Origin of the sequence: Pseudonocardia lutea (assembly GCF_042658055.1) — a bacterium.
GTDB classification, from domain to species: Bacteria; Actinomycetota; Actinomycetes; order Mycobacteriales; family Pseudonocardiaceae; genus Pseudonocardia; species Pseudonocardia lutea.
This window is the reverse complement of the sequence record NZ_JBHSQK010000001.1, coordinates 1-111,370: the sequence shown is the minus strand read 5'-3', so window position 1 is coordinate 111,370 and position 111,370 is coordinate 1. Positions and strand designations below refer to the sequence as shown.

Sequence of the window (111,370 nt, the reverse complement as noted above, 5' to 3'; positions counted from 1 at the left end):
TGGAACGCGTCGTACTGGGCGACCGCCTCGACGACGTCGCCCTTCGCCAGCAGCGCCTCGATCAGGGCCCGGCGGGCGCTCTCCCGGCTGGGGGCGGCGGCCACGGCGATCTCGGCGGTCCGCACGGCGTCGGCGAACAGGCCGGCCGCGGTGAGCTTGAGGGAGACCTCCTCCAGCGCGGCGAGCCGGAGCTGGCGGAAACGTTCGCGCTCGACGGCGATCCACGGGGAGGTCCAGGCGGGCAGGATGTCCTCGGTCAGCAGGTCGACCGCGGGGCGCTCGGTCAGGCGGCCGCCGCCGGAGAAGGCACGGACCAGGAGCATCGCGTCGGACAGGTCGACCTCGACCTCGTCGGCGAGGGCCAGCGGGGCGTCCTCGTCGCGCGGGTCGCCGGCGAGCAGCCCGGGTACGTCGATCCCGCCCACCGCCTCGGCGAGCAGCCGGTGGGCGGCCTCGGCCGGGACACCCGGCCAGAGGTCGGCGGCGAGGCCCGCCCGCCCCTGCGGCCGCCGGTGCACGGCCAGATAGGCGACGACGCGGCGGGAGTCCACGCCCAGCGGCACCGTGGTGCCGTCCGAGGTGAGACCGAACGAGCCGAGCACCGTGATGCGGTGGCCCGGACACTCCGTGAGGGATCGGCGGTGACCGTCAGACATGGTTATCCCGAGTTCTGGTGGTGCTCGAATGGTGACCCGTGGGCACGCCTCGTGGGCCCGTGCCGCCGAACAGTGTTCTCCCGACGGCGCGGATTGCCAAGGGGCTGTTTCGTCACAGTTACGATCTGCGCGTACCTAATTGACAAACCGCAGGTGAAGCCGTAAGGGTGACGCCCGGCGACGATCTTAACGCACCTCCTCGGGAGCCTCTCGGCGGGGGCCGCACGTGATCAGGGCGGGCCGGGCTCAGGGTGTCGCGTGCAACCGCACGTGCGTGCCGGAGCGGTCCTGCCAGACGTGCAGCAGGTCGCAGAGCTGGCGCGCGATCCACACCCCACGCCCCCGGGGCTCGGCCGGGTGCGGCGCGGTCAGGCCGGGCAACGGCTCCTCGAGCTCGCCGGCGTCGTGCACCTCGCAGACCAGCCCGCCCGTCGTCGCCCACAGGTGGATCTCGGCCTGCGGCGCCCCGTGCTCGACGGCGTTCGTGGCGATCTCGTTGACCGCGAGCACCAGGTCCTCGGACCGGACCGGGTCGAACCCCAGCGCCGGCGCGAGCCGCGCGACCATCCGGCGCACCTCGTGCAGCTGCCAGGAGTTGTACCGGTAGGTGACGTCCGGCGGGCCCAGGACCAGCGGCGCCGCGCGCTCCCGCCCGCGCAGGACCTCCAGCGGGCAGCGGTGCTCCGGGTTGGGCACCGGCGTGCCGCCCTGCCGCACGTACGGGTGGTTCGCGCGGGCGCCCTCGAGCACCTCCAGGTGCAGCGGCCACGCCGGGTAGAGGCACACGAGGTCCACGGGCAGGTCCGCCAGCGAGACGTTGAGCGCGGCGTCGAGCTCGGTCCAGTACCCGCCGTCGACGCCGTCGTGCACCGGGTCGTGCCCGCACAGCACGGTCACGCCCGCGTCGCTCTGCACGAGTGCGCGCAGCTCCCGGGCCCACGTCGCCGCCGTGGTCTGCCCCGACCCGCCGGACGGACCGTACGGTGCCGTCAGCGCGACCACGCCCGCGTGCCCGACCGCCTCGAACACGGCCGTCTCGACGGCGGCCGGCAGGGCGACCGCGAGCTGCTCGCCGCGGCGCACGGTGGCCCGGGCGAACGCGACGGCGCGCGCCAGCTGGTCCGCCGGCCCGTCGTGGAACTCCACGGCGTGCCGCAGCCGGGTGTGCGCGGGGACGCGGGACTCGACCTTCACGCCCCGGCCCCCTCGGTGGCGGGCTCGCGCGCGGGCCCGCCGTCCACCAGGCGGGGCGACGGGCCCGGGTCGGGCTCCTCCGGCCGGTCCTCCGGCGCCGCCTCCGCGACCCGCCGCTCGCGCGGGCCGTGCGGCTCGTCGGGCACACCGGGCAGCCGGGCGGGGGGCCGGGCCTCGCGGACCACGAGCTGGGTCGCGAACGGCGCCCCGCACCGGTCGAGTACCCGCTGGACCCCGGGCCGGACGTCGGCCAGCACCAGGCGGTGGCTGCTCGGGAACTCCTCCGCCGCGTGCACCAGCGCGACGGCGCCGGCGACGTCGAGGAACCGCAGCGACGCCAGGTTGAGCTCGATGTCCATGGGTGCGTCGGCCGACCGCAGCGCCCGGTCCAGCGTGTCCGTGATCAGCTTGTGGATCACGGGCCGGTTGCTGTGGTCGGCCTCGCCGGCCAGCCGCACCGCGGTGACCCCGGTCTGGGTGATCCGCAACAGCCCGTCGTCGTAGGCGGCGGGGGAGCTGAGCTCCTCGCGGTGCGCCGCGCGCATCCGCTCGATCTGCTCGGTGGTGTAGTGCCCGTGGTCGTAGAGGCACAGCGCCGCCAGCCGGCGCTCCCGGACGACCTCGTCGAGCGCGGCGTCGTACGCCGTCATCGGGATCCCGACGGGCGCCGCGGCCCCGTAGCTCATCTGGCCGGTCATCCGGAAGCCCGACCAGCCCTGGGCGACGGACCCGTCGACGTAGGAGTGCAGCAGGGCCCGCGCGTCGGCGACCGGCGAGCGGAAGGTGCCGCGGGTGACGTCCGCGGGCACGACCTGCAGCTGTCCGCTGCGGAGCGCGGCGGCGACCGGCATCCGGTCCTCGGTCAGCCGCTCGAGCACGCGCTCCGAGGTGCCGTCGTCGAAGTAGACGACCTTCTCGTTGCGGCGCAGCCCGCCGGAGAGGAAGCGGGCGGTGAGCTCCCAGAGCTGCTCGTCGCTGACGGGCACGGCGCAGGCGTGATCGCCGGACGCCAGATCCTCCGCCGCTCGCACGCTCATGTCTCTCGCTCGCTGCTCGTGACCAGGCCGCCACCCTACGGCCGCGACCGGGGGTCATCCGTCCCGCGATCGGGGGTACCCGCGCCGAAGCGACACGACACCGCGACGAACGGCCCGCCCGGCGGTCGCGATCACGGGACCAGCGGCGGGACCTGCGCGGCGACCAGGTGCGGACCGGGTTCGGCGGCGGCCCGACGCAGCGCGCCGGCCAGCTCCTCGGCCGTCTCCGCCCGGACGGCGGGGACACCCATCCCGGTGGCGAGGGCGACGAAGTCCAGCCGCGGCGCGCCCAGGTCGAGCAGCGACCGGGCGGGGGAGTCCGCGGGGAGGGACGCGCCGACGCCGAGCAGCTCGCCGCGCAGGATCGCGTAGGCGCCGTTGTCGTAGAGCACCGTGGTGATGTCCAGGTTCTCCCGCGCGTGCGTCCACAGCGCGGAGATCGTGTACATCGCGCTGCCGTCGGCCTGCAGGCACCACACGGGCCGGTCCGGGCACGCCACCGCGGCCCCGGTGGCCGCCGGGAGGCCGAACCCGATGGCGCCGCCGGTCAGCGTGAGCCAGTCGTGCCGCGGCGACCCGGCCGTGGCCTGCGGCAGGCTCGCGCCGGAGGTGACCGACTCGTCGACCACGATCGCGCCCTCGGGCAGCAGGGCGCCGACGACCTCGGCGGCGGACTGCACGGTCAGCGGGCCGGTCGGCAGCGCCGGCGGGATAGCCGCGGCGCGCGGCACGTCCGTGACCTCCGCGGCCACCAGGTCGGCCAGCGCCTCCAGGGCGATCGCGCCGGCCGCACCGATCTCGGCGACCCGGTGCACGGCGGCGCCCTCGGGCACCAGGTCGCCGCGCTTGCCCGGATAGCCGAAGAAGGTCACCGGCGAGGCCGCGCCGGCGAGCACCAGGTGCGCGGTCCCGGCCAGCTGCTCACGCGCGACGTCGCCGGGGTAGGCGAGCCGGGTGATCGGCGGGACGCCGGCGCCGCGCTCCAGCCGGGTGGGGAAGCACTCGGCGAGCACCCGGGCGCTCGTCGCCGCCGCGATGCGGTGCGCCGCGACCAGGCCACGCTCCCGCAGCCCGGTGCCGCCGACGAGCAGGATGCAGGGCTCGCCGGACCGGAGCGCCTTGGCCGCGGACTCCAGGGCGTCGGCGTCGAGCGCCCCGCGGCCCGGTTCGACCGGCGGCGCGAGGACGCCGGGCTCGAGCCCGGCGGCCGAGGTCCAGGCGACGTCGGCCGGGACGAGCAGGGTGGAGACGGCGGGGGGTGGGCCGAGCGCCGCCGCGACGGCGTCCGCCGTGTCCCGGCCCAGGTCGGCGGTGGCGACGCTGCGGTGCACCCGGGCGGACACGGTGCCGGCCAGGGCGTCGACGTCCGACTCGAGCGGGGCGTCGAGCGGCTTGTGGTCCAGCGCGTGGTCGCCGACGACGTTGACCACCGGGGTGCCGGCCCGCCGCGCGTTGTGCAGGTTGGCGGTGCCGTTGGCGAGGCCGGGCCCGAGGTGCAGCAGCGTGGCCGCCGGCTTGTCCGCCATCCGGGCGTACCCGTCCGCGGCGCCGGTCGCGACCCCCTCGAACAGCGTCAGCACGGCGCGCATCCGCGGCTCGGCGTCGAGCGCCGCCACCAGGTGCATCTCGGACGTGCCGGGGTTGGCGAAGCAGACGTCGACGCCGGCGTCGACCAGGGTGCGCAGCAGCACCTGCGCGCCCGTACGGTCGCCGGTGTCCCCGCCGGTGTCCCCGCCGGTGGTCTCCGCGGCCGGCTCGGTTCCTGTCTCGGGTCCTGCCATGCCGCGACGTTACCCGGCGGTCAGGAGCGGTTCGTGGTGACGGCCACGTCGGTGTGCGGGTTGCCCTTGATGGTCTGCAGCACCACGCAGTAGCGCTCGGTGAGCCTGATCAGGCTCGCGACCTGCTCCTCGTCCGCGGTGGTGTCGAGCGCGAAGGACAACCGGACGTCCCGGAACCCGACCGGCGCCTCCTTGTCGACGCCGAGCGTGCCGCGGAAGTCCAGGTCGCCCTCGGCGCGCACGGTGCCCGAGACCTCCAGGCCCATCGACGTCGCCACGGCCCGCAGGGTCACCCCGGCGCAGGCCACCAGGGCCTCGAGGAGCATGTCCCCGGAGCAGAGCTGGGTGCCGTCGCCGCCGGTGGCCGGGTGCAGCCCGGCCTCGGCCAGCGCCGTCGCGGTCCGGACCCGGCAGGCCACGCCGGTGCCGTCGAGCTCGCCGTCGGCGTGCAGCGTGACCACGGCCGAGGCCGGGTCCTCCTTGTACTGCTTCTTCAGCGGGGTCTGCACGTCGCGCAGCCGGGTGGCGTCCATGGGGCCATCGTCGCCCGCGGGCGGGCGGATCTCCACCGGTACCCTCCCCGTCGTGACAGGGGTGATCGGGCCGGAGCGCGTGCTCACCGTCCCCAACCTGCTGAGCGTGCTGCGGCTCGCCGGCGTCCCGCTGTTCCTCTGGCTGCTGCTCGGGCCGCACGCCGACGGCTGGGCGATCCTCGTCCTCGCCGTCGGGGGGGTCACCGACTGGGCGGACGGCAAGCTGGCCCGGCTGCTGGACCAGTACTCGCGGCTCGGCGAGCTCCTCGACCCCGCCGTCGACCGGCTCTACATCCTCTCGGCGCTGATCGCGCTGGGGGTGCGCGAGGTCGTGCCGTGGTGGGTCGTGGTGGTGCTCGTGGGCCGCGACCTCGTGCTCGGGGTCTGCGTGTCCGTGCTGCGCCGCAACGGCTACGGCCCGTTCCCGGTGGTGTACCTGGGCAAGGCGGCCACCTTCCTGCTGCTCTACGCGTTCCCGCTCCTGCTGCTGGGCACCCGGACCGGGTTCTGGGGCGAGCTCGCCCGGCCGTTCGGGTACGCCTTCGCGGCCTGGGGCGTGGCCCTCTACCTGTGGTCCGGGCTGCTCTACCTCACGCAGTTCGTGCTGGCGATGCGCGCGGGCCCGGTCCGCTCTGACCGATCACGACCCGAGGGCTAGGCTGCGCAGCGTGACTGCCGAACGGACCGCCACACCGGACGACCTGCGGTACACCGAGGCCCACGAATGGGTCCGGGTCCTCGACGGCGACCGGGTGCGGGTCGGGGTCACCGACCACGCCCAGGAGCAGCTCGGCGACGTCGTGTTCGTGCAGCTCCCGGCGGTGGGCGACACCTTCGCGCAGGGCGACGCGCTCGGCGAGGTGGAGTCGACCAAGTCCGTCTCGGACATCTACGCCCCGCTCGCGGGCGAGGTCGTGGCCGTGAACACGGCCCTGGAGGACAACCCGGAGCTGATCAACTCCGCCGCCTACGGCGAGGGCTGGATCGTCGAGCTGGAGCTCGGCGGGTCCGGTGCCGACGAGGTCGCGGGCCTGCTCGACGCGGCCGCCTACCGGCAGCTCGTCGAGGGCGCCTGAGAGCCGTCCCCCGGCCCCCGCGCACGCCCCCGGCACGATAGGTTCGGGCGGCCGTGCCGAGGCGGCCCGCACGACAGCAATCCCCCGCGGCGCCCGAGCGGCGCGGCCGGGACCGCACCACGCAGGAGGAGACCCCGAGGTGAGCACGAACGACGGGCCCGGCGTCCCGCCGGAGCGTTCCCCGGAGACCACGTCGGTCTTCCGGGCGGACTTCCTGGCCGACGTCGAGCCGCCGGCCCAGGAGCAGCCGGTCTCGGGGGTCGACGCGTTGCCTCCGGGCTCGGCGCTGCTCGTCGTCCGCCGCGGCCCGAACGCGGGATCGCGCTTCCTGCTGGACCGGCCGACCACGAGCGCGGGCCGGCACCCGGACAGCGACATCTTCCTCGACGACGTCACCGTCTCCCGGCGGCACGCGGAGTTCCGCCGGGACTCCGGCGAGTTCGTCGTGGTCGACGTCGGCAGCCTCAACGGGACCTACGTCAACCGGGAGCCGGTCGACACGGCCGTCCTCGCCAACGGCGACGAGGTCCAGATCGGCAAGTTCCGGCTCGTCTTCCTCACGGGGTCCGAGGCCGGGGCGGAGGGCTGATCGGGCGCGGTGGCGTTGCGGGGCGGAAAAGTCACGCCCGACGCCCGTCCGGAGGCGCGCGAAGCACCGGTCGCGCGTGTAGCGTCGAGGATGTCGGACCCCAGGGTGAGGAGGCGGGCGCATGAGCGAGATGCGCGTCGTGGGAGTCAGGGTCGAACTGCCCGCCAACCAGCCCATCCTCCTGTTGCGGGAGACGCAGGGCGACCGCTACCTGCCGATCTGGATCGGCTCGGTGGAGGCCACCGCGATCGCGCTGGAGCAGCAGGGGGTCAAGCCCGCCCGTCCGCTGACCCACGACCTGTTGAAGGACGTGATCGGCGCGCTCGGGCGGCGGCTGGAGCAGGTGCGGATCACCGATCTTCAGGAGGGCACGTTCTACGCCGAGCTGATCTTCGACGGCGGGATCACCGTGTCCGCGCGGCCGAGTGACTCGGTGGCGCTCGCGCTCCGCGTCGGGGTGCCGATCCACGCCGACGAGAGCGTGCTCTCGGAGGCCGGGCTGGTCATCCCGGACGAGCAGGAGGACGAGGTCGAGAAGTTCCGCGAGTTCCTCGACTCCGTCTCGCCCGAGGACTTCCGGGGAGCCCAGCCGGGCTGATCCCGGGTCGTGCGAAGGCCGATCGGGGGCCCTCGTGATCGTCGCTCCCGGTCGTCGGAAGGGCCCTGGTGGGGCGTCCACCCCCCTCGGGGATACGGCCGATCGCCGACACGCCCGGGTGAGCAGGGTGTGCGGCGGCGTGGCGCGTTGACCGTCGGCGTCCGCGCGCTTACCGTCGGCTCCGTCAACAGGTGAGTGGGCGTCGGGACAGGAGGTCCCGACCGGCGGAGGGAGTGCCGTGGACGGGTCGTCGTCGTCCGACGGGCCCGAGCAGGGCGAGCTCTTCCCGGACCCGCTGGTCGGAGAGGGCCTCGACGGCCTGCCGGACCAGCTCGTCGGGTTCCGTGGCCCCACCGCCTGCCAGGTCGTCGGCATCACGTACCGACAGCTGGACTACTGGGCCCGAACCGGGCTCGTCGTGCCGTCGATCCGCGGGGCCGCGGGCTCCGGGTCGCAGCGCCTCTACTCGTTCAAGGACGTCCTGGTCCTGAAGGTCGTCAAGCGCCTGCTCGACGCCGGGGTCTCCCTGCAGAACATCCGGGTCGCGGTCGAGCACCTGCGCCGGCGGGGGATCCGGGACCTGGCCCAGATCACCCTCTTCTCGGACGGCACCACCGTCTACGAGTGCACCTCGCCCGAGGAGGTCGTCGACCTGCTGCAGGGCGGCCAGGGCGTGTTCGGCATCGCCGTCTCCGGCGCGATGCGCGAGATCAGCGGCTCGATCAAGGACTTCCCGATGGAGCGCGCCGACGGCGGATCCGTCGACGAGGCCCCCGAGGACGAGCTCTCCCGCCGCCGCGCCCGCCGCGCCATCAGCTGACGCACCCGCGCGCGGCCCGCTCCTGACCCTCGCCGGTCGCCGCACCGCCGTCGAGATGAACGCGAGGGCTGTTCGATCATGTTGTGCGAGCCCTGATGTTCATCTCGAGACTCGGCGGGTCCGAGGTCCGCACGTACACGTCGGGCAGCACGCGGCGGAACCGCGGCCCGCGCAGGGCTCCCCGGGTGAGCAGACCGGCCCGTATCGCCCACGACCCGCGGAACGCCGTCGGCCAGCCCGGCACCTCCGGGCGCGTCCGCCTCGTCATCTTGCTGATCATGGCTTGTGGCTGTTCCGGCCGGGGCCGGTTCGACTCAACTCGCGGTCGAGATGAACGTCAGGGTCGTTCCGCGGGCCCTGAACGACCCTGACGGTCATCTGGACGTGCGGAGTGATCGGGCGGCCCGGCGTCAGGGCGCGAGGCGTCGTGCAGTCCGCCCAGGGGCGTGCGGGACGGGTCCCGGTCAGGCGGCGGGGCGGAAGGGGTCGTGCTCCGCGAGGAGCTTCTCCAGCCGCGCCTGGTCCACCCGGTTGACCACGGTGAGGCGCTCCTGCTTGTCCCGCACCGTCTTGGCGAGGGTGAAGGCCGAGGTCGTCACGTAGAGGACGGACACGGCCAGGAAGGCCCGCACCCAGGGATCGGCGGGCAGGTAGATCACGCCCACGGTCACGGCGGCGAGCGAGACCGCGAAGGACGCCACCGCCTGCAGGTGGAAGGCCGCGGTGGTGGAGGGGACGGGGCCGGGGCTGCGGTCCGAGCTGCTCATACGGCGAGTCTGGCGGTGATCCCGGCCCGCTTCCTCGGTGGAACTACGGGGTCCGGCGCTACCCTTGGCGGGTAGTCGCCGATCCTGCGCGGGAGAGACCCGGCCGAACTCGGGCCGGGCGCCGAAGGAGCAACTCCTCCCCGGAACCTCTCAGGCACCCGAGACCGCGCGGGTGAGACGCCTCTGGAAAGCGACGCCGGCCTGCCGGCGTCCGCCGACGGGGAAAGCCCGGCCCTGGCCGGGTGAATCTCTCAGGCACCCGGGGTACCCGGGTGGGGACAGAGGGGGAGGGCAGCACGACCCGCATGCCGTCCTGCCCGCCGCCCGAAAGGTCGTCCCCGTGACCGACGCGCCCGTTCCGTCCCCCGGTACCCCCTCCCTGGCCGAGCTCGAGGCGGGGGTGCCCTTCGCCGACCGGCACATCGGGCCCCGGCCGGCCGAGCTGGAGCGCATGCTCGCCGCGATCGGCGTCGGCTCGCTGGAGGAGCTGGCCGACCGCGCGCTGCCGCCGAGCATCCGCGACACCGGCGCGGTGCCGACCACGATCCCGGCGCCGGCGTCGGAGACCGCGATGCTGGCCGAGCTGCGCGGACTCGCCGCCCGCAACACCGTGACCGTCCCGATGATCGGTCTGGGCTACGCGGGCACGGTCACCCCGCCGGTGATCCGCCGGCACGTCCTGGAGAACCCGGCCTGGTACACGGCGTACACGCCCTACCAGCCGGAGATCAGCCAGGGCCGGCTGGAGGCGCTGCTGGCCTTCCAGACCATGGTCGCCGACCTGACCGGGCTTCCCGTGGCCGGCGCCTCGCTGCTGGACGAGGCGACGGCGGCCGCCGAGGCCATGACCCTGCTGCGGCGGGCGGGCAAGGCGAAGAGCCCGCGCTTCGTGGTCGACGCCGACACCCTCCCGCAGACGGTCGACGTGCTGCGGACCCGCGCCGAGCCGCTCGGCATCGAGCTCGTCGTCGCCGACCTGGGCCGGGGCCTGCCCGAGGGCGAGCTGTTCGGCCTGTTGCTCTCGTACCCGGGCGCGTCCGGCCGGATCGCCGACCCCCGGGCGTTGATCGAGGAGGCCCACGCGCGCGGCGGCCTGGTCGCGGTGGCCGCGGACCTGCTCGGGCTGACCCTGCTCACCCCGCCCGGCGAGCTCGGGGCGGACGCCGCCGTCGGCACCACCCAGCGCTTCGGCGTGCCGCTCGGCTTCGGCGGCCCGCACGCCGGCTTCCTCTCGGTGCGCCAGCAGTTCGCCCGGCAGCTGCCGGGCCGGCTGGTCGGCGTGTCCCGGGACGCGGACGGCAACCCCGCCCTGCGCCTGGCCCTGCAGACCCGCGAGCAGCACATCCGGCGGGAGAAGGCGACGTCGAACATCTGCACCGCGCAGGTGCTGCTCGCCGTCGTCGCCGCCTGCTACGCGATCTACCACGGGCCGGAGGGGCTGACCCGGATCGCCCGGCGCACCCACCGGATGGCCGCGGTGCTGGCCGCGGGGCTGCGCGCGGGCGGCGTCGAGGTCGCGCACGAGAACTTCTTCGACACCGTGGTGGCACGGGTGCCGGGCCGGGCGGAGGCGATCGCCGACGCGGCGCACGCGGTGGGGATCTCCGTGCGCCGCATCTCCGCCGACGAGCTGGGCCTGGCCTGCTCCGAGCTGACCACGACCGCGCACCTCCGGGCGTTGTGGGAGGCGTTCGGCGTCGAGGCCGACGTGTCGGAGCTCGACGGCGCCACCTCCGACGCCCTGCCCGCCGACCTGCGGCGGGAGTCGGAGTTCCTGACCCACCCGACCTTCCACGAGCACCGCTCCGAGACCGCGCTCATGCGGTGGCTGCGCCGGCTCGCCGACGCCGACCTCGCGCTCGACCGCACGATGATCCCGTTGGGCTCCTGCACCATGAAGCTCAACGCGACCGCCGAGATGGAGCCGATCACCTGGCCGGAGTTCGCGGAGCTGCACCCCTTCGCCCCCGCGGAGGACAGCGAGGGGACCCGGGAGATGATCGCGCAGCTCGAGCGGTGGCTCGCCGAGCTGACCGGCTACGCCGCGGTCTCGGTGCAGCCCAACGCCGGCAGCCAGGGCGAGCTGGCCGGGCTGCTGGCCATCGCGGCCTACCACCGCTCGCGCGGCGAGGCCGGCCGCACGGTCTGCCTGATCCCGTCGAGCGCGCACGGCACCAACGCGGCGTCGGCGGTCATGGCGGGGATGCGCGTCGTCGTGGTGGCGACCGACGCGGCCGGCGACGTCGACCTGGACGACCTGCGCGCCAAGATCGCGGAGCACGGCGCGGCCCTCGCCGCGCTGATGATCACCTACCCGTCGACGCACGGCGTGTACGAGGCGGAGGTCCGTGAGGTCTGCGCCGCGGTGCACGAGGCGGGCGGCCAGGTCTACGTCGACGGGGCCAACCTGAACGCGCTGCTCGGGCTCGCGCGGCCCGGCGCGTTCGGCGGCGACGTCAGCCACCTGAACCTGCACAAGACCTTCTGCATCCCGCACGGCGGCGGCGGCCCGGGCGTCGGGCCGGTGGCCGTGGCCGAGCACCTCGCGCCGTTCCTGCCCGGCCGCGGGGAGGTCGGACCGGTGTCGGCCGCGCCGTACGGCAGCCCCGGCGTGCTGCCGATCTCCTGGGCGTACATCCGGATGATGGGCCTCGAGGGACTGCGGCGGGCCACCCTCACCGCGGTCGCCGCGGCCAACTACGTGGCCGCCCGGCTCGGCGAGCACTACCCGGTGCTCTACGCCGGCCGGGACGGGGCGGTCGCCCACGAGTGCATCCTCGACCTGCGGGGGATCACCAAGGAGTCCGGCGTGACGGTCGACGACGTCGCCAAGCGCCTCGCCGACTACGGCCTGCACGCCCCGACCATGTCCTTCCCGGTCGCCGGCACGCTCATGGTCGAGCCGACCGAGAGCGAGGACCTCGCGGAGATCGACCGGTTCGTCGACGCGATGATCGGGATCCGGGACGAGATCCGCCGGGTGCAGGCGGGGGAGTGGCCGGTCGACGACAACCCGCTGCGCGGCGCCCCGCACACCGCCGCCTGCCTGGTGGACAAGTGGGACCATCCGTACCCGCGCGACCTCGCGGCCTACCCGACGGGTGCCGTGCCCGGGGTGCACGACCGCAAGGTCTGGCCGCCGGTCCGGCGCATCGACCAGGCGCACGGCGACCGCAACCTGGTCTGCTCCTGCCCGCCGATCGAGGCCTACACCTCCTGACCCGCCGCACCACCACCGAGCGACCGGCGCTCTCGCTCGACACTCAGGTAGGAGCGAGAGTGCCGTTCACCGGGTCCAGGAGGGTGGTGCAGAGGTCGACGAGGCGGGCGCGGAGCGGCGCGGCGCGCTCGGCGACGGCCTGCTGGGCGCGGGCGTACTCGGCGCGGCCCTCGGGTGTCTCGATCCGGACGGGGGCGTAACCGCGGTCGGCCAGGTCGTAGGGACTGGCCCGCATGTCCAGCTCGCGGACCTCGGTGGCCAGCGCGAAGCAGTCGCCCAGCAGCTCGGCCGGGGTGGCCGGGAGCAGCTTGTACGCCCACTTGTAGAGGTCCATGGTCGCGTGCAGGCAGCCCGGCTGCTCCAGGGCGACCTGGTCCTCGCGGGCCGGCTGGAGCCGGTTGAGCGGGCGGGCGGCCGCGGTGAAGAAGCGGAACGCGTCGTGGTGCGTGCAGGTCACCGGCAGCGATTCGACGACGGCGTCCGTGCCGGCCGCGCCGAGGCGCAGCGGCACCGCGCCGTGCCGTGGCCGGTCGGTGCGGTAGACCATCGCCCACTCGTGCAGCCCGAAGCAGCCGTAGCGGGCGGGCCGAGCGGCCGTCGCCGAGGCGAGGCCGTGCACGAAGCCCGCGGTCCGGTGCAGGCGTTCGGGCAGCAGGGCGGGGTCCAGGACCACCCCCGCGCCGTCGGGCCGGTAGCCGGGCCGGCCCGTGAACTCGCGGGCGTCGCCGAGCAGGCGCACGCCCGGGCCGGGGTGCCACTGCTCGAGCTGGGCGGGCCGCAGCGAGTAGTAGGTGAAGAGGAAGTCCTGCACGGGGTGGGCCTCCCCGCGGCGGCGGCGCTCGCGGTGCGGGAGGGTCCAGCGCTCCATCCGGGTGCGGTGGGCGGCGGCGCGGGCGCGCCATTCCTCCTCGCGCAGCTCCTCGGTCACCACGTGCCGCAACGGTACCCGGGAGGATCTCCGCAGTCGCCGGGGGCCGTGCGGGTCGCCCGCCCCGGCAGGGGCGGTGGCTCACGCGACGTCGCGGCTGCCCGGGCCGCCGTCCTCCACCCCGAACACCACGATCCGCGTCGGGTGGATGCGGATCACCCCCGGCTTGACGCCCGGGAAGGCGGTCACCGGGTGGACGTCCGGCAGGGCCTCGGCGCGGCCCCGGATCTCCAGCGACCGTGGCCGGCGGCTGCCGGGCCGGCCCTCGTCGTCGACCAGCAGGGCGACGCGGCCGTCCCGCTGCACGTTGCGCCACTTCTGCGTGGAGGGGTTGTCGAGGCCGGGCACGTCGACCGTGCCGGCCTCGGCGTCGACCAGGAAGCCGACCGCCTTCACCTGCGGCGACCCCGACCTCGACAGGGTCGCGAGACGGCCGGTCCGGGCGGTGGTCAGGAACTCCAGCTCGGCGTCGGTGAAGATGCTCATGCCGCCGAGCCTGCGACCTGAAGCCGGGTCGAGGTCAAGCCTCGCTGGTGTGCGTGGCGTCCCGGACCGTGCCGACGTAGTGCTCGATCAGGTCCTCCATGGCCACCATGCCGACCGTGGCGCCCACGCGGTCCACGGCCCGGGCCAGGTGGGCGCGGGTGGTGCGCAGGGCGGCGACCGCCTCGTCGAGCCGGGCGTCGGCGGGCACCTCGGGCAGGCCGCGCACCCGGGTGAGCGGGATGACGGCGTCGGGATCGTCGATCACGTCGAGCACGTCCTTGACGTGCAGGTACCCGGTGAAGCGGCCGTCCGGGGCGCGCAGCGGGAAGCGCGAGAAGCCGGTCTGCTCCACCGCCCGCTGCACGTCGCCGACCCGTGGCCGGACCGGCAGCGAGACGAGCTCCGCGGCGGGCACCAGCACGTCCCCGACGGTGGCCTCGGCGTTGCGCAGCGTGCGGGAGATCCGGGTGGACTCCTCGTCGTCGAGCAGGCCCTCGCGGCGGGAGTCGGCGATCATCTCCGACAGCTCGCCGGAGGTGAACGCGGTCTCCAGCTCGTCCTTCGGCTCGATCCGCAGCGCCCGCAGGGTGAGGTTGGCCAGGTGGTTGAACAGGTCGATGAAGGGCCGCATCACCGTGGTGAACAGGAGGAACGGCGGCACGAGCAGGATCGCCGCGCGCTCCGGGCCCGCGATCGAGATGTTCTTGGGCACCATCTCGCCGAGCAGGATGTGCGCCACCGACACCAGCGCGAGCGAGAGCGCGAAGGCGATCGGGTGCAGCGCGGCCTCCGGCAGGCCGGCCCACTCCAGCGGGGCCTCGATGAAGTGCGCCACCGCGGGCTCGCCGAGCCGGCCGAGCAGCAGCGAGGCGATCGTGATGCCGAGCTGGGACGCCGCGAGCATGCGGGCGAGGTCCGCGCTCGCCTTCAGGACCGTACCGGCGCCGGAGACCCCGCTGTCGGCCATCGCCTCCAGCCGGTCCTTGCGCGCGCTGATCAGCGCGAACTCCGCCATCACGAAGAACGCGTTGGCGCCGAGCAGCAGGATCGCCGCGAGGACGGCGAGCAGGTCGCTAGCCACGGGCCACCGCCTCGGGCGCCGGCCGCGCGAGCCGCAGCTCGGCCACGCGGTTGCGGTCGCGGCGCATCACGGTGACCCGCCAGCCGTCGACGGAGACGTCGTCGCCGACGTCCGGGATCCGGCCCAGCTTCTCCAGCACCATCCCCGCCAGGGTCTCGTAGTCGCCCTCGGGCATGTGGAAGCCGGTGGCCTCGACGACCTCGTCGGCGCGCATCAGCCCGGACACGAGCCAGCTGTCGCGGCCGAGCGGACGCACCCGGGCCTGCTCGGCGCGGTCGTGCTCGTCCCGGACGTCGCCGACGATCTCCTCGATCAGGTCCTCGAGGGTGACCAGCCCCGCCGTGCCGCCGTACTCGTCGACGACGACGGCGGTCTGCAGCCCGGACTCGCGCAGCCGGGAGAGCAGCTCGTCGCCGTCGAGGGAGGCGGGGACGATCTCGGCGGCCTGGACGAGGTCGCGCACCGGGGTGCTCGCCCGCGCGCGCGGCTCGACCCCGAAGGCCTGCTTGACGTGCACGAGCCCGAGCACGGCGTCCGGGTCGCCGTCGTGCACCGGGAAGCGGGAGTGCCCGCTGCGCCGGGCGAGGGCGACGAGGTCGGCGACCGAGTCCGCGGCGTCGAGCGCGTCGACCCGCACGCGCGGGGTCATCAGGTCCTCGGCGACCCGGTCGGTGAACCGCAGCGACCGGTCGAGCAGCGCCGCGGTGCCCTCGTCGATCGTGCCGTGCTCGGCGCTGGACCGGACCAGGGAGCTGAGCTCGTGCGGCGACCGGGCCGACCGCAGCTCCTCGGCGGGTTCGACGCCCAGCCGGCGGACGATGGCGTTGGCCGAGCTGTTGAGCAGGTCGATCAGCCAGCGGAAGGCGTGCGCGAACCCGCTCTGCAGCCAGACGACCGCGCGGGCGGTCTCCAGCGGCCGGGCGATCGCGATGTTCTTGGGCACCAGCTCGCCGAACACCATCGACAGCGTGGTCGCGATGACCAGCGAGGCGATCGTGGCCGCACCGGCCGCGATCCCCTCGGACACGCCGACGGCCTGCAGGCCCGGCCGGATGAGCTCGGCGATCGCGGGTTCGGCGATGTAGCCGGTGGCCAGGGTGGTCACGGTGATGCCGAGCTGGCTGCCGGAGAGCTGGAAGGACAGGGAGCGGTGCGCGCGCTGCACGGCCCGGGCCCGGCGGTCGCCGACGGCCGCGACGTGCGAGTCGACCTGGCTGCGCTCCAGCGCGGTCAGGGAGAACTCCGACGCGACCGACACCGCGGTGCCCAGCGTGAGGGCGACGACGGCCAGCAGGCCGAGGAGGGAGAGGAGGACGGTCACCGGCACCACCGGTGCGGGTGGCGGGCGGGGAGCGGGCGACGTCCCCCGGATCGGTGCAGCCGGGCCGGGCCCGGCTCGCTACTGCCTGACGGTCCTGCGGACGCGGACGGCAACGGGTCTCCTGTCGGGCTCGGGTGCACGCGCCACGGACGGCGGTACCGGCGGCGCTCGCCCGAGTCTAGGGCGACCGGTGCCGTCCCGCCCCCGGCAGTGGCCGCGTGCACGACGCGTTTCCTCCGGACGGACCCGAGCGGGCCCGGCCCTCGAGGGTCACGGGCACGAGGTCCGCCGGCAGGGCGGGCCGTGCGGCGGCCACCGAGGTGCCGAGGAACCCGGCGACGTCGGCGGCGGAGGCGGGCGCGAAGAGGTGGTGCGGATCGCGCCACGGGCGGCGGCGTCCACCGCCGCCTGCCGGGCCCGCTGCCAGCCGAGCCGCGCGGCGGCGTCGGCGTCCGAGACGGGCCAGCAGGCCGCGGCGGCGGTCCAGCGCGGGGGTCGTCCCGGACATAGCGCGCATCCTGCCGGGTATCCCGTCGGGACGTCGGATCGATCACGCCGGCCGGCGGAGTGGTTCGCCCCACGTCGCCGGGTCGGCCGGCCGATCCACGTCTAGGTTGGACCTCCATCGCACCCGAAGAACCCGACAGGACCGAGGTCCCGATGCCCGCGACGGTGCAGGCCACAGAGCAGACCGACCGCCGTGCCCCACGGCACGTGCTCCCGCCCGGCGTCCCGGGCGCCTCCCTCGGCCATCGCGACGGGGGCTCCTCGCCGTTCGTCGACTTCGACCGCGCCTCCTGGGCCCGGCTGGGGGAGACGAGCCCCCTCCCGCTCACCGCGACCGAGCTGGAGCGGGTGCGCTCGCTCGGCGACGCGGTGGACCTCGACGAGGTGCGCGAGGTCTACCTGCCGCTGTCCCGGCTGCTGAACCTGCACGTGCAGGAGGGCGCGCGGCTCTACCGCGCCTACCGGACCTTCCTGGGCGGCACCGCGGCGCGCACGCCCTTCGTGATCGGGATCGCGGGCTCGGTGTCGGCGGGCAAGTCCACGACCGCGCGCCTGCTGCGGCTGCTGCTCGCCCGCTGGCCCCAGCACCCGCGGGTGGAGCTGGTCACCACGGACGGCTTCCTCCACCCCAATGCCGAGCTGGAGCGCCGGGGGCTCATGCAGCGCAAGGGCTTCCCGGAGTCCTACGACCGGCGGGCCCTGCTGCGCTTCGTCACCGAGGTCAAGGCGGGCCGCGCCGAGGTCACGGCGCCGGTCTACTCGCACCTGGTCTACGACATCGTGCCCGACGAGCGGCTGGTGGTCCGCCGCCCGGACATCCTGCTCATCGAGGGGCTCAACGTCCTGCAGCCGGCCTCGGGCAGCACGGCCCTGACCGTGAGCGACTTCATCGACTTCTCGGTCTACGTCGACGCCGCGACCGCGGACCTGCGCCGCTGGTACGTCGACCGCTTCCTCAAGCTGCGCGAGACCGCGTTCCGGGACCCCGCGTCGTACTTCCGCCGCTACGCCGAGCTCGACCACGACGCCGCCGTGGCCCACGCGGAGAACATCTGGGCCACGATCAACGGGCCGAACCTGGAGGAGAACATCCTGCCGACCCGCGGCCGGGCCAGCCTCGTGCTGACCAAGGGCCCGCGGCACGACGTCACCCGGATCCGCCTGCGGAAGGTGTGAGACGCACCTGGTCCCGGCACCTCTGCACTGTCCGAACTGTCCGGCTGGCAGGATGGGCCGATGACCGCGGAGCACGTCCCGCCGCCCGATCGATCGCCCGATCGCTCCGCCGAGGATCCGGAACTCACCGAGGAGGCCACCCGGCTGCGGCTGGCCGTGGGCCGGCTGCACCGGCGGATCCGGATCGACGGCGGGGACTCGCTGCCCCCGCTGCAGCTCTCCGCGCTGGTGACGATCGCGATGCACGGCCCGCTGCGGCTCTCCGACCTGGCGAAACGCGAGGCCGTCACGGCGCCGACCATGTCGCGGGTGCTCGGCGCGCTCGACGACCAGGGCCTGGTCGTGCGCACGCCGGACCCGCAGGACGCCCGCGGCGTGCTGATCACGCTGTCCGACGCGGGCCGGGTCCGGCTCGACGAGATCCGCACCCACCGCACCGCGCTCGTCGCCCGGCGGTTGCAGCGCCTCGACGCCGGGCAGCGGGCCGTGATCCGGGCCGCGCTGCCGGCCATCGAGGCCCTGCTCGAGGACGAGTAGGGATCAGGCCGGCTCGCCGTCGACCCGCACCTCGACGCCCTCGCCCCAGAAGCTGAGCAGGCCCGCGACCCTGCTCGACTCCGGCAGCGGCGTGTCGTACTCCCACGCCGCGTCGGCGATCTCGGTCCCGTCCGGCAGCACCGCCGTCCAGTAGCGCGCCTCGCCCTTGTACGGGCAGCGGCTGCGGGTGTCCGACGGGCGCAGCTCGACCCGGACCGACTCCTTCGGCAGGTACCAGCGGTTGGGCAGGCCGGTCTCGGACAGCACGGACGGCGCGTCGGACTCGGCGAGCACGGTGTCGCCGTGCCGGACCTGCACCCGGCGACGCGTCGGCCGCACGTCGACGCGGGTGTACGGGTCGGTGAGGTGCGCGAAGACCTGCTCCTCCTCGTCGTACCAGGCGTCGAGGGCGTCCCAGTAGAAGGCGGCGTAGCCCTTCAGCCACGGCGCCCCGGGCTTCGGCTCGGGATAGGACCACACGGCGTTCTCCGCGGTCCGGTCGCCCACGACCAGCGAGTGGTAGCTCGCGTCGCCCTTGAACGGGCAGTGCGTCGAGTGGTCGGTGGGGACGAGCACGTCCTCGTCGACGTCGTCGAAGGGCACGTAGAGCACCGGGAGCAGCGCGGTCTCGTGGACCAGCATCCCGCGGGTGGTGTCGACGACCGTGCGGCCGGCGAACTCGGCCCGGATGCGGCGTGGGAAGGGCTGGGCGAACAGTTTGTGGGCCGGGCCGTCGATCGCGTAGTTGACGGTGGTGGGTGCGTCGGGGGACAGGGGTCCCTCGCGTCGGGTGAGTCCCATGTCACGGCCAACCCGACTTCCGGGTGCGGCATTCCGCTGTGCGCGGGAAGTGGCGCTCCGACACCGCTGTCCGTGCCCGGGCGCTACCGCGCTGACCAGCGCAGATCGACTCCCGAGCCGGCACGCCACGCCGTGCGGCCGCGGTGGTATTGCGCGACGCATCATTGCGGGTCGCAATGCGGGTACGATCGATTCATGCCCGAACGACCGATTTTCGCGGAAGGGTGAACCCGTGACGACGACCACTGGTGCGGTCGCGCCCGAGGAGCCGGGACAGGACTCGCTGCACCGCCTCGAACACGAGATCACCGTGCTCATCCGCCGGACCATGGAGCCCGTCTGGTCCGGCGGCTACGGCGCGCACGAGGCCGTGGACCGCTACACGTACCCGGTGCTCGCGGCGCTGGACGAGAACGGCGCGCAGTCGCTCACGCTGCTCACCGCCCGGCTGGGGGTGAGCAAGCCGACGGCCAGCCGGCAGGTGTCGCGGCTCTCCCGGGCCGGGCTGGTGGACGTCCGGCCGGACGAGCGCGACTCGCGGTCCGTCGTCGTCTCGCTCACCGCGGAGGGCCTGGCCCAGCGCGAACTGGTCCGCGCGGCCCGGCTGCGCCCGTTGCAGGCGGTGCTCGAGGCCTGGCCGCAGGCGGACCGCCAGGCGCTGGGCACCCTGCTGGCCCGGTTCAACGAGGACCTCGACGCGTACCGGGAGCAGGGCGGGCGGTGAGCCGCCCGGCGCGGGCCGGGAGTCCCGTCCGGTTGCCGCCGGACGGCCGTGGCGCGGAAGGCGAACGGGCGACACGCTGTGCTCGGCGCGGCTCGCCACGGGGTACCCCCGTGATGCCATAGTGGGGGTGCCGGCACGTCCCGGTCGCGCTTCGTATCGCGCCCGGCGTCCGGGCGCTCCGACAGGGGGAGGAGGGGCCGGTGGACACGCTCGTCGCGCTGGTCGGGCAGCTGCTGTCCGTGCTGCGCGACACCGTGGCCCCGCAGGCGTGCCCGGGGGTCTGGGCCTGGGCGACGTCGGCGTTGGGCCTCGGCGTCGGGCTGCTGCCGGCCGTGGGGGCCCTCCTCGTCGCGCTGCTGCGCCGCCGGTTCGGCGCCGCGTACGGGGGCGGTCGGGGGCTGCTCCTGGCCGGCCTCGGCCTGCTGACCGCCGGACTGCTCCCGCTGCTGGTGTTCGTCGCCGCGGGGCGCGTGTTCGCGGCCTCGACCGGCCGGGGCGCGGTGCCGGGCCTCGGCACCGCCGCGGCCCGCTCGCTGCGGTCCGCCGAGTGCTTCGTCGGACCCCAGAACACCTATCTCGGCTCCGGCACCGTGGGCGACGCGTTCGACCCTTCCGACACCGCCCGGCTCGGTGTCGCCGTGCTGCTCCTCGGCATCGTGCCGCTGTTCACGGCGCTGTTCGTCGGGATCCAGGCCCGGCTGGCGCTGCGCCGCGGGCCCGCCTGGCCCGCCAAGTTCTTCTGGGGCCCCGCCCTCGCGCTGGCCGTGCTCACCGCGGGCGTGCCCGCGGGCACCGCCGAGCACCTGTGGGTCGGGGCCTGCCTGGGCGCCTTCGCCGGCGTGCTGCTGCTCGGCGCGGTCCCGCCGCCCTCGCGGGAGACGATCCGCCGCTCGCTCCAGCCTGCGGGCCCGGCACGGGCGAAGCGGCAGGCCGAGACCGGCGAGGAACGGCTCAACCGGCTCAAGGAGCGGATGCAGCCGATCGTGCAGCTGCCCTCGCCCGAGGAGCGCCGGCCGGCCCCCGCGGAGTCGCGGCCCCCGTACGCCGACTTCGACAGCAGCCGGCTGCCCGTCGCCCAGCCGCCCACGGCAGTGCCCCCGCCGCGCACCGGTGGTGCCGCGCCGTTGGCGGCCGCCCCGGGCGGGCTGCCGCCGATCCCCGGACGTCCGTCCACCGGCCCTGCCGCCTTCGGTCCGCCCGGCGGGCCCACCGGGCCGGGCGGCACGCTCGCCGCGCCCGGCCCGTTCCCCGCCGGCCCGGGGGTCGCACCGGTGGGTGCCGTCCCGCCCGGCGCGGTGCCGATGAACGGGCGGGCCCCGCGGTTCCGGTTGATCCAGCGGATCGGGGCCGGCGGCTTCGGCCGGGTGTGGCTGGCGCACGACGCCAAGATCGGCCGGACCGTCGCGCTCAAGTCCGCCCACGCACCCGACGGGGAGACCGAGGAGCGCATCCGCCGCGAGGCGGCCGCGCTGGCCGCGGTCCGGCACCCGCAGTGCGTGCAGATCCTCGACCTCGTGCACGCGCAGTCCGATCCGGGCCTGGCCCAGCTCGAGGGGCTGGTCATCGTCATGGAGTACGTCGAGGGCGTGCCGCTCTCGCGGCTGGTGCAGGAGCGCGGCCCGGTCGACGACGTCTCGGCCGCCCGGATCTGGAGCGGCGTCGCCGGGGCGCTCGACGCCGCCCACAAGCGCGGGGTGCTGCACCGCGACCTCAAGCCGGGCAACGTGATCGTCGACGGCGCCGGGTTCCCGCACCTGATCGACTTCGGCATCGCGCGCCGGACCGGCGACTCCACGCTGACCATGACCGGCTTCGTGCTGGGTACCCCGGACTACCTCGCCCCCGAGGTGGCCGCGGGCCAGAAGGCCACTCCGCGCTCGGACGTCTGGCAGCTCGCCGCCACCGTGTCCTTCGCGCTCACCGGCTACCCGCCGCGCGGTGGCCACGCCGACGCGATCTCCGGGCTGCGGGCGGCGGCCGTCGGGGCGAAGCTCACCCACCTGCCCCGCCGCACCGCGCACCTCCCGCTGCTCAAGCAGTCGCTGCGCAACGACCCCGACCGCCGGCCTGACCTGGCCAGCACGCAACGCTCCCTCGACGAGTGGCTGCGCCGGGCGGGTGTGCCGGTCTCCGGCCCGGTGGGAGCCGGCACCACCCGCCCGTGACGGATCCGGCGGGCGGTCCGGGCACCCGCCCCGCCCGGGACCGGATCGCCGGCGTCGACGCGGCGCGCGGGCTGGCGCTGATCGGCATGATGGCCACCCACGTCATGCCGCTGCACACCGCGACCGGGGAGACGGTCACAGGCGCGGTCGCCGCGGGCCGGGCGTCGGCCCTGTTCGCGTTGCTCCTCGGGGTGGGGATCGCCCTCGGCACGGGCGGGGGGCGTGGCCTCGGCCCGCCGGACGGCACGGGTCCGACGCCCTCCCGGCTGCACCTCGCCGCGGCGGCGGGCCTGGCCGTGCGTGCGCTGCTGGTGGCGTTGCTCGGGCTCGTGCTCGTGGAGCTCCGGCCGCCGGTCGCGGTGATCCTCGCCTACTACGGGCTGCTGATCCTGCTGGCGATCCCGCTGCTGCGGCTGCGGGCGGGCGTCCTCGCGGCGGGCGCGGTGGTCGCGTGCGGGGCCGCGCCCGTGTTCAGCGTGCTGCTCCGCGAGGACCTGCCGGCCGGCCCGGGTGCCCAGGTGGGTCTGTCCTCGCTGGGTGAGCCGGGTCCCGCCCTCGTCACCCTGCTCGTCACCGGCTACTACCCGGTCCTGACCTGGTCGACCTACCTGCTCGCGGGCCTGGCCGTCGGGCGGCTCGACCTGCGCCGGGCCCGGACGGCGTGGTGGCTGCTGGGCGGGGGCGCCGCCCTCGCGGTCGCCGCCACGGTCGCGTCCGCGCTGCTGCTGGCCGCGGGCGGCGCCGACGCGATCACCGCGGCATCGGGCGCCGACGCACTCCGCGTGCAGCGCTACGGCACCGTCCCGGTCGGCAGCTGGTGGTGGCTCGCCGCGGAGATCCCGCACTCCGGCACCCCGCTCGACCTCGCGCAGACCACCGGCGGCGCCCTCGCCGTCCTGGGAGCCGCGCTGCTGCTCGGCGGTCGGTTCCCCCGGGTCGTCGTCCCGCTCGCGGCCATGGGGGCGGTCCCGCTCACGCTCTACGCGCTGCACGTCGCCTCCCTGGCCGTCCTCGGGGGCACCGGCCCCAGGACGCTGCTGTCGCACGTGTCCTGGTGTCTCGCGATCGGGCTGGTCGCCCGGCACCTGCAGGTCCGCGGGCCGGCCGAGGCGGTGGTGTCCGCGGCCTCCCGTGCCGCTCGTCGCGTCGCGCTCCGGTCGGCGGGCTGAGCGCCCGAGGGGCCACCGGACGCCCTTCTCGAGGCGTTCGGCGCAGAAGGATCGTTCCTCGGCGCAACCCGGAGGTCGCGTCGCCCGTCTCCCTGGCAGGAGCCGACCCCTCCCGGCCGGCGCCCGCCGGGCGAGCGTCCCGGCGTCGGGGGAAGGGGGAGCACATGTCGATCACACGGTTCGCACGCCGCACGGTCACGCCCGGCATCGCCGCGGGGATCGCGGCCGTCGCCCTGCTGCTTGCCGGCTGTTCCGGCGGTACGGACGAGGTCGGGGACGGGACACCGGTCGCGGGCAGCACGCCGGCGCCGGCACCGGCGAGCGTTGCCCCGGCCACGAGCGCGGCCGCCGGGACGGGCGGCGGAGCGACCCCGGACCCGCCCAACTGCCCGACGGCCTCCCTGCGGATCAGCCTCGGCGAGGGTGACGCTGGCGCGGGCTCGACCTACCGACCGCTCGTCTTCACCAACACCGGCACGGCGGCCTGCCAGCTGCGCGGGTTCCCGGGCGTCTCGTACGTGGCGGGCGACGACGGGCACCAGGTCGGGGCCGCCGCGGCGATGTCGGGCGAGCGGGGCGGCGAGGTGCGCCTGGTCCCGGGTGGGTCGGCCGCGGCACGACTGCAGCTCGTGAACGTCCAGAACTTCGACGCCGCCACCTGCCGGCCCACGCCGGTGCGCGGCCTGCGCGTCTACCCGCCCGGGGACACGCGGTCGGCGTTCGTCCCGTTCGCGACGACCGGTTGCGCGGCGGAGCAGCTGCCGGGCGACCAGCTGAGCGTGCAGACGGTGACGGCGCAGTGAGTGAGCGGACCGTGTCGGGGTGACGGGGCCGCGGCCGCAGGGGGGAGACCCGGGAGGAGCGCCTCGCCGAGTTCCTCGAGGAGGACGACGCGGAGAACGACGTGCCCGTCGTCGGGCTGCGCGAGGGCGGCTGGCTGCGGGTGTCCGGTGGGGCCGTGACGCTGCACGGGTCGGCGCGGGTGTTCCGCCGCGGCGCACCGCCGGCCGAGTGCCGGACAGGGCCGCTCAGCCCGTGACCCGCACGTCCGGCCGGCCCACCGCGAGCCGCAGTCCGGCCTCGACCAGCGCCCAGCCCACGCGCCGGCGCAGGGCCGAGGGCCCTGCCGGGACGCGGGCGGGGACCCGACGCGCGAGGCGCCGGAGCCGGGCGACCTCGGCGGCGCGGCGCAGGTCCGCCTGCCGTTCCCGGACGAGGCCCTCGGCGACGATCGGGTGCAGGAGGGGGCCGGTCATACCCGGAGTTGGTACCCGCCCCGGCGCGCGGCGGCGATCGGTTTTCGCTGCGGGGCGAGGGCCTTTCACCGCAGCGTGCGGGCGGGAGGCACGACGCCCGGCCCGCGGGAGCGCAGGACCGGGCGTCGGGGTCGGGGAGCGGACGGGGTCGTCAGGCCCAGCGGACGACGTCGGCGTGGTCGAGGCGCGGCAGGCGCGGGTACCAGGCGTCGGGGCCGGGGTGGCCGAGGTTCACGACGAGCAGCGCCTTCTCGCGCCCGCCCGGGTAGAACTCCTCGGTCACGGCGTCGTGGTCGAACCCCGCCATCGGGCCGGTGGCCAGGCCGTGCGCGCGGGCGGCGAGCAGGAAGTAGCCGATCTGGAGGGTGGAGTTGAACCGCGCCATGTCCTCGCGGCCCTCGCGGCCGGAGGCCTCGAAGCCGTCCTTCATCTCGGCGCGCGCCGGGAAGGTCTGCGGCACGTACTCGTGGAAGTCGAGGTCCGCGGCCAGGATCGCCACCACCGGGGCCTTCTCGGACTTGGCCCGGTTGCCCTCGGCGAGCAGCGGCAGCAGCCGCCGCTTGCCCTCCTCGCTGCGCACGAACGTCACGCGCAGGGGCTGGGTGTTGGCGGCGGTCGGCGGCCACTTGGCCAGCTCCCAGATCGCGCGGAGGGTCGCGTCGGAGACCGGCTCGGGGGAGTAGGTGTTGGCCGTCCGGGCCTCGGTGAAGAGCGCTGCGCGGCCCGCGTCGTCGAGGACGGGGAGGGTCACGGGGCTGTCAGTCACTGTCGTCACGAAATAGTCAAACGCTCAACTCTCCGGGGTGTTCCGGCGCGGCTCCGTGGCCTCGATCACGGCGCCGCAACGGTCCGTCCGGGGGAGCGGGCGCGCTCGGGTACTCTCCCGGGCGTGCACGTGACCCGGGAGCCCGCCGCCGCGCTGTGCTGCCGCGACGCGGTGGCCGAGGCACTGGCCTCCGTCCGGGCCGAGGGCCTGGAGCCCAGCAGCACGGGGCTGTCGGTCTGCGAGGCGATCGCGCGCGGCGAGCTGGACCCCGAGCAGGCCGTCGCGCGGCTCACCGCGCACTACCGCGCGCCCGACGGGTCGCCCCGACCGGCTTGAGCTGGGACCCCTACCTCGATCTCCGCACGGGCGTCCTCCGCAACCGGCTCGGCCTGACCGATCCCGTCGCGCTCGCCGCCGCCGAGGCCGACTTCACCGCCGCCCGGCTCGCCGGCCTGGAGCTGCGGCCCGTGCCCGGCGGCTACGACCTGCCGCACCTGCAGGCCTTCCACTGGCACGTCTTCGGTGACGTCTACCCGTGGGCCGGACAGCTGCGCACCGTCGCGCTCGGCAAGGGCCGGCCCTTCTGCCCGCCGGACGAGCTCGAGGATCGGGCCGCCGCCCTCTTCGGCGACCTCGCCCGGGACGGGCACCTGCGGGGACGCGACCGCGCGGACTTCGTCGCCGGGCTGGCCGAACTCCTGGCCGGGATCAACGACCTGCACCCCTTCCGCGAGGGCAACGGGCGCACCCAGCGGGCCTTCCTCGGCCAGCTCGCCCGCGAGGCGGGCCGCCGGATCCGCTGGATCGCGCTCGACCCCGCGGAGAACGTCCGCGCGTCGGTCGCCGCGCACGAGGGCGATCTCGGCCCGATGCGGGCGATGCTCGACCGGCTGGTCGACGGGGACTGAGGTCCGCGGACGGGCCAGCAGGGCGGTGTGCCGAGGTGCCCCTCAGCCGGGCTCCCGCCGGGCGTCGTGGAGGGCGGCGGCGAAGCGCTCGATCGTGGCCAGGCAGACGTCGCGCGGCTGGAAGGTGCCGGCCGCCCAGGTCTGCAGCCAGGACCCGAGGCCGAACACCGGCGTCGCCCGGTACAGCCGCCAGGCGTCGGCGGGCCGACGACCGAGGGCGTCGAGATAGCCGGCCAGCAGCGCCCGTTCGTGCGCGCGCCGGTCGGCGACGGCGAGGCTGGAGATGAGGAAGTAGCCGACGTCGTGGACCCAGCTGCCGGAGCGGACCAGCTGCCAGTCGTAGAAGCCGACGGTGTTCCCGACGGTGTAGGTGTTGCCGGGGTGGGGGTCGCCGTGCAGCAGGGTCGGCGGTCCGGCGGCGGCGATCCGTGCCCACGCCCGGAACCCTCGTTCGATCTCCCCGGCGCCGACACCGAGGGGGTGCCCGGCGCGCCGCAGCGTCCGTAGGGCATGGACGAAGCCGACCCGGGCGACGGGCGCCCAGGCGGGACCGAGCCGCCACGGCCGCACGAACGGCGGCAGCGGAGCGTCCCAGAACGCCGCGTGCAGGCGGGCCAGCTCGTCCAGCCCGGCGGCGACCTGCTCGGCGCTCAGCGGCGCGAGCGCGCTGTTCGGACGACCACCGCGGAGCGTGACGTCCTCCATGACGACCACCGCGGCGAGCCGGCGACGGTCGGTCGCCGCGGCGAAGAACGCGGGGTGCTCCAGCGGCAGGGCCGGGCCGTGCCCGACGAGGTCCGCCTCCGCCTCGCGCGCGCCGAGCGCGGTCAGGGCCAGCCGGTGGAGCAGCCGGCCCTCGCGCTTGACGAACACCCGCGACGGCCCCGCAGAGCCCCGACGCGAGCCCCCGTACTCCAGCTCCACCACCGCCCGCGAGTTCGTCCCCTCGACGACGTCGACGACGCGGGCGCCCGTGACCGTCCGGCCCAGGGCGGCGCCCATCCAGGCCGGCGTCACCTCCGACCAGGTCCGCGGCACCGTCAGCACAGGGGGATCATGGCCCCCGAGGCCGCACGTGAGCTCGTCGCCCGCGTCACCGTGCCCGACTGCGCCGGGTCGACGGGCGAGAGCGTGTGCTGAACAGGGGCGGCGCTGTGCACGGGCGGCGCTGTGCACGGGCGGCGCGTCCAGCCCGTCCGGAGGACACTGGAGCGCGATGTCGTCGCCGTCCTCCCCGCATCCCCGGCCCGGCCGTGCCGAGCGGCTGCGCGCCGCCCCGGCCCGCGACGGCGACGCCTGTGTCTGGTGCGGGCGCCGGTGCGTCGGGCTCGTCGCGCCCACGACCGACCACCTGGTGCCCAAGGTCAAGGGCGGGCCGTCGTGGGTGGAGAACGAGGTGGTCGCGTGCCGCCGCTGCAACGCCGCGCGGGGGCACCGCAGCCCGGCCGAGTGGTTCGCCGAGTGCGAGCGGCGCGGCTGGGAGCCGAACCTCACCGCCGTGCTCGGTGCGCTGCGCGAGCTGGACGCGGCGATCGCCGTGCGCGGCGGGCAGCGACGGGCCCGCCCCTACCTCGCGGCGCAGCTGCGCCGGCTGGCCCGCGCCGAGGAGCAGCGCCGGGCCTCCTGAGCCCGATCTCACCCGGTGAAGCCGTCGGCGAAGGCCCCGGGCGGCCGGTCCGGCAGCGCGAGGTCGACCGCCAGGCCGAGATGGTCGCTCGGCGGGGTGCCGCCGGGCCCGCCGGCGGTGAAGGCGAGCTCACAGGCCTCGACCCACAGGGTGGGGCCGTGGCTCGTGCCGCGGACCAGCACGTAGTCGATCCGCCGGGGGCGCACCAGCGGCATGTCCCCGGCCGCCACCAGCGGGTTCTCCGGCGTGAAGGTGTGCCCGGGCTCGCCGGGGTGTGCGGTCTCCCAGGCGTCGTGGTAGCTCACGCTCACGCCCTCCAGCGACTGGCGGCCGGTGAGGAACCGGATGCTGGCGGCGTCGGGCGACGCGTCGAGGTCCCCGAGCAGCACCGCGTGCGCCGGCCGTTCCGCCACCAGCCGTTCCACCAGCTGCGCGGTCGCCACCGCCTGCAGCTCGCGTTCGCGTTCGAAGCCGAGCTGGTAGCAGGGCTTGTGGTGGGCGAGGACCAGTGGGCCGAGACCGGGCACGGCGAGCTCGGCGACCACCGCACCGCCCCACCGGAACTCCCGGGCGCGCGGGGTGACGTCGAGGTCCAGCCGGTGCACCCGGGCGAACGGCCATCGGCTCCCGAGCACGGCCGTGCTGCCGTCCTCGGCGACGGCGGGGTGCGGCGCCAGGTGGTACGCCGGACCCAGCAGCTCGGCGGCCTCGTCGAGCTCTGCGGTGCGCACGACCTCCTGCAGCGCGACGACGTCGGGGGCCAGCCGCCGCAGCTCCGCGCGGATCGCCCCGCGGCGGCGCCTGCCGCCGGCGTACTGCGGGGAGAGGGCGTTCAGCGTGACGACCCGGATCCGGGCGGTGCGTGACGAGCTCATCGGCGACCATGCTGCCCCGACCATGCCGCCCCGACCGTGCCGCCCCGACCGGCCTTTCCCGGCGGAACCCGATACCCGAGCCGGATCACCCGAGCCCGAGGGCCCCGCCCTCCACGAGGACCAGCACGCCGATCGCGATCAGTACCGCCGGCAGCACGACGTGACCCCACCGGGACAGCGTCCGGGCGACGAAGGGTCGCGTCGCGAGGAATCGCCCCGCCCCGCACCACACCCCGACGAGCAGCAGGAACACCGCCGTGTACGTGACGAAGCCCGTGCGGGTCGCGCCCGCCAGCACCGGGACGTAGACGCCGATGTTGTCCCCGCCGTTGGCCAGTGTCACGGCGGCGACCGCCAGGACGCCGACGCGCCCGCCGGGTTCCTCGGCGTCGCCGTCGTCGTCCCGCCGGTCCCGCCGTGCCTGCCACGCCTGCCACGCGGCGCGCAGCCCGAGCAGGATCGGCAGCAGCCCGAGGTACGGAACGACGCTCCCGGGCAGGAACCCGGCGCCGACCGCACCGAGCAGGGAGGCGACCAGGATCGCGCCGAACCCGAGGTACTGACCGAGCACGACCCGCCCGGCCGCACGGCCGTCCGGGGCCCGGCCGAAGAACAGGCCGAGGACCAGGAGGTCGTCGACGTTCGTCACGGCGAACATGACGGCGGCCTGTCGGATGGTCGCGAGCTGCACACCTCCAGGGTCGCGCGGCCCGGACGACGCCTCAGGACGGGGTGCGCGAGAGCCCGGCCCGCCGGCCTCGCTTCTGCTCGTACATCGCCTCGTCCGCGGCTTTCAAGGCGCCCGGGAAGCCCGCGACGATGGTGTACGGCGCGTGCCCGAACGACCCGGAGACGCCCGCGTCGGCCAAGGCCTTCTCGGCCCGCGCCACGAGCTCGGCGGCCTCCTCCGCGGAGGCGCCCACGGCGATGATCCCGAACTCGTCCCCGCCCAGCCGGGCCAGGACGTCGTCGCGCCGCACGACGGCGGCCAGCACGGCGGCGGCGCGGCGGAGGTAGGCGTCCCCGGCGTCGTGCCCCTGCACGTCGTTGACCGTCTTGAGGTCGTCGAGATCGAGCACGACCACGTTCGCGACGTCGCCGAACCGGCGGAACCGTTCCTCCTCCTGTGCGACGAACCGGTCCCAGCCGCGGCGGTTGAGCAGGCCGGTCAGCGCGTCGGTCTCCGCCTCGCGGCGCGCGCGCTCGAGCTCGCGGGAGGCGGCGGTGGCGGACAGGTCGGCGTCCAGCACGGCCGAGAGCAGGCCGGAGAGCAGGTCGAGCAGCGGTAGCTGGTCGCGCAGCGCGTCGGGCTGCGGAGAGGGGTCGTAGCCGCAGACCGTGCCGAACAGGCGGCCGTCTCCGCTGACGATCGGGGTGCCCACGTAGGCGTTGACCTCGACCGGCGCCGCGGCGGCCATCGCGGCGTACTGCGGCACCTCACGCACGTCGGGCGCGATCCGCGGGGTCGTGCCCTCGATCATCGTGTGGCACATGGACCGGGTGAACGGCATGCTCACGCCGGCGGGCAGGTCGTAGGCATCGCCCTCGACCCTCAGCAGGAGCTGATGGTCGTCGACCACGCGGGTCACCGCCCACGCCCCGAGCGGGACGGCGCGCCGCAGGTACTCGAGCACCCGCCGGCACGCCACGTCGAAGCTGCGGGTCGGGAGCAGGGCGTCGGCCACCCGGGGCCCCGGTGCCGTGAGCGCCGCGCCGGTGGCCGCGGCTTCCGTCGAGCCGGACATCGGCGGGAGAGTAGCCCAGACGGGGTGGGCCACACCTCTGCCGTGGCACCAACGGGCGGACATCCGGCGGACAACGGAGGACGATGGAGCCCGGCCCCGGGGTCGGGGCCGGGCGGGTCCGGCGCTCAGCCGCTCGCGGGCACCTCGACCACGGCGATGTGGTTGCCGTCCGGGTCGCGCAGCATGAACAGCTTCGGCGCCCCGGGCGTGCTGTCGTCCGGAGCCGGGTCCAGGTCGACCCCGCCGATCGCGGTCAACCGGGCGTGCTCCGCCGCGACGTCCGGGGTCTCCACGCCGATCGAGCTGCCCCCGGGCTGGTCGTACATGGGCGGGTTGAGGGCGAGCCGGGCCGTGGAGCCGCGCGGGGCGACCTCGAGCCAGCGGTGCTCGCCGTTCGGCCCGAAACGGGTGTCGCTGCGGACCTCGAAGTCGAGGACCGTCGTGTACCACTCCTTGGCGGCGTCCTGGTCGGCGACGGTGAACATGGCCACGCCGATGTTCGTGACGGTGGTGCGGGACCTGGTGTCGTTGCTCATGCCCCTACGACTCCGCCGCCGCGCGGAACTCACCGGTGCGCGGCGGATTCCTCCCGTCCGATCGCGTCGAGCTCCGCCAGGGCGTCCGCGGGCAGCTCCAGGCCTGCGGCGGCGACGTTCTCGCGCAGGTGGGCGACGGAGGAGGTCCCGGGGATGAGGAGGATGTTCGGCGAGCGCTGCAGCAGCCAGGCGAGCGCGACGGCCAGCGGGGTGGCGTCCAGCCGGTCGGCCACGGCGCGCAGGGCGCCGGACTGCAGCGGGGAGAAGCCGCCGAGCGGGAAGTACGGCACGAAGGCGACACCCTGGCCCGCGGTGAGGTCGACGAGCGCGTCGTCGGCGCGGCGCGCGACGTTGTAGAGGTTCTGCACGCACGCGACGGGCGCGATCGCCTGCGCCTCGGCCAGCTGCTCGGCGGTCACCGTGCTCAGCCCGAGGTGCCGGATCAGCCCCTGCTGCCGCAGCTCGGCGAGCGCCCCGAACTGCTCGGCGATCGACCCGGGCTCCGGCGCCTCGACGCCGCCCACCCGCAGGTTGACGACGTCGAGCCCGTCCAGGCCGAGCCGGCGCAGGTTGTCGTGGACCTGCTCGCGCAGCTCGGCGGGGGTACGGGCCGGGGGCCAGCCACCCTGCTCGTCGCGGCGGGCGCCGACCTTCGTGACGAGGTGCAGGTCTTCGGGGTACGGCGCCAGCGCCTCGCGGATCAGCTCGTTGGTGACGTGCGGCCCGTAGAAGTCGGCGGTGTCGATGTGGGTGATGCCGAGGTCGACCGCGGCGCGCAGCACGGCGATCGCCTCGGCGCGGTCCTTCGGCGGCCCGAACACGCCCGGGCCGGCGAGCTGCATCGCGCCGTAGCCGACGCGGGTGAGGTCGAGGTCGCCGACCCGGTAGGTGCCTCCGGGCAGGGTGTTCGATGCCATGACGTCCTTCCCGCCCACCGGCCTCCCCGGCGGGCGGTCTCCACCGTGCGCCGCCCGCGCCGGGGCCGGGAACGCCCCGGTGATCCTGGGAGTGGCGGGACCAGGCTGGAGCCGACCTGCCCGCGCCCGCCCGGGCGTACGGTGATCGCGTGGCCCGATCGACCGCGCTGGGGGAGTACCTGCGGGCACGCCGCGAGCTCACCGATCCCGCCGACGCGGGGCTGCAGGTCTCGGGCGTGCGCCGCACCCCCGGGCTGCGCCGCGAGGAGGTCGCGATGCTCGCCGGCATCAGCGCCGACTACTACCTGCGGCTGGAGCAGGGGCGGGACCGCAACCCGTCGTCACAGGTCCTGGAGGCGCTCGCCCGCGTGTTCGGGCTCGACGCCACCGCCACCCGGTACCTGCTGAGCCTCCCCGGGGCACGCCCGGTACGGCGGGCCCGGCCGCGGCGCGAGGTCGTGCCCACCGGCATCCGGCAGCTGCTCGACGCGCTGAACCTGCCGGCGTTCGTCGAGAGCCGGATGTTCGACGTCCTGGCCGCCAACCGGCTCGCGACCGCGCTGTCGCCGACGATCCGGCCGGGGGAGAACCGGCTGCGGTCGGTCTTCCTCGACGAGACCGAACGGGACCTGCTGCCGGACTGGGAGCACGCGATCGGCGGGATGGTCGCCGCGTTCCGCGCCTCGATCGGGACGGAGGTCGACGACCCTCGAGCGGTCCGGCTCGTGGGGGAGCTGTCCCTGGCCAGCGAGCCGTTCCGCCGGCTGTGGGCGCGGCACGACGTCACCGCCCTGGCCGGGGGTCCGGTCCGGATGCTGCACCCCCAGGTCGGGATGCTGGAGCTGCGCCGCGAGAAGCTGCCGATCGGGAACTCGGGCGGGCAGCTGCTCGTGATCCACCACGCCGAGCCGGGCTCGGAGACCGCCCGCTCGCTGGCTCTGCTCGGGTCGCTGGCCGCGACCGAGGCGGCCGACGCCACCGATCCGGCGGCCGAGGAACGGACGGAGGGGCGGGGCTGAGCCGAGCGGTGGCCCGGACCGGCGTCCGCTGGCACGATCCGTCGCGACGCGAGGAGGGTGCCGTGATCACCGGTCTGCACACGATCGTCTACGCGGAGGACGCCGAGCGGGCGCGCGCCTTCCTGCGCGACATCCTCGGGCTGGCCTTCGTCGACGCCCACGACGGCTGGCTGATCTTCGCCGCGCCGCCGGCCGAGATCGCCGTCCACCCGACGGGCCCGGCCGACAGCGGGCGCCACGAGCTCTACCTGATGTGCGACGACGTCGAACGCACGGTCGCCGAGCTCACCGCCAAGGGCGTCGAGTTCACCGGACCGGTCGAGGACCAGGGTTGGGGGCTGCTGACCCGACTGCACATCCCGGGAGGCGGCGAGCTCGGCCTCTACGAGCCGCGGCACGCCAGCCCGATCAGCGGGCCCGCCCCGCGGCCGCGCGGCCCGGTCCGTCACGACCGGGAGACCGGCGAGCTGCTGCCCGAGCTGCGCGACGACGAGCGGGTTACTGACGGCTCCTGACGGAGGGCTGTCATAACGATAGATGCCCTGGTGGAGGCGGAGGTGGTGGTGGTGACCTCCGAAGGCGTGCGCAACGGCGGTGTCAGCAGAGCCGGGCCTCAGGCAGGAGGTTCGGGCGCGGGCCCATGCCGAGGCGGTAAGGGCTCATGCCGTTCGGACGTCTGAATCTGCACAGGCTGCGCGCACTCAGTGGGCGGAGCATCTCGACGTACGGGCAGGTGGGGCGACACCCCTGGAAAGGCGGCAACTGTCATAACGTAGATTATCGGCTTAGGAGGCTCGGGAGCTGCCGCCGAGTCCGCGAGCTCCACGCCGCGTCCACGCCCCGAGCGCGAGCTCGCCTGCCACACCGGCACACCGGCCCGGTCAGTGCACGTGCCCGGTCCCTGCGGCGGCCGGGAGGCCTTTGTCCCACGATCCCGAGGTGGCCGCCGTGTACTCCAACTGCGCGACGGTGGAGGAGTTCCATTCGGACACCAGCACCGTCTTCGTCAACGGAAGGACGCGATGCGCCTTCGCAGTCTGCGTGGGCAGTGCCACGAACTCCTCGTTGACGACGGCGGTCACGTCGTCGTTGAAGGTGACGTGGATCAGCGCGTCGGGGGAATTGACGTTCAACAGCGACGTCGACAACAACCACAGTGCGGGAGGCCCGTCCGGAGTGGTGGCGTCGGCGAGGTGGAGCAGCGCCGCTCCCCGGCCGAGGTGCGACGACAACCGGAACCAGACCGGGCGCCCGTCCGCCCGGATGCGCCCGAACGCGCCGGTGCTCGCCGTGTCGCTGCCGGCCAGGGTCACCCAGACCCCTTCGAGCCTGCCTTCACAGCGCACCAGGCCGACCGGGTTCTGCCCGACCTCGGGCGGGACGGGGATCTGTCGGGTCCGGCCGCTCGCCGGCTCGATCTGCATGATCGAGCTCGACGCGTCCTGGCTGGCGTAGATCAGTCCCGAGGCCGGCTCCTGCGCCTCGAAGACCGGCTGGGGCAGGCACTCGTACAGCGTGCGGTCGGCGGGGTCGGTGTGGTTGACGGCGAGGACGTAGAACTTGCCCGTCTGTGGTGAGGGGTACTTCAGCCCCGCCCACACGTGGTCGCCGATCTCGTTGACCTGGTGCGGTCCGAAGCCCGGGGCGGGAACGTCGATGGAGCGGACGACCGTGGGTTCCTTCCCGACGTCGTCGACCTGTGGGTCGAGGAGGAGGATCTTGTTGTCGCGCTGCAGGGTCGCCCAGACCAGCCCCGGGTAGGCGCGGGAGGGCGCCAGACCGTGCAGCTCGGACGTCGGGGAACCGACGGTGAAGGCCCGCTCGTCCGTGACGCGCTCACTGTCGCGGTCCAGCCAGAGTTTGATCAGGGTGCTGTCGGACATCTGCGTGACGAGCGCCAGCCGGCTGCCGCCGATCCAGGCGATCTCGTGGGTCTGCGTGGCCTCGGGCAGCCGGTACTCGGTGAACGAACGCCGGACCGGCAGGGAGGACGGCGCCGCGTCCGCGGCGCCGGTGACCGCCACTGAGGTGGCCGCGGCGCCGACGGCGAGTCCACCGACCGCGAACAGGGCGTGGGTGCCGAGGGCTCGGCGGCTGAAGGCGTGCGGGGTCTCGGACACGACGGACACCTTCTCCGTGTCGATCGAGCGGGTGGCTCACGCCGGGCAGCGGGGATTCCTGCGGAGCAGGGCCACTGTACCAATTGGGCGTATTCGGGTGAAGCCGTTCCGCCCAGCTGTCGGCGCCGAACGCGAGGCGGCACGAGAGCTCGAGGGAGTCCCCGTGCGCGTTCTGGCTGTGAACCACGTCAGCCTCGACGGCGTCCTGCAAGGGCCGGGCAGACCGGACGAGGACACCCGTGACGGGTTCCGGCACGGCGGTTGGGCCCGGCACGCCAACGAGCCGACGTTGGCCGCCGCCCTGGCCGAGTGGGCCAGCCCTCGGGCGTGTCCTCCCAGGCCTCGCCGCGGCCGTAGGGCGTCATGTCGAGCAGGCCCAGGGACGCGTTGACCTGCTCGTTGCCGCGGCCCGTCGTGGAGTACGTGAGGAACGTGCGGTCCCCGTCGCGCAGGTAGCTGGTGAGGAAGCCCATGTCACCGCCGGCGGGCCCTGCCACGCCGCGCACCGAGTACCAGGGCTCGGTGTAGCCCATGAACGCGACGTAGGCGGCCACCTCGTCCCAGCGGCCCGTGGTCAGCACGGCGTACGAGACGCCGCGGGCGTTGAGGTACACCGCGTCCTTGATGTGCCACGCGGTGGTGGTGCAGCCCTCGCACTGCCCCTGGTGCGGCGCGCCGTCCCACCACATGTGCTTGTAGACCACGAGCTCGTCGCGCCCCTGGAACAGGTCCAGGAACGGCACCGGGCCGTCGGGGCCGACCACCTCGACCGTGCCGTCGAACTCCACCATCGGCAGCCGGCAGCCGGCGGCGGGCCGCGGCGAGGGCGTCGCCGGCGCGGGTGTGGGCCTTCTCGCGGACCAGGAGCTCGCCCCGCGCGGCCTGCCAGGTCTCCAGGTCAACGACGGGCGGGCGACCGGGCAGCGCGGTGGTCGGGTCACTCGGCGTGGTCGTCATGCGGTCCTCCGTGGGTCGTCGTGCCGGCGGCGTCGTCCGACGCCCTGCGACACCAGGACGGACCCGCGTCCCGGCCGGAACTCATCGCGGCCGCCGATCCCCCGTGTCCGGACCTGCCGCCCGTCCGACGGCCCACCGAGCCGGTCGTGGTGCGCCCGTCAGCCGCGGGACGCGGCGGCCGGTCCTCCTGGCGTGCGGCCGCGGACTGCTCGGGCGACCGGCAGCCAGCGGTCGGCCAGACCCTCCACCCACTCGGCGGCGCGTCCCGGGTCGGCGGGCGGACCGTCGACGATCACCACCTCGTCCACCCCGAGGTCGGCGAGTATCTCCAGGTCACCGACCTGCGGGTCGCGCAGGGCGACGGCGAGCCGGAGCCCGGCGATGTCGCGCCCCGCCTCCCGGCACCGCGCCTCCAGGAACCCGACCCGTTCGGCGACGTCCGCGACGCCGTCGAGGTTGAAGCCGTACCACCCGTCGCCGTGCGCGGCCACGCGGCGCAGCGCCGAGTCGCTGTTGCCGCCGAAGACGATCGGGATCGTCCTCGACCGAACCGGCTTGGGGTTGACCCGGACCGAGTCGAAGCGGACGAACTCGCCGGTGAACGAGGCGACGTCCTCCCGCCACACCGTGCGCATCGCGGCGACGTACTCCTCGGTCCGCGCCGCCCGCCGCGCGAACGGCACTCCCAGCGCCTCGAACTCCTCGCGCGACCAGCCGACACCGACGCCGAGGGTGAGCCGGCCACCGGACAGCGAGTCGAGTGTCGCCGCCTGCTTGGCCACCAGAACGGGATTGTGTTCCGGCAGCAGCAGCACGCCCGTCCCGATCCCGATCGTCGTGGTCGCCGCGGCGACGAAACTGAGGCCCACCAGGGGATCAATCCAGTCGGCCGTGGCCGGCACGGCGATCCGCCCGTCGGCCGAGTACGGATAGCGCGAGGACGCGCTGTCGACCATGACGACGTGCTCGCCCGACCACAGCGTGGCGAAGCCGCCGGACTCGGCCGCGGCCGCGACCGCGTCGATCACGGGCCGCTGGGCGCCGGCCCCGATACCCAGAGCGTGCAGACCGACCTGCATGCGGTGAGCGTCCCACACCGCCGGCGCCGGGCCACGTTCCTCGGGCGTTATCCTGGATCTCCCTCGAGTCCGGCCCGACGCGATGGTGCACCCGCATCGCCCGGGTCCCCCAGGACGGGTGACGAACACATGTCCGATGCCGTGCGCGTGGTGCACGACGTCCAGTCCCTGATGACCGACGGCCCCACGCCCCCGGCCGGGGTCACCTGGCGGCTGAGCGAGCCGGGCCGACAGCTCGACGCCAACGTCCTCACCCTCTCCCCCGGCCGGACGATCGACACCCACACCGAGCCCGACCTCGACGTCCTGCTGGTCGTCGTGGCCGGGACCGGACGCGTGGAATCCGCCGGCGACGCGGTGGCGCTCACCGCAGGGAAGGTGCTGTGGCTGCCGCGGGGATCCACGCGCAGGCTGGTCGCCGGGGCGCGGGGGCTGTCCTACCTCACCGTGCACCGCCGCCGGCCGGGCATGCAGATCCGGTCCGGCCCACCGCCGACCCCCTGACGGCGGCGACCGGAGCCGGCCGGGCCGGGACATCCGGCCCATTCCTCAGCCCGCCGGCGGCGGCTCCAGCTGCCGAACAGAGAGCAGCGGCACCCCGAGATCACGGATCCTGGCGAGCGCGCCGTGCAGCGCGGCCTGGTCGGCCAGCGGCCCGGTGAGCACGGTCTGCCCCGCGGGCCCTGCGGTGGCCACCAGGCCACCGAGCCACTCCGACCAGTCCTCGTCCAGCACGGCGCCGACCCGGATCTCGTAGTACACCGGTTCCCGGGCCGGCCCGCTCATCCCGAGTCCGCCAACTCGGACCGCGGCGGGCGGCCGGGGCCGCGCTTGCGGGCGATCACCGTGCCGCGGTCGAGGATCTCGCCGCCCCACACCCCCCACGGTTCCCCCCGCCGCACGGCCCCGGCCAGGCAGTCGGCCCGGACCGGGCACGGCCGGCACAGCCCCTTCGCCCGTTCGAGGTCGACGGGCGACACGGCGAACCACAGGTCCGGGTCCGCCCCCTGGCACGGCAGCACGGGACCGGCCCGTACCGGGGCGGCGGCCGCACGCAGGCGGCGCCGGAGCGACACCGGGCGTTCGGTGGGGCGACGGTCGCCGGCGTGGACAGCATCGCCCACCTCCTTCCGTACCCCGGCGACGGTAGGCGGACCCGCCACCTCCTGGATCACGCGAAGGTGGGACCCGAGGTGGCATCTCCCCCACCACCACCACGGTGGGACAGGCGGCCTCAGGACAGCAGCCCGAGTGCGCGTGCCCGGGCGACCGCTTCCGTGCGGTTCGTGGCGGCGAGCTTGTCGAGCACGTGGGTGACGTGGCGTTTGACGGTGTCGACGGAGATGACCAGGTCCTCGGCGATGGCGCGGTTGGGTCGGCCGTCGGCCAGCAGGGACAGGATCTCCTTCTCCCGGGCGGTGAGCGGCTCGACCAGACCGGGCACGGTCACCGCTCCGCGCCGGGCCGCGGGCAGCAGCGAGCGGCCGCTCCGGTCGAACGCCGCGCTCAGGGCGGCCAGAAAGGCCTGCGGCACGTCCCGGGCGCCGTCGAGCCGCTCCAGGCGCCGACCGACGAGCAACTCGCGCAGCAGGGCGGCCAGCGCGGCGCCCTCGTCGACGAACACCCGCAGGTGCCGGTGCGGCGCGGCCAGGGCGAGGGCCTCGACCAGCAGCGCCGCCGCGTCCGCGGGTTCGCCGAGCTCGGCCTGGGCCAGCGCCTGGAGGATCCGGATCTCGACGACGCTGCCGGTGCGGTGCTGGGCCTCGGCCAGCCCGTGCCACCGTTCGAGCAGCCGGACGGCCTGCTGCGGCTGTCGGCGGACGAGGAGGCGGGCCAGCAGGAGGTACTCCGGTTCGCGCGGGTAGTGCGGTTCGTCGGCCGGGGCCGGGCCGCGGGCCCGCATCCAGTCCGCGACCTCGCCGATCCGCCCGCGGGCGAGCGCGATCCGGGCCCGCTGCACTCCCACCGACGCCGCGATCGGCGCGGCGACGCCGGGCCGGGCCGCGAGCCGTCCCGCCTCGTCCAGTGCCTCGGCCGCCCCGTCGTGCTCACCGCGGGCGTGCCGGACCCGGGCCGCGACGACCAGGGCGGTCACCTGCCAGCGGGGCCGCCCGAGGCGGCGGCACAGCTCGGCGGCGGTCTCGGCGTGGTCGGCCGCCGCGTCCAGCTCGTCGCGCAGGTAGGAGACCTGGGCCAGACGCGCGTGGGCGACGCCGGCATCCGGCTGGTGCGTGCGGTCGGCCGGCCGGGCCCACGTGTCGAGGGCGGTCCGGTAGATGCGCAGCGCGTCGTCGAGGCGGCCCTGCGTCATCCGCATCCAGCCGATCAGGGACAGCGTGCGGGCGGCGAAGAACGGGTCGGCACGGGTGGCCCACGGGTGCACGGCGAGCTCGTGCAGCAGCGGTTCGGCGGCGTCGGCCGCGCCGTCGAGCAGGAACCCCGCCGCGAGGTCGTAGCGGAGGAAGTGGTCGAGGTAGCCGTCGCCGCGGCCGACGAGGGCGAGTCCGTCGTGCGCGTGCCGGACCGCTGCCCCGCCCCTGCCGGTCCGCAGGGCGAGCTCGGCGTGGACCAGCGCGACGACGGCGGGCACCGGACCGAGCCCGGGTCCGGGCTCCGGCTCGGCGCCCGCGCCGGCCTCCGCGCGGGCGAGCAGCGGTTCGACCTCCTCCAGGTGCCCGCTGACCAGCGCCGCGAGGGCCTTCGTCGCGCACAGGTGGGGGCGCGCGCGGAGCAGCTCGTCCGGCAGCGCCGCGAGCCACCGGTGCAGGGTCGCCGCCTCGCGCCGGCGGAGCCGCGACTCGGCGTGCTCGCCGGCGAGGTCGGCGGCCCGCTCGTGGTCGCCGGCCGTCAGGAGGTGGTGCACCGCCTGGTCGGGGAGCCGGTGACGGGCGTACCAGTCCCCGGCGGCGCGGTGCAGCGCGGCCACGCGCTCGGGCTGTTCGCGGGCCAGCCGGGCGCGGAGCAGGTCGGCGAACAGATGGTGGTACCGCCACCACCGGCGCACGTCGTCGAGCGGGTGGAGGAACAGGTTGGCCTGCTCGACCTGCTCGAGCAGCTCCTGGCTGTCGTCCTGCCCGCGGACCGCGTCGCACAGCGGCCCCGACAGTCGCTCCAGCACCGAGGTCTCCAGCAGGAACTGCCGCACCGCCGCCGGCTGGCCGTCGAGCACCTCCTCGGTCAGGTAGTCCAGGACGAACCGGTTGCTGCCGGAGAACTCGGTGACGAAGCGCTCGACGTCCGGCCGCCGGGACAGCGACAGCGCGGCGAGCTGCAGCCCGGCCGCCCAGCCCTCGGTCCGGGCCGCGAGGGCCGCGGTGGCCTCCTGCGGCAACGAGCGGGCGGTGGCGGCGCCGAGGAGCGCACCGGACTCCGCGACGGTGAACCGCAGGTCCTCGGCGCGCAGCTCGGCCAGCCGGCCGCGGGCCCGCAGGCGGGCCAGCGGAAGGGGCGGGTCCGCCCGCGTCGCGACCACCAGCCGCAGCGTGTCCGGGAGGTGTTCGAGCAAGGAGGCCACGGAGGCGTGGACCGCTGCCGAGTCGACGACGTGGTAGTCGTCCAGCACCAGCACGACCTGCTCGGCGCTCGCGACGAGCTCGTTGACCAGTGCCGCCACGGCGGCGTGGTACGACGGCGTGGACAGCCCGCCCGAGCGTGCGTCGACGGCCGCGGCGGTGCCCGGCCGGTAGCGGTCGAGCGCGGCGGCGACGTGGCGCCAGAAGCGGACGGGGTCGTTGTCGGCGTCGTCCAGGGACAGCCACGCGACCGGCGTGCCGCAGCCTGCGGCCCACTCGGCGATCGCGCTCGACTTGCCGAACCCGGCCGGCGCCGACACCACCACGAGCTCCCGGGTCAGCGCGGCGGACAGCGCGGCGGACAGCCGGGGCCGGGCGACGAACCCCTCCCGCAGGGCCGGCACGCGGAGCTTGGTGGCCAGCAGCACGTCGCGGTCCGCAGCCGTGCTCGCGGTCCCGGGGCCACGAGATCCGGTCACCGGGACTGCACCATCATGAACCGTTCTCCTGGTCGCTCCCTCGTCGTGACCGTGCGCCGACCCCTCGGCCTTGTCAAGGGCCGCGCCGGAGAGGGCCTGCCCCTCCCCTCCCCTTCCTTGGGCGGATCAGGCGGGCACGTGTCCGACGGGCGGGGGTACCGGCACCCAGTCGACGTACTTGCCGGTGCGGCCGTCGCCGGAGGACCGGCCCCGCAGCCGCCGCCCGACCCAGGGCAGGACGTGCTCGCGGTAGTAGCGCAGCTCGGTCGGGAGCCGGCGGTTGCGCGGGGTGTCCAGGCGCGCCGAGTGGGCCGCCGCGCCCTCGCCGAGGGCCTCGAGCACCAGCGCCGCGACCCTCCGGTGCCCCTCCGCGTTCAGGTGGAGCCGGTCCGGCGACCAGTAGCCCGACCGGCGGATCTCGGCGTCGTGGAAGACGTCGACGAACTCGGTCCCGTACTCCTCCGCGAGGCGCGCCACCCGGGTCGTGAGGAGCTCGCCCCGGGCCCGCACGGCCCGGCCGAACGGCAGCTGGGACGACGGATCGGCCCCGCTGAGCAGGACGAGCCGAACACCGGCCTCGGCGCAGCGACGCACGGCCCGCTCGGTCAGGGCGGTGAGCCGGACGACGTCGGTGCGCGGGCGGAGCATGTCGTTGCCGCCGCCGTTGAGGGTCATCAGCGTGGGTGCGGGGTCGAGGGCCAGCGCGGCCTCGAGCTGCTCGGTGACGATGGGTTCGAGCAGCCGCCCCCGGATCGCGAGGTTGGCGTAGTGCACCCCGCCGGCGCGGGTGGCGGCCAGGCCCGCCGCGACCCGGTCGGCCCAGCCGCGGGTCGACCCGTCGGGCTGCTCGTCGCCGACACCCTCCGTGAAGCTGTCTCCGATCGCTACGTACCGCACCCCGCCATTGTCCGTGGCGGGCGTGCGCATCCCGCCCCGGCCACCCCGAGGGGCCGCCGAGGCGACGGTCAGGCGCCCACGTACGCCGCGAGGTGCTCGCCGGTGAGCGTCGACCGGCCGGCGACGAGATCGGCGGGCGTGCCCTCGAAGACGATCCGGCCGCCGTCGTGCCCGGCGCCGGGCCCGAGGTCGATGATCCAGTCCGCGTGCGCCATGACCGCCTGGTGGTGCTCGATCACGATGACCGACCTGCCGGAGTCGACCAGGTGGTCGAGCAGGCCGAGCAGCTGCTCGACGTCCGCGAGGTGCAGACCCGTCGTCGGCTCGTCGAGGACGTAGACCCCGCCCTTCTCCCCCATGTGCGTGGCGAGCTTGAGGCGCTGCCGCTCGCCGCCGGAGAGCGTGGTGAGGGGCTGCCCGACCGTCAGGTAGCCGAGCCCGACCGCCGCGAGCCGCTCGAGGATCTTGTGCGCCGCCGGCGTGCGTGCCTCGCCCGAGCCGAAGAACTCCACGGCCTCGGCCACCGGCATCGCCAGCACCTCGCTGATGTCCTTGCCGCCCAGGTGGTACTCGAGCACGGCGGCGTCGAACCGCTTGCCCTCGCACAGCTCGCAGGTGGTGGCGACGCCGGCCATCATCGCCAGGTCCGTGTAGATCACGCCGGCGCCGTTGCAGGTGGGGCAGGCGCCCTCGGAGTTGGCGCTGAACAGGGCCGGCTTCACGCCGTTGGCCTTCGCGAACGCCTTGCGGATCGGGTCGAGCAGCCCGGTGTACGTGGCCGGGTTGCTGCGCCGCGAGCCCCGGATGGCGCCCTGGTCGATCGCCACCACGCCCTCCCGGGGCGCGACCGAGCCGCGGATGAGCGAGCTCTTCCCCGAGCCCGCCACCCCGGTGACGACGCACAGCACCCCGAGCGGGATGTCGACGTCGACGCCCTGCAGGTTGTGCGTGGCCGCCCCGCGCACCTCCAGCGCCCCCGACGGCGTGCGCACCGCCGGCTTGAGCGACGCCCGGTCGTCCAGGTGCCGCCCGGTGAGCGTGCCGCTGCCGCGCAGCCCCTCGACCGTGCCCTCGAACACCACCTCGCCTCCCGCGGAACCCGCACGCGGACCGAGGTCGACGACGTGGTCGGCGATCGCGATCGTCTCCGGCTTGTGCTCCACGACGAGCACGGTGTTGCCCTTGTCCCGCAGGGCCCGCAGCAGGTCGTTCATCCGCTGGACGTCGTGCGGGTGCAGGCCGATCGTGGGCTCGTCGAAGACGTAGGTGACGTCCGTGAGCGAGGAGCCGAGGTGGCGGATCATCTTGGTGCGCTGCGCCTCGCCGCCGGACAGCGTGCCCGACGGCCGGTCGAGCGACAGGTAGCCCAGCCCGATCTCGACGAAGGAGTCGAGGGTCTCGCCCAGCGACGTCAGCAGCGGCGCCGCGGACGGTGCGTCGAGTTCCCGGACCCAGGTGGCGAGGTCGCTGATCTGCATCGCGCACGCGTCGGCGATGCTGATCCCCTCGATCTTCGACGAGCGGGCCGCCTCGGTGAGCCGGGTGCCCGCGCACTCGGGGCAGGTGGAGAAGGTGGCCGCCCGCTCCACGAAGGCGCGGATGTGCGGCTGCAGCGCGTCGATGTCCTTGGACAGGTAGGACTTCTGGATCTGCGGCACGAGCCCGGCGTAGGTCAGGTTGATGCCCTCGACCTTGATCTTGGTGGGCTCCTTGTACACCAGGTCGTGCAGCTCGCGCTCGGTGAACTTCGCGATCGGCTTGTCCGGGTCGAAGAAGCCGCAGCCGCGGTAGATGCGGCCGTACCAGCCCTCCGTGCTGTAGCCGGGGACGGTGATCGCGCCCTCGTTGAGGGACTTGGTCTCGTCGTACAGCGCCGTCAGGTCGATGTCGTTCACCGACCCGCGGCCCTCGCACCGCGGGCACATGCCGCCGGTGATGCTGAACTCGCGGCGCTCCTTCACCTTCCGGCCGGCCTTCTCGACGGTGACCGCGCCCGCGCCGCTGATCGAGGCGACGTTGAAGGAGAAGGCCTGGGGGGAGCCGATGTGGGGCTCGCCGAGCCGGCTGAACAGGATCCGCAGCATCGCGTTCGCGTCCGTGACCGTGCCGACCGTGGAGCGCGGGTTGGCCCCCATGCGCTCCTGGTCGACGATGATCGCGGTGGTCAGCCCCTCGAGGACGTCGACGTCCGGGCGCCCCAGCGTCGGCATGAAGCCCTGCACGAAGGCGCTGTAGGTCTCGTTGATCAGGCGCTGCGACTCGGCGGCGATGGTGCCGAACACCAGCGAGCTCTTGCCCGACCCGGAGACGCCGGTGAACACGGTCAGCCGGCGCTTCGGGATCTCGACGCTGATGTCCTTGAGGTTGTTCTCCCGCGCCCCGTGCACCCGGATCAGGTCGTGGCTGTCTGCGGCGTGCAGCTCCGGCGACCCCGGGAGCGACCCCGGCCCGGGGTCCCTGGTCGTGGCGATGGTCATCGGCTCTCCCCCTGTGACGTCTGCTCGACCGCCGAGGTCACTGCACCTCGAAGATGCGGATCATGTTGCCAGCGGGATCGCGCAGGGCGCAGTCGCGGACGCCCCACGGCTGCTGCGTCGGCTCCTGGACCACGTCGGCGTCGCCGGCCTGCAGCCGCTCGAAGGTGCCGTCGAGGTCCTTGGTGGCCAGGTTGATGGAGGCGTAGGTGCCCTTGGCCATCATCTCGGTGATGGTGCGGCGCTCCTCGTCGGTGACGCCGGGGTCGGCGGCCGGCGGGTGCAGGACGATGGAGGTGCCGGGCTGGCCGGCCGGACCGACCGTGAGCCAGTGCAGGCCCCCGTACTCGACGTCGTTGCGGACCTCGAAGCCGAGCGTGTCGCGGTAGAAGGCCAGGGAGGCCTCGTGGTCGTCGTGCGGGAGGAAGGCCTGGTAGATCGTGATGTCCATGGCGGTCACGCTAGGTGCGGCGCCGGGGTGCGTGCTTCTCGATTCCTGACCGGTCTGCTGACCTGCCGCGCCACGCACGGCGACATCCCCTCCATCGCGCCCGCCGCCTCGCGCCGGTAGACGCTGGGTGGCACCCCGACCAGCTCGGTGAAGCGGGTGCTGAAGGTGCCCAGGGACGAGCAGCCGACCGCGAAGCAGACCTCGGTGACGCTCATGTCGCCCCGGCGCAGCAACGCCATCGCCCGCTCGATGCGCCGGGTCATGAGGTAGGAGTACGGCGACTCGCCGTAGGCCCGCCGGAACTCCCGGCTGAGGTGCCCCGCCGACATGTGCACGCCGCGGGCCAGCGCCTCGACGTCCAGGGGCTGCGCGTACTCCCGGTCGATCCGGTCACGGACGCGGCGCAACCGCGCGAGGTCACGCAGCCGCTGCGCCGAGGCGGGTGTGCTGGTCACGTCCGTGATCGTGCCACGCCGCGCGGGGGTTCCACCGCATCGTTGCGTGTCCACTGTCGAGTCGCGCACGCCGCCCTCGCGCCGGCACCCGACGGAGCCGGGGCCGGACGGGCCGCCCGGCCCCGACCGCCCTCCCTACTGCCCGCGGCCCGTGGCGGCCTGCAGCTCCTCGATCCGCTTCGACGCCTCGGCCTTGGTCAGGCCGCCCGGGTCGGGCAGTTCCTGACCGGCCTGCTGCGCGAGCGTCTCCAGGTAGGAGCGCTGCGGGCCGGTGATCGGCTCGTCGCCGGTGGTCCAGTCCTCCGGGTCCTTCGCCGCCGGGGTGCTGGTCTGGTCCTGGGTGTCGCGATCGGTCATGCTTCGAACATATCTTCGATCCCGCTCCCCCGCGACCCGAGGCGCCCCGGCACGGTGCGGCGGCGGTCAGGACATCGAGGCCGAGGGGCGTGCCCCCGCCGCCCCCTTGGCGATCGCCCGGATACGGAAGGCCCACCCGATCAGGATCACGCCTCCGACCAGCGCGAAGATGCCGACGAGCCAGATCAGCGCGAGGACGCCCGTGGCCGGCCACACGAGCAGCGCCAGGCCGAAGAGGATGTTCACGATCCCGGCGACCAGCGTCCAGCCCCAGGCGTGCGCCCCCGCCCGGCGCGCCGCGAACGCCTCGCCGATCTCCGCGACCCCCATGACGATCGCCCAGAAGGCGATGACGAACAGCAGCGCCAGCGCGGTGACCCCCGGCCAGACGAGCGCGACGAGGCCGGCCAGCACCGACAGGACGCCCTGCACCACCGGCCAGACCCAGTGCGCCGCGGTCCGCCGGGCCCGGATCCCCATCACCACGGCCACGACGCCGTCGAGGATCGCGTAGAAGCCGAACAGGAACACCAGGGTCAGCAGCGCGATCCCGGGACTCACCAGCGCGATGATCCCGAACAGGGCGATCAGGACGCCGCGCAGCAGCACCATCCACCAGACGGCGCCGGCGAAGGCCCGGATCGCGTCGGCGGGACCCTGCCCGGTCCCGGGTGCCCGGTCGTGGGCGCGGTCGGCCCGGTCGGCGCGGTCGGCGCGGTCGGCCTGGTCGGCGCGGTCGGCGCGGTCGTCGGCACTGTCGGCGCTGAGGTTCTCGGTCATGACACGGTCCCCCTCGGCGTCCCGGGTGGACACCTCGCGACCTTCGTACTCCTCGCGAGGGGAACGCGGAATCAGCCGGGCGTGGGAGGCTGGTCGACCAGCTGGGCCAGGTAGAGCTGCTCGCCCAGGCGCTCCATGAGCTCGAGGTTCGTCTCGATGTAGTCGATGTGGTGCTCCTCGTCGGCGAGGATCTCCTCGAACAGGTTCGCGGTGGTGATGTCGCCCTTCGAGCGGCACATCGCGATGCCCGGTCGGAGCCGCTGCACGACCTCGAGCTCGATGGCCAGGTCGGACTGCAGCATCTCGCGGACGTTCGTGCCGATGCGCAGCTGGGACAGCCGCTGGTAGTTCGGCAGGCCCTCGAGGAACAGGATGCGGTCGGTGATCCGCTCCGCGTGCCGCATCTCGTCGATCGACTCGTTGCGGGTGTAGGCGGCCAGCTTGGTCAGCCCCCAGTTCTGCTGCATCTTGGCGTGCAGGAAGTACTGGTTGATCGCGGTCAGCTCGCTGGTCAGCTGCTCGTTCAGCAGCGAGATGATCTCCGGGTCGCCGCGCATGGCATCGTCCTGTCGTCCGCTGTGATGGGCGCCGCGAACGGTAGTGGGTACGGACGGTGCGCAGCCACGAAGGACGGACTGTGCGACGGGAAGGCTTACCTGGGCCGGGCGCGGGCGGGGGCGGTCAGGCGGAGAGCGGCAGCTCGGACATCACGGACGGGGCGAGCTCGGCGGCGAGCAGGACGTCGACCCGGTCGAGGCAGGTCCCGCAGCCCGTGCCGGCGCCGCACGCGTCGCCGATCTCCTCGACCGTGCGGGCGCCCTCGCCGATGCAGTCCCGGAGCTCGACGTCCGTCACGGCGAAACAGATGCAGACGTACATGCAGGACAGCCTTTCGTCAGGTAAGCCTATGCTGGCAAATGATCACGGGCCGTGACAAGCCCTGTGCGGCGCTAACCTGACGGCGTGCCCCTCGAGGAGTACCGCCGCAAGCGCGATCGCGGGCGCACCCCGGAGCCCGTGCCGGAGACCGATCCCGCCGTCGGCGGGCCGGGCGACCGGTTCGTGATCCAGGAGCACCACGCCCGCGCCCTGCACTGGGACCTGCGGCTGGAGCGGGACGGCGTCCTCGCCTCGTGGGCCGTGCCGAAGGGCCTGCCGGTGGACACCGAGACCCTGCGGCTGGCGGTGCGCACCGAGGACCACCCGCTGGAGTACCTGGAGTTCTCCGGCGAGATCCCGCGCGGCGAGTACGGCGGCGGCAGTATGACGATCTGGGACAGGGGCCGCTACGAGACCGAGAAGTGGTCCGACCGCGAGGTCGCCTTCACGCTGCACGGCGAGCGGGCCCGCGGGAAGTACGTGCTCGTCAGGAGCAACCGGGAGCGTCGGGACGGCTGGCTGCTCAAGCGGTCGGACCGCACCGACCGCACCCCCCTCCCCCACGACACCGCCCCGATGCGCGGCGTGCCGGGCGAGCTGCCGGTGGACCCCGAGGGCTGGCTGCTGCAGGTCCGCTTCGGCGGCCGCCGGGTGGTCGTCGAGATCGACGGCGGGCGGGCCCGCCTGACGGCCGACGGCGAGGAGGTCCCGGCGAGGACCCTCGCCGAGCTCGGTCCCTCCGTCGGGGCCACCGCACTGCTGCTCGACGCCGAGCTGGCCCGCGGCGGCGAGCTGTGGATCTCCGACCTGCTCTTCCTCGACGGCCGGGACACCTGCGCGCTGGGGTTCGCCGATCGGCACGCCCTGCTCGAGGAGCTGCCGGCCCTCTCCGGCCCGCACTGGCGGCTCGCGCCGGTCTACCCCGCCGAGACGGGTGGTGCGGTGCTCGACGCGGTGCGCGGGCAGGGGCTGCCGGGCGTCGTCGCGAAACGGGCGGACTCCCCGTACCTGCCCGGCAAGCGCTCCGACACCTGGGTGGAGGTGGGCGAGAGGGACGGCTCCGCCGCGAAGAGGCCGCGCCCCCCGCGCACGAACGGGAAGGCCGGGGTGGGCCGGGCGAAACTGACCAACCCGGACAAGGTCCTCTACCCGCTCACCGGCACGACCAAGGCCGACGTGCTGGCCCACTACCGCACCGTCGCCCCCGTGATGCTGCCCCACCTCGCGGGCCGGCCGGTCACCCTGGTCCGCTGGCCGGACGGGGTGGAGAAGCAGTCGTTCTTCGAGAAGGACGTCTCGCGCCACGCCCCGGACTGGATCCGCACCGAGCGGGTCGGGACGCCGGGCGGGCGCTCCGAGACCGCCGACTTCCCCGTCATCGAGAGCGAGGAGGGCCTGGCCTGGGCGGCCAACCTGGCCGCGCTGGAGCTGCACGTGCCGCAGTGGCGGGTCGGCCCGCGCGGCGGCCGGCAGCCCCCCGACCTGGTCGTCTTCGACCTCGACCCCGGCGAGGGGACCACGGTCGTCGAGTGCTGCCGGGTGGCGCAGCGGATCGCCGAGGTGCTCGCCGAGGACGATCTCGAGGCGTGGCCCCGGACGTCGGGCGGCAAGGGCCTGCAGCTCTACCTGCCGGTCCGGGTCAGCCGGGCCGAGCAGACGATCGAGTTCGCCAAGGCCGTCGCGGAGCGGTTGGCCGACGAGTCCCCGCACACCGTCACCTCGGTGATGGCCAAGGCGCGCCGGCGCGGAAAGGTCTTCGTCGACTGGAGCCAGAACAACACCGCCAAGACCACGATCGGCAGCTACTCCCTGCGCGGGCGGGCCCGGCCGACCGTCGCCACCCCGGTGACCTGGGCGGAGGTCCGCGCCTGCCGGCGACCGGACGATCTCGTCTTCACCCTCGACGACCTGCCCGCCCGCCTCGACGCGCACGGTGACCTGCTCGAACCCCTGCTGTTCACCGAGCGGCAACGGCTTCCCCGTCGCGGCTGATCGGGTCCGGGTGAGAGGGTGCCGGACTGTGACGGAGGCGGAACCTGCGAGGCCGACCACGAGCGGGGACCGGCACCCGTACCTCGACGGGCCCTATCCGCGCCGGTACGCACACCGCGGCTGGCACATCGGCGAGCTGGCGGGCTGCGAGAACACGCTCGCCGGGTTCGAGCTCGCGGTCGCGAACGGCTTCTCCTACATCGAGATGGACGTGCACGCCTCGGCCGACGGCGTGCCGATGGTCCACCACGACGTCAGCCTCGACCGCACGACGGACGGCAACGGCCTGCTCGCGCGCCTGCCCGCGGCGGTGATCGAGGACGCCCGGGTGGCCGGGCGGGAGCCGGTCCCCCGGCTGGAGGCGGTCCTGGCGGCGCTGCCGGAGACGCGGTTCACCATCGAGCTCAAGTCCGACGCCGTCGTCCTGCCGACCCTCGCCGTGCTGGAGCGGCTCGACGCCTGGCACCGGGTGTGCCTGGGCGCCTTCTTCGACCGACGACTCGAGCGGGCCCGCGCGGCCGGGCCGCGGCTGCTCACGTCGATGGGGACGGGATCGGTCCTCGGCCTGCGCTCGCGGGCGTGGCTGGACGCCCTGCCGCCGCCGCTCCGCGCGCTGGACCCGGTCCTCCCCCGCGTGCGCGGGGGCCTCGCCCAGATCCCGCGGCACTTCGGCCCGCTCACCGTGGTCGACGACCGGCTGCTCGCCCGCGCCCACGGCGCCGGCCTCGAGGTCCACGTCTGGACCGTCGACGACCAGGCCGAGATGCGCGAGCTCCTCGCGATGGGCGTCGACGGGCTGCTCTCGGACCGGCCTGACCTCCTGATCACCCTGTGACGGCCGCGGCTGATCGCCGCCGGCGGACCCGGCGCTCTAGGCTGCCGCGGTGAGCAGCGAGGCCGCCCCCGCGGACCGGACCGGAGAGCGCGTCGCGCGGCGGCAGGTGCTCGCCTGGGCGTTCTGGGACTGGGGCTCGTCGGCCTACAACACGATCACGCTGACGTTCGTCTTCTCCGTCTACCTCACCGACACCGTCGGGCGGGACCTACCGGGCGGGGTCGACGCCAACAGCTGGCTCGGCTACGCCATCGGCGCCGCCGGCCTGGTGATCGCGCTGCTGGCGCCGGTGGTCGGGCAGAGCGCCGACCGGGCCGGGCGACGGCTGCGCTCCACGGGGATCTGGACCGCCGCCACCGTCGCGTCGATGGCGCTGCTGTTCCTGGTCCGGGACGACTGGCACTACCTGTGGCTGGGCCTGGTGCTGCTCGGCCTCGGCTCGATCTTCTTCGAGCTCGCGGAGGTCTCCTACAACGCCGTCCTCCGGCAGATCTCCACGCCCGCGACCATCGGCCGCGTCTCCGGCTTCGGCTGGGCCATGGGCTACGTCGGCGGGATCGTGCTGCTCCTGGCGGTGTACCTGCTGTTCATCGCGGGCGAGGGCGGCGCGCTCGGGGTGAGCACCGAGGGCGGGCTCAACGTCCGGGTGGTCGCGCTCGTGGCCGCGGCGTGGTTCGCGCTGTCCGCGATCCCGCTGTTCCTCGCGGTGCCCGAGGCCCCGCCGGCCGTCGACCGCCCGGCCCGGCTCGGCGTGCGGGCGAGCTACCGCAAGCTCGTCACCGACCTGCGCGGCCTGCACCGCACGAGCCCGCACACCGTCTACTTCCTCGGCGCCAGCGCATTGTTCCGGGACGGTCTCGCCGCGGTGTTCACCTTCGGCGCGGTCATCGCGGTCAGCGTGTACGGACTGGGCTCCGGCGACGTGCTGATCTTCGGCGTGGCCGCGAACGTCGTGTCCGCGCTCGGCGCGCTCGCCGGCGGATGGCTCGACGACCGCATCGGCCCGAAGGCGGTCATCGCCGGGTCGCTGGTCGGGTTGCTCGCGTGCGGCGTGGTGCTGCTGTTCCTGTCCGGGCCGACGGCGTTCTGGGTGTTCGGGCTCGGGCTGTGCCTGTTCGTGGGCCCGGCGCAGTCCTCCTCGCGCACCTACCTGGCCCGGCTCACGCCGCCGGGCCAGGAGGGCCAGATGTTCGGGCTCTACGCGACCACCGGGCGCGCGGTGTCCTTCCTCGCCCCGACCCTGGTGGGCTTCTTCACCTACGCCTTCGGCTCGGACCGGGCCGGCACCGTCGGGATCCTCGTGGTGCTCGCGGCCGGGCTGCTCGCGCTCTGGCCGGTCCGGCGACCCGGGACTCCCGTGTCCTGAGCGTGCGTGCCGCGGAGAGGTCGGACGTCCGACCGTCGCTCGGCGAACAGCCCTCACCTGCGTCTCTTCGGATGCATGAGGTGGCCGGGTAACGGGAAGCCACCGGGATGTAAACACTCCGCGCCGTGCCGGTGAGCTAAGTCACAGAGGGCTGACACGTCACATTCGCGTGTGGCAGAGCGGCCTTTGGGCCACACTCTCAGTTCGGGACAGGAGCGGGTGACCGACGGTCGTGGGACGGTCGGCACGGCCCGCGGAATGCTTCCCCCCGGGAATGCACGTCTGTACTGCAGACGTTACACCCGGTGGCGACGACGTGACCGTCGAGGGGTGCCCCCCTCGGCCGAAGACGGGAGGATGACGCGCATGGCCGACCGCGTGCTCCGTGGCAGCCGGCTCGGGGCTGTCAGCTACGAGACCGACCGGAATCACGACCTGGCGCCGCGGCAGGTGGTCCGCTACGTGTCTCCCGCGGGCCACGAGTTCGAGGTTCCCTTCGCGAACGACGCCGAGGCCCCCGCGACCTGGGAGTCGCCGCAGGGCGGCGTCGGTCGCCGGGTCGACGGTGTCGAGCCGGAGCAGAAGAAGACCAAGCCGCCGCGCACCCACTGGGACATGCTGCTGGAGCGGCGCTCCATCCCGGAGCTGGAGGAGCTGCTCAACGAGCGCCTCGACCTGCTCCGCGAGCGCCGCCAGGAGATCGCCTAGTGATCGTCTGACCCCTCGAACGGGTCGGCGTCGCGACGGCGACGCCACGGCGGACGCGCCGCAGCACACCACGAAGCCGGGCCACCTCCCGTGGGGCCCGGCTTCGTGGTGTCCGGGGTCGGGCAGGCGATGATGACCACATGTCCGCACGCACGATCCGGGAGCTGGCCGACACCCACGTCGCCGCGCACGCCGAGCTCGACCCGCTCCTCGCGACCTCGCTGGGCCTGCCCACCGGCCAGGACCGGCTCCCCGATCTGTCCCCCGCCGGCGAGGAGGCGCTCGACGCCCTCGACTGGGACACCCTCGCCCGCCTCGACGCCGCCGGTGAGCCCGGGAACGACACCGAACGCCGGTGCGCCCGGCTGCTCCGCGAGCGCCTCGCCGCCGCACGGGCCACGCGCGAGCTCGGCGAGCACCTGCGCAACGTCCAGATCCTGTTCGGCCCGGTCCAGGACCTGCGCACCACGCTCACCCTGATGCCCACCGGCACGGCCGAGGAGCGCTCGAACGTCGCGGCACGCCTGGCCGCCGTGCCCGCCGCGTTCGCCGGCTACGCCGAGAGCCTCCGGGCCGGCGCCGCCCGCGGGCTGCTCGCCGCGCCCCGCCAGGTCGACGCCGTCGTCGACCAGTTCGGCGCGTGGCTCGCGGCCGACTGGTTCGCCGCGTTCGCCGCCGAAGCCGGGCTGCCCGACGGCAGCGCGGATGCCGCGACCGCGGCCCTCGGCACGCTGCGGGAGTTCCTGACCCGCGAGTACCGCCCGCGCACCGAGGGCGTCGCGGACGCGGTCGGCGAGGAGCGCTACCGGGTCGCCGTCCGCCGCTGGACCGGCGCAGACCTCGATCCCCGCGAGGCCTACGACTGGGCCTGGTCGGAGTTCCACCGGATCCTCGGCGAGCAGCGGGTCGAGGCCGCGAGGATCCTGCCCGGGGCCACGCCGCGCGAGGCGATGGTGCACCTGGAGACCCACGGCGAGGTCGTCGAGGGCGTCGAGGCGATCCGCGACCGGCTGCAGGGGATCATGGACGACACGATCGCCGCGCTGCAGGGCACGCACGTGGACCTCGCGCCCGAGCTGCTGCGGGTGGAGGCCATGATCGCGCCCGCGGGCAGCGCCGCGGCCCCGTACTACACGCAGCCCTCGCTCGACTTCTCCCGGCCCGGCCGCACGTGGCTGCCCACTCTCGGCCGCGACCGGTTCCCGATGTGGGACCTGGTGAGCACCTGGTACCACGAGGGCGTGCCGGGCCATCACCTGCAGCTCGGCCAGTGGGCGCTCTGTGCGGGCGAGCTCTCCACGTTCCAGGCCTCGGCCGGGATGATCAGTGGCAACCTGGAGGGCTGGGCGCTCTACGCCGAGCGGCTGATGGACGAGCTGGGCTTCCTCACCGACCCCGGCGAGCGGCTCGGCTACCTCGACGCGCAGATGATGCGGGCGATCCGCGTGCTCATCGACGTCGGCATGCACCTGGAGCTGGCGGTCCCGGCGGACTCGCCGCGGCACGCCGGCCGGACCTGGACCCCGGAGCTGGCCCGGGACTTCTTCGGCGCCTACTGCGGGCGCGACGCCGCGTTCCTGGACAGCGAGCTGCTGCGCTACCTGGGTGGGCCGGGGCAGGCGATCAGCTACAAGCTCGGCGAGCGCGCGTGGCTGGCCGGACGGGACGCCGCGAGGCGGGCGCGGGGTGCGGAGTTCGACCTGAAGGCCTGGCACATGGCCGCGCTCTCACAGGGCTCGCTGGGCCTCGACGACCTGGAGCAGGAGCTGGCCGCGCTGTGAGGCGCACTCTGGAACCACGATGCGCAGGATCCGGCTCTCGAGCCGCATCATGGTTCCATGCTGCGCAGAACCGGGCCCTGAGCCCGCGTTGTGGTTCCCTACTGCAATCAGGCGTCGAGCACCCCGGACCCGACGACCGGGGGCAGCGTCGACCAGGGGAAGTTGATCCAGAGCGGGGTGTGCTTCCACACGTACTCGCAGCGCACCTCGCTCTGCGGCTTCTCGTAGACGACCGCGCACCGCACGTCCGCCACGTGCTCGCCGCAGAAGTCCCGCACCAGCTTCAGGGTGGCGCCGGTGTCGGCCACGTCGTCCGCCACGAGGACCCGGGCCCCGGACAGGTCGACGACGTTGGGCACGGGCGGGAGCATGACCGGCAACGCCAGCCGCTCCCCCACCCCGGTGTAGAACTCGACGTTCATGACGTGCAGGTTCTTCACGCTCAGCGCGTAGCCCAGCGCGCCCGCCACGAAGAGGCCGCCGCGTGCGATGGACAGGATGATGTCCGGGCGGTAGCCGCTGTCGGCGACCTGCTCGGCCAGCTCGCGCGAGGCCGTGCCGAACGTCTCCCACGTCAGCGTCTCGCGCTCGGCGTTCGTCACGGCGTCGCTCATGGCGGGCAGCCTAACGAGCGGTGATCAGGCGCGGACGGACCCGTCGCCCGCGGCGGTGTCCCGGACCTCCCGGGCGGGACGCAGCCGGCGGAACCGGTGCGCGAAGCCCCAGCGCGCGACGTTGACGAACGCCTCGATCATCACGGCGGCGTCCATCTTGGACGACCCGATCTGCCGCTCGGTGAAGGTGATCGGCACCTCGACGACGCGGAAGCCGGCCTGCAGCGCCCGCCACGCCAGGTCGATCTGGAAGCAGTAGCCCTGCGAGATCACCGAGTCGAGGTCGAGCTGCTCGAGCACCTGCCGCCGGTACACCCGGTAGCCCGCGGTGATGTCACGGACGTGCGCGCCGAGCGCGATCCGCGCGTACAGGTTGGCGCCGCGGGAGAGCCACTCGCGGTGGGCGGGCCAGTTCACGACCTCGCCGCCGGGCACGTAGCGGGAGCCGAGGACCAGGTCGGCGCCCGGGCCCTCCTCCAGCGCGGCCAGCAGCGCGGGCAGGTCCTCGGGGGCGTGCGAGCCGTCCGCGTCCATCTCGACGACGACCTGGTGCTCGCCGCTCAGCGCGTGCCGGAAGCCGGCGAGGTAGGCGGCACCGAGGCCGCTCTTGCCCTCCCGGTGCAGCACGCGCACCCGCGGGTCCTTCGCCGCCATCTCCTCGGCGAGCTCGCCCGTGCCGTCGGGGCTGGCGTCGTCGACGACCAGGATGTCCGCGTCGGGCACGGCCGCGTTGAGCCGCGCGACGACCCGGCCGAGGTTCTCCCGCTCCTCGTAGGTCGGGATGACCACCAGGACCGGTCCCGGGGGCTCAGCCATCGACGTCCTCTCCTGCCCGGGGGGCGTCCGTGGGCCCCGTGCGGGGCCCCGCCCCCTCCTGCGCGGCGGCCGCACCCCGGCGTGCCCGCCTCCCGGTGAGCAGCGCGGCGCCGATCGCCATGACTCCCACTGCGGTCAGCACCCACTCGGGCACGGATCGCAGCCGAGTGGCCAGCGTAGTCGTGTCCTCCAGCGACTCGACAGCGACCAGGGTGCCGGGCACGAACTGCCCGGTACTGCCGGTCACCGCGCCCTCCGGCGTGATCGTCGCGCTGACCCCCGACGTCGTCGCGACGACCACCGGCCGGTCGTGCTCGACCGCCCGCACCCGCGACATCGCCAGCTGCTGGTACGTCATCTCCGACAGGCCGAAGGTGGCGTTGTTGCTGGGGACGGCGAGCATCGTCGCACCCGCCGAGACGCTGTCCGCCACCAGGTCGTCGAACGCGATCTCCCAGCAGATCGCGACACCGATCTCGGCGCCGCCGGCCTGCAGCACGCCGGGGCCCGGACCGGGCACGAAGTTGCCCGCCCGGTCGACGTAGCTGGAGAAGAGCCGGAAGAACGAGCGCCACGGCATGTACTCGCCGAAGGGCTGGATCCGCCGCTTGTCGTTGCGCGCGACCGGGCCCAGCACCGGGTCCCAGACCAGGATCGTGTTGCTGGCCGTCCGGTCGGGGTTCACCAGCACCGAGCCGACCAGGATCGGCGCCCTGATCGCGGCCGCGGCCCGCGAGATGACCGCGGCGGCGTCGGCGTTGCGGAACGGGTCGATGTCGGAGGAGTTCTCCGGCCAGATGACGACGTCGGGCTGCGGCTGCCGGCCGGCGGCCACGTCCGCGGCGAGCTGCTCGGTGACCCGGACGTGGTTGTCCAGTACGGCGCGGCGCTGGGCGTTGAAGTCCAGGCCCAGCCGCGGCACGTTGCCCTGGACGGCGGCGACGGTGATCGGCTTCGTCGGGCCGTTCACGGTGGCCGGGACGAGCCCCGCGACCGGGCCCGCGACCAGCGCGATCACCAGCAGGACGGCCGGGACGACGGCCGCCCGGACCTCGCGCCGGACGAGCCGCCGGACCAGCTCGCCGAGCGCGAGCCCGGCGAGCACGGTGACGAACGACAGCAGCGGCACCCCGCCGACCGACGCCGCGGACAGGAAGAGGCCCTCGGGCTGGCCGAACCCGACCCGCCCCCAGGGGAGGCCGCCGAACGGGACCCGGCTGCGCAGCGCCTCGGCCGCGACCCACACCGCGGCGCCCCAGAGCGGCGCGGCGGGCAGCCGGGAGGTCACCGCCATACCGGCACCGGCCAGGCCGAACGCCAGCGCCTCGAACAGGCACAGGGCCAGCCACGGCAGCGCGCCGACGAAGCTGCCGGTCCAGCTCAGCAGCGGAACCAGGAAGCCCAGGCCGAACAGGAAACCCAGCAGGAACCCACGGCGGGCGCGGACGCCGCGCAGCACGACCCCGAGCACCGCGAACACCGGCGGCGCGAGCCACCACAGCTCGCGCGGCGGGAAACTCAGGTAGAGCAGCACGCCGGCGGCGACCGCCGGGAGCACCCGGGCCAGCAGCCGCAGCGACCGCGCGGACCGCGAGCCCCGCGGGGCGGACCCGGCCTGCGCGGGGTCGAGGGTCGGTGCGGCCACGGGGAGAGCCTACGGCGCGCACCCGCGGGGTCTGCTGCAGGAGGGCGGCTGCTACAGGAGGTCGAGCACGCCCGGCCGGGCCGCGGGGCCGGTGCGGCGGAACCACTCGCGGCCGTAGGCGGCGGCGAAGTCCTGCTCCGGGAGCTCGGCGGGGTCGACCTGGCTGGCGTGCGCGAGGATCGCGGCCCGCTTGACCGCGAGGTGCCGGGCGTCGCCGGCGACGGTCAGCGCGATCTCGTCGCCCTCGCGGCCGAAGGGCACCGATGCGGCGCGGGCGGCGCCGTGCACGAGGTGCCCATCCGGGCCGAGGCCGTTGCGGTCGACCGTCGCGAGGTAGGCGTCCGCGCCGGTCAGCTCGGCGGCGATGCTGCCGACCACGCCGGCCATCCGGTGGTCGGGGTGGCCGTAGACGCCCAGCTCGTCGTCGGCGAGCAGGGTGCCGGCGCCCTCGTCGTCGACGATCTCGGCGAGCCGGCTGGCCAGGGCGAGCGGTTCGGCGCCGGCGAGCGCGCGGGCGTGGGTGCTGTCGGGCCCGCCGGGCAGCCCGGAGTCGCGGCGGCCGAGCAGCACCAGCCGGGCGACGCCGAGCAGCTCGGCGGCGTGCTCGAGCTCGGCCAGCCGGCGCTGCCGCACGGTCTCGCCGGGCCGCAGGGGGAGCCGGGAGCCGCCCAGCTCACCGCCGGTGGCCATGACGAGCACCACGCGGGCACCGGCGTCGGCCAGGCGGCGCAGCGTGATGCCGGTGAAGATCGCCTCGTCGTCCGGGTGCGGGTGCAGGGCGACGACGGTGTGTCCGCGCAGGTCGGGCTCGGGGAGCGCGGGAACGGCGGAGGGACGGGGGCTGCCGAGCGCAGAGGCCGCGGGAGCGGTCATGGAGGTGATCGCAGTCTGTGTGGGCCGCGGGAGCGCGGCGGGCGGACGGTTCCGGGGGTGTCAGCGGCAACAGCGACAACACCCCGGACAGCAGCGACCCGCGAGGGGGCGGCGGCCGGTCCGGTCGATCACGCGGGACAGGATGCCAGAGCGAAGCGGCGGCGCGGAAGCGGGGGCGCCCGACGTCACTCCTCGGGTCCGCCCCCGGTCCCGTGCAGGATCCGGCCCTCGCGCACCGTACGCAGGCACTGCGTGCCGTCCCAGAGCGCGTACGAGGCGGGGCCGCCGGTCACCGGGACGGGTGTACCGGAACCGCCCGCGGCGTACCGGCCGCCGGCGGTGTGGGCGGCCAGGGCGGTGCCCTCGTCGACCGACGACGAGGGGGTGCGGTGGGCCGTCGCGGCCCGGACGGCGGCCCACGGGTCCAGCGGCGTGACCGGGGAGTCCGAGCCGAACGCGAGGGCGACGCCGGCCCCGGCGAGCGCGCGGAACGGGTTCATCCCGCGGGCCCGGTCCGGCCCGAGCCGCGCCGCGTACATTCCGTCGGGCCCGCCCCACGCCGCGTCGAACAGGGGCTGCACGCTGGCCACCGCGCCGAGTGCGGCCAGCCGGGCGGCCTGCCCGGCGTCGACCATCTCCAGGTGCTCCAGGCGGTGGCGGGCGGCCCGGACCGCCCCGGGCGAGGTGCGGCGGGCGGCCTCCTCCAGCGCGGCCACGGCGTCCTCGACGGCGGCCTCGCCGATGACGTGGAAGCCCGCCTGGATCCCGGCGCGGGTGCAGGCGGTGAGGTGTGCGGCGAGGGCGTCGGGGTCGAGGTAGCGGTTGCCCGTGCAGTCCGGGGCGTCGAGGTACGGCGTGTGCAAGGCGGCCGTGCGCGAGCCGAGCGAGCCGTCGACGAACAGGTCGCCGGCCAGGCCGTGCGCCCCCGTCTCCCCCCGGAGCGTGTGCGCGGCCTGCGGGGTGTCGACGGCCTCGCCCCAGTACCCGACGACGTGCACGCCGTGCCCGCTCCCGAGCAGGTCGGCCAGATCGGCGCGGCCGGAGACCTCGGGACCGGCGCACTCGTGCACCTCGGCCACCCCGCGGGCGGCGGCGTGGTCGAGGAAGGCGCGCTGGGCCGAGCGTCGCTGCGCGGGGTCCAGGGCGGCCAGGGCGGCGCGGCGGACGTGGTGGTGGGCGTCGGCGCTGAGCGGGCCGGCCGGGCTCCAGCCCGCGCTGCCGACGGCGTCGGGTGCCCGGTCGACCAGGGCGGTGGAGACCAGGGCGGAGTGGACGTCGATGCGGCTGAGGTAGACCGCCCGGCCAACGGCGGCGCGATCCAGCTCGGCCCGGGTCGGCAGAGGGCCGGACCAGCGGTCCTCCTCCCAGCCGTGACCCCACACGACGGCGGAGGGCGGGGCCGCGCCCGCGGCCTCCGCCACCGCCGCGAGGACCTCCGCCGCGGACGCGCAGCGGGTGAGGTCCAGCCCGTCGAGCAGCAGGCCGGAGGCGGTCGCGTGCACGTGCGCGTCGACGAACGGCGAGGTCAGCAGGACCCCGTCGAGCTCCTCGACGCGCGCGGCGCTGCGCTCCCGGACCTCCTCCGCTCCCCCGGTCCAGGTCACCCGTCCGGCCTCGGTCTCGATCGCGACGGGACCGGGCCGGCCGGGCAGCCGGAGGCCGGTGAGCAGGGTGCGGGACACGGCCGGCTGTCTACCGCACCCCGCCGCCGTCGACCGGCACGGGGTCGACCGGCACGGGGTCGACCGGCACGGGGTCGACCGGCACGGGACCGGTCAGTACGGGGCCTTCGGCATCAGGATCCACAGCACGATGTAGACCACGAACTGCGGGCCCGGGAGCAGGCAGGACAGCAGGAAGATCAGCCGGACCACGAACGGGCTGAGGCCGAAGCGCTGGGCGAGGCCGGCGCAGACGCCGGCGATGACGGCGCCGTTGCGGGGGCGGGTGAGGGTGGTTGCCATGGTGTCGTCGAGCTCCTCGATCGGTCGGCGGCGGTTCTCGCCGCCCTGCACCTCACGATGCCGCCTTCGCGGAGCGGGTGCCTCCGGACAACGCCCGGAGCAGGACCGGGGTTCCCCCGGAGGGGCGACATAGCAGATCTCCCCGACACTTCGAGCCCTCGGGTCGTGGCTGTCCACATCGATGTGCCCGTGCGGCCCGGTGGCCGCGGTCGAGCGTGCCGGGGAGCGCGGTTGTCCACAGCGGAGGGGCGAGGACTCCTGCGGCCGGGTCCGCGCTCCTAGCGTCCGCCGCGTGCCGATCCGCCTGCTCCCCACCCCGTGTCGCCGCCCGACGTCCCCGCTCGCCTTTCTGGTCGCGCTCGCCCTCCTCGTCGTGCTCGCCTCGGTCGGGGCGCCTCCCCGGGCCGTCGCGGGCGTCCCGCCCGGTCCCGCGCCCGACCCCCGGCCGACCGCCGTCGTCGCGCTGGGCGACAGCGCCGCCTCCGGCGAGGGCGCCGGCGGCTACGAGGCGGGGACGCGCGGCGAGGGCGGGAACTGGTGCCACCGCTCCCCCGCGGCCTACGTGCACCGCAGCGCGCTGGCCGAGATCGGCGTGAACCTGGCCTGCTCGGGGGCCGGTGCCGAGCACGTCGGGTTCGGTGCGGCGGTGCACCACACCGAGGGATCGCAGGCACGGCGGCTGGTGGAGGTCGCGCGGCGGCAGCGGGTCCTGGCGGTGACGCTGCAGGTGGGGGCGAACGACGAGCCGGACCTGTCCGGCGTCGCCGTCGCCTGCATCCGGGCCTTCCTCGACCTGCGCGAGCCGGGGTGCCGCACGACCGTCGGCCCGGGCTGGGCGGGCCGACTCGCGGCCGTGGCGCCCCGGATCGAGGCCGCGGCCCGGGACGTGCGGGCGGCCATGACCGAGGCGGGCTACGCACCGACCGACTACGCGTTCGTGCTGCTCTCCTACGCCGCGCCGGGCAGCGAGGCGATGCCGGTCTGGCACGGGGTCCAGGGTTGCCCGTACTCGCGGCCCGACGCCGGGTGGGGCCGGACCGTGGCCTTCCCGCAGCTCGCCGCCACGATCGGCGCGGTGGCCGAGCGGGTCGGCGCGCGGTTCCTCGACCTCGCCCGGCTCGCCGAGGGCCGCGAGGCGTGCACCGGACCGCTGCGCGACGAGTGGCAGCGCCGGCTGACCGTGGACCCGCGGACCCTGGTGCAGGGCGCCCTCGACACCGCGGGCCGGCACCTGTTCCAGGAGTCCTTCCACCCGACCGCGGCGGCGCACACCGCCATCGCGGGTTGCCTGCGCGAGTTCCTCGGCGGCGGCGCGGCGCGCGCGTCGTGCGTGCCCGGGCGCGACGGTGCCGCCCATCCGGAGGTGGCGGCGTGAGCGGGCCGCGCCGGGCGCCCGGACCCGCCGGCCCGACCGCTCGAGGCGACGCAACCGACGCGGTCGAAGCGACGGCCTCGATCGACGCGGTCGACCGGCGGCACGACTCAGAGGACGACGAGGTCCCGGGACCCGTTGTTGAGCCGCTCGGCGCCGGTCTCGGTCACCACCACGATGTCCTCGATCCGGGCGCCCCACTCCCCGTCGAGGTAGATACCGGGCTCCACGCTGAACGCCATCCCGGGCTCGAGGGTGAGCGCGTTGCCGCCCACGATGTAGGGCTCCTCGTGGACGTCGAGGCCGATGCCGTGGCCGGTGCGGTGCACGAACCGCGGGCCGAGGCCGGCCTCCGTGATGGGGGCGCGGGCCGCCTCGTCGACCGACTCCGCCGTGACGCCCGGGCGCACGGCCCGCACCGAGCGCTCCTGCGCCTCCTGCAGCACGGCGTAGGTCTCGCGCACCGGCGCCGGCGGCTCTCCCCCGACCGCGTACGTGCGGGTGCAGTCCGAGTTGTAGCCGCTGGCGAGCGGCCCGCCGATGTCGACGACCACCACGTCGCCGGGCTCGACCACGCGGTCCGACACGTCGTGGTGCGGGCTCGCGCCGTTCGGCCCCGACCCGACGATCACGAACGCGGCCTCGGTGTGCCCCTCGGCGACGATCGCGGCCTCGATGTCCGCGCCGACCTGCGCCTCGGTCCGGCCGGGCTTGAGGATCTCGGCCATCCGCGCGTGCACCCGGTCGATCGCGGCGCCGGCGAGCCGGAGCTGCTCGACCTCCGCGGCGTCCTTGCGCATCCGCAGCTCGCGCAGGACCGGTCCGGCGAGCGTCTGCCGGACGTCGGGGAACGCGTCCCGCAGGCCGAACACGTGCCGCGCCGGCATCCCGTCGGCCACCGCCATCCGCGTGGGGCCGCCCGCGAGGTCGGACACGAGCAGGTACGGGTCCTCGCCGTCGGTCCAGGTGAGGACCTCCACGCCGAGCGCCTCGAGGGTCGGGAGGTCGAACCCGGGGGCCTCCAGCCGGGGCACGACCAGCGCGGGCGGGGCCCGGTGACCTGCGGCGGGGAGCACGAGGCAGGTCAGCCGCTCGTGGGACTCGCCCGCGTGGTCGACCAGGTAGCGCAGGTCCGTGCCGGGGGTGACGAGCAGGACGTCGGTGCCCTGCTCGGCGGCGATCTCGCCGGCCCGGCGCAACCGGTCGGCGAGCAGCTCGGTGGGGACGGCGTGGCTCATGGGGCGAGCTTAGGGCGCTCACGCTGCGCGTCGGCCGTGCCTGGCATGCTGGCTCACCGTGACGGCACCCCAGAAGTCCGCGCTCCAGGCACCCGCCGGCTCGCTGATGCTGCTCGACGCCGCGAGCATGTACTTCCGCGCCTTCTACGGCGTGCCGGAGTCGATCACCGCGCCGGACGGGACACCGGTCAACGCGGTCCGCGGATTCACCGACATGATCGCCCGCCTGGTCGCCGAGCACCGCCCCGCGCGGCTGGTCGCCTGCCTGGACCTCGACTGGCGGCCGGCGTTCCGGGTGGAGGCACTGCCCTCCTACAAGGCGCACCGGATCGAGGGCTCCACGCCCGGCAGCGGGCCGGACACCGCGCCCGCGGGGATCCCCGAGGAGGTGCCGGACACCCTGGCGCCGCAGGTGCCGATCATCCTCGAGGTGCTGGCCGCCGCCGGCATCGCCACCGGCGGCGCGGAGGGTCACGAGGCCGACGACGTGATCGGCACCTTGGCCCACCGCGAGTCCGCCGACCCCGTGGTGGCGGTCAGCGGCGACCGGGACCTCATGCAGATCGTCCGCGAGGAGCCCACCCCGGTGCGGCTGCTCTACGTGGGCCGCGGCCTGGCCAAGGCCGAGCTCCTCGGGCCGGCCGAGGTCGCCGAGAAGTACGGCGTCCCGCGGGCTCGGGCCGGCGAGGCGTACGCCGAGATGGCGATGCTGCGCGGCGACCCCTCCGACGGGTTGCCCGGGGTGCCCGGGGTGGGCGCGAAGACGGCGGCCACGCTGGTCGGGAAGTTCGGCTCGTGGGCCGAGCTGGTCGCGGCCGTGGGCGAGGTCGGCGACACCCGGCTCGCGGCGAGCGTCCGGAGCAAGCTGTCGAAGGCGACGGACTACCTGGCCGTCGTCGAGCCGGTGGTGCGGGTGGTGCAGGACGCGCCCGTGGAGCTCTCCCGGGCCGACGCCCTGCCGGACTCCCCCGCCGACGCCGGGGCGCTCGCCGCACTGGCCGAGCGCTGGGGCCTGGGCGGGTCAGTGGATCGGCTGCTGGCCGCGCTCAAGGGCTGAGGGTCCGCTCCGGCCCGCTCCGCGCCGTCGACGTCGCTCGGGACCGGGCTCAGGGGGGTCAGAAGGCTCAGGGGGATCAGAAGAAGGTCCCGCACCACGGCACCTCGGCCGTCGCGAAGAGGTTGTCGGCCCGCGCCACGTCGGCCCGGTCGGAGGCGGTCCACCAGCCGCTCGCGACCAGCTCCGACGGGCGCCGATCACCGAGGTAGGCCATCGCGAGGCCCGCGACGTCGCACTCGAGGTCGGCCGGACCGTCGCCGGGCGCGCCGGGCGCGGGGCCGTTCGTGCCGTCCCGGTCGCCCGCGCCGATCACGTGCACGCCGTCGTTCGCCGGGAACACCGCGTCGTGCACGCGGAGGCGGAGCGGCTCGCCCGCGGTCCCGCCCCACGTGCGGGCGGCGAGGGCCGCGGGGACGTCGAGCAGGCGCAGCCAGGTCTCGTCGTCGATGCCGGTCGTCCGGCAGGCGCGTGGGTCCTCGAGGAGCAGGTCCACCGGCTCGTCCAGCGGACGGAGCGGGGCGGACACGTGCCGGAGGAGGTCGATGCCGAGCAGGAACCGCCAGAGGCCGCTCGTGGCCTGTGGTGTCGCGGCGTGCAGGTCGGCGATCTCGAGGACGTTCTCCCCGAACTCCGTGCCCTCCTGGCGCACCGTCCAGGTCACGAAGCCGTCGTCGCCGTCGGGGCCGGTATGCACCGCGATCCCCCGGGCCGCGTCCGTGCGGGGACGGCGGAGGGACAAGGCCCACCAGCCCGCGTCCCGGACGATCGGGCCCGGACGGGTGGTGTCGCCGAGGATGCGGGTGTAGAGCGGCGGCAGCACGGTCGCGGCCTCGTCGGGATCGATCAGCCGGACCGCGCCGCCGGCTGGGGTGCCGGTGCGGAACCGGGCACCCGCGTCCACCCGGAGGGTCCGTCCGCGGCTCGCAACCCCGTAGCCGAAGCGGCCGTAGATCCGGGCCTCGCTGGCCCGCAGGGTCGCGGTGACCTCGCCGCGGTCGGCAGCCTCGCGCAGCTGCGCACGCATGAGCGCGGTCAGCAGGCCGCGGCGCGTGCGGTCGGCCCGGACGCCGACGCGGGTCACCGCGGCCATCGGCACCCGCCGGCCGCCCGGCACGACCAGCTCCGATCCGAAGCTGGTGGCGGTCCCGGCCAAGGTGTCGGGGGGAAGGTTCACGCCGAGGGTGCGCCCGGGGGCGTACGAGGTCCGGGTGACGGCCCACCGCTCGTCGTCCACCGGACCTGCGGCGTGCAGGGCGGCCCCGAACAGCGCGTGGGCCGCGCGGAGCTCGTCGGGCTCCAGCACCCGCACCTCGTGGCCGAGGCGGCCTGCGGAGCGAGGGTCGGTCACGGATTCCCGGGGCGGGGATTCCCGGGGCGCGAATTCCTGGGGCGCGGATTCCTGGGCCCCGGGCTCCTGGGGCCCGGGTTCCTGGGGCCTGGGTTCCTGAGGCCCGGATTCCTGGGGCTCGGTGCCGGTCGTGCTCACGAACGCCGATCCTCGGCCCTCGGGCCGTGCGCTGTCACCCGGAATGCGCGCGCGGACGCCGCGCTCGGCCCGGTCAGACCCGGCCGACCTGGTAGGTGCCCTGGTCGTCGAGGACCGTGACGGGGACCTCGACGTTCTCGCCGTCGACGTTCGCCGAGCAGGTGAAGGTCGTGCCCGCCTCCACCTTCTGGCCCTCCGGGCAGCTCACGCCGGTGGCACCGAGGCCGTAGTCCTGGGTGAGGACCTGGGTGACGCCGGCCTGAAGCGCCTGCTGGTCGAACTCCTCGGTCACGAGGAACCCCGGCTTCCAGAACGCGGTCACGGCCAGCACGGCAAGCACCACGACCACGGCCGCGGCGACCGCGATCAGGGTCCTGCGCCCACCCGGCCGTCCCCGACGGCGCGCGGCACGGCCCTCCCCTCGGGGGAGCGTCGAGGTCGCCGAGGTGGCGCCGGCCAGACCTGCGCCCGCGGGATCCCAACCACCCGCCGGTGCCGGGTGCGCGGCGGTGCGGTCGCCCTCCGGGGCCCAGGCGGATCCGCCGTGTGCGGTGGTGCCCTCGGGGTCCCATGCCGCGGTGTCGGCCGCATCCCAACCCTCGCCGTGACCGCCGGAGCTCCAGCCGGACGCGCCGGACCCGGCCGCGCTCCACTCGGACCCGCCTGCGGCGGGATCACCGGTCCGCGGGGCCGCGCCGCCCTCGGACGGCCAACCGTGGGCCGGGGTGGACTCGTGATCCGCGCCCGACCGGGACGTCCCGTCGGCGCGGGCGTCGACGGCCGGCGAGCCGTACGCCGGGGTGGGCGGATCGGCCTCGGGGGTACCGGTGAAGTCCCATCCGGAACGCCCCGTGTGCGGCACGGTGCGGTCGGCCGGATCGACGTCGCGCTCCCCGCCGAAGTTCGCCGAGCCGTAGTCCGAGGCGTGGTCCGAGCCCCGGTCCGAGCCCCGGTCCGAGCCCCGGTCCGAGCCCCGGTCCGAGCCCCGGTCCGAGCCATAGTCCGAGGCGTGGTCCGAGCCGTGGCCCGGGCCGCGGTGGGCGCCGTGCTCGGGGCCGTGCTCGTCCACACGGCCACCGCCGGACGACGGATCGGGCCCGGCCGCGTCTCCCTGGCCGCCGGCGGCCCGGTGGCCCCGGTCCGTCTCGCCGTGCGGGTCCCGTGGGGTGCTCATCGCCGACCTTCCGTCCGTCCTGAGTTCCGTGCTGGTCCGTGCTGGTCCGTGCTGGTCCGTGCTCGCCGGTGCCGTGGCGGGCAGGCCGTGGCGCAGACGTGCCGCAGCCTGCGGCCCGGGCAACGATCCAAGCACACCGCGGCCTGCCGCAGCGGCCGGTCGTCCCCCGCTCCGCCCGCTCACACCCTGAGTGCCCACAGCACTACGGGCGGTCCAGCGCCCGCTGCTCCATACGCCCAGAACCCGCGACCCCTGGCGCCCGCGCGGCATGATCGCCGGTCGGGCCCCATCCCGGCCGTACACGGCCGAACTGCTTCCCGGACAACGATCACCGGTCGACGAACCGACCACGGCGGCACATGGCGGCTTGGGCCACCGCACGGCCGAATGCAGCCGAGAAGCTCCCCTACCGGTGATCACCGGCGACCGCGGCAACCGGCGTGGCACATGATCGCCACTCGGGCCACGTGTCGGCCGCACCTGGCCGCCACCGGTCCCGAACAACGATCACTCTGGGGCCCGCCTATCCGCGGCGAGGGAACTCGTCGCCCGCGACACGGGGCCGCCAGGTGCCGCGGCCGGTTACTTCCCGGGCCGGACCGGCGGTCGGCCGCGATCGGCCGGAGCTCGGCCGGTCGCGCGCGGCTCCGGCCGCGATCGGCGACCGGCGCTCGGCTCGATGGTCCGGCCGCCGCCCGGGTGCAGAATGCCGCGGCGCTAGCCGATACCCGCCGCCACGACCCCGCGCCGGACCTCCCGGGCCGCCCGATGGGCGGTGCGGCCGACCCCGTCGGACTTCCCGGCGACCGCGGCGATCTGTTCGAGCAGGTCCAGCACCTGCCGGGCCCAGCGCACGAAGTCGCCCGCGGACAGCTCCTGCCCGTTGCGCTCCGCCGCCTCGAGCACCTGGGCCAGCGACTCGCCGCGCGCCCAGCGGTGCATCGGCCAGGCGAAGCCGAGGTCCGGCTCCCGGGTGCGGTCGATCTTGTGCCGGCGCTCGTCCTGCTCCAGCTCCGCCCAGATCCGCACGGTCTCGGCCAGGGCGTCCGTGACCGTCCCGGCCGGGACCCGCGGGACCGGGGCGTTGTCCCGGCGCGACTCGTAGACCAGCGCGGACACCACCGCCGCCAGCTCGGCCGGGTCCAGCGACTCCCACACCCCGTGGCGCAGGCACTCGGCGGCGAGCAGGTCCGACTCGCCCCACAGCCGGGCCAGCCGGCGCCCGTGGTCGGTGACCGTCTCGCCGTCGAGGTAGCCGCGCTCGGTGAGCAGCGCGCGGATCCGGTCGAAGCCGCGGGCGAGCGAGTGCGTGGTCGCCCGGACCTTCTGCCGCAGCTGCTCGGTCTCCCGCTCGAGCCGGGCGTGCCGCTCGCCCCAGCGGGCGTGGGCCTCGCGGTCGTCGCAGCCGTGGCACGGGTGGGCCCGCAGCGCCCGCCGCAGGGCGGCGAGCTCGGGGTCGTCGACGGCCCGGCCGCCGCGCCGGCGTCGCTGCGGCGTGGGCGGCACGATGCCGGTGTTGCGCAGCGACGACGCGAGGTCCCGCCGCACCCGTGGCGAGCGGTGGTCGACGTGCTTCGGCAGCCGCATCCGGCCGAGCGCGGTGACCGCCGCCGGGAAGTCCGCGCTGGAGAGCCGCCCGGCCCACCGGTCCTCGGTGAGCACCAGCGGCCGCGGGTCCTCGTGGTCGCCGGGCGGGTCGAGGACGACCGCGAGCCCGGCCCGGCGCCCGCCCGGCACGGCGATGACGTCCCCGGCCCGCAGCGTCCGCAGCGACTCGGTGACCTCGGTGCGCCGCTCGGCCGAGCCCTGCCGGCGCAGCGTCTTCTCCCGGTCCGACACCTGCCGGCGCAGCCGCGCGTACTCCGCGAAGTCGCCGAGGTGGCACTGCATGGACTCGGCGTAGCCGCGCAGCGCCTCGGTGTTCCGCTCGATCCGCCGCGCCAGCCCGACGACCGACCGGTCCGCCTGGAACTGCCCGAACGACTGTTCCAGCAGCTCCCGGCCCTGCTCGATGCCGAGCCGCTCGACGAGGTTGATCGTCATGTTGTAGTCGGCGCGGAAGGAGCTGCGCAGCGGGTAGGTGCGGGTGGACGCCAGCCCGGCGACGTGCTCGGGGTCGACCCCCGGCTGCCAGATGACGACGGCGTGCCCCTCGACGTCGATCCCCCGCCGCCCCGCGCGCCCGGTGAGCTGCGTGTACTCGCCCGGGGTGAGGTCGACGTGGGCCTCGCCGTTGTACTTGACCAGCCGCTCCAGCACGACGGTGCGGGCGGGCATGTTGATGCCCAGCGCGAGGGTCTCGGTGGCGAACACGCACCGCACGAGCCCCTCAACGAACAGCTCCTCGACCGTCTCCTTGAACGCCGGCAGCATGCCCGCGTGGTGCGCCGCGATGCCGCGCTCCAGCGCCTCGCGCCACTCCCAGTAGCCGAGCACGCCCAGGTCGGCCTGCGGCAGGTCGCCGGTGTGCTTCTCGACGATCCGCCGGATCTCGGTGACCTCGGCCTCGGTGGTGAGCCGCAGCCCGGCCCGCACGCACTGGCCCACGGCGGCGTCGCACCCCGCGCGGCTGAACACGAACGTGATCGCCGGCAGCAGGGCCGCCCGGTCCAGCCGGTCGATCACCGTGACCCGTGACGCCGGCCGGATCCCGCCCCGCGCCCGCGGCGGACCGCCCCGCCCAGGCCCCGAGGAGCGGCCCCGACGGCCGTCGGTCACCCAGGCGGCCATGTTGTCCTGGCGGGTGAGCTCGCGGGTCTGGCGCAGCAGCTCGGGATCGACGGCGAGCTCGCCGCTCCGCTCCGCGAACAGGTCGTAGAGCCGGTTGCCGACCATCATGTGCTGCCACAGCGGCACCGGCCGCACCTCGTCGACGACGACGGCGGTGTCGCCGCGCACGGCGACCAGCCAGTCCCCGAACTCCTCGGCGTTGCTGACCGTGGCCGACAGGCTGACGATCGCGACGTGCTCGGGCAGCTGGAGGATGACCTCCTCCCAGACCGCCCCGCGGAACCGGTCGGCGAGGTAGTGCACCTCGTCCATCACCACGTACCCGAGCTGGTCGAGCGACCGCGAACCCGCGTAGATCATGTTCCGCAGGACCTCGGTGGTCATCACGACCACCTGGGCGTCCCCGTTCACGCTGGTGTCGCCGGTGAGCAGGCCGACGGCGCCGGCCCCGTGGCGCTCGACGAGGTCGGCGTACTTCTGGTTCGACAGCGCCTTGATCGGCGTGGTGTAGAAGCACTTCAGCCCCTGCGCGAGGGCGAGGTGCACGGCGAACTCGCCGACGACGGTCTTCCCCGCGCCGGTCGGCGCGCACACGAGCACGCCGTGCCCGTCCTCGAGCGCCTCGCAGGCCTCCCGCTGGAAACCGTCGAGACCGAAGGGGAGGGACCCGGCGAACTCGCTCAGCCGCGGATGCGCGGCGCGGGCCCGGGCCGCGGCGTACGCCTCGGCCGGGGCCGGTGTGCTGCTGGCCACCTGACCAGGCTGTCACACCTCACCGACACTCCGCCGTCGGACGGTCGCGTTACCCCGCTCACGGGTCGCGCGGCCGCGCGTGGACGGGGTGACGCGGCTCAGGTGACGTCGTCGACGTTGCGGGCACTCGGCTCCGCCCTGCTCGCCGGCGACGGCGGCGGGACGGGGGCCGGCTGCTCGACCCGGCCGGGCCCGTCGAGGGTGCTGGGCCTGTCGAGGGTGCTGGGCCCGTCGAGGGTGCTGGGCCCGTCGTCGATACGGCTCGGGGTGGTGTCGACCGGGGACGGGGCGTCCGGGTCCCAGTCGTCCCAGCCCTCGGCCTTGCGCTGCTTCGCCTTGCGCTTGTCGTGGACGCGCGCGATCTGGATCGCGAGCTCGAACAGCAGCGTGAGTGCGGCCGCGAGCGCGGTCATCGAGATCGGGTCCTGCCCCGGCGTCGCGACCGCGGCGAACACGAACAGGCCGAAGATGATCCCGCGCCGCGACTTGCGCAGCCGCTCGTAGCCGAGGATCCCGACCTGGTTCAGCATCACCACGAGCAGCGGGATCTCGAAGCTCACGCCGAAGATCAGCAGCAGCGCGATGACGAAGCCGAAGTAGCTCTCGCCGGTCAGCGCGGTGGTCTGGACCTCGCTGCCGATCGTCAGCAGGAAGGCCAGGCCCTGCGAGACGACGAAGTAGGCGAGCACCGCCCCGGCGACGAACAGCACCGCCGCCGTGCTGACGAAGATCAGCGCGAACTTGCGCTCCTTCGGGTACAGCCCGGGCACGATGAACGCCCACACCTGGTACAGCCACACCGGGCAGGCGAGCACGACGCCCGCGACCGCGCCGACCTTCAGCCGCAGCATGAACTGGTCGAACGGCCCGGTGCCGAGCAGGGTGCAGGACCCGTCGGCGGTGAACACGGCCCGCGAGGAGGCGGGCAGCGAGCAGTACGGCTCCTTGAGCAGGGCGCCCAGGCTCGGCGCGCCGAAGAACCCGACCTCGAACCAGATGTAGCCGACGATCGTGGTGAGCGCGATCGCCAGCAGCGAGATCCCGAGGCGGTTGCGCAGCTCGTAGAGGTGCTCGACGAGCGTCATCGTGCCGTCGGGGTTCTTCGGCCTCCGGCGGCGGCTGAGCTTCACCACGTCGAGCGGGGCCCTACTGCTGGTGCTCGCGCTGCTCCGCCGGCTGCTCGGCCGGCCGCGCCGACGCCTCCGAGCCGGTGGTGCCTCCCGTGGTGCCCTGCTGGGCCTGCGCCGGCGGCAGCGGGGCCGGGGGCTGCTGCTTCGCCGGCTCCTCGGCCTTGCCGTCGTTCTTCATGCCCTTCATCTCGCCCTTGAAGATGCGGGCGGACTGGCCGACGGAGCGGGCCATGTCGGGCAGCTTCTTGGCGCCGAACAGCAGGAGCACCACCACCACGAGGATGACGATCTCCCACCCGCCGAGACTCGGCATGAGCAGTCCTTTCGACGGAACCGGTTCGCCCTGATACTACGCACCGGCCGGGCCGCGACCGAGGGCCCGGTGTGGTCGGTGCGGTGCGCGCTGCGGTGGTGGATGCAGGGTCGGCAGGCACGACCTCAGCGGCGGGCGCGCAGCTCCGCGGCCGCGGACCGCAGCGGGACGACGGCCTGCCCGGTGCGCCGGCGCTCCGCCTGCGCGGCGTGCACGAACCGGCGCACGTGGGCGAGGCAGACCACCGCCACCGCCAGCAGCAGCACGATCCCCAGCGCGCCCAGCAGCACCGGCACCCAGTAGAACCCCATCACGCCTCCCCCTCGCCGGCCCCGTCGGGCCCGCTCTCCGTTCCCGACGCCGCGAGCGCCGCCCGCGCCCGCTCGGCCACCGCGGTGGCCAGTTCCGGCGGCTCCAGCACCCGCGCGCCGCCCCCCAGGCCCAGCACCAGCCGGACCAGCCACGCCGGGTCGGCGTAGCGGAGCAGCACGCGCGCCGCACCGGAGCCGTCGGCGTACTCGACGACCTCGTCGACCGGGTAGTACTCGGCGATCCAGCGGGCCTCGCGGGCGACCTCGAGGACCGCGGTGCGGTGCTCCTCGCTGGGCGTGAACAGCCCCCGCGAGACGTCGTGCGGTTCGGCGTCGGACGGCGGGGCGCTCGGCTCGGCGAGCTCGACGACCTCCTCGACCCGGTCCAGCCGGAACAGCCGCACGCCCTCCGCCCGCCGGCACCAGGCCTCCAGGTACCCGCGGCCCTCCACGAGCAGCAGCCGCATCGGGTCGACGGTCCGGCGCGACACCGCGTCCCGCCCGGCGGTGTAGTAGACGATCTGCAGGGCGCGCCCGCGGTCGAGGGCTCCCCGCACCGCGGCCGTGGTGGCCTCCTCCTCGCGGGTGAGGTCGACGGCGACGGTCGCCACCCCGGCGTCCCCCACCGCCCGCTCGATCTTGGCGGTGGCCCGGCGGACGGCCGCGGTGTCGACGACGCCGGGTGCCTCGCCGAGCGTGCGCAGCGCCACCAGCAGAGCGGTCGCCTCCGCGGTGGTGAGCCGCAGCGGCCGGCGCATCCCGGCGTCCTCGGTGACGGTCACCGTGTCGCCGGAGAAGGACAGGTCGACCAGGTCGCCCGGCCCGTAGCCCGGCAGCCCGCACATCCACAGCAGCTCGAGGTCCCGGCGCAGCTGCCGCGGGGTGATGTCGAAGTCCGCGGCGGCCTCGGCGATCGGGATCCCCGGCCGCGCGAGCAGGTACGGGACCAGCGACAGCAGCCGCGGCAGCCGCTCGGTCACCCCGCTCATCGCCGGACCTCCGCCCACCGCGGACCGGTGCCGCTCATCGGACCCGCTCCCCCGCGTGGGCGGCGAGCGCGCCCTCCCACAGGCGCCGGACGTGGGCGGCGAGCCCCGGCGGGTCCAGCACGACGACGTCCGGCCCCGCCCCGGCCAGCCACCGCGCCACCGTGCGCTCGCTGCGCAGCTCGATCTCCAGCTCGTCGCCCGCCCGGCCGCCGACCTCCCGCGGGCCGACGACGGTGCCGAGCCGGCGCAGCCCGTGGGCGTGCCCCTCGGCCACCCACACCCGCGCGACCCCCACCACCGGCCCGGTGTCGACGGTGTGCCGGATCGACTCCATGAGGTCCGTGCCGGGCGGCACGGTCACCTCCCCGGGGTCGCCCACGGTCTTGATCGGCTCGAGGATCCGGGACAGCCGGAAGGACCGGACCGCCGCCCGGTCCCGGTCGTGGCCCACGAGGTACCAGCGGCCCCGCCAGGACACCACGCCCCACGGCTCGACGGTGCGCCGCACGATCTCGCCGGTCGGGCCGCCCCGCCGGTGGTCGAAGGTGACGACCTGGCCCGCCTGCACCGCCGCGAGCAGCGGCCCGAACACGGGCTCGGCGGCCCGCACCCGCGGCTGCACCGAGCCCCGGGTCTCGTCGACCTCCACCCCGGCGGCCCGCAGCTTGCGCAGCGCGCCGTGCGCGGCACCGGCCAGCTCGGGCGAGTCCCACAGCGACCCCGCCAGCGCGACGGCGGCGGCCTCCTCCGCGTCGAGGTCGATCTCGCCGAGCTCGTAGTCGCCCCGGGCGATCCGGTAGCCCTCCACCGTGTCGAACGCCGACGTGCGGCCGGTCTCCAGCGGCACGCCCAGCTCGCGCAGCTCGGTCTTGTCCCGCTCGAACATCCGGAAGAAGGCCTCGTCGCTCGTCGCGTCGGCGTAGCCGGGCACGGTCGCGCGGATCCGCTCGGCGGTCAGGAACTGCCGTGTCGAGAGCAGGCAGAGCACCAGGTTGACCAGGCGCTCGGCACGGGCGGCGGACACGGGGGCAGCATACGACCAACCGTTCGAACGCCGCGGGCACCCGCAGAACTCGGCACGCCGGACCGCGGTCCGCGGAGCATTGCGGTGTCTCAGGAAGGCACACCGCGCGGCCTTGACCCGGCGATCACCGCGGCCGAGGCTTCCGGTGACGCACCGCACAGCACGAGGAGGCCCACGCGATGACGCAGGACGCCGGCCAGCCGGAGACCTTCAACCCGTGGAGCGTCGTGAACCTGGTGTTCCACCACCTCGCGGACCAGGGGCTGCACCCCGTGCTCGGCGAGACCGGTGACCCGAAGCAGGCCGCCGAGGCGCTCCTGCGCGCCCTGGGCATCCAGCCGGCGCCGGACCACGCCGGTCCCGCGGCCCAGCCGATCCAGGACGAGCTGCTCGCGCTGCGGCGGAGGATGATGCCCGGCATCGAGTAGCGCCCGACCGCCCGCGACCACGGACGACGACGGCCCCGCCGCCCGAGGGCGACGGGGCCGTCGTGCTGCCCGGTCTAGAGGGACTGGATGAGCCGGTCCACCCGCTCGTCGACCGACCGGAACGGGTCCTTGCACAGCACGGTCCGCTGGGCCTGGTCGTTGAGCTTGAGGTGCACCCAGTCGACGGTGAAGTCGCGGCCCGCGGCCTGCGCGGCGGCGATGAAGTCCCCGCGCAGCTTCGCCCGGGTGCTCTGCGGCGGGGTGTCCTTGGCGACCTCGATCTCGCCGTCGTCCGTGACCCGCTCGACCAGGCCCTTGCGCTGCAGCATGTCGAACAGGCCCCGGCCGCGCCGGATGTCGTGGTAGGCCAGGTCCAGCTGGGCGATCCGGGCGCTGGACAGGTCCAGGTCGTGCTTGGCGCGGTACCGCTCGACCAGCCGGTACTTGATCGCCCAGTCGATCTCCCGGTCGATCAGGGAGAAGTTCTGCGTCTCCACCGCGTCGAGCGTGCGGCCCCACAGCTCCACGACCCGCTCCAGGGTGCGGTCCTCGCTGCCGCGCTGGCGCAGGTGCTCGACGGCGCGGGCGTGGTACTCGCGCTGGATGTCCAGCGCGCTGGCCTCACGCCCGCCCGCCAGCCGCACGGTGCGCCGGCCGGTGAGGTCGTGGCTGATCTCGCGGATGGCCCGGATCGGGTTGTCCAGGGTGAAGTCCCGGAACTGCACGCCGGCCTCGATCATCTCCAGCACGAGGTGCGTGGTGCCGACCTTGAGCAGCGTGGTGGTCTCGGCCATGTTCGAGTCGCCGACGATCACGTGCAGCCGGCGGTAGCGCTCGGCGTCGGCGTGCGGCTCGTCCCTGGTGTTGATGATCGGGCGCGAGCGGGTGGTGGCGCTGGAGACGCCCTCCCAGATGTGCTCGGCCCGCTGCGACAGGCAGTAGACGGCGCCGCGGGGGGTCTGCAGCACCTTGCCGGCGCCGCAGATCAGCTGGCGGGTGACCAGGAAGGGCAGCAGCACGTCCGCGATCCGGGCGAACTCGCCCTGCCGCGCCACCAGGTAGTTCTCGTGGCAGCCGTAGGAGTTGCCCGCGGAGTCGGTGTTGTTCTTGAACAGGTAGATGTCGCCGCCGATGCCCTCGTCGACGAGCCGGCGCTCGGCGTCGACCAGCAGGTCCTCCAGGATCCGCTCGCCCGCCTTGTCGTGCGCGACCAGCCCGGTGAGCGTGTCGCACTCGGCCGTGGCGTACTCCGGGTGCGAGCCGACGTCGAGGTACAGCCGGGCACCGTTGCGCAGGAAGACGTTGGAGGACCGGCCCCAGGACACGACGCGCCGGAACAGGTACCGCGCGACCTCGTCCGGGGACAGTCGCCGCTGTCCGTGGAAGGTGCACGTGACCCCGAACTCGGTCTCGACCCCGAAGATCCGACGCTGCATGTCCTCCAGCGTAAGCGCAGGAGGCCCCATAAGGTCACGCCTGTGACCGACTGGTTCCGGCGAGTCGCCCTGAAATCCCGCCGTCTCGACCGCGGGCTGGCGGCCGTCTCCGATCTCGACCGGGCCATCACCGCGGCGGTCTCCGCCCGGCCCCGCAGCCGGGTCGACGAGGTCCTCCGCCGGCTGTCGGCCGCGGCCAACCACAGCGCCCTCTGGGTCGTGGTCGCGGGGGTGCTCGCGGTGCGGCGCGGGGCCGGCCGGAAGGCGGCGGCCCGCGGGATGCTCGCGATCGCGCTCTCCTCGGCCACCGCCAACGGCGTCCTCAAGCCCCTGCTGCCCCGGCGGCGCCCGGCGGCGGCCGAGCTGCCCGCGTACCGGACGCTGGCCAACCCGCCGACGTCGTCGTCGTTCCCGTCGGGGCACGCGGCCTCGGCTGCCGCCTTCGCCACGGCGGTGACCCTGGAGAACCCGAAGGTCGCGCCGGCGGTGGTGCCGCTCGCCGCGGCCGTCGCCTACTCGCGGGTGCACGTCGGCGTGCACTGGGCCTCCGACGTCCTGGTGGGCGCCGCCGTCGGGTCCGGGATCGCGCTGGGCACCCAGCGCTGGTGGCCGGCCCGGCGCAGCGACGAGGCCCGGGCCCGGCCGGTGGACTCGGTGCCGGCGCTGCCGCAGGGCGAGGGCCTGGTCATGGTGGTCAACCCCTACTCGGGTCCGCCGGACCAGGACCTCGGCGAGGACGTCGCCGAGGCGCTGCCCGCCGCGCACCTGCTGCGGGTGACCCGCGGCAGGGACGTCGGCGAGCAGTTCGACGAGGCCGTCGCCGAGCGCGGCGACTGGGTGCGGGCCCTCGGCGTCGCCGGCGGCGACGGCACCGTGGCCGCGGCCGCGGCGGCCGCCGACCGGCACCACCTGCCCCTCGTCGTGGTCCCGGCGGGGACGCTCAACCACTTCGCCCGCGACGTCGGCGTCTACGACCTGCAGGAGGCGGTCGACGCCACCCAGGCCGGCGAGGCCGTCGCGGTCGACCTGGCGCTCGTCGAGGCGCACCCCGGCAGCGGCGACGAGCCCGCGGACCCCGAGGTCATCCGCACCCGCTACTTCCTCAACACCGCCAGCGTGGGCTCCTACCCCGAGCTGGTCCGGCTGCGGGAGAAGTGGCAGCCGCGGTGGGGCAAGTGGCCGGCCTTCGCCGCCGCCCTGGTCACCGTGCTGCGCCGCTCCGAGAAGGTGCGGGTCAAGGTCGGCGACCGGTGGCACCTCGTGTGGTTCATCTTCGTCGGCAACGGGCCGTACCACCCGCGGGGCATGGTCCCGGCGTGGCGGCCGACCCTGGACTCCGGGCTGCTCGACGTCCGGTGGCTGCGGGCCGACGTCCCGTTCTCCCGGCTGCGGGTGGTCGCGGCCCTCATCCTCGGCGCGCTCGGGCACAGCCGGGTCTACACCCAGCTCGAGACCCCGGAGCTCGACGTCGAGCTGGCCGTCCCGAGCGAGCTCGCCACGGACGGCGAGGTGGTGGCGGAGGCCGGCCGGTACACCTTCCGGGTCGCCAAGGACCCGATCCCGGTCTACCGCCGCGACGAGGAGCGCTGGACCGGGCGGGACCGGCCCTTCCAGGGCTGACCGGACGCGGCCCACGGGCGGTAATGCCGCGCCACCCCGGTCCGACCCACCCCGACACGACCCCCGGGAGGACCGATGACGCTCGCGTTCGACGAGGAGGGCGCCCGCGAGGTCGAGCGGGTCTACTCGACCCCGGACATCGTGCGGCAGCGTGCCGAGGTGCTGGCCCTGCTCGGGCCGCGGCCCGGCGAACGCATCCTGGACGTCGGCTCCGGCCCCGGTTTCCTGCTGGCGTCGCTCGCCGAGGCGGTCGGGCCGGAGGGAGCGGCCCACGGCCTCGACCCCAGCCCGGCGATGAACGCGCTGGCGGCGCGGCGGGCGGGGGCGCTGGCGGCCGTGACCCTCGCGCTCGGCGAGGCCGAGACGCTCCCCTACCCCGACGAGGACCTCGACGCCGTCGTCTCCACCCAGGTCTACGAGTACGTCCGCGACATCCCGCGCGCGTTCGCCGAGCTGCGCCGCGTCGTCCGGCCGGGCGGCCGGGTGCTGCTGCTCGACACCGACTGGGACTCGGTGGTCTGGCACGTCGCCGACCGGGCCCGGCACGCCCGTGTCATGACGGCCTGGGAGGAGCACCTCGTGCACCCGCACCTGCCCGCGGTCTGGGCCCGGCACCTGACCGACGCGGGGTTCCGCGTCACGGCCCAGACCGCCGTGCCGATCCTCAACCCGCGCCTCGACGAGGACACCTTCAGCGCCCTCATCGCCCGCACCGTCGCGACCTACGTCGCGGGCCGGCAGGGCCTGACGACCGACGACGCGCAGGCCTGGCTCGCCGACGTCCGCGGCGGCGACTACTTCTTCAGCATGAACCGCTTCTGCGTGCTCGCCGTCCCGGCCTGAGAGCGGCCTCGCACGTCCAGCCCGGGCGCCGGGTCCGGCTGCTCCGTACGCTGGGCCCCATGGGAAGGCTCACCGCGCGGCGGCCCGTGCTGCGGATCGCGGCGGACGGCGCGCAGCGCCGCCGCCCGGACACCCTGGCCGTCGAGGAGCCGCTGGAGCTGCGGGTCGACGGGGCCCCGCTCACCGTCACCATGCGCACCCCGGGGCACGACGTCGAGCTCGCGCACGGCTTCCTGCTCACCGAGGGCGTCATCGGCGCCGCCGCGGACCTCGCCACCGCCCGGTACTGCGACTCGGTCGACGCGGAGGGCCGCAACACCTACAACGTCCTCGACGTCGCCCTCGCGCCGGGCGTCGAGCCGCCGGACACCTCGGTGGAGCGGAACTTCTACACGACCTCCTCCTGCGGGGTGTGCGGGAAGGCCTCGCTCGACGCCGTGAAGCTCAAGTCCCGCTTCTCCCCCGCGGCCGACCCGGTCCGCGTGCCGTGGGAGGTGGTCGGCGCCCTGCCGGACCGGCTGCGCGCGGCCCAGAAGGTGTTCGACTCGACCGGCGGGCTGCACGCGGCCGGGCTGTTCGCGGCGGACGGGTCGCTGCTGGTCGGCCGCGAGGACGTCGGCCGGCACAACGCCGTCGACAAGGTCCTCGGGCACGCCCTGCTTGAGGGCCGCGTGCCGGCCGCGGGCACGGTGCTGCAGGTGTCCGGGCGCGCGTCGTTCGAGCTGGTGCAGAAGGCCGTGATGGCCGGGGTGCCGGTGCTGGCCGCGGTGTCCGCGCCGTCGTCGCTGGCCGTGGAGCTGGCCGACGAGGCCGGGCTGACCCTCGTCGGGTTCCTCCGGGGCGGCGCGGGCAACGTCTACACCCATCCCGAGCGCATCGCCCTGTAGCGGGTCCCGGCCCTACGCTCGCGACCGTGCGCGTCGAGGAGCTGGACCACATCGTGCTGGTGACACCGGACCCCGAGCGGCTGCTCGGCTGGTACCGGGAGACGCTGGGCCTCGCGCCCGAGCGGCTGGAGGAGTGGCGCCGCGGCGAGGTGCCGTTCGCCTCCCTGCGGGTGTCCCCCGGGACGATCATCGACGTCCAGCGCGGCGAGCGGACCGGGACGAACGTCGGCCACTTCGCCCTGGTCGTGTCCGGCGCCGACCTTGACGCGCTGGCCGCCGAGCACGGCGTGGCCGGCCCGAAGGACCTGTTCGGGGCGCGGGGCCAGGGCCGCGGCATCTACCTGACCGACCCGGACGGCAACGGGGTGGAGCTGCGCAGCTACCCCTGAGAACGGGGGCGCGCCGGCCCACCCCGGGTGGACCGGCGCGACCTCGTGGTCCGGCTCGGTTCAGTTCAGCGACGGCGGGCCGCCGGGACCGCCCGACGTGCCGTTCTCCGGCAGCGCGCCGCCCGCGGCCGGGGCGTCGTCCCCGCCGCGGACCTCCGGCTCGTCGGCCGACTCGCCGCGGTTGGCGGCGGGCAGCAGGTTGCGCAGCACCGGGCCCTTGATCCGGCGGAACGCGCGGCCCGGCCGGCCGCGGTCCAGCACGGCCACCTCGAGGGCCTTCTCGCCGAGCACGCGCGGCTCGGTGCCGTTGCCCGGGCCGGCGCCGGGGACCTGCAGGCCCTCGAGCGCGGCCGCGAGGGCCTCGCCGAGGTCGTGCCCGGCGTCGTAGACGTCCTTGAGCTTGGCCGAGATCGGCTCGGTGCTGCCGCCCATGACCACGTACTGCGGCTCGTCGGTGATGGAGCCGTCGTAGGTGATCCGGTACAGCTGGTCGCCGTCCTGGGTCTCGCCCACCTCGGCCACACAGATCTCGGCCTCGTAGGGCTTCTGCTGCTCCACGAACGCGGCGCCGATGAACTGGGCGTAGGTGTTGGCGAGCCAGCGGCTGGTGACGTCCCGCCGGTCGTAGGAGAACCCGCGGGAGTCGGCGAGCCGGATACCGGCCGTGCGCAGCCCCTCGAACTCGTTGTACCGGCCGACGGCGGCGAACCCGATCCGGTCGTAGATCTCGGAGACCTTGTTGAGCGCGGTGGAGTGGTTCTCGGCGACGAACAGCACGCCGCCGGAGAAGGTCATGACCACGACGCTGCGGCCGCGGGAGATGCCCTTGCGGGCGAGCTCCGAGCGGTCGCGGAGCAGCTGGTCGACGGAGGAGTAGAAGGGCATCGTCATCGGGGGACGCTCCTGGGTGTCATCGTGCTGGCCGGGTGCGAGCGGGGGGCGCTCAGCCGCCCGGGTTCTCCGCCCGGTCCGCCACGATCCGGTCGATGATCCCGGCGATCTCCTCCTCCGGGCGCCGCACCGCGCCCTCGGCGCCCGTGATGCTGACGACGACCGGGTAGATCTTGCGGACCAGGTCCGGCCCGCCGGTGGCGGTGTCGTCGTCCGCGGCGTCGTACAGCGCCTCAACCGCGCTGCGCAGGGTGGTCTGCAGGTCCGCCGACGTCCGGTGGATCTTCTTCAGCGCGGACTTGGCGAACACCGAGCCGGAGCCGACGGCGTGGTAGCCCAGCCACTCGTCGTAGCGCCCGCCGGTGGGGTCGTAGGTGACGATGCGGCCCGCCTTGGCCGGGTCCGGCTCCTCGGTGTCGTAGCCCGCGAACAGCGGCACCACGACGAAGCCCTGCATGGCCGCGCCGAGGTTGCCGCGGATCATCCCCGCCAGGCGGTTGGCCTTGCCGTCCAGCGACATGGCCACGCCCTCGATCTTCTCGTAGTGCTCGAGCTCGACCGAGTACAGCCGGATCATCTCGATCGCGATGCCCGCGGAGCCGGCGATGCCGACCGCGGAGTGCGAGTCCGTGATGAAGATCTTCTCGATGTCCCGCTGGGCGATGACGTTGCCCGCGGTGGCGCGCCGGTCGCCGGCGATGACGACGCCCTCGGCGAACTGCAGCGCGACGATGGTGGTGCCGTGCGGCACGCCCAGCGCCTCGGGGCTCGTGGTGCGGCCCTCGGTACGGGGCGCGTCGAACATCCGGCCGGGGAGCAGGTGCGGCTGGGTGGCCGCGACGTAGTTGGCGAACGACGTCTCGCCCAGGGCGGCGAAGGCGGCGTGGTGGCCGAGCCCGGCGAGCCCGTCACGACCGGGCTCGGGGGAACCGGGGGACGGGCGACCGAACGAGCCTCCAGCGGGCCCGGGGATGCCCTCGCGGAACTCCATGGTGGGGGGTGTGCCTCTCTCGCGAATCGCTGTCGGGGTGTCGCTCACGGATGGGCCGGATACACCGACGACGGGCCGGACCCCTCGGGGCCCGACCCGCCGGCGGGACGGGTGCGGCTACTCGCCGCCCTTCTGCACGTACGCACGGACGAAGTCCTCGGCGTTCTCCTCGAGGACGTCGTCGATCTCGTCGAGGATCGTGTCGACGTCCTCGCCCAGCTTCTCCCGGCGCTCCTGGCCGGCCGCCGACGCGTCGCCGCTCTCGTCGTCGTCGCCGCCGCCACCGCCCTGACGCTTCGTCTGCTCCTGGGACATGACGTCTCCTCCTCGCGTCCGATCCCGGGCGACCCGCCACCGTCCTGGCAGGCAGACCCCGGGGTCCGATACGTCCAGCCTACTTGGCGGGACCCGCCACCGCCCACGGTTCGCGGGTTGCGAACTGATGTCCCGCCGGGCGGGCACGACCCGCCGGCGGGCCGCCCCTCACCCGTTGGTGAGGGCCTTCACCAGCTCCTCGGCGGTCCGCGAGCCGTCGATCAGCTCACCGACGTGCCGGCGGGTGCCGCGCAGCGGCTCGAGGGTGGGGATGCGGACCAGCGACTCCCGGCCCAGGTCGAAGATGACCGAGTCCCACGAGGCCGCGGCGACCTCGGCGGGGTAGCGCTCGAGGCAGCGGCCGCGGAAGAAGGCGCGGGTGTCGTCCGGCGGGTTGCGGATCGCGCGCTCGACCTGCTCCTCGGTGACCAGGCGCCTCATCGACCCGCGGCTGACCAGCCGGTTGTACAGGCCCTTGGCCATCCGCACGTCGGTGTACTGCAGGTCGACCAGGCCGAGCCGGCCCGAGCTCCACTGCAGGTTGTCCCGCTCCCGGTAGCCGTTGAGCAGCCGCAGCTTCGCCGTCCAGTCCAGCCGGTCCGCGGTCCGCATCGGGTCGTCCGAGAGGTCCTCGAGGATCTCGCCCCAGAGCTGCAGCACCTCGGCGGTGTCCGGGTCGATGTCGGCGCCCTGGGCGTTCTCGACGTGCTTGACGGCCTTCTCGTGGTAGGCCCACTGCAGCTCGACGGCGGTGAGCGACCGCCCGTCCGTCAGCTCCACCTTCTGCTGCAGCGACGGGTCGTGGCTGATCTGGTGGACGGCGCGCACCGGCTCGGCCAGGCGCAGCTCGTCGAACCGGACGCCGTTCTCGATCATGTCGAGGACCAGGGCGGTGGTGCCGACCTTGAGCAGCGTGGAGTACTCGCTCATGTTGGCGTCGCCGATGATCACGTGCAGCCGGCGGTACTTGTCCGCGTCGGCGTGCGGCTCGTCGCGGGTGTTGATGATGCCGCGCTTGAGCGTGGTCTCCAGGCCGACCTCGACCTCGATGTAGTCGGCGCGCTGGGAGATCTGGTAGCCCTCCGCGTCCCCCTGGGCGCCGATGCCGACCCGGCCGGCGCCCGTGACGACCTGGCGGGAGACGAAGAACGGGGTGAGCCCGCCGACGATCGCCGGGAACGTGGTCTGGCGGGCCATGAGGTAGTTCTCGTGCGAGCCGTAGCTCGCGCCCTTGCCGTCGACGTTGTTCTTGTACAGCTGGATCCGGGGCGCGCCGGGCACGGTGGCGGCCCGCACTGCGGCCTCCTCCATGATCCGCTCCCCCGCCTTGTCCCAGATCACGACGTCGCGCGGGGTCAGCACCTCGGGGGTGGAGAACTCGGGGTGCGCGTGGTCGACGTAGAGCCGCGCGCCGTTGGTGAGGATGACGTTGGCCGCGCCGAGGTCGTCGAGCTCCGAGTCGTTGCCCGAGCTGGACAGCGTGGGCGAGGACAGGTCGAACCCGCGCGCGTCGCGCAGCGGCGACTCCACCTCGTAGTCCCAGCGGGCGCGGCGGTTGCGCGGGATGTCCTGCGCGGCCGCGTACGCGAGCACGATCTGGGTGGAGGTGATGACGGGGTTGGCGGTCGGGTCGCCGGGCACGGAGATGCCGTACTCGACCTCGGTGCCCATGATGCGGCGGGCGGTCACGACCGGACCTCGCGGGAGTGCATCTGCAGAGCCTAACCCGCCCGACGGCCGCGACGGCGGTCCGCCGGGCGGGTCGGCCGGCTCCGTGGTCACCCGGAGCGGGTCACCGGCTCACGCGGCCGGGATCATGCCGTGCGGGTCCAGCACGTACTTGCGCGCCGCGCCCCGGTCGAACTCCTGGTACCCGCGCGGGGCGTCCTCGAGCGGGATGACCGTGGCGTTGACGGCGTCGGCGATGTGCGCCTTGTCGTGCAGGATCGCCATCATCAGCTTGCGGTTGTAGCGCAGCACCGGGCACTGGCCCGTCACGAAGCTGTGGCTCTTCGCCCAGCCGAGGCCCAGCCGCACCTTGAGCGTGCCCTCCTTGGCGTCCGGGTCCGCCGCGCCCGGGTCGCCGGTGACGTAGAGGCCGGGGATGCCGAGGCTCCCGCCGGCCCGGGTGATGCTCATGATGTCGTTGAGCACCTGGGCGGGCTTCTCCTCGCCGCCGCCGTGCCCGGTGGCCTCGAAGCCCACGGCGTCGACGGCGCAGTCGACCTCGTTGGTCCTGAGGATCTGGTCGATCTGCTCCTCCAGGGTCGCCGACTGCCCGATGTCCACGGTCTCGCACCCGAAGGAGCGCGCCTGCTCGAGGCGCTCCTTGTTGAGGTCCCCGACGATCACGACGGCGGCGCCCAGCAGGTGGGCGGAGTAGGCGGCGGCCAGCCCCACCGGCCCTGCCCCGGCCACGTAGACGGTCATGCCCGTCGTCACCCCGGCGGAGACGGCACCGTGGTAGCCCGTCGGGAAGATGTCCGAGAGCATCGTGAGGTCCCGGATCTTCGCCAGCGCCTGGTCGCGGTCCGGGAACTTCATCAGGTTGAAGTCGGCGAAGGGCACCATGACGTAGTCCGCCTGCCCGCCCTCCCAGCCGCCCATGTCCACGTAGCCGTACGCCGAGCCCGCCCGGGCGGGGTTGACGTTCACGCAGATGCCCGTCGCGCCCTCGCGACAGTTGCGACAGCGGCCGCAGGCGATGTTGAACGGCACCGTGACGATGTCCCCGACGTCGAGGAACTGGACGTCGTCGCCCTTCTCGATGATCTCCCCGGTGATCTCGTGGCCCAGGGTCTGCCCGGGCGGCGCGGTGGTGCGGCCGCGGACCATGTGCTGGTCCGACCCGCAGATGTTGGTCGAGACGTTCTTGAGGATCACCGCGTGCGGCGCCTCGCGGCTCATGCCCTTGGCCTGCGCGACGTCGGCGGGGACCTCCAGCTTCGGCATGTCGTGGTCCTCGACCTCGACACGGCCGGGCTCCTTGTAGACGACGATCCTGTTTCCACCCATGGACCATCCCTACTCCGCAGTGGCCAAGGTCACAACGGGACCATGGTCCTCATGAACACCGGGCAGGAGCTGATCGCCGTCTTCGACGCGGCCGGGGAGGTCGTCGGCGCGGCCCCGCGGGCGGAGGTCTACGCCCGGTCGCTGTGGCACGGCAGCGCCGGGGTGATCCTGCGCAGCGGCGACGGCCGGCGTGTCTACGTGCACCGCCGGGCGGACGACAAGCTCGTCATGCCGGGGTTGTGGGACTGCGTGGCCGGCGGGGTGGTCGACCCGGGCGAGACCCCGCTGGACACGGCCACCCGGGAGCTGGCCGAGGAGCTCGGCGTGAGCGGGGTGGCCCTGCGGCTGCTGCTGGCGACGGCCTGGGAGTCCGGGCCGGGACCCGGCCTCGGCGGGCCGGAGGGGCTGCGCTGCCACCTGTTCGGCTACGAGGCCTTCTGGGACGGCCCGGTCCGCCACCAGCCGTCGGAGGTCGCGGAGGGCGGGTGGATGACCATCGACGAGCTGGCGGCGCTCCTCGCCGACCCGGCCCGCCCCTTCGCCCCCGACAGCCGGATCCTCGCCGAGCACTTCCTCGGCACCGTGTGAACCCCGACCGTGAACCTGCACCGACGGCGCGAACGGCACTCCCGGGCGGAAGTGCCGTTCGCGCGACGAGGCGAGGGCCTCAGAAGTTGATCATGTGGCCGGCCAGGCCGTGGATGGCCTCCTGCAGCGCCTCCGACAGCGTCGGGTGGGCGTGCACGTTGCGGGCCAGCTCGGTGGCGGTGAGGTCCCACCGCTGCGCCAGGGTGAGCTCGGGCAGCAGCTCGGTGACCTCGGGGCCGATCAGGTGGCCGCCGAGCAGCTCGCCGTAGGTCTCGTCGGCGATCAGCTTGACGAACCCGCCCGGCTCGGCGAGGCCCTGGGCCTTGCCGTTCGCGGTGAACGGGAACTGCGCGACCTTGACCTTCCAGCCGCGCTCGTCGGCCATCTCCCGGGCCTGCGCCTCGGTGTAGCCGAAGCTCGCGACCTGCGGCTGGCAGAAGGTCGCCCGCGGCATCATCGCGTAGTCGAGCTCCTGGGTCTCCGCGCCCGCGATCGTCTCGGCGGCGACCACGCCCTGGGCCTCGCCGACGTGGGCGAGCATCAGCTTGGCGGTGACGTCGCCGATCGCGAAGATGTGCGGCACCGAGGTGCGCATGTAGTCGTCGATCTTGATCGCGCCGCGCTCGGTCAGCTCGACCCCGGTCTTCTCCAGGCCGTAGCCCTCCACCCGCGGCTGGAAGCCGATGGCCTGGATGACCTTGTCGGCCTTCAGGTCCCGGGAGCCCTTGGCGTCGGAGACCGTGACGGTGACCTGGTCGCCCGAGTCGTCGATCTTCTCGACCCTCGTGCTGGTCAGGACGTCGACGCCGAGCTTCTTGTAGCGCTTGCCGAGCTCCTTCGAGACGTCGGCGTCCTCGAGCGGGAGGAGGCGGTCGAGGAACTCGACGATGGTGACCTTCACGCCGTAGTTCGCCATCACGTACGCGAACTCGACGCCGATCGCGCCGGCGCCGGCGATGATCACGCTGCCGGGCAGGTCACGGGTGGTGATCTGCTCCTCGTAGGTGACGACGCGGTCGGACAGCGAGGTGCCCGGCAGCAGCTTGGTGATCGCGCCGGCGGCGATGATGCAGTTCTCGAACTCGACCGTCTCCGTGCCGCCGTCGGACAGGGCGACCTCGATCGTGTTCGGGTCGGTGAAGGTCCCGCGGCCGGTGAACTCGGTGATCTTGTTCTTCTTCATCAGGAAGTGGACGCCCTTGACCCGGCCGTCCGCGACCTGTCGGCTGCGGTCGAACGCCGCGCCGTAGTCGAAGGAGACGTCCCCGCTGATGCCGAAGGTCTTCTGCTCCTTCGTCACCAGGTGCGCCAGCTCGGCGTTGCGCAGCAGGGCCTTGGAGGGGATGCAGCCGACGTTCAGGCAGACGCCGCCCCAGTACTTCTCCTCGATGACGGCCACGCTCTTGCCGAGCTGCGCAGCGCGGATCGCTGCCACGTAACCACCGGGACCGGCACCGAGTACGACGACGTCGAAACGAGACATGCCACCAGCGTAGGACGCCGCGGCCGCGCAGGTCGGGCGTGGTCGGCCCGCGCGGTCCCGGTGCGACGCGCGGCACGTCCGGCGGCCGTCATCCGGCCTCCGGGCAGGCCTCCTCCGCCGCCCCCCGCGCGGGGGTCGGGCACCCCGTGTCGTCCCCGGCGGGCCAGACCGGGCGGTCGGTGAGGTGCGCGACGAGCGACTCGCTGACGTCGCGCAGCGCCGCGGCCTGCTCCGGGGTGAGGGCGTCGAACAGCAGGGACCGGACCGTCTCGACGTGGCCCGGCGCCGCGGCCTGCAGCGCGGCCAGGCCGGCGTCGGTCAGCCGGGCCCAGGCGCCCCGGCGGTCGGTCTCGCAGGCCGTGCGCTCGACCCAGCCGGCCTCCTCCAGGCGCGCGACCGCGTGCGAGAGCCGGCTCCGCGACGACAGCGACGTGTCGGCGAGCCGGCTCATCCGCAGCGTGCGGTCCGGCGCCTCGGACAGCCGGACCAGGATCTCGTAGTAGCCGTGCGGCATCCGCGCCTCGTTCTGCAGCTGGCGCTCGACGCGCTCGAACAGCAGGCGCTGGGCGGTCAGGAAGGCCCGCCAGGTGCGCTGCTCCTCGTCGTCGAGCCAACGGGTGTGCGCCACGTCACTTCTCCCATGGTTGAACTCTCAACACAACAGCACTATGGTCGCTCTCAACAGCTGAGAGTTCAACCAAATCTCGACCGGAGGTCGTCATGACCGCAGCCACCACCCAGATCCCCGGCTACGTCGTGGGCACGTGGGATATCGACCAGGTCCACTCGGACGTCTCCTTCTCCGTGCGCCACATGATGGTCAGCAAGGTCAAGGGTCGCATCGCGCAGTTCGGCGGCACCATCGAGACCGCGGAGCGCTTCGAGGACTCGAAGGTCACCGCGACGCTCGACGCCACCTCGATCGACACCAACAACGAGCAGCGCGACGGGCACATCAAGTCCGCCGACTTCTTCGAGACCGAGAAGTACCCGGAGTGGACCTTCGTCTCCACCGGGATCGAGGCCGACGGCTCGGACTACAAGCTCAACGGCGACCTCACCATCAAGGGCGTCACCAAGCCCGTGTCGCTGTACCTGGAGATCGGCGGCTTCGGCCCCGACGCCTACGGCGGCACCCGCGCCGGCTTCACCGCCACCACCACCGTCAACCGCAACGACTTCGGCGTCGACATCTCGATGCCGATGGACGGCGGCGGCGTGGTCGTCGGCGAGAAGGTCCAGCTGACCCTCGAGATCGAGGCCGTGCTCCGCACCGCCTGACCGGGTCCGCTGCGGAAGGCCCGCCCACTCCCCGTGGGCGGGCCTCCGCCGTTCTCGGGGTCAGGACGGTCGGTGTGCCGGTTCCCGTCGGGGTGCGGCGGTAGCGTCGGGTCGTGAGCTACCGGGAGCTGGTGCCGCCCCCGCCGTTGCGCGGGCTGGTCGAGTGCCTGTGGAGCTCGGGGCGGACGGCGTCCACCGGGCCCGTCCGCGTGCTGCCGGACGGCTGCATGGACCTGCTGGTCGACGAGACCGGCGGGCTCGCGGTCGCCGGACCGGACACGGCCGCGTTCGTCACGGGCGGGGGCCGCTGGAACACCGGCCTGCGCTTCCGTCCCGGGGTGCTGCCCCGCCTGCTCGGGGTGCCGGCCGCGGAGGTGCGGGACACGCGCGTCGCGCTGGCCGACGTCTCCCCCGCCGCCGCCCGCCTCGCCGGTCCCGCGGTCCCGCCCGACCCGGGCTCGCTGTTCCGGTTGGTCGCCGGGCTGGCCGCGGGCGAGCCGTCGCGGGAGACCGCGCCGTGGAGCCTGCCGGCGCTGCGCCGGGTCACCGCGCGCCTGGGCGACGGCGCGGCCGTCGGCGCGGTGGCGGAGGAGCTGGGCTGGTCCACCCGCTCGCTGACCCGGCACTGCACCGCCGTCTACGGCTACGGCCCCGCCGTCCTGCGCCGGGTGCTCCGCTTCCGCGCGGCGGCCACCCTGCTGCACGCGGGCGTCGCGCCCGCCGAGGTCGCGGCCCGCACCGGCTACTCCGACCAGCCCCACCTCTCCCGCGAGGTCCGCGCCCTCGCCGGGGTCCCCGCGAGCTCCCTCCGCCCGGCGTGATCATCAGGGGCCGAGGGCTCGATCCGGCGACGGCGAGGGACGCCGGTGATCGCGGTCAGGTCGCCGGCAGGGCGGCGAAGAGGTCGACGTGGGTGCCGTCGGGGTCGCGCACCGTGGCGTAGCGCTGCCCCCAGAAGGCGTCGAAGGGTTCGCGCTCGGAGGGGGCGCCGGCGGAGGTGAGGGCGGCGTGGGCGGCGTCGACGTCGGCGGGCGTGGCGTAGCCGAAGGCCAGCGCGAGCCGCCCCTCCCCCGTGGGCGGCGTCCAGTTCGCGGTGAAGCTCGTGATCGTGGCCTCGGTGTCGAAAGCCAGGCGGTTCCCGCCGGGCAACGGCACCTCGACGTGCGGCTGGTCCTCCGCCCCGTCGGGCACCTCCAGCCCGAGCGCCCGGTAGAAGGCCAGCGCCTTCGCCAGGTCGGCGGTCACGATCTCGACGACGGTTGCGGTCGGTGGGGTGGTCGGTCGCGGTCCCATGCCGTCACGCTACGAACGCACCCGCCCGGCCGTCGTGAACGAATCGGCCAACCCCGCGTTCGAGCGGGACCGGAGGGCTGTCCGGGCACGACCGAACAGCCCCGGTGTCCCGCCCGGCCCGCGCGGGCACGGCGGAGACGGCCGAGAACGGCGGAGGCCCCGCCCGGCGGACCGGGCGGGGCCTCCCCGCGTGCTGCTGCGCCTACAGGTACTGGCCGGTGTTCGACGCGGTGTCGATCGCGCGGCCGGTGGCCTCGTTCTTGCCGGTGACCAGGGTGCGGATGTACACGATCCGCTCGCCCTTCTTGCCCGAGATCCGGGCCCAGTCGTCCGGGTTGGTGGTGTTGGGCAGGTCCTCGTTCTCGGCGAACTCGTCGACGATCGCGGACAGCAGGTGCGTGACCCGCACACCGCGCTGCCCGGTCTCGAGGACCGACTTGATCGCGGACTTCTTGGCCCGGTCGACGATGTTCTGGATCATCGCGCCGGAGTTGAAGTCCTTGAAGTACAGGGTCTCCTTGTCACCGTTGGCGTAGGTGACCTCGAGGAACCTGTTCTCCTCCGACTCGTCGTACATCCGCTCGACGACCCGCTGGATCATCGCGTCGACGCATGCCTTGCGGTTGCCGCCGAACTCGGCCAGGTCCTCCTCGTGGACCGGCAGGGTATCGGTGATGTACTTCGAGAAGATGTCCTGCGCCGCCTCGGCGTCGGGCCGCTCGATCTTGATCTTCACGTCCAGGCGGCCGGGCCGCAGGATCGCGGGGTCGATCATGTCCTCGCGGTTCGACGCGCCGATGACGATGACGTTCTCGAGGCCCTCGACACCGTCGATCTCGGCCAGCAGCTGCGGCACGATCGTGGTCTCGACGTCCGACGACACGCCGGAGCCACGGGTGCGGAAGATCGAGTCCATCTCGTCGAAGAACACGATCACCGGGGTGCCGGCCGAGGCCTTCTCCCGCGCCCGCTGGAAGATCAGCCGGATGTGCCGCTCGGTCTCGCCGACGAACTTGTTGAGCAGCTCCGGGCCCTTGATGTTGAGGAAGAACGCCCGGCCCTCGTTCGGGTCGTCCCCACGCTGGGCCGCGATCTTCTTGGCCAGCGAGTTGGCGACGGCCTTGGCGATGAGCGTCTTGCCGCAGCCGGGAGGACCGTAGAGCAGCACGCCCTTCGGCGGGCGCAGCTCGTACTCGGTGAACAGCTCGGCGTGCAGGAACGGCAGCTCGACCGCGTCCCGGATCTGCTCGATCTGCCGGAACAGGCCGCCGATGTCCTCGTAGCCGACGTCCGGGACCTCCTCCAGCACGAGGTCCTCGACCTCGGCCTTCGGGACCCGCTCGTAGGCGTAGCCGGCCTTGGTGTCGACCAGCAGCGAGTCGCCCGGCTTGAGCGCCACGAAGTCGGGGTCGGACTCGTCGAACAGCGGGGCGGCGAGCCAGACGACCCGCTCCTCGTCCGCGTGCCCGACGACCAGGGCCCGGCCGGCCAGGCCGTCCCTCGGCTCGGCGAGGACCTCGCGCAGGCCGCAGACCTCGCCGATCTTCTCCCAGTCGCCGGCCTCGACGACCGTGAGCGCCTCGTTCAGCCGCACGGACTGCCCGCTGCGCAGGGTGTCGAGCTCCACCGCCGGGGAGACGGCGACGCGCATCCGCCGGCCGGAGGTGAAGACGTCGACGGTGTTGTCCTCGTAGGAGGTGAGGTAGACGCCGTAGCCGCTCGGGGGCTGGGCCAGGCGGTCGACCTCCTCGCGGAGGGCGACGAGCTGGCTGCGCGCCTCCTTGAGGGTCTCGGTGAGCTTCTCGTTGCGCGCGCTGAGCTGGGAGAGCCTGCTGGCGGACTCGGCGAGCCGCTGCTCGAGCAGACGCGCGTGGCGGGGGGATTCGGTCAGCTTGCGCCGCAGCATCGCGACTTCTTCCTCGAGGTAGCGGATCTGCGCCGCCGCCTCCGCCGGGGACAGGGCCCCGCCGTCGCCTGGCTGGTAGTTGCCGGGACCGTCGTCGTAGGGGTTCACGGCATCCTCCCTCCGTGTTCCGTTTCCATACGGTACCCGTAGACGTCGCCCACGGCGGTGAGGCGATCTGGTGATCCGTCACTCACGCGGACGGCACCTTGACGCCACCGGGCTGTCTGGTTCCCGTAATCGGGCGGATCTAACGGCTGGACCGAACGCCCTCAGCGACTGGTCGGTCTGCGCTGCGGGCGGGGCGGGACCACGCCGTCGGCGAGTCGGCGGGCGGTCACGAGGAACGCTGTGTGACCGATCATGCGGTGCTCCGGCCGGACGGCCAGTCCGACGACGTGCCACGGCCTGATCAGCGATTCCCACGCCTGCGGCTCGGTCCAGCACTGCATCTCGCGGAGCTTCTCGACGAGCGTCGAGAGCTGCGTGGTGGTCGCGACGTAGCCCACGAGGACCCCGCCGGGGATCAGCGCGTCACGCACCGTGTCGAGCTGCTCCCAGGGCGCCAGCATGTCCAGGATCGCCCGGTCGACGGGCTCGGCCCGGCCGTCGTGGGTGGAGAGATCACCGACGCGCAAGCTCCAGTTGGGTGGCGTGTCGCCGAAGAACCGTCGCACGTTGCGATCGGCGTGCTCGGCGTGGTCCGGGCGGATCTCGTAGGAGACCACCGAACCGGTAGGGCCGACGGCCTGGACGAGCGAACAGGTCAGGGCACCCGACCCGGCGCCCGCCTCCAGCACCCGCGCACCCGGGAAGACGTCGCCCCACACCAGGATCTGCGCCGCGTCCTTCGGGTAGATCACGGCGGCGCCGCGCGGCATCGACAGGACGTAGTCGGCGAGCAGCGGCCGCAGGGCGAGGTACGGGGTGTTGGCCGCGGAGTGGACGACGGAGCCCTCGGGCCTGCCGATCAGGTCGTCGTGCGCCAGCGCGCCGCGGTGGGTGTGGTAGCTGCCGCCGGCCTCGAGGACGACCGTGTACCTGCGGCCCTTGGGGTCGGTGAGCTGGACGCGGTCGCCCTCCCGGAAGGGCCCGCCGCGGGCGCGGAAGCCGGCCGCCTCCTCGGCGCCGAGCGCGAACCCCTGGTCGACCGGCTCGGCCCGGGGGTCCGCGCGCCGGCCCCCGGCGTGGTCCCCGTCGGCGTCGGCGGGCACCGCAGCGGCACCGTCGGCGACCGCGGCACCGGCGTCGGCACCGGCGTCGGCACCGGCGTCGGCACCGGCGTCGGCACCGGCGTCGGCACCGGCGTCGGCACCGGGGGTGTCGCCGGCGGCGAGGTCCGCGCCGGGGTCGGCGCCGGGATGGGCGCGCAGATCGGAGTCGGGCACGGGGCGCAACGCTACTTCCCCGGCTCCCGGCGGCTCCGCCCGCCCGCGCCCGATCGCGCGGACCCGGGACTGTCGGTGGGCTCGCCTAGCCTGAGGGCGTGATCGAGCAGGCGGGGATCCCCGCGACCGACCCGGTGCCGGGCGTCCCGGGCGCGGGGCCCGGCGACGAGGCCGGTGAGGAGGCCGGCGAGGAGCGGCGCCGGCCCGCGCTCTCGCCGTCGCGGGCCGCGGACTTCAAGCAGTGCCCGCTGCTCTACCGGTTCCGCGCCGTCGACCGGCTGCCCGAGGCACCGAGCCAGGCCGCCCTGCGCGGCACCCTCGTGCACGCGGTGCTGGAGCGGCTGTTCGACCTGCCGGCGGCCGAGCGGGTGCCGGCGCGGGCGAAGGCGCTGCTCGGCGTGGTGTGGGCGGAGATCGCCGCGGAGTCCCCGGAGGTCGTCGCGGCGGTGCTCGAGGAGCTGTGGACCGGGGTCGGCGAACCCGCCGCGGGCGGGGACGTGCCCGCCGCGCGCGTCGGCAACCCGCTCCCGGCCTGGCTCTCCTCCGCGGAGGCCCTGCTCGACACCTACTTCGCGCTGGAGGACCCGCGCGCCTTCGAGCCGCAGTCCCGGGAGCTGCTCGTCGAGACCGAGCTCAGCTCGGGGGTGCCGTTGCGCGGCTACCTCGACCGGCTCGACGTCGACGCCACGGGCGGGCTGCGGATCGTCGACTACAAGACGGGCACGGCGCCGCGGGAGGCCTCCGAGGCACGGGCGCTGTTCCAGATGAAGTTCTACGCGCTCGCCCTGCTGGAGCTGCGCGGCACGGTGCCCGAGCAGCTGCGCCTGGTCTACCTCGGCGAGGGCGGCGAGGAGCTGACCTACCGCCCCGAGGCCGGGGAGCTGCGCCGCTTCCAGCGGATCCTCGAGGCCATCTGGGCCGCGATCCGGGAGGCGGACCGCACCGGGGACTTCCGGCCCCGGCGCGGGCCGGGGTGCGAGTGGTGCGCCCACCGCGCGGTGTGTCCCGCCTGGGACGGCACCCCGCCGCCCTACCCCGGCTGGCCCGAGCTGCGCGCCACCTCCGGCCCGGCGCAGGCCGGCCCCGCGGAGTCGCCGCACATGGAGGGTGCACACGGGGAGGCACACGCCCGCGGGGCATCATCGGCCGCGTGAGCGAGGAGCCCTTCTACCGAGTCGTCGACGAGAGCGCGGGCCGGTACCACGCGACCATGTCGACCGCAGGCCCGTGGTTCGCCGACGCCCAGCACCTCGGCCCGCCGTCGGCGCTGCTGGTGCGCGAGTTCGAGCGCTGCGCGCCGAGCCGGCCCGACGCTCCCCCGCTGCAGCTCTCCCGCTACACCATCGAGATCCTCGGCGTGGTGCCCGTCGGCGACCTGGAGGTGCGCGCCTGGGTCGAGCGCCCGGGCCGGACGATCGAGATGCTGGCGGCCGAGATGACCGCGGGCGGGCGGGCCGTGCTCCGCGCCCGCGCCTGGCGCCTCGCGGTCGGCGACACCGCCGACGCCGCCGTGGGCGCCGCCGCCCCGCTGCCCCCGCCCGAGCAGGCGGCGCCGCAGGGCGAGCGGCCGCACGGCTGGCTGCCCGGCTACCTCGACGCCGTCGAGTGGCGCTGGCTGGGCGGGCAGTGGGACGAGCTGGGGCCGGGCCGCGCCTGGGGCCGGCTGCGGGTGCCCGTGGTGGAGGGCGAGGAGCCGACCCCGCTCCAGGGGCTCGCGGCGATCGCCGACTCGGCCAACGGCGTGGCCGCCCCGCTGCGCATGCAGGACTGGCTGTTCGTGAACACCGAGCTCAGCGTGCACCTGCACCGCCCGCCGACGGGCGGGTGGACGGGCATCGACGCGGCGACCGTCGTCGGACCGACCGGCACCGGGACCGTCACGGCGAAGCTGTTCGACCTCACCGGGCACGCCGCGCACATCACGCAGGAGCTCACGGTCCGGCGCCGCTGAGCCGCCCGAGCGGACCGGGCGCCCCGGCCACGCCGAGCTCCCCGAGAACGCCGAGCTCCCCGAGAACGCCGCGGTCCCGGCGCCAGGACGCCGCCGGGACCGTGGGAACGCGTGTCAGTACTGGCTGCCGTCGACCGCGCGGCAGGAACGGATCTCCGAGGTCAGGATGGCCTTGGCGCCCAGCGCGGCGAGCTCGTCCATGACCCGGTTCGACGCCTGCTTGCGGACCATCGAACGCACGGCCACCCAGTCCGGGTCCGCCAGCGGGGCGATGGTCGGCGCCTGCAGCCCCGGGGTGATCTCCTTGGCCGCCTCGAGCTTCGCCTTGGGGCAGTCGTAGTCGAGCATCAGGTACTGCCGGGCGTAGACGACGCCGCGGATCCGCTCGGTGAAGATCCGCTTGAAGGCCTTGATCTCCTCGGTCTCGACGCGGTCCATCCGCGGCTCGCGCTCGATGAGCATGGCCTCGGACTCGGCGATCGGGTCGCCGATGACCTTGAGCCCGTGCTGGCGCAGCGTGCGCCCGGAGGACACGACGTCGGCGATCGCGTCGGCCAGGCCGAGCTGCACGGAGATCTCCACGGCACCGTCGAGCTTGATGATCGTGGCGCCGATCCGTTTGCCGGACAGGTGCGAGCGGACCAGCCGCGGGTACGAGGTCGCGATGGTGCGGCCGTCGAGGTCCTCGAGCTTCCAGTCCTTGCCCTCGGGGGCGGCGAACCGGAACTTCGACGCGCCGAAGCCCAGCTTGAGGACCTCCTGGACCTGGCTGCCGGACTCCTCCATGAGGTCGTGCCCGGTGATGCCGAGGTGCAGGTCGCCGGAGCCGACGTAGGTGGCGATGTCCTTCGGCCGCAGGTAGAAGAACTCGATGCCGTTCTCCTCGTCGACCATGGACAGGTCGCGCGAGTCGGAGCGCTGCCGGTAGCCGGCCTCGCGCATCATCGTCGCGGCGGGCTCGGCGAGCGTGCCCTTGTTCGGGAGAGCGACGCGGAGCATGGGTGTGGCTTCCTTCGGGTGGGTGCGGCGGGCGCCGGACGGGGCGGGGGTGGTCGGCACGGTCGGCTCCTACAGGTACTTGTAGACGTCCTGCAGGCTCAGCCCGCGGCCGAGCATGATCACCTGGGCGCGGTAGAGCAGCTGCGAGATCTCCTCGGCCAGCGCGGCGTCGCCCTCGTGCTCGGCGGCGATCCAGACCTCGCCGGCCTCCTCGAGGAGCTTCTTGCCCTGCGCGTGGACGCCGGCGTCGAGCGCCTCGACCGTGGCCGACCCGGCGGGCCGGGTCGCGGCCTTCTCGCGGAGCTCCTCGAAGAGCTCGTCGAATGTCTTCACGTCCCTGCCGATCCCTCTCCAGCCGTCCCGGTCGCACCCAGTGTCGGACGCCCTCCGCGCCGTCACGAACCCGTCAGGCCCCGGTGAGACCGCCGGACCGCACGTTGCGCCGGGCGGCGACGCCGCCGGGCCGATCACCCGGACGGGGGCGCCGCTCGTCGCGGTCCGACACGCCCGACGGTACCCCGCGGACCTGCGCACCGGCGGGTCAGGCCGCCCGCCGCTCCCGGACCTCGCGGTGCACGGCGAGCAGGTCCGCGGCGGTGAGCCCCTCCAGCGTCGGCCGCACGACCCGGCCCGGGCCGGGCGGGATCGCCACCTCGCACGGCACGGCGAGGACGGCGGCGCCGGCGGCCTCCGCGGCCCGGATGCCGGTCGGCGAGTCCTCGACGGCCACGCAGTCCTCCGCCGCGAGGCCCAGCAGCGCGGCGGCACGCAGGTACGGGTCCGGTGCGGGCTTGCCGTGCGGCACCTCGTCGCCGCAGACCGTGACGTCGAAGTGCTCGGCCCCGATCCCGACCAGCGCCTTGTCGGTCAGGTAGCGGCCGGTGTTGGTGACCAGCGCCGTCGCGAGCCCGGCCTCGCGGACCGTGCGCAGCGCGGTGCGGGCGCCGGGGCGCCACGGCAGGCCGCCCTCGAACAGCTCCGCCGTCCGCTCGACGAGCCGGTGCGCGGCCTGCTCGCCCAGCTCCGGCGTCTGCACCACGCCGGCCTCGCGGAACACGATCGCCAGGCTGCTGCGCAGGTTCCCGCCGAGGGTCTCCCGCCGGGCCTCCGGGGAGAGGTCCGTGCCGCCCAGCCAGCGCAGCACCTCGACGAGCGAGCGGTCCCACACCTTCTCGGAGTCGATCAGCGTGCCGTCCATGTCGAACAGGACCGCGGCGACCGGGGTGCGAACGGCGCTCTCGCTCAGACCTCGTGCGCGGGGGCGCCGTTCGCCCACGGGGGGATCAGCCGGCATTGAAGTACTTCGCCTCCGGGTGGTGCGCGATCAACGCGTCGGTGGACTGCTCGGGGTGCAGCTGCAGCTCCTCGGACAGTTCCACACCGATGCGGCCCGGCTCCAGCAGCCCGACGATCTTGGCCCGGTCCTCCAGGTTCGGGCAGGCGCCGTAGCCCAGCGAGTACCGGGCGCCGCGGTAGCCGAGCGAGAAGAACTCGGTGACCTCCGCCGGGTCCTCCTCGGCCACGGTCCGCCCGCCGGACCAGGTGAGCTCCTCGCGGATCCGCTTGTGCCAGTACTCGGCCAGCGCCTCGGTGAGCTGCACCCCCAGGCCGTGCACCTCCAGGTAGTCCCGGTAGGCGTCCTGGGCGAACAGCTGGTTGGCGTAGTCGGCGATCGGCGCGCCCATCGTGACCAGGTGCAGCGGCAGGACGTCGATCTCGCCGTTCGCGAGCGCGACCTCGCGCGGCCGCCAGAAGTCCGCCAGGCACAGGTGCCGGTCGCGGCGCTGGCGCGGGAAGGTGAACCGGTACCGCTCGGGGCTGTCCGCGCGCGGCTCGGTGAGCACCAGCAGCGAGTCCTTCTCCGCGACGGCCGGGAAGTAGCCGTAGACGAGCGAGGCGTGGGCCAGCACGCCCTCGGCGGTCAGCCGCTCCAGCCAGTACCGCAGCCGCGGCCGGCCCTCGGTCTCCACGAGCTCCTCGTAGGACGGGCCCGACCCGCCCTTGGCCCCGCGCAGGCCCCACTGGCCCAGGAACAGGGCGCGCTCGTCGATCAACCCGCTGTACTCGGCCAGCGCGACGCCCTTGACCACCCGGGTGCCCCAGAACGGCGGGGTCGGGACGGGGTTGTCCAGCGCGACGTCCGACCGCTCCGGCAGCGGGCCCGCCGACTCGGCCTCCGCGGCCCGGCGCTTCGCGGCGATCCGCTTCGACCGCTCGTGCCGCTCCTTGCGCTCGGCGGCCCTGCGCTCCTCCTCCGGGTCGACGGCCGGCGCCAGGCCCCGTTTGCGGGCCATGGTGGCGTCCATCAGCCGCAGGCCCTCGAAGGCGTCCCGGGCGTAGGAGACCCTGCCCTCGTAGACCTCGGACAGGTCGTTCTCCACGTAGGAGCGGGTGAGCGCCGCGCCGCCGAGCAGCACCGGCAGGGTGTTCCCGCGGGAGTTCATCTCCTGCAGGTTCTCCTTCATCACCACCGTGGACTTGACCAGCAGCCCGCTCATCCCGACGGCGTCGGCCCGGTTCTCCTCCGCGGCCTGCAGGATCGTGGCGATGGGCTGCTTGATGCCCAGGTTGACGACGGTGTAGCCGTTGTTGCTCAGGATGATGTCCACGAGGTTCTTGCCGATGTCGTGGACGTCGCCCTTCACCGTGGCGAGGACGATGGTGCCCTTGCCCTCGTCGTCCGTCTTCTCCATGTGCGGCTCGAGGTGGGCCACGGCGGCCTTCATCACCTCGGCGGAGGCGAGCACGAAGGGCAGCTGCATCTGCCCGGAGCCGAACAGCTCGCCGACGGTCTTCATGCCGGCCAGCAGCGTGTCGTTGACGATCTCCAGCGGCGGCCGGGACCGCATGGCCTCGTCGAGGTCGGCCTCCAGGCCGTTGCGCTCGCCGTCGACGATGCGCCGCTCCAGCCGCTCGAACAGCGGCAGCGCGGCGAGCTCCTCGGCCCGCCCGGCCTTGGCCGACGAGGCCGTGACGCCCTCGAACAGCTCCATGAACCGGTTGAGCGGGTCGTACCCCTCGCGGCGCCGGTCGTAGACCAGGTCGAGCGCGACGGAGCGCTGCTCGTCCGGGATCTTCGACATCGGCAGGATCTTCGCCGCGGAGACGATCGCGGTGTCCAGCCCGGCGTTGACGGCCTCGTTGAGGAAGACCGAGTTGAGCACCTGGCGGGCCGCGGCGTTGAGCCCGAACGACACGTTGGAGACCCCGAGCGTGGTCTGCACGTCGGGGAAGCGGCGCTTGATCTCGCGGATCGCCTCGATCGTCTCGAGGGCGTCCCGGCGGACCTCCTCCTGCCCGGTGGTGATCGGGAAGGTCAGGGTGTCCACGACGATGTCGGAGACCTGCAGGCCGTGGTTCGTGGTGAGGTCGGTGATCAGCCGGTCGGCCACCCGGACCTTCCAGTCCCGGGTGCGGGCCTGGCCCTCCTCGTCGATGCACAGCGCGACCACCGCGCAGCCGTGCTCGCGCACCAGCGCCATCGTGCGCTGGAAGCGGGAGCCGGGGCCGTCGCCGTCCTCGTAGTTGACGGAGTTGACGATCGACCGGCCGCCGAGCAGCTCCAGCCCGGCCCGCAGGACCTCGGGCTCGGTCGAGTCGAGCATCACCGGCAGGGTCGACGCCGTGGCCAACCGCGACGCCAGCTCGGTCATGTCCGCCACGCCGTCCCGCCCGACGTAGTCGATGCAGAGGTCGATCATGTGGGCGCCCTCGCGGGTCTGCTCGCGGGCGATCGCGACGCAGTCCTCCCAGCGCTCCTCGAGCATGGCCTCGCGGAACTTCTTCGAGCCGTTGGCGTTGGTCCGCTCCCCCACCATCAGCACCGAGGTGTCCTGGCGGAACGGCACCGGGGCGTAGAGCGACGACACGCCCGGCTCGGGGCGCGGCCTGCGGGCGGCCGGGGTGACCTGCCCGACGGCCTCGGCGACGGCCCGGACGTGCGCGGGCGTGGTGCCGCAGCAGCCGCCGACGAGCCGCAGCCCGTAGTCGCGGACGAAGGTGGACAGCGCCTCGGCCAGCTCCTCGGCGGAGAGCGGGTACTCGGCGCCGTTCGGCCCGAGGACCGGCAGCCCGGCGTTGGGCATCACCGACAGCGGCACGCGGGCCTGCTTGGACAGCGTGCGCAGGTGCTCGCTCATCTCGGCCGGGCCGGTGGCGCAGTTCAGCCCGATGAGGTCGATGCCCAGCGGCTCGAGCGCGGTGAGCGCCGCGCCGATCTCGGAGCCCAGCAGCATGGTGCCGGTGGTCTCGACGGTCACGCTGGTGATGATCGGGATGCGCCGGCCCTCGGCCGCCATGGCGCGCTGCACCCCGTGCACCGCCGCCTTGACCTGCAGCAGGTCCTGGCAGGTCTCCACCAGGAACGCGTCCGCGCCCCCGGCGAGCAGGCCGCGCCCGGTCTCGGTGTAGGCGTCCCGCAGGGTCGCGAACCGCTCGTGGCCCAGCGTGGGCAGCTTGGTGCCCGGGCCGATGGAGCCGAGGACGTACCGCGGCCGGTCCGCCGTCGCGACCTCGTCCGCGGCCTCGCGGGCCAGCGCGGCGCCGCGCTCGGAGAGCTCGCGGATCCGGTCGGCGATGCCGTAGTCGCCGAGGTTGGGCAGGTTGGCGCCGAAGGTGTTCGTCTCGACGGCGTCGGCCCCGGCCTCGAAGTAGGCCCGGTGGATGCCCCGCACGACGTCCGGCCGGGTGGCGTTGAGGATCTCGTTGCAGCCCTCGAGCCCCGCGAAGTCGTCGAGGGTGAGGTCCACCCCCTGGAGCATGGTGCCCATCGCACCGTCGGCGATCACCACGCGCTGGTCCAACGTCCCCAGGAGCGTGGTGTCGAAGCTGTGATCTGACGCGGCTGCGTTCACGGCTGACACCCCCTCAGGCTACCGGCGTCGCCGCCCGGGCCCTTCGTGTTACCCGCGCGCGCCGTAGGGTGGACGGATGAGCGAGCGAGAGCAGCGGGCGGGGGTGCCCTCCGACCTCCCGGATCTGGTCGACCCGGTCATGATCACGGCCTTCGAGGGCTGGAACGACGCCGGTGAGGCCGCCAGCTCCGCGCTGGAGCATCTCGAGCTGAGCTGGGACGCCGAGCCGCTCGGCTCCATCGACCCCGAGGACTACTACGACTTCCAGGTCACGCGGCCGCTCGTCCGGCTCGCGGGCGGCGTCACGCGGCGCATCGAGTGGCAGACCACCCGGCTCTCCACGGCCAAGCTCCCGGGCACGGGCCGGCACGTCGTGCTCGTCAACGGCATCGAGCCGAACCTGCGCTGGCGTTCGTTCTGCGCCGAGATCCTCGAGTACGTGGACCGTCTCGGGGTGACGAAGGTCATCAACCTCGGCGCCATGCTGACGGACGTCCCGCACACCCGGCCCACCCCGGTGCGCGGCACCGGCTACGACACCACCTCGGCCAAGAAGATGGGCGTCGAGCCGTCGACCTACCAGGGCCCGACCGGGATCGTCGGGGTGTTCCACAGCCTCTGCATCGAGGCCGGCGTGCCCGCGCTGTCGTACTGGGCCGAGGTGCCGCACTACGTCTCGCAGGCCCGGGTGCCCAAGGCCGCCATCGCGCTGCTGCTGCGCGTCGAGGAGGCGCTCGACGTCGAGGTCCCGCTGGGCGGGCTGCCCGAGCAGGCCGAGGAGTGGGAGCGCACGGTCAACGAGATGGCCGAGGCGGACGACGAGGTGCGCGAGTACGTGCGCCAGCTCGAGCAGCAGGCCACCGAGGACGACGAGGAGAAGCCCGTCGACCTGGCCGAGGCCAGCGGCGACGAGATCGCCGCGGACTTCGAGCGCTACCTGCGCCGGCGCGGCGGTTCCGGCGGCGCGAGCTGACCGCTCCGTTCCGCCGGGCGCGCCGGGCCGGGCTCTACCTCGGCGGCTTCCTCGGGCCGTTCGGGGGCGGGGTCACCACGGCCATGCTCCCGGAGCTGGGTGCAAGCTACGGGGTCTCCCCCGGGACCGCGTCGGCCTCGCTCACGGCCTTCCTGCTGCCCTTCGCCGCGGCGATGCTGGTGTCCGGCACGTTCGGCGAGCGCTGGGGCCGCAGCCGGACCGTGCGCGGCGCCTACGTGCTCTACACGGTCTCCTCGCTGGCCTGCGTGCTGGCGCCGACCTGGACGCTCTTCCTCGGGGCGCGGGCGCTGCAGGGCGTCGCCAACGCCTTCACCACCCCGCTGCTCATGGCCGCGCTGGCCGCGTCGGTGGCGCCGGAGGCCCTCGGCCGGGCGCTCGGCTGGTACGGCTCGCTGCAGGCCGCCGGCCAGACGTCCGCGCCGCTGGTCGGGGGGCTCGCGGCCGAGGTGGACTGGCACTACGCCTTCTACGGCGTGGCCGCGGTGGCGTTGCTGCTCGCGCTGCTCGGCATCCCGGCCGACGAGCGCGGGGTCGCCCGGGCGCGGGTGCCGCTGCGCAGCGCGTGGACCCCGGCCGTGCTGCGGCTGGGGCTCATCGCCGCGCTGGGCTGGGGCTGCCTCGCCAGCCTCGGCTTCCTGGTCGCGCTGCGGCTGGTCGACACGTTCGCCCTCGCCGCCGGTCCGCGCGGCCTCGCCCTCACGGGGCTCGGCGCGATGGGGATCCTCACGGCCCGGCTGGTCGGCGCGGGCGTCGACCGGCTCGGGGCGCGGCGGTGCGTGCTGGCCGGCGCGGTGTCCGGCGGGGTGCTGCTGGCGGGCGTCGGGCTCGCCCCCGCGCTGTGGCTGGTCGTGGCGTGCTGGGCGCTCGCCGGGATCTCCGCCCAGCTCATCCTCGTGGGGGTGAACGCGCTGGTCCTGGGCGGCGAGGGCGGGAACCGCGGCGGGGCGGTGTCGGTGGTGCAGTCCGTCCGCTTCTTCGGCGCGGCCGCCTCCCCCGCGGCGCTCCCGCCCGTCTACCACGCCGACCCGCTGGCGGCGTTCCTCGTGCCCGCGGGCGTGCTCACGCTCCTCACGCCCCTGGCCCTCCCGCGCCCCGGCCCGTCCGCGCAGGACCCGCCCGACGCGGCCGACGGCACTCTCGCTCACCAGGTGTGAGCGAGAGCACCGCTCGCTCAACCCGGGGACTCCGTGGCGCGGACGGCACTCCCGCTCGCCAGGTGTGCGCGAGAGCGCCGTCCGCCGGAGTCAGAGGGCGATGCCGAGCAGGGCGTCGACCGCCGTCCGGACGAGGGCCGGGGCGGCGGGGTCCGTGCCCCGCCGCTCCAGCGCCTCGGCCGCCCAGGCGTCGACGGCCGCGAGGGCCCGCGGGGTGTCCAGGTCGTCCGCGAGGTGCTCGCGCAGGCTCGCGACCAGCCCGGACGCGTCGGGCCCGGCGTCGAGCGAGACGGCCTCGCGCCAGCGGCCGAGCCGCTCCTGGGCGGTGGTGAGCAGCTCGTCCGTCCAGGCCCGGTCCTCGCGGTAGTGCCCGGAGAGCAGGGCCGCGCGGATCGCGTTCGGGTCGACGCCGGCGGAGCGCAGCTTGGAGACGAACACCAGGTTCCCGCGGGACTTCGACATCTTCTCGCCGTCGAGCCCGATCATTCCGGTGTGCACGTAGTGCCGGGCGAACGGGTGGTCGCCGGTCAGCGCCTCGGCGTGCGCGGCCCCGCACTCGTGGTGGGGGAAGATCAGGTCCGAGCCGCCGCCGTTGAGGTCGATCTGCGTGCCGAGCCGGTCGAGCGCGATCGCCGCGCACTCCACGTGCCAGCCCGGGCGGCCGCGCCCCAGGTCGGAGTCCCACGCCGGCTCGCCGGGCCGCTCCATCCGCCAGAGCAGGGCGTCGACCGGGTTGCGCTTGCCGGGCCGGTCCGGGTCGCCGCCGCGCTCGCGGGACAGCCGGACCATCGTCTCCTCGTCGTAGGTCGACTCGTAGCCGAAGTGCCCGGTGGCCGCGGAGTCGAAGTAGACGTCCGGGTACTCGGGATCGTCGATCCGGTAGGCCGCCCCGTTCACCAGCAGCTTCTCGACGAGCTCGGCGATCTCCGGGATGGCCTCGACCGCGCCGATGTAGTCCCGCGGCGGGATCACCCGCAGCGCCTCCATGTCCTCGCGGAACAGCGCCGTCTCGCGCATGCCGAGGACCACCCAGTCGTCCTGGTCCCGCTCGGCGCGCTCGAGCAGCGGCTCGTCGATGTCGGTGACGTTCTGGACGTAGTGCACCCGGTGGCCGAGGTCCCGCCACAGCCGGTTGACCAGGTCGAACGCCAGGTAGGTGGCCGCGTGGCCGAGGTGCGTGGCGTCGTAGGGGGTGATCCCGCAGACGTACATGGTGGCGGTGGCGCCGGGCGCGGTCGGCCGGACCCGCGCGGTCGAGGTGTCGTACAGGCGGAGCGGCGGTCCGCTCCCCTCGAGCGCGGGAAGGTCGACGGAGGCCCAGGTCTGCATGCCGTCCACACTAAATGCTCGCGAGGGGTGGTCCGGGTGCCCGCCCGGCACGGTCACACCCGGGCGCGGGCGACGAAGGTCGCGGCGGTGAGCGACGCCAGGGTCGCCGCGGGCCGACGTCGTGGTGCTCTCCCCCGAGCTGCAGGTGCGCGAGGTGTACCGGCGCGGGTCGCGCGTCCGATCACCACCAGTCCTGCGGCAGCCGTGCCTCGATGTCCCGGACGTGCACGCGGGCGCACACCGGGCAGAGCGCGGTCTCCCGCACCGTTCCCGAGCCGCGGCGGTCCCGCTCGACGCTCCAGGCCAGCCGCGCGGGGTCGTCGTCCTCCACGCTCGCCCCGCACCTCTCACAGGTCCACATGCCGCTCCCCTCCCGTGGGTCGGCACTTCCCAGGCCACCGAACCACGCATTCCCGTTGTCCCGGGTTGTGCACCTCGGTCGCGGGAAACCGCCGACTCGCGGGATCAGGCGGGGACCGGTGCGGCAGCCGGTTCCTCGGCGTGGCGGGCCAGGCGCCCGGCGAGGGCGGCGCAGGCCATCAGCTGGATCTGGTGGAAGAGCATCAACGGCAGCACGAGCAGGCCGACCTGCGGGCCCGCGAACAGGACACCGGCCATCGGCAGCCCGCTGGCCAGGCTCTTCTTGGACCCGCAGAACAGGACCGTGATCCGGTCGGCGCGGCGGAAGCGGCGCGACCCGAACCAGGTGAGCGCCAGCACGACCCCGAGCAGCACGACGCACGCGCCGAGCAGGGCGCCGAGGGCCGCCGGGGAGAGCCGCCCCCAGATCCCCTCGACCATGCCCTCGCTGAACGCCGCGTAGACGACCAGCAGGATCGATCCGCGGTCGACGACCTGCAGGTACTTCTTGTTCCGCGTCACCCAGCCGCCGATCCAGCGGCGCAGCAGCTGGCCGAGCACGAACGGGGCGAGCAGCTGCAGGGCGACGTCCACGATCGCGCCGCCGGAGATCCCGCCCTGGGAGGACAGCAGCAGCCCGGTGAGCAGCGGGGTGATCACGATGCCGAGCAGGTTCGACAGGGAGGCCGCGCAGATCGCGGCGGGGACGTTGCCGCGCGCCACCGAGGTGAACGCGATGGACGACTGCACCGTCGAGGGCAGGCAGCACAGGAACAGCACGCCGAGCTTCAGCTCGGTGGGGAGCACGGCGGACGGGACGAGCTGGAACGCGAGCCCGAGCAGCGGGAACACCACGAAGGTCGCCAGCACCACCGTGCCGTGCAGCCGCCAGTGCCTGAGCCCCTCGATCGCCTCCCGGGTCGAGAGCCGGGCGCCGTAGAGGAAGAACAGCAGCCCGATGGCCACGGTGGTGGCGTGTCCGACGCCGGTCGCCGCGACCCCGCGCGCGGGCAGCAGCGCCGCGACGCCCACGGTGAGCACGATGAGGACGAGGAAGGTGTCGATCCGGACCTTGTCCCGGAGTCGTCCGAGCCACTGCAGCACCCGTCCATGGTGCGCCCGCGACGCTCATGCGGAAACACGCACACCGTTCTGTCTGTCATCACATACTACGATGACCGCGTGGACCCGGTGCTGCTGCGCTCGTTCGTCGCCGTCGCGCGGACGCTGAGCTTCACGCGCGCCGCGGACCGGCTCGGCGTCCGGCAGTCGACGGTGAGCCAGCACGTCCGCCGCCTCGAGGCGGAGGTCGGTCGCACCCTGCTCGCCCGCGACACCCACAGCGTCGCCCTCACCCCGGACGGGGAGGCGATGCTGGAGTTCGCGACCACGATCCTCGACACGGGCGAGCGGGCGCTGGCGCACTTCCGCGGCGCGCAGGTCCGCGGGCGGCTGCGGTTCGGGGTGTCCGAGGACCTCGTGCTGACCCGGCTGCCGACGATCCTGGCCGGCTTCCGCCGTCGTCATCCCGGGGTGGACCTGGAGCTGACGGTCGGGCTGAGCGAGACGCTCGAGGCCGAGCTCGACCGCGGCGGGCTGGACCTGCTGTTCGCCAAGCGCTCCCCCGGCCGCACCGGCGGCACCCCGGTCTGGCACGACCGGTTCGTCTGGGTGGCCGCCCCCGGCTACCGGCCCGACGACCAGGCGATCCCGCTGGTCAGCTACCCGCCGCCGAGCCTGTCCCGGGCCGCCGCCGTCGCCGCCCTGGAGGGCGCGGGCCGGCCGTGGCGGATGGCGTGCACCAGCGGCTCGCTCTCCGGGCTGCGGGCGGCGGCGCTGGCCGGGCTGGGGGTCGTCGCGCACGCCGAGACGCTGGTCCCCGCCGGACTGGCCCCGGTCGCCGGGCTGCCGCGCCTCACCGGGTTCGACTTCACCCTGCAGACCGGCCGACGCGCCCTGACCGCCCCGGCCGAGGCCCTGGCCGGGGCGATCCTGGACAGCGCGGCGACCCTGCAGAACCGCGTCATGGAACCGTGATGCGAATTCCCGCCCTCATCCCACGCGTCATGGGAACCATGATGCGATCTGACGGCCTCGAATCGAGCGTTATGGTTCCAGAGTGCGAAGGGTCAGGAGCGGCGCTTGAGGTAGTCGGCGACCACCTCGGCGCCGAGGCCGTCGAGGGTCGGGTTGACGACCCGGCCGCCGACCCGCTTGGCCACGTCGTCCATGAACACGGCCAGGCGCGGGTCGTCGCCCAGCACGAAGAACGTGAACTTCGCCTGCAGCGAGGCCAGCTTGTCCAGCTCCCCGATCGTCGCCCGCAAGGTGTGCGGGCTGGGCGGGTAGTCGAAGTAGGCCTCGCCGTCCGGCTCCAGGTGCGCGGTCGGCTCGCCGTCCGTGACCACCAGGACCACCGGCGTCGCGTCGGAGTTCTTGCGCAGGTGCTGCCCGGCCAACAGGAGCGCGTGGTGCAGGTTGGTGCCCTGCGCGTAGGCCCCCTCCAGGCCCACCAGCTCCCCCAGCTCCACGGACTGCGCGTGCCGCCCGAAGGTCACGAGCTGCAGCGCGTCGCCGCGGAACCGGGTGGAGACGAGCTGGTGCAGGGCCAGCGCGGTGCGCTTCATCGGCACCCAGCGGCCCTCGGCGACCATCGACCACGAGGTGTCGACGAGCAGGGCCACCGCCGCGCGGGTGCGCTGCTCGGTCTCGACGATCTCGACGTCGCTGACGTCGAGCCTGCGCGGGTCCCCGCCGGCCCGCCGCAGCTGGGCGTTGAGCAGGGTGCGCGGCACCGACCAGGCCTCGGTGTCGCCGAAGGCCCACGGCCGGGTCGCCCCGGTCGCGTCGCCCGCGGCCCCGGCGCGGCGGGTGTCCCGCTGCCCCGTCCGGCCGGAGAGCTGCTCGGCGACGTCGCGCAGGATGGACTGCCCGAGCCGGCGCAACGCCTTCGGGGACAGCAGCAGCGACCCGTCGGCGGCCCGTTCGAACAGGCCCTGCCGCTGCAGCTCGCGCTCCAGCTGGGCCAGCGTGCGGGCGTCCACCCCGGCCTGCTCGCCGAGCATCTCGGTGAGCGCGTCGAGGTCGATGTCGTCGAGCCGCGCGCCCGGGTAGCTCTGCGAGAGCTGCTCGGCCAGCGAGTCGAGCTGCCCCAGCTCCTCGAGCGCCCGCGTGGCCTCGCCCATGCCCATCGGGTTCTCCCCGCGGAACCGGCCGGAGCCCTGCCAGTCCTCGCCCGGCCGCATCGCCTGCAGCTGGGCGTCGAGCCGGGCCATCTGCTGGGCCAGCCGCGGATCGCCGAAGGCCTGCTGCGCCAGCTCCATCAGCTCCGCGCGCTGCTCGGCGGACATCGAGTTGAGCATCCGCTGCGCCGCCGCGGCCCGCTGTGCCAGCAGGTCCGCCAGCTCGTCCGTGTTCTGCGGGTTCTCGGGGAAGAAGTCCCCGTGCTTCTGCATGAACTCGCGGAACTCGTCCGTGGTGTCCTGGCCGGCCGCGTGGTGCTCGAGCAGGTCGTTGAGATCCGACATCATCTCGTGGATCCGCTCGACGTCCTCGGGCGTCGCGTTCTCCATCGCCTGCTTCATGCCCTGGAAGCGCTGGTCGAGCATCTCCCGGCCGAGCAGGTCGCGGATGTCCTCGTAGGCCTGCCGGGCCTCCACGGAGCGCCAGTCGTACTCGTTCAGCTCGCGGACCGCGCCGCCGGTGTCGTTCGGCAGCGCGTCGAGCTGCATCTCGCGGAACCGGGCGTCGTCGGAGTCCTCGTTGCCGAGCGCCTCCCGCTCGGCGTCGAGGGCGCGCTGCAGGAGCTCGCGGACCTCCTGCAGCGTGCCGTCGAGCCGGTTGTCCCGCTGCAGGCTCCGGCGGCGCTCCCAGACCTGGCGGGTCAGGTCGTCGAGCCCGCGCCGCCCGTCCAGGCCGCGGCGGAGCAGCTCCTGCAGCGCCTGCCGCGGCGAGGAGCCCTCCATGACGTCCCGGCCGATCTGGTCCATCGCCGAGCGGATGTCGAACGGCGGGGCGAGCGGGTCCGGGCCCCCGGCGTAGGGACCGTAGGCGTACCGCAACCTCCTGCGCCTGGGATCAGCCATATTCCACCGTGTCGCCGTCGTCGGTCTCGTCCTTGGCGAGCTTGCGGGTGAGGAACAGGTACTCGAGCGCCAGCTCCGCGGCGGAGGCCATCGGGCCCGGGTCCTCCGTGCCCTCGGCGCCGAGCCGCCGGGCGACCTCCGTCAGCGCGTCGACCGTCGGCAGCTTGGCGACGACCTCGGCCGCCGGCACGCGCTCGCCGGTGCGGACCCGGCGGGTGGCCACCTCGTCGGCCAGCTCGGACAGGTCGACCCCGCGCAGCGCGAACCGGGCGGTGTCGGCCGTGGCCCGGCGCAGCAGGTGCTCGAGGATCTCCTCCTCGCGACCCTCCTCGCCGGACTCGAACTCGATCTTGCCGCGGAGTACCGCGGGCACGGCCTCGAGGTCGACGGGCCGGGAGTAGGCGCGGGCCTCCCCGGTCAGCGCGGCGCGGCGGAGGGCCGCCGCGGCCACGGTCTCCGCGGCCGCCACGGCGAACCGGGCGGACACGCCGGAGCCCTGGTCGACCGCGCTCGACTCGCGCAGGTGCCGGGTGAACCGGGCGACGACCTCGATCAGGTGCCGCGGCACCTCCGCGGCCAGGTGCGCCTCCTGGACCACGAGGTCGACCTCGTCGGACACCTCGAGCGGGTAGTGCGTGCGCACCTCCGCGCCGAAGCGGTCCTTGAGCGGGGTGATGATCCGGCCGCGGTTGGTGTAGTCCTCCGGGTTCGCCGAGGCGACCAGCAGGACGTCGAGCGGCAGGCGCAGCGTGTAGCCGCGGACCTGGATGTCCCGCTCCTCCATGACGTTGAGCAGCGCGACCTGGATGCGCTCCGCGAGGTCGGGCAGCTCGTTGATCGCCACGATGCCGCGGTGCGCCCGCGGCACGAGGCCGAAGTGGATCGTCTCGGGGTCGCCCAGCGAGCGGCCCTCGGCGACCTTGACGGGGTCGACGTCGCCGATCAGGTCGGCGACGGCGGTGTCGGGGGTGGCGAGCTTCTCGGTGTAGCGCTCGGAGCGGTGCACCCAGGCGACGGGCAGGTCGTCGCCCTGCTCGGCGGCGCGCCGGATGCTCTCGGGGGTGATCGGCTCGTACGGGTGCTCGCCGAGCTCGGCGCCCTCGATCACGGGGGTCCACTCGTCGAGCAGGTTCCCGATCGAGCGGAGCAGGCGGGTCTTGCCCTGGCCGCGCTCGCCGAGGAGCACGACGTCGTGGCCGGCGATCAGGGCGCGCTCCAGCTGCGGGAGCACGGTGGCCTCGAAGCCGACGATGCCGGGCCAGGGGTCGCGGCCCTCGCGGAGGGCGGCGAGCAGGTTGTCGCGGATCTCGGTCTTGACCCCCTTGCGCTCGTGCCCGGATGCACGGAGGGCGCCGAGGGTGCGGGGAAGATCGGAAGGTGCGGTGAACGGCACGTCCCCCACGCTACGCCCGGGCCATGATTACCGCGCAACGTTTCGGTGTTCTCGCAGGTCAGCCGCCTGCCGGCTCCCGTTCCGGGGCAGGAACCCGTCAGACGAGGAGCAGCACGGTGGGCACCGCCACCAAGGCCAGCGCGCCCAGCCGGACGGCGGCGCGGGAGTACCAGGGCAGGGGGCTGGGATGGGCGGTGATCCGCTCGATACGGGCGTCGAGGGCGTCCGTGAAGGAGCTGAGCGCGGCCGCGGGCGCCGACCCGCCGACGGTCTTGAGCGCCCCGACGAGCTCGTGCGGCTCGGAGCGGCAGGCCGCCACGTCGTCGGCCCGCATCTCGATCAGCTCGGCGACGGCGAGCTGCGCGCACACCATGCCGCGGACGAAGGGGGCGGTCGCGCCCCACGCGACGAAGGGCAGGACCACGAGGTCGTGCCGCTCGCGCAGGTGGGATTTCTCGTGGGCGAGGACCGCCCACACCTCCTCCGGCGACAGCGCCTCCAGCACCCCGGCCGACACCACCAGCCGGGAGCTGCGGCCGGGCAGGCAGTACGCGACCGGCTGGGGATGGTCGAGCACGCGGGTACCGGGCGAGTCCGGCCAGGGCGTGGCCAGGACGTCGAGCAGGTCGCGGTGCCGGCGCCGGGCACGGACGGTGCGCAGGTACATCGTGCCGAGCACCCACAGCAGCCGTGCGCCGACGGCGAGCGCCGCGAGCATCGCGATCAGGTGGACCGGGTCGAGCCGTGCCGGCCAGTGCCCGGCGTTCCACTCCGTGACCAGCGCGCCGACGGCCTCCGGGAGCGAGTCGCCGAGCGGGGACAGCCCGAAGACCACCCCCGACCCGACGAGCGAGAGCCCGCCGGCCAGGCCGATCGCCTGCCACACGAGCAGGGCGCCCACGGGGTCGCGCCGGGTCCAGCGGGCCCGGGAGAAGGCACGGCTGATCGGCTCGGCGAGCAGGACGCCGAGCAGGAGGAGGCCGAGCGCCGCGAGCGCCATGGCCCCCATTGTCCGGGAGACCCGGCGCGCCTAGTCGAGCAGGTCCCGCAGCTTGCGGCGCTCCTCGTCCGGGATCGAGCCGAGGAAACGGGCGAGGGCGGCCCCGCGGTCGGGGGCGCCGTCGAGCGCGTCGTTCATCAGCTCGGCGACGTGGTCCTCACGGCTCGCGGTGGCACGGTAGTGGTGCGCGCGGCCGTCCCGCGTGCGGACGACGAGCTGTTTGCGCTCCAGCCGGCCCAGCACCGTGAGCACGGTCGTGGTCGCGAGCTCGCGATCGGCGAGCGCCTCCTGCACCTCGCGGGCGGTCAATGCGCCCCGTCCTTCGTGGGCTGCGGCCCACAGGACCTCCATGACCGCACGTTCCAACTCACCCAGGCTCGGCACGCGATCGATTCTACTCGACGTAGAAGCCGACCTCGCCAGCAGTGAGGGTGTCCTTCACGTGACCTGTACCTCGTCGCCGACCTGCAGGTGGGTGAAGAAGGCCTTCGCGTCCGCCTCGAGGAGCTTCACGCAGCCGGCCGACGGCGTGTCCTGCCGGCCCTGGTGGAACGCGATGCCGCCGGGGGCGAAGAAGACCGAGTACGGCATCTGCACGAGGTACTCGCGGCTGGTGTACTGCTCGGCCTTCCACTGCACGGCGAAGGTGCCGAGCGGGGTCGGGTCCTCGCGGTCGCCGGTCTGCACCTGCACCGGCCCGCGCACCACGGTGCCGCCGTCCATCAGCCAGGCCTTGCGGCCGGCGACGTCGACGCACGCGCGCGCGGTCGCGGTGCACGGGGTGCCGGCGACCCCGCCGGGATAGGTCGCGGGGGCCTCGGTGCGCGCGCCGGAGGAGCCGGAGGACCGGACTGCCGGGGCCGCCGCGCCCAGCCGGGTCGGCGCGCCCGCACTCGGCGCGGCGGCCACCCCACCGTCCGTGCCGTCCGTGCCGTCCGTGCCGCCGGTGCCGTCGGGTCCCGGGTCCCCGGTCCCGGGCTCGGGCGCCGTGGTCGCGTCCTCGTGCGTGCCCTCGGCGGGGTTCCCGCCCGGCTCGTCGGCGGGCGCCCCGGCGTCGGACGCGCCGGCCGGTGCG

At 74.5% G+C, this 111,370-nt stretch carries 109 protein-coding genes, 2 pseudogenes and 1 riboswitch (1 of these 112 cut by a window edge); of the genes and pseudogenes, 39 read left to right on the top strand and 72 right to left on the bottom strand.

Annotation, left to right across the window (positions count from 1 at the left end; translation table 11 throughout):
* From ACFQH9_RS00555 to ACFQH9_RS00535, 5 genes are all read right to left on the bottom strand, one after another.
* A protein-coding gene (locus ACFQH9_RS00555; protein WP_379562953.1) for an AfsR/SARP family transcriptional regulator crosses the window boundary here: on the bottom strand, window positions 1-602 show its 5' portion. It extends 214 nt beyond the left edge of the window; only the first 602 of its 816 coding nucleotides appear in the window; its start codon is at window positions 600-602; the stop codon falls past the left edge of the window.
* A gap of 300 nt (window positions 603-902) precedes the next feature.
* Window positions 903-1,850 (bottom strand): ATP-binding protein, encoded by a 948-nt coding sequence (locus ACFQH9_RS00550; protein ID WP_379562951.1) that lies wholly within the window; start codon window positions 1,848-1,850, stop codon window positions 903-905.
* Entirely contained in the window at window positions 1,847-2,887 is a 1,041-nt protein-coding gene (locus ACFQH9_RS00545; protein WP_379562949.1) for an MEDS domain-containing protein, read from the bottom strand. Before ACFQH9_RS00545 ends, ACFQH9_RS00550 begins: the two co-directional genes overlap by 4 nt.
* A 131-nt stretch (window positions 2,888-3,018) precedes the next feature.
* On the bottom strand, window positions 3,019-4,668 hold the full coding sequence (locus ACFQH9_RS00540) for an acetolactate synthase large subunit (protein ID WP_379562947.1): 1,650 nt from the start codon (window positions 4,666-4,668) through the stop codon (window positions 3,019-3,021).
* A 20-nt stretch (window positions 4,669-4,688) separates the two neighbouring features.
* Complete coding sequence (locus tag ACFQH9_RS00535) at window positions 4,689-5,201, bottom strand: OsmC family protein (protein WP_379562945.1); 513 nt, start codon at window positions 5,199-5,201, stop codon at window positions 4,689-4,691.
* A gap of 52 nt (window positions 5,202-5,253) precedes the next feature.
* Between ACFQH9_RS00535 and ACFQH9_RS00530 the strand changes: the two genes are divergently transcribed.
* The 5 genes from ACFQH9_RS00530 to ACFQH9_RS00510 all read left to right on the top strand — a co-directional run bounded on the left by ACFQH9_RS00530 (window position 5,254) and on the right by ACFQH9_RS00510 (window position 8,284).
* Window positions 5,254-5,859: a CDP-alcohol phosphatidyltransferase family protein gene (locus ACFQH9_RS00530; RefSeq protein WP_379562943.1), complete on the top strand. Its 606-nt coding sequence runs from the start codon at window positions 5,254-5,256 to the stop codon at window positions 5,857-5,859.
* A gap of 10 nt (window positions 5,860-5,869) precedes the next feature.
* Window positions 5,870-6,277: a glycine cleavage system protein GcvH gene (gcvH, locus tag ACFQH9_RS00525; RefSeq protein ID WP_379562941.1), complete on the top strand. Its 408-nt coding sequence runs from the start codon at window positions 5,870-5,872 to the stop codon at window positions 6,275-6,277.
* Between the two features lie 139 nt (window positions 6,278-6,416).
* On the top strand, window positions 6,417-6,866 hold the full coding sequence (garA, locus tag ACFQH9_RS00520; RefSeq protein ID WP_379562939.1) for a glycogen accumulation regulator GarA: 450 nt from the start codon (window positions 6,417-6,419) through the stop codon (window positions 6,864-6,866).
* Between the two features lie 121 nt (window positions 6,867-6,987).
* Window positions 6,988-7,464 (top strand): bifunctional nuclease family protein, encoded by a 477-nt coding sequence (locus ACFQH9_RS00515; protein WP_379562937.1) that lies wholly within the window; start codon window positions 6,988-6,990, stop codon window positions 7,462-7,464.
* A gap of 238 nt (window positions 7,465-7,702) precedes the next feature.
* Window positions 7,703-8,284, top strand: coding sequence for a MerR family transcriptional regulator (locus ACFQH9_RS00510; RefSeq protein ID WP_379562935.1), 582 nt, complete (start codon window positions 7,703-7,705; stop codon window positions 8,282-8,284).
* Between the two features lie 76 nt (window positions 8,285-8,360).
* Here the strand turns inward: ACFQH9_RS00510 and ACFQH9_RS00505 are convergent, their stop codons facing one another.
* A complete protein-coding gene (locus ACFQH9_RS00505; protein WP_379562933.1) occupies window positions 8,361-8,552 on the bottom strand; it encodes a hypothetical protein in 192 nt (63 codons plus the stop codon).
* 196 nt (window positions 8,553-8,748) lie between these two features.
* Window positions 8,749-9,051, bottom strand: coding sequence for a YiaA/YiaB family inner membrane protein (locus ACFQH9_RS00500; protein WP_379562931.1), 303 nt, complete (start codon window positions 9,049-9,051; stop codon window positions 8,749-8,751).
* 79 nt (window positions 9,052-9,130) lie between these two features.
* Window positions 9,131-9,228: riboswitch (glycine riboswitch) on the top strand.
* 163 nt (window positions 9,229-9,391) lie between these two features.
* On the opposite strand from ACFQH9_RS00500, the gene gcvP reads away from it, so the two are divergent.
* Complete coding sequence (gene gcvP / locus ACFQH9_RS00495) at window positions 9,392-12,271, top strand: aminomethyl-transferring glycine dehydrogenase (RefSeq protein WP_379562929.1); 2,880 nt, start codon at window positions 9,392-9,394, stop codon at window positions 12,269-12,271.
* 43 nt (window positions 12,272-12,314) lie between these two features.
* Here gcvP and ACFQH9_RS00490 read toward each other — a convergent pair whose 3' ends face one another.
* The 4 genes from ACFQH9_RS00490 to ACFQH9_RS00475 all read right to left on the bottom strand — a co-directional run bounded on the left by ACFQH9_RS00490 (window position 12,315) and on the right by ACFQH9_RS00475 (window position 16,087).
* Window positions 12,315-13,139 carry a 3-methyladenine DNA glycosylase gene (locus tag ACFQH9_RS00490; protein WP_379562987.1) on the bottom strand — a complete coding sequence of 275 codons (825 nt, stop codon included), beginning with the start codon at window positions 13,137-13,139 and terminating at the stop codon, window positions 12,315-12,317.
* Between the two features lie 141 nt (window positions 13,140-13,280).
* Complete coding sequence (locus tag ACFQH9_RS00485; protein ID WP_379562927.1) at window positions 13,281-13,685, bottom strand: PPOX class F420-dependent oxidoreductase; 405 nt, start codon at window positions 13,683-13,685, stop codon at window positions 13,281-13,283.
* A 34-nt stretch (window positions 13,686-13,719) separates the two neighbouring features.
* The gene (locus ACFQH9_RS00480; protein ID WP_379562925.1) at window positions 13,720-14,766 is read right to left on the bottom strand and encodes a hemolysin family protein; all 1,047 of its coding nucleotides are present in this window, start codon (window positions 14,764-14,766) and stop codon (window positions 13,720-13,722) included.
* Window positions 14,759-16,087: a hemolysin family protein gene (locus ACFQH9_RS00475; RefSeq protein ID WP_379562923.1), complete on the bottom strand. Its 1,329-nt coding sequence runs from the start codon at window positions 16,085-16,087 to the stop codon at window positions 14,759-14,761. Before ACFQH9_RS00475 ends, ACFQH9_RS00480 begins: the two co-directional genes overlap by 8 nt.
* 660 nt (window positions 16,088-16,747) lie before the next feature.
* Between ACFQH9_RS00475 and coaA the strand changes: the two genes are divergently transcribed.
* Window positions 16,748-17,770, top strand: coding sequence for a type I pantothenate kinase (coaA, locus tag ACFQH9_RS00470; protein WP_379562921.1), 1,023 nt, complete (start codon window positions 16,748-16,750; stop codon window positions 17,768-17,770).
* A 60-nt stretch (window positions 17,771-17,830) separates the two neighbouring features.
* Window positions 17,831-18,307, top strand: a complete 477-nt coding sequence (locus tag ACFQH9_RS00465; RefSeq protein WP_379562919.1) for a MarR family winged helix-turn-helix transcriptional regulator — start codon at window positions 17,831-17,833, stop codon at window positions 18,305-18,307.
* A gap of 3 nt (window positions 18,308-18,310) precedes the next feature.
* Here ACFQH9_RS00465 and ACFQH9_RS00460 read toward each other — a convergent pair whose 3' ends face one another.
* On the bottom strand, window positions 18,311-19,108 hold the full coding sequence (locus ACFQH9_RS00460; protein WP_379562917.1) for a DUF427 domain-containing protein: 798 nt from the start codon (window positions 19,106-19,108) through the stop codon (window positions 18,311-18,313).
* 232 nt (window positions 19,109-19,340) lie between these two features.
* Between ACFQH9_RS00460 and ACFQH9_RS00455 the strand changes: the two genes are divergently transcribed.
* The 5 genes from ACFQH9_RS00455 to ACFQH9_RS00435 all read left to right on the top strand — a co-directional run bounded on the left by ACFQH9_RS00455 (window position 19,341) and on the right by ACFQH9_RS00435 (window position 24,205).
* Complete coding sequence (locus tag ACFQH9_RS00455; RefSeq protein WP_379562915.1) at window positions 19,341-19,832, top strand: MarR family winged helix-turn-helix transcriptional regulator; 492 nt, start codon at window positions 19,341-19,343, stop codon at window positions 19,830-19,832.
* A 200-nt stretch (window positions 19,833-20,032) separates the two neighbouring features.
* Window positions 20,033-21,997, top strand: coding sequence for a serine/threonine-protein kinase (locus ACFQH9_RS00450; RefSeq protein ID WP_379562913.1), 1,965 nt, complete (start codon window positions 20,033-20,035; stop codon window positions 21,995-21,997).
* Window positions 21,994-23,166, top strand: a complete 1,173-nt coding sequence (locus tag ACFQH9_RS00445; protein ID WP_379562911.1) for a heparan-alpha-glucosaminide N-acetyltransferase domain-containing protein — start codon at window positions 21,994-21,996, stop codon at window positions 23,164-23,166. Before ACFQH9_RS00450 ends, ACFQH9_RS00445 begins: the two co-directional genes overlap by 4 nt.
* Window positions 23,167-23,330: 164 nt before the next feature.
* Complete coding sequence (locus ACFQH9_RS00440; protein ID WP_379562909.1) at window positions 23,331-23,969, top strand: DUF4232 domain-containing protein; 639 nt, start codon at window positions 23,331-23,333, stop codon at window positions 23,967-23,969.
* A gap of 101 nt (window positions 23,970-24,070) precedes the next feature.
* The gene (locus ACFQH9_RS00435; RefSeq protein ID WP_379562907.1) at window positions 24,071-24,205 is read left to right on the top strand and encodes a hypothetical protein; all 135 of its coding nucleotides are present in this window, start codon (window positions 24,071-24,073) and stop codon (window positions 24,203-24,205) included.
* Here ACFQH9_RS00435 and ACFQH9_RS00430 read toward each other — a convergent pair.
* Together ACFQH9_RS00430 and ACFQH9_RS00425 are read right to left on the bottom strand one after the other, a co-directional pair.
* Window positions 24,195-24,422, bottom strand: a complete 228-nt coding sequence (locus tag ACFQH9_RS00430) for a hypothetical protein (RefSeq protein ID WP_379562905.1) — start codon at window positions 24,420-24,422, stop codon at window positions 24,195-24,197. The two genes, ACFQH9_RS00435 and ACFQH9_RS00430, sit on opposite strands and share 11 nt — an antisense overlap.
* Before the next feature lie 151 nt (window positions 24,423-24,573).
* The gene (locus ACFQH9_RS00425; protein ID WP_379562903.1) at window positions 24,574-25,188 is read right to left on the bottom strand and encodes a malonic semialdehyde reductase; all 615 of its coding nucleotides are present in this window, start codon (window positions 25,186-25,188) and stop codon (window positions 24,574-24,576) included.
* Between the two features lie 123 nt (window positions 25,189-25,311).
* On the opposite strand from ACFQH9_RS00425, the gene ACFQH9_RS00420 reads away from it, so the two are divergent.
* Together ACFQH9_RS00420 and ACFQH9_RS00415 are read left to right on the top strand one after the other, a co-directional pair.
* Window positions 25,312-25,524, top strand: coding sequence for an antitoxin VbhA family protein (locus ACFQH9_RS00420; RefSeq protein ID WP_379562901.1), 213 nt, complete (start codon window positions 25,312-25,314; stop codon window positions 25,522-25,524).
* Window positions 25,521-26,096, top strand: a complete 576-nt coding sequence (locus ACFQH9_RS00415; protein ID WP_379562899.1) for a Fic/DOC family protein — start codon at window positions 25,521-25,523, stop codon at window positions 26,094-26,096. The genes ACFQH9_RS00420 and ACFQH9_RS00415 overlap by 4 nt, the downstream gene beginning before the upstream one ends.
* A gap of 42 nt (window positions 26,097-26,138) precedes the next feature.
* On the opposite strand, the gene ACFQH9_RS00410 is transcribed toward ACFQH9_RS00415, so the two are convergent.
* The gene (locus ACFQH9_RS00410) at window positions 26,139-27,143 is read right to left on the bottom strand and encodes a phosphotransferase (protein WP_379562897.1); all 1,005 of its coding nucleotides are present in this window, start codon (window positions 27,141-27,143) and stop codon (window positions 26,139-26,141) included.
* 169 nt (window positions 27,144-27,312) lie between these two features.
* On the opposite strand from ACFQH9_RS00410, the gene ACFQH9_RS00405 reads away from it, so the two are divergent.
* Entirely contained in the window at window positions 27,313-27,723 is a 411-nt protein-coding gene (locus ACFQH9_RS00405) for an HNH endonuclease (protein WP_379562895.1), read from the top strand.
* An 8-nt stretch (window positions 27,724-27,731) separates the two neighbouring features.
* Here the strand turns inward: ACFQH9_RS00405 and ACFQH9_RS00400 are convergent, their stop codons facing one another.
* The 5 genes from ACFQH9_RS00400 to ACFQH9_RS00380 all read right to left on the bottom strand — a co-directional run bounded on the left by ACFQH9_RS00400 (window position 27,732) and on the right by ACFQH9_RS00380 (window position 31,796).
* Window positions 27,732-28,598: an endonuclease/exonuclease/phosphatase family protein gene (locus tag ACFQH9_RS00400; protein ID WP_379562893.1), complete on the bottom strand. Its 867-nt coding sequence runs from the start codon at window positions 28,596-28,598 to the stop codon at window positions 27,732-27,734.
* Between the two features lie 85 nt (window positions 28,599-28,683).
* The gene (locus ACFQH9_RS00395; RefSeq protein WP_379562891.1) at window positions 28,684-29,289 is read right to left on the bottom strand and encodes a cadmium resistance transporter; all 606 of its coding nucleotides are present in this window, start codon (window positions 29,287-29,289) and stop codon (window positions 28,684-28,686) included.
* 31 nt (window positions 29,290-29,320) lie between these two features.
* The gene (locus ACFQH9_RS00390; protein WP_379562889.1) at window positions 29,321-30,343 is read right to left on the bottom strand and encodes a sensor domain-containing diguanylate cyclase; all 1,023 of its coding nucleotides are present in this window, start codon (window positions 30,341-30,343) and stop codon (window positions 29,321-29,323) included.
* A 125-nt stretch (window positions 30,344-30,468) separates the two neighbouring features.
* Window positions 30,469-30,879, bottom strand: coding sequence for a VOC family protein (locus tag ACFQH9_RS00385; RefSeq protein WP_379562887.1), 411 nt, complete (start codon window positions 30,877-30,879; stop codon window positions 30,469-30,471).
* 29 nt (window positions 30,880-30,908) lie between these two features.
* Window positions 30,909-31,796: an aldo/keto reductase family oxidoreductase gene (locus ACFQH9_RS00380; protein ID WP_379562885.1), complete on the bottom strand. Its 888-nt coding sequence runs from the start codon at window positions 31,794-31,796 to the stop codon at window positions 30,909-30,911.
* Between the two features lie 149 nt (window positions 31,797-31,945).
* Here ACFQH9_RS00380 and ACFQH9_RS00375 point away from each other — a divergent pair, with 149 nt between their 5' ends.
* Together ACFQH9_RS00375 and ACFQH9_RS00370 are read left to right on the top strand one after the other, a co-directional pair.
* A complete protein-coding gene (locus tag ACFQH9_RS00375) occupies window positions 31,946-32,815 on the top strand; it encodes a helix-turn-helix domain-containing protein (protein WP_379562883.1) in 870 nt (289 codons plus the stop codon).
* 62 nt (window positions 32,816-32,877) lie between these two features.
* Window positions 32,878-33,330: a VOC family protein gene (locus tag ACFQH9_RS00370; RefSeq protein ID WP_379562881.1), complete on the top strand. Its 453-nt coding sequence runs from the start codon at window positions 32,878-32,880 to the stop codon at window positions 33,328-33,330.
* A 366-nt stretch (window positions 33,331-33,696) separates the two neighbouring features.
* Here the strand turns inward: ACFQH9_RS00370 and ACFQH9_RS00365 are convergent, their stop codons facing one another.
* From ACFQH9_RS00365 to ACFQH9_RS00355, 3 genes and pseudogenes are all read right to left on the bottom strand, one after another.
* Window positions 33,697-34,935: an NHL repeat-containing protein gene (locus tag ACFQH9_RS00365; protein ID WP_379562879.1), complete on the bottom strand. Its 1,239-nt coding sequence runs from the start codon at window positions 34,933-34,935 to the stop codon at window positions 33,697-33,699.
* A 311-nt stretch (window positions 34,936-35,246) separates the two neighbouring features.
* Window positions 35,247-35,892 (bottom strand): annotated as a pseudogene (locus ACFQH9_RS00360) (DUF899 family protein); the annotation flags it as partial.
* A 158-nt stretch (window positions 35,893-36,050) separates the two neighbouring features.
* Window positions 36,051-36,971 carry an LLM class F420-dependent oxidoreductase gene (locus ACFQH9_RS00355; RefSeq protein ID WP_379562877.1) on the bottom strand — a complete coding sequence of 307 codons (921 nt, stop codon included), beginning with the start codon at window positions 36,969-36,971 and terminating at the stop codon, window positions 36,051-36,053.
* 129 nt (window positions 36,972-37,100) lie between these two features.
* Between ACFQH9_RS00355 and ACFQH9_RS00350 the strand changes: the two genes are divergently transcribed.
* Window positions 37,101-37,475, top strand: a complete 375-nt coding sequence (locus tag ACFQH9_RS00350) for a cupin domain-containing protein (RefSeq protein ID WP_379562875.1) — start codon at window positions 37,101-37,103, stop codon at window positions 37,473-37,475.
* A 45-nt stretch (window positions 37,476-37,520) separates the two neighbouring features.
* On the opposite strand, the gene ACFQH9_RS00345 is transcribed toward ACFQH9_RS00350, so the two are convergent.
* The 11 genes from ACFQH9_RS00345 to ACFQH9_RS00295 all read right to left on the bottom strand — a co-directional run bounded on the left by ACFQH9_RS00345 (window position 37,521) and on the right by ACFQH9_RS00295 (window position 47,255).
* On the bottom strand, window positions 37,521-37,757 hold the full coding sequence (locus tag ACFQH9_RS00345; protein ID WP_379562873.1) for a hypothetical protein: 237 nt from the start codon (window positions 37,755-37,757) through the stop codon (window positions 37,521-37,523).
* The gene (locus ACFQH9_RS00340; RefSeq protein WP_379562985.1) at window positions 37,754-38,047 is read right to left on the bottom strand and encodes a WhiB family transcriptional regulator; all 294 of its coding nucleotides are present in this window, start codon (window positions 38,045-38,047) and stop codon (window positions 37,754-37,756) included. The genes ACFQH9_RS00345 and ACFQH9_RS00340 overlap by 4 nt, the downstream gene beginning before the upstream one ends.
* A gap of 158 nt (window positions 38,048-38,205) precedes the next feature.
* Window positions 38,206-40,962: a winged helix-turn-helix domain-containing protein gene (locus tag ACFQH9_RS00335; RefSeq protein WP_379562871.1), complete on the bottom strand. Its 2,757-nt coding sequence runs from the start codon at window positions 40,960-40,962 to the stop codon at window positions 38,206-38,208.
* Between the two features lie 126 nt (window positions 40,963-41,088).
* Window positions 41,089-41,859: an SGNH/GDSL hydrolase family protein gene (locus ACFQH9_RS00330; RefSeq protein WP_379562869.1), complete on the bottom strand. Its 771-nt coding sequence runs from the start codon at window positions 41,857-41,859 to the stop codon at window positions 41,089-41,091.
* A gap of 68 nt (window positions 41,860-41,927) precedes the next feature.
* On the bottom strand, window positions 41,928-44,336 hold the full coding sequence (locus tag ACFQH9_RS00325; protein ID WP_379562867.1) for an ATP-binding cassette domain-containing protein: 2,409 nt from the start codon (window positions 44,334-44,336) through the stop codon (window positions 41,928-41,930).
* A gap of 37 nt (window positions 44,337-44,373) precedes the next feature.
* Complete coding sequence (locus ACFQH9_RS00320; protein WP_379562865.1) at window positions 44,374-44,784, bottom strand: VOC family protein; 411 nt, start codon at window positions 44,782-44,784, stop codon at window positions 44,374-44,376.
* Window positions 44,785-44,789: 5 nt separating this feature from the next.
* Window positions 44,790-45,239 carry a helix-turn-helix transcriptional regulator gene (locus ACFQH9_RS00315; protein ID WP_379562864.1) on the bottom strand — a complete coding sequence of 150 codons (450 nt, stop codon included), beginning with the start codon at window positions 45,237-45,239 and terminating at the stop codon, window positions 44,790-44,792.
* A gap of 135 nt (window positions 45,240-45,374) precedes the next feature.
* A complete protein-coding gene (locus tag ACFQH9_RS00310; RefSeq protein WP_379562862.1) occupies window positions 45,375-45,596 on the bottom strand; it encodes a DUF3072 domain-containing protein in 222 nt (73 codons plus the stop codon).
* 66 nt (window positions 45,597-45,662) lie between these two features.
* Window positions 45,663-46,376: an HdeD family acid-resistance protein gene (locus ACFQH9_RS00305; protein ID WP_379562860.1), complete on the bottom strand. Its 714-nt coding sequence runs from the start codon at window positions 46,374-46,376 to the stop codon at window positions 45,663-45,665.
* Window positions 46,377-46,447: 71 nt separating this feature from the next.
* Window positions 46,448-46,933: a bacterioferritin gene (gene bfr / locus ACFQH9_RS00300; protein WP_379562858.1), complete on the bottom strand. Its 486-nt coding sequence runs from the start codon at window positions 46,931-46,933 to the stop codon at window positions 46,448-46,450.
* A gap of 124 nt (window positions 46,934-47,057) precedes the next feature.
* Complete coding sequence (locus ACFQH9_RS00295; protein ID WP_379562856.1) at window positions 47,058-47,255, bottom strand: (2Fe-2S)-binding protein; 198 nt, start codon at window positions 47,253-47,255, stop codon at window positions 47,058-47,060.
* A gap of 84 nt (window positions 47,256-47,339) precedes the next feature.
* Here ACFQH9_RS00295 and ligD point away from each other — a divergent pair, with 84 nt between their 5' ends.
* From ligD to ACFQH9_RS00270, 5 genes are all read left to right on the top strand, one after another.
* Entirely contained in the window at window positions 47,340-49,247 is a 1,908-nt protein-coding gene (gene ligD, locus ACFQH9_RS00290; RefSeq protein WP_379562854.1) for a non-homologous end-joining DNA ligase, read from the top strand.
* A gap of 28 nt (window positions 49,248-49,275) precedes the next feature.
* Window positions 49,276-50,082, top strand: a complete 807-nt coding sequence (locus ACFQH9_RS00285) for a glycerophosphodiester phosphodiesterase family protein (protein ID WP_379562852.1) — start codon at window positions 49,276-49,278, stop codon at window positions 50,080-50,082.
* Window positions 50,083-50,131: 49 nt separating this feature from the next.
* Window positions 50,132-51,448, top strand: a complete 1,317-nt coding sequence (locus tag ACFQH9_RS00280) for an MFS transporter (protein ID WP_379562850.1) — start codon at window positions 50,132-50,134, stop codon at window positions 51,446-51,448.
* Between the two features lie 366 nt (window positions 51,449-51,814).
* Window positions 51,815-52,156 (top strand): RNA polymerase-binding protein RbpA, encoded by a 342-nt coding sequence (locus tag ACFQH9_RS00275; protein ID WP_379562848.1) that lies wholly within the window; start codon window positions 51,815-51,817, stop codon window positions 52,154-52,156.
* Between the two features lie 140 nt (window positions 52,157-52,296).
* Window positions 52,297-53,937 carry a DUF885 domain-containing protein gene (locus ACFQH9_RS00270; RefSeq protein WP_379562846.1) on the top strand — a complete coding sequence of 547 codons (1,641 nt, stop codon included), beginning with the start codon at window positions 52,297-52,299 and terminating at the stop codon, window positions 53,935-53,937.
* 107 nt (window positions 53,938-54,044) lie between these two features.
* Here ACFQH9_RS00270 and ACFQH9_RS00265 read toward each other — a convergent pair whose 3' ends face one another.
* From ACFQH9_RS00265 to ACFQH9_RS00240, 6 genes are all read right to left on the bottom strand, one after another.
* Window positions 54,045-54,551, bottom strand: a complete 507-nt coding sequence (locus tag ACFQH9_RS00265) for a phosphoribosyltransferase (protein ID WP_379562844.1) — start codon at window positions 54,549-54,551, stop codon at window positions 54,045-54,047.
* A gap of 24 nt (window positions 54,552-54,575) precedes the next feature.
* Entirely contained in the window at window positions 54,576-55,367 is a 792-nt protein-coding gene (locus ACFQH9_RS00260; protein ID WP_379562842.1) for a polyprenol monophosphomannose synthase, read from the bottom strand.
* Window positions 55,360-57,012 (bottom strand): apolipoprotein N-acyltransferase, encoded by a 1,653-nt coding sequence (lnt, locus tag ACFQH9_RS00255; protein WP_379562840.1) that lies wholly within the window; start codon window positions 57,010-57,012, stop codon window positions 55,360-55,362. Before lnt ends, ACFQH9_RS00260 begins: the two co-directional genes overlap by 8 nt.
* 51 nt (window positions 57,013-57,063) lie before the next feature.
* A complete protein-coding gene (locus ACFQH9_RS00250) occupies window positions 57,064-57,885 on the bottom strand; it encodes a PIG-L deacetylase family protein (RefSeq protein WP_379562838.1) in 822 nt (273 codons plus the stop codon).
* 185 nt (window positions 57,886-58,070) lie between these two features.
* Entirely contained in the window at window positions 58,071-59,567 is a 1,497-nt protein-coding gene (locus ACFQH9_RS00245) for an amidohydrolase (RefSeq protein ID WP_379562836.1), read from the bottom strand.
* Between the two features lie 93 nt (window positions 59,568-59,660).
* Window positions 59,661-59,849 (bottom strand): PspC domain-containing protein, encoded by a 189-nt coding sequence (locus tag ACFQH9_RS00240; protein WP_379562834.1) that lies wholly within the window; start codon window positions 59,847-59,849, stop codon window positions 59,661-59,663.
* Between the two features lie 292 nt (window positions 59,850-60,141).
* Between ACFQH9_RS00240 and ACFQH9_RS00235 the strand changes: the two genes are divergently transcribed.
* Window positions 60,142-61,224: a GDSL-type esterase/lipase family protein gene (locus ACFQH9_RS00235; protein ID WP_379562832.1), complete on the top strand. Its 1,083-nt coding sequence runs from the start codon at window positions 60,142-60,144 to the stop codon at window positions 61,222-61,224.
* Between the two features lie 107 nt (window positions 61,225-61,331).
* On the opposite strand, the gene ACFQH9_RS00230 is transcribed toward ACFQH9_RS00235, so the two are convergent.
* Window positions 61,332-62,459, bottom strand: a complete 1,128-nt coding sequence (locus ACFQH9_RS00230) for a M24 family metallopeptidase (protein WP_379562830.1) — start codon at window positions 62,457-62,459, stop codon at window positions 61,332-61,334.
* 106 nt (window positions 62,460-62,565) lie between these two features.
* On the opposite strand from ACFQH9_RS00230, the gene ACFQH9_RS00225 reads away from it, so the two are divergent.
* Complete coding sequence (locus ACFQH9_RS00225; RefSeq protein WP_379562983.1) at window positions 62,566-63,516, top strand: 5'-3' exonuclease; 951 nt, start codon at window positions 62,566-62,568, stop codon at window positions 63,514-63,516.
* Between the two features lie 76 nt (window positions 63,517-63,592).
* Here the strand turns inward: ACFQH9_RS00225 and ACFQH9_RS00220 are convergent, their stop codons facing one another.
* The 8 genes from ACFQH9_RS00220 to ACFQH9_RS00185 all read right to left on the bottom strand — a co-directional run bounded on the left by ACFQH9_RS00220 (window position 63,593) and on the right by ACFQH9_RS00185 (window position 73,426).
* A complete protein-coding gene (locus tag ACFQH9_RS00220; protein ID WP_379562828.1) occupies window positions 63,593-64,864 on the bottom strand; it encodes a GNAT family N-acetyltransferase in 1,272 nt (423 codons plus the stop codon).
* A 211-nt stretch (window positions 64,865-65,075) separates the two neighbouring features.
* Window positions 65,076-66,176 (bottom strand): DUF4333 domain-containing protein, encoded by a 1,101-nt coding sequence (locus ACFQH9_RS00215; RefSeq protein WP_379562826.1) that lies wholly within the window; start codon window positions 66,174-66,176, stop codon window positions 65,076-65,078.
* Between the two features lie 717 nt (window positions 66,177-66,893).
* Window positions 66,894-69,659 (bottom strand): DEAD/DEAH box helicase, encoded by a 2,766-nt coding sequence (locus ACFQH9_RS00210; RefSeq protein WP_379562824.1) that lies wholly within the window; start codon window positions 69,657-69,659, stop codon window positions 66,894-66,896.
* Between the two features lie 98 nt (window positions 69,660-69,757).
* On the bottom strand, window positions 69,758-70,744 hold the full coding sequence (gene tatC, locus ACFQH9_RS00205) for a twin-arginine translocase subunit TatC (RefSeq protein ID WP_379562981.1): 987 nt from the start codon (window positions 70,742-70,744) through the stop codon (window positions 69,758-69,760).
* A 61-nt stretch (window positions 70,745-70,805) separates the two neighbouring features.
* A complete protein-coding gene (gene tatA / locus ACFQH9_RS00200) occupies window positions 70,806-71,102 on the bottom strand; it encodes a Sec-independent protein translocase subunit TatA (RefSeq protein ID WP_379562822.1) in 297 nt (98 codons plus the stop codon).
* Between the two features lie 125 nt (window positions 71,103-71,227).
* Window positions 71,228-71,413, bottom strand: a complete 186-nt coding sequence (locus tag ACFQH9_RS00195; protein WP_379562820.1) for a hypothetical protein — start codon at window positions 71,411-71,413, stop codon at window positions 71,228-71,230.
* Window positions 71,413-72,402, bottom strand: coding sequence for a helix-turn-helix transcriptional regulator (locus ACFQH9_RS00190; protein ID WP_379562818.1), 990 nt, complete (start codon window positions 72,400-72,402; stop codon window positions 71,413-71,415). Before ACFQH9_RS00190 ends, ACFQH9_RS00195 begins: the two co-directional genes overlap by 1 nt.
* A 34-nt stretch (window positions 72,403-72,436) precedes the next feature.
* Entirely contained in the window at window positions 72,437-73,426 is a 990-nt protein-coding gene (locus ACFQH9_RS00185) for a helix-turn-helix transcriptional regulator (RefSeq protein WP_379562816.1), read from the bottom strand.
* A gap of 179 nt (window positions 73,427-73,605) precedes the next feature.
* On the opposite strand from ACFQH9_RS00185, the gene ACFQH9_RS00180 reads away from it, so the two are divergent.
* Window positions 73,606-73,854 (top strand): hypothetical protein, encoded by a 249-nt coding sequence (locus ACFQH9_RS00180; RefSeq protein ID WP_379562814.1) that lies wholly within the window; start codon window positions 73,606-73,608, stop codon window positions 73,852-73,854.
* Window positions 73,855-73,928: 74 nt separating this feature from the next.
* On the opposite strand, the gene pafA is transcribed toward ACFQH9_RS00180, so the two are convergent.
* Window positions 73,929-75,290, bottom strand: a complete 1,362-nt coding sequence (pafA, locus tag ACFQH9_RS00175; RefSeq protein ID WP_345378678.1) for a Pup--protein ligase — start codon at window positions 75,288-75,290, stop codon at window positions 73,929-73,931.
* Window positions 75,291-75,332: 42 nt separating this feature from the next.
* On the opposite strand from pafA, the gene ACFQH9_RS00170 reads away from it, so the two are divergent.
* The 4 genes from ACFQH9_RS00170 to ACFQH9_RS00155 all read left to right on the top strand — a co-directional run bounded on the left by ACFQH9_RS00170 (window position 75,333) and on the right by ACFQH9_RS00155 (window position 79,029).
* Window positions 75,333-76,910, top strand: coding sequence for a bifunctional phosphatase PAP2/diacylglycerol kinase family protein (locus tag ACFQH9_RS00170; protein ID WP_379562811.1), 1,578 nt, complete (start codon window positions 75,333-75,335; stop codon window positions 76,908-76,910).
* Between the two features lie 75 nt (window positions 76,911-76,985).
* Window positions 76,986-77,753 carry a methyltransferase domain-containing protein gene (locus tag ACFQH9_RS00165; protein ID WP_379562809.1) on the top strand — a complete coding sequence of 256 codons (768 nt, stop codon included), beginning with the start codon at window positions 76,986-76,988 and terminating at the stop codon, window positions 77,751-77,753.
* A 59-nt stretch (window positions 77,754-77,812) separates the two neighbouring features.
* On the top strand, window positions 77,813-78,640 hold the full coding sequence (fdhD, locus tag ACFQH9_RS00160) for a formate dehydrogenase accessory sulfurtransferase FdhD (RefSeq protein WP_379562807.1): 828 nt from the start codon (window positions 77,813-77,815) through the stop codon (window positions 78,638-78,640).
* A 26-nt stretch (window positions 78,641-78,666) separates the two neighbouring features.
* Window positions 78,667-79,029 carry a VOC family protein gene (locus ACFQH9_RS00155; protein ID WP_379562805.1) on the top strand — a complete coding sequence of 121 codons (363 nt, stop codon included), beginning with the start codon at window positions 78,667-78,669 and terminating at the stop codon, window positions 79,027-79,029.
* Between the two features lie 60 nt (window positions 79,030-79,089).
* Here the strand turns inward: ACFQH9_RS00155 and prcA are convergent, their stop codons facing one another.
* The 5 genes from prcA to fdhA all read right to left on the bottom strand — a co-directional run bounded on the left by prcA (window position 79,090) and on the right by fdhA (window position 84,241).
* Window positions 79,090-79,920 (bottom strand): proteasome subunit alpha, encoded by an 831-nt coding sequence (gene prcA / locus ACFQH9_RS00150; protein WP_379562803.1) that lies wholly within the window; start codon window positions 79,918-79,920, stop codon window positions 79,090-79,092.
* A gap of 52 nt (window positions 79,921-79,972) precedes the next feature.
* A complete protein-coding gene (gene prcB / locus ACFQH9_RS00145) occupies window positions 79,973-80,911 on the bottom strand; it encodes a proteasome subunit beta (RefSeq protein ID WP_379562800.1) in 939 nt (312 codons plus the stop codon).
* 117 nt (window positions 80,912-81,028) lie between these two features.
* Window positions 81,029-81,226, bottom strand: a complete 198-nt coding sequence (locus ACFQH9_RS00140; RefSeq protein WP_345378688.1) for a ubiquitin-like protein Pup — start codon at window positions 81,224-81,226, stop codon at window positions 81,029-81,031.
* A gap of 168 nt (window positions 81,227-81,394) precedes the next feature.
* Window positions 81,395-82,897: a depupylase/deamidase Dop gene (dop, locus tag ACFQH9_RS00135; RefSeq protein ID WP_379562979.1), complete on the bottom strand. Its 1,503-nt coding sequence runs from the start codon at window positions 82,895-82,897 to the stop codon at window positions 81,395-81,397.
* A gap of 129 nt (window positions 82,898-83,026) precedes the next feature.
* Window positions 83,027-84,241, bottom strand: a complete 1,215-nt coding sequence (gene fdhA, locus ACFQH9_RS00130; protein WP_379562797.1) for a formaldehyde dehydrogenase, glutathione-independent — start codon at window positions 84,239-84,241, stop codon at window positions 83,027-83,029.
* A 51-nt stretch (window positions 84,242-84,292) separates the two neighbouring features.
* On the opposite strand from fdhA, the gene ACFQH9_RS00125 reads away from it, so the two are divergent.
* Window positions 84,293-84,829, top strand: coding sequence for an NUDIX domain-containing protein (locus tag ACFQH9_RS00125; RefSeq protein WP_379562795.1), 537 nt, complete (start codon window positions 84,293-84,295; stop codon window positions 84,827-84,829).
* Between the two features lie 79 nt (window positions 84,830-84,908).
* On the opposite strand, the gene lpdA is transcribed toward ACFQH9_RS00125, so the two are convergent.
* Together lpdA and ACFQH9_RS00115 are read right to left on the bottom strand one after the other, a co-directional pair.
* Window positions 84,909-86,312 (bottom strand): dihydrolipoyl dehydrogenase, encoded by a 1,404-nt coding sequence (gene lpdA, locus ACFQH9_RS00120; RefSeq protein ID WP_379562793.1) that lies wholly within the window; start codon window positions 86,310-86,312, stop codon window positions 84,909-84,911.
* An 88-nt stretch (window positions 86,313-86,400) separates the two neighbouring features.
* On the bottom strand, window positions 86,401-86,940 hold the full coding sequence (locus ACFQH9_RS00115; RefSeq protein WP_379562791.1) for a MarR family winged helix-turn-helix transcriptional regulator: 540 nt from the start codon (window positions 86,938-86,940) through the stop codon (window positions 86,401-86,403).
* Between the two features lie 92 nt (window positions 86,941-87,032).
* Between ACFQH9_RS00115 and ACFQH9_RS00110 the strand changes: the two genes are divergently transcribed.
* Both ACFQH9_RS00110 and ACFQH9_RS00105 read left to right on the top strand, forming a co-directional pair.
* Window positions 87,033-87,593 carry a YceI family protein gene (locus tag ACFQH9_RS00110; protein WP_379562789.1) on the top strand — a complete coding sequence of 187 codons (561 nt, stop codon included), beginning with the start codon at window positions 87,033-87,035 and terminating at the stop codon, window positions 87,591-87,593.
* A 113-nt stretch (window positions 87,594-87,706) separates the two neighbouring features.
* Window positions 87,707-88,414 (top strand): DUF6597 domain-containing transcriptional factor, encoded by a 708-nt coding sequence (locus ACFQH9_RS00105; RefSeq protein ID WP_379562787.1) that lies wholly within the window; start codon window positions 87,707-87,709, stop codon window positions 88,412-88,414.
* Between the two features lie 55 nt (window positions 88,415-88,469).
* Here the strand turns inward: ACFQH9_RS00105 and ACFQH9_RS00100 are convergent, their stop codons facing one another.
* The 3 genes and pseudogenes from ACFQH9_RS00100 to ACFQH9_RS00090 form a co-directional block, all read right to left on the bottom strand.
* On the bottom strand, window positions 88,470-88,886 hold the full coding sequence (locus ACFQH9_RS00100) for a VOC family protein (RefSeq protein WP_379562785.1): 417 nt from the start codon (window positions 88,884-88,886) through the stop codon (window positions 88,470-88,472).
* Between the two features lie 202 nt (window positions 88,887-89,088).
* Entirely contained in the window at window positions 89,089-90,846 is a 1,758-nt protein-coding gene (gene arc / locus ACFQH9_RS00095) for a proteasome ATPase (RefSeq protein ID WP_379562977.1), read from the bottom strand.
* 215 nt (window positions 90,847-91,061) lie between these two features.
* Window positions 91,062-91,883: pseudogene (locus tag ACFQH9_RS00090) on the bottom strand (tRNA (adenine-N1)-methyltransferase); the annotation flags it as partial.
* 410 nt (window positions 91,884-92,293) lie between these two features.
* Here ACFQH9_RS00090 and ACFQH9_RS00085 point away from each other — a divergent pair.
* Complete coding sequence (locus ACFQH9_RS00085) at window positions 92,294-93,331, top strand: RecB family exonuclease (RefSeq protein WP_379562975.1); 1,038 nt, start codon at window positions 92,294-92,296, stop codon at window positions 93,329-93,331.
* Window positions 93,332-93,387: 56 nt separating this feature from the next.
* Entirely contained in the window at window positions 93,388-94,128 is a 741-nt protein-coding gene (locus ACFQH9_RS00080) for a thioesterase family protein (RefSeq protein WP_379562973.1), read from the top strand.
* 114 nt (window positions 94,129-94,242) lie between these two features.
* Here the strand turns inward: ACFQH9_RS00080 and hisG are convergent, their stop codons facing one another.
* The 4 genes from hisG to metH all read right to left on the bottom strand — a co-directional run bounded on the left by hisG (window position 94,243) and on the right by metH (window position 99,980).
* Window positions 94,243-95,127, bottom strand: coding sequence for an ATP phosphoribosyltransferase (gene hisG / locus ACFQH9_RS00075; protein ID WP_379562971.1), 885 nt, complete (start codon window positions 95,125-95,127; stop codon window positions 94,243-94,245).
* A 69-nt stretch (window positions 95,128-95,196) separates the two neighbouring features.
* Complete coding sequence (locus ACFQH9_RS00070) at window positions 95,197-95,460, bottom strand: phosphoribosyl-ATP diphosphatase (protein ID WP_379562783.1); 264 nt, start codon at window positions 95,458-95,460, stop codon at window positions 95,197-95,199.
* Between the two features lie 208 nt (window positions 95,461-95,668).
* Complete coding sequence (locus ACFQH9_RS00065) at window positions 95,669-96,421, bottom strand: HAD family hydrolase (RefSeq protein WP_379562781.1); 753 nt, start codon at window positions 96,419-96,421, stop codon at window positions 95,669-95,671.
* Window positions 96,411-99,980, bottom strand: coding sequence for a methionine synthase (gene metH / locus ACFQH9_RS00060; protein ID WP_379562779.1), 3,570 nt, complete (start codon window positions 99,978-99,980; stop codon window positions 96,411-96,413). Before metH ends, ACFQH9_RS00065 begins: the two co-directional genes overlap by 11 nt.
* A gap of 76 nt (window positions 99,981-100,056) precedes the next feature.
* Between metH and ACFQH9_RS00055 the strand changes: the two genes are divergently transcribed.
* A complete protein-coding gene (locus ACFQH9_RS00055; protein ID WP_379562777.1) occupies window positions 100,057-100,953 on the top strand; it encodes a PAC2 family protein in 897 nt (298 codons plus the stop codon).
* Window positions 100,954-101,036: 83 nt separating this feature from the next.
* On the top strand, window positions 101,037-102,128 hold the full coding sequence (locus tag ACFQH9_RS00050; RefSeq protein WP_379562775.1) for an MFS transporter: 1,092 nt from the start codon (window positions 101,037-101,039) through the stop codon (window positions 102,126-102,128).
* Window positions 102,129-102,218: 90 nt separating this feature from the next.
* On the opposite strand, the gene mshC is transcribed toward ACFQH9_RS00050, so the two are convergent.
* From mshC to ACFQH9_RS00035, 3 genes are all read right to left on the bottom strand, one after another.
* A complete protein-coding gene (mshC, locus tag ACFQH9_RS00045; RefSeq protein WP_379562773.1) occupies window positions 102,219-103,457 on the bottom strand; it encodes a cysteine--1-D-myo-inosityl 2-amino-2-deoxy-alpha-D-glucopyranoside ligase in 1,239 nt (412 codons plus the stop codon).
* A 181-nt stretch (window positions 103,458-103,638) separates the two neighbouring features.
* Complete coding sequence (locus tag ACFQH9_RS00040; protein ID WP_379562771.1) at window positions 103,639-103,788, bottom strand: hypothetical protein; 150 nt, start codon at window positions 103,786-103,788, stop codon at window positions 103,639-103,641.
* Between the two features lie 134 nt (window positions 103,789-103,922).
* Entirely contained in the window at window positions 103,923-104,921 is a 999-nt protein-coding gene (locus ACFQH9_RS00035) for a bile acid:sodium symporter family protein (RefSeq protein WP_379562769.1), read from the bottom strand.
* Between the two features lie 78 nt (window positions 104,922-104,999).
* On the opposite strand from ACFQH9_RS00035, the gene ACFQH9_RS00030 reads away from it, so the two are divergent.
* On the top strand, window positions 105,000-105,854 hold the full coding sequence (locus tag ACFQH9_RS00030; protein ID WP_379562767.1) for a LysR family transcriptional regulator: 855 nt from the start codon (window positions 105,000-105,002) through the stop codon (window positions 105,852-105,854).
* A gap of 92 nt (window positions 105,855-105,946) precedes the next feature.
* Here the strand turns inward: ACFQH9_RS00030 and ACFQH9_RS00025 are convergent, their stop codons facing one another.
* The 5 genes from ACFQH9_RS00025 to ACFQH9_RS00005 all read right to left on the bottom strand — a co-directional run.
* Window positions 105,947-107,902 (bottom strand): vWA domain-containing protein, encoded by a 1,956-nt coding sequence (locus tag ACFQH9_RS00025; RefSeq protein ID WP_379562765.1) that lies wholly within the window; start codon window positions 107,900-107,902, stop codon window positions 105,947-105,949.
* Window positions 107,895-109,295 (bottom strand): ATP-binding protein, encoded by a 1,401-nt coding sequence (locus ACFQH9_RS00020; RefSeq protein ID WP_379562763.1) that lies wholly within the window; start codon window positions 109,293-109,295, stop codon window positions 107,895-107,897. Before ACFQH9_RS00020 ends, ACFQH9_RS00025 begins: the two co-directional genes overlap by 8 nt.
* Before the next feature lie 97 nt (window positions 109,296-109,392).
* A complete protein-coding gene (locus tag ACFQH9_RS00015; protein WP_379562761.1) occupies window positions 109,393-110,295 on the bottom strand; it encodes a M56 family metallopeptidase in 903 nt (300 codons plus the stop codon).
* Window positions 110,296-110,325: 30 nt separating this feature from the next.
* Window positions 110,326-110,679 (bottom strand): BlaI/MecI/CopY family transcriptional regulator, encoded by a 354-nt coding sequence (locus ACFQH9_RS00010; RefSeq protein ID WP_232868589.1) that lies wholly within the window; start codon window positions 110,677-110,679, stop codon window positions 110,326-110,328.
* 54 nt (window positions 110,680-110,733) lie between these two features.
* A partial coding sequence (locus ACFQH9_RS00005; RefSeq protein WP_379562758.1) for a L,D-transpeptidase occupies window positions 110,734-111,370 on the bottom strand: 637 nt, incomplete at its 5' end.

What these genes read in the sequence shown, in the direction of transcription:
- ACFQH9_RS00500 (WP_379562931.1), bottom strand. Translation starts at nt 9,051, where the DNA reads ATGAGCAGCTCGGACCGCAGCCCCGGCCCCGTCCCCTCCACCACCGCG.
- ACFQH9_RS00515 (WP_379562937.1), top strand. Translation starts at nt 6,988, where the DNA reads ATGAGCGAGATGCGCGTCGTGGGAGTCAGGGTCGAACTGCCCGCCAAC.
- ACFQH9_RS00270 (WP_379562846.1), top strand. Translation starts at nt 52,297, where the DNA reads ATGTCCGCACGCACGATCCGGGAGCTGGCCGACACCCACGTCGCCGCG.
- ACFQH9_RS00400 (WP_379562893.1), bottom strand. Translation starts at nt 28,598, where the DNA reads ATGAGCTCGTCACGCACCGCCCGGATCCGGGTCGTCACGCTGAACGCC.
- ACFQH9_RS00180 (WP_379562814.1), top strand. Translation starts at nt 73,606, where the DNA reads ATGACGCAGGACGCCGGCCAGCCGGAGACCTTCAACCCGTGGAGCGTC.
- ACFQH9_RS00385 (WP_379562887.1), bottom strand. Translation starts at nt 30,879, where the DNA reads ATGAGCAACGACACCAGGTCCCGCACCACCGTCACGAACATCGGCGTG.
- ACFQH9_RS00310 (WP_379562862.1), bottom strand. Translation starts at nt 45,596, where the DNA reads ATGACCGATCGCGACACCCAGGACCAGACCAGCACCCCGGCGGCGAAG.
- bfr (WP_379562858.1), bottom strand. Translation starts at nt 46,933, where the DNA reads ATGCGCGGCGACCCGGAGATCATCTCGCTGCTGAACGAGCAGCTGACC.
- ACFQH9_RS00485 (WP_379562927.1), bottom strand. Translation starts at nt 13,685, where the DNA reads ATGAGCATCTTCACCGACGCCGAGCTGGAGTTCCTGACCACCGCCCGG.
- prcB (WP_379562800.1), bottom strand. Translation starts at nt 80,911, where the DNA reads ATGGAGTTCCGCGAGGGCATCCCCGGGCCCGCTGGAGGCTCGTTCGGT.
- ACFQH9_RS00490 (WP_379562987.1), bottom strand. Translation starts at nt 13,139, where the DNA reads ATGGAGCGCTGGACCCTCCCGCACCGCGAGCGCCGCCGCCGCGGGGAG.
- ACFQH9_RS00165 (WP_379562809.1), top strand. Translation starts at nt 76,986, where the DNA reads ATGACGCTCGCGTTCGACGAGGAGGGCGCCCGCGAGGTCGAGCGGGTC.
- ACFQH9_RS00350 (WP_379562875.1), top strand. Translation starts at nt 37,101, where the DNA reads ATGTCCGATGCCGTGCGCGTGGTGCACGACGTCCAGTCCCTGATGACC.
- ACFQH9_RS00225 (WP_379562983.1), top strand. Translation starts at nt 62,566, where the DNA reads ATGCTGCTCGACGCCGCGAGCATGTACTTCCGCGCCTTCTACGGCGTG.
- ACFQH9_RS00380 (WP_379562885.1), bottom strand. Translation starts at nt 31,796, where the DNA reads ATGGCATCGAACACCCTGCCCGGAGGCACCTACCGGGTCGGCGACCTC.
- tatC (WP_379562981.1), bottom strand. Translation starts at nt 70,744, where the DNA reads ATGACGCTCGTCGAGCACCTCTACGAGCTGCGCAACCGCCTCGGGATC.
- ACFQH9_RS00430 (WP_379562905.1), bottom strand. Translation starts at nt 24,422, where the DNA reads ATGACCGGCCCCCTCCTGCACCCGATCGTCGCCGAGGGCCTCGTCCGG.
- hisG (WP_379562971.1), bottom strand. Translation starts at nt 95,127, where the DNA reads ATGCTCCGCGTCGCTCTCCCGAACAAGGGCACGCTCGCCGAGCCCGCC.
- dop (WP_379562979.1), bottom strand. Translation starts at nt 82,897, where the DNA reads ATGGGCACCGAGGTCGAGTACGGCATCTCCGTGCCCGGCGACCCGACC.
- ACFQH9_RS00015 (WP_379562761.1), bottom strand. Translation starts at nt 110,295, where the DNA reads ATGGCGCTCGCGGCGCTCGGCCTCCTCCTGCTCGGCGTCCTGCTCGCC.
- ACFQH9_RS00355 (WP_379562877.1), bottom strand. Translation starts at nt 36,971, where the DNA reads ATGCAGGTCGGTCTGCACGCTCTGGGTATCGGGGCCGGCGCCCAGCGG.
- ACFQH9_RS00055 (WP_379562777.1), top strand. Translation starts at nt 100,057, where the DNA reads ATGAGCGAGCGAGAGCAGCGGGCGGGGGTGCCCTCCGACCTCCCGGAT.
- ACFQH9_RS00140 (WP_345378688.1), bottom strand. Translation starts at nt 81,226, where the DNA reads ATGTCCCAGGAGCAGACGAAGCGTCAGGGCGGTGGCGGCGGCGACGAC.
- ACFQH9_RS00325 (WP_379562867.1), bottom strand. Translation starts at nt 44,336, where the DNA reads ATGACCATCGCCACGACCAGGGACCCCGGGCCGGGGTCGCTCCCGGGG.
- ACFQH9_RS00440 (WP_379562909.1), top strand. Translation starts at nt 23,331, where the DNA reads ATGTCGATCACACGGTTCGCACGCCGCACGGTCACGCCCGGCATCGCC.
- ACFQH9_RS00275 (WP_379562848.1), top strand. Translation starts at nt 51,815, where the DNA reads ATGGCCGACCGCGTGCTCCGTGGCAGCCGGCTCGGGGCTGTCAGCTAC.
- ACFQH9_RS00545 (WP_379562949.1), bottom strand. Translation starts at nt 2,887, where the DNA reads ATGAGCGTGCGAGCGGCGGAGGATCTGGCGTCCGGCGATCACGCCTGC.
- ACFQH9_RS00465 (WP_379562919.1), top strand. Translation starts at nt 17,831, where the DNA reads ATGACCGCGGAGCACGTCCCGCCGCCCGATCGATCGCCCGATCGCTCC.
- ACFQH9_RS00295 (WP_379562856.1), bottom strand. Translation starts at nt 47,255, where the DNA reads ATGTACGTCTGCATCTGTTTCGCCGTGACGGACGTCGAGCTCCGGGAC.
- ACFQH9_RS00535 (WP_379562945.1), bottom strand. Translation starts at nt 5,201, where the DNA reads ATGGACGCCACCCGGCTGCGCGACGTGCAGACCCCGCTGAAGAAGCAG.
- ACFQH9_RS00345 (WP_379562873.1), bottom strand. Translation starts at nt 37,757, where the DNA reads ATGAGCGGGCCGGCCCGGGAACCGGTGTACTACGAGATCCGGGTCGGC.
- fdhD (WP_379562807.1), top strand. Translation starts at nt 77,813, where the DNA reads ATGGGAAGGCTCACCGCGCGGCGGCCCGTGCTGCGGATCGCGGCGGAC.
- ACFQH9_RS00265 (WP_379562844.1), bottom strand. Translation starts at nt 54,551, where the DNA reads ATGAGCGACGCCGTGACGAACGCCGAGCGCGAGACGCTGACGTGGGAG.
- ACFQH9_RS00240 (WP_379562834.1), bottom strand. Translation starts at nt 59,849, where the DNA reads ATGGCAACCACCCTCACCCGCCCCCGCAACGGCGCCGTCATCGCCGGC.
- lpdA (WP_379562793.1), bottom strand. Translation starts at nt 86,312, where the DNA reads ATGTCTCGTTTCGACGTCGTCGTACTCGGTGCCGGTCCCGGTGGTTAC.
- coaA (WP_379562921.1), top strand. Translation starts at nt 16,748, where the DNA reads ATGCCCGCGACGGTGCAGGCCACAGAGCAGACCGACCGCCGTGCCCCA.
- ACFQH9_RS00405 (WP_379562895.1), top strand. Translation starts at nt 27,313, where the DNA reads ATGTCGTCGCCGTCCTCCCCGCATCCCCGGCCCGGCCGTGCCGAGCGG.
- ACFQH9_RS00025 (WP_379562765.1), bottom strand. Translation starts at nt 107,902, where the DNA reads ATGGCTGATCCCAGGCGCAGGAGGTTGCGGTACGCCTACGGTCCCTAC.
- ACFQH9_RS00110 (WP_379562789.1), top strand. Translation starts at nt 87,033, where the DNA reads ATGACCGCAGCCACCACCCAGATCCCCGGCTACGTCGTGGGCACGTGG.
- tatA (WP_379562822.1), bottom strand. Translation starts at nt 71,102, where the DNA reads ATGCCGAGTCTCGGCGGGTGGGAGATCGTCATCCTCGTGGTGGTGGTG.
- ACFQH9_RS00215 (WP_379562826.1), bottom strand. Translation starts at nt 66,176, where the DNA reads ATGAGCACCCCACGGGACCCGCACGGCGAGACGGACCGGGGCCACCGG.
- ACFQH9_RS00050 (WP_379562775.1), top strand. Translation starts at nt 101,037, where the DNA reads ATGCTCCCGGAGCTGGGTGCAAGCTACGGGGTCTCCCCCGGGACCGCG.
- ACFQH9_RS00540 (WP_379562947.1), bottom strand. Translation starts at nt 4,668, where the DNA reads ATGGCAGGACCCGAGACAGGAACCGAGCCGGCCGCGGAGACCACCGGC.
- ACFQH9_RS00190 (WP_379562818.1), bottom strand. Translation starts at nt 72,402, where the DNA reads ATGAGCGGGGTGACCGAGCGGCTGCCGCGGCTGCTGTCGCTGGTCCCG.
- prcA (WP_379562803.1), bottom strand. Translation starts at nt 79,920, where the DNA reads ATGACGATGCCCTTCTACTCCTCCGTCGACCAGCTGCTCCGCGACCGC.
- ACFQH9_RS00305 (WP_379562860.1), bottom strand. Translation starts at nt 46,376, where the DNA reads ATGACCGAGAACCTCAGCGCCGACAGTGCCGACGACCGCGCCGACCGC.
- fdhA (WP_379562797.1), bottom strand. Translation starts at nt 84,241, where the DNA reads ATGGGTGGAAACAGGATCGTCGTCTACAAGGAGCCCGGCCGTGTCGAG.
- mshC (WP_379562773.1), bottom strand. Translation starts at nt 103,457, where the DNA reads ATGCAGACCTGGGCCTCCGTCGACCTTCCCGCGCTCGAGGGGAGCGGA.
- ACFQH9_RS00460 (WP_379562917.1), bottom strand. Translation starts at nt 19,108, where the DNA reads ATGGGACTCACCCGACGCGAGGGACCCCTGTCCCCCGACGCACCCACC.
- ACFQH9_RS00125 (WP_379562795.1), top strand. Translation starts at nt 84,293, where the DNA reads ATGAACACCGGGCAGGAGCTGATCGCCGTCTTCGACGCGGCCGGGGAG.
- ACFQH9_RS00080 (WP_379562973.1), top strand. Translation starts at nt 93,388, where the DNA reads ATGTCGACCGCAGGCCCGTGGTTCGCCGACGCCCAGCACCTCGGCCCG.
- ACFQH9_RS00230 (WP_379562830.1), bottom strand. Translation starts at nt 62,459, where the DNA reads ATGAGCCACGCCGTCCCCACCGAGCTGCTCGCCGACCGGTTGCGCCGG.
- ACFQH9_RS00100 (WP_379562785.1), bottom strand. Translation starts at nt 88,886, where the DNA reads ATGGGACCGCGACCGACCACCCCACCGACCGCAACCGTCGTCGAGATC.
- ACFQH9_RS00065 (WP_379562781.1), bottom strand. Translation starts at nt 96,421, where the DNA reads ATGCCGGCTGATCCCCCCGTGGGCGAACGGCGCCCCCGCGCACGAGGT.
- ACFQH9_RS00250 (WP_379562838.1), bottom strand. Translation starts at nt 57,885, where the DNA reads ATGACCGCTCCCGCGGCCTCTGCGCTCGGCAGCCCCCGTCCCTCCGCC.
- pafA (WP_345378678.1), bottom strand. Translation starts at nt 75,290, where the DNA reads ATGCAGCGTCGGATCTTCGGGGTCGAGACCGAGTTCGGGGTCACGTGC.
- ACFQH9_RS00320 (WP_379562865.1), bottom strand. Translation starts at nt 44,784, where the DNA reads ATGGACATCACGATCTACCAGGCCTTCCTCCCGCACGACGACCACGAG.
- ACFQH9_RS00390 (WP_379562889.1), bottom strand. Translation starts at nt 30,343, where the DNA reads ATGTCCGGCTCGACGGAAGCCGCGGCCACCGGCGCGGCGCTCACGGCA.
- ACFQH9_RS00195 (WP_379562820.1), bottom strand. Translation starts at nt 71,413, where the DNA reads ATGGGGTTCTACTGGGTGCCGGTGCTGCTGGGCGCGCTGGGGATCGTG.
- ACFQH9_RS00505 (WP_379562933.1), bottom strand. Translation starts at nt 8,552, where the DNA reads ATGACGAGGCGGACGCGCCCGGAGGTGCCGGGCTGGCCGACGGCGTTC.
- ACFQH9_RS00260 (WP_379562842.1), bottom strand. Translation starts at nt 55,367, where the DNA reads ATGGCTGAGCCCCCGGGACCGGTCCTGGTGGTCATCCCGACCTACGAG.